The organism is Neisseria flavescens, assembly GCF_001618065.1.
GTDB lineage: Bacteria > Pseudomonadota > Gammaproteobacteria > Burkholderiales > Neisseriaceae > Neisseria > Neisseria flavescens_A.
In genome coordinates this window covers 1-115,343 of record NZ_LAEI01000045.1, presented here as the reverse complement: position 1 = coordinate 115,343, position 115,343 = coordinate 1, and the positions used below count along the sequence as shown (strand labels likewise).

Below are 115,343 nucleotides of genomic sequence, written 5' to 3'. Positions count from 1 at the left end.
CAAAAGGCTTTTTGCTGAAAAACATCAATGCCGACTTCCTGTTGGAAAGCATTCGCAAAGCCGTCGATGGTGACAATGTCTTTTCTCCGGAAATGACCAGCCGCTTGGTGCAATCACTGATTTCTCCATCTCCTTCCCGCTCAGACCATCTGCTGGCGCAGCTGACCCCGCGCGAAATGGAAATCTTAGGCTACCTTGCCGCCGGACACAGCAATAAAATCATTGCCCGCCATTTGAACTTGGCTGAGTCAACCGTCAAAGTGCATGTGCAGAACCTGTTACGCAAGCTGAATCTAAGCAGCCGCGTTCAAGCTGCGGTTTATGCGGTGCAACACAAAGTACCGCAACCGGAATTGTCTTAAAAAGGCCGTCTGAAACCTTCTTTTTAAAAGGTTTCGGGAAGAGCGTTTATTCGCTATAATCACGCCGATTTGTATGCAGGGTTGTCTGATTCTTTCAGACGGCCTTTTTATTTGATTTCTCACTGATTTAAAACAACATGTCCGAAAACATTCCAGAAAATACCCCCGAAAATACTGTTCCTGAAGAACACAAACGCAGCATCCGCAGTTTCGTCTTGCGCCAAGGCCATATGACCGCAGCCCAACAGCGCGCCATCGATACGATGTGGCCGCAATTTGGTGTGGACTTCCAAGAAGCTCCTTTGGATTTGAACCGCGCATTCGGACGGGACAATCCTAAAGTTTTGGAAATCGGTTTCGGTATGGGCGTCGCGACAGTGGAAATCGCCAAACATCTGCCCGATACCGACTTTTTAGCGATTGATGTTCACGGCCCGGGCGTGGGCAATATCTTGAAGCTGATTGAGGAAGAACACATTTCCAATATCCGCGTAATGCGTCATGATGCGGTGGAAGTGGTGGAAAAGATGCTGGAAGACGGTTCTTTAGACGGCATTCATATTTTCTTCCCTGACCCGTGGCACAAAAAGCGCCACAATAAACGCCGCTTGGTACAAGTGCCGTTTGTTGAAAAGCTGCTGCCCAAACTCAAAAGCGGCGGCTATGTCCATATGGCGACCGACTGGGAAGAATACGCCGTGCAAATGCTAGAGGTTTTGAGCAGTTTCGACGCTTTGCAAAACACGGCTGCCGATTACGCCCCTACACCTGATTATCGCCCTGAAACCAAATTTGAAGCTCGAGGCAAACGATTGGGTCATGGCGTTTGGGACTTGGTGTTCCGTAAGAAATAAAGCCAAACATAAAACACAAGGCCGTCTGAAAAATTTCAGACGGCCTTTTATCTTATTGATTAAGCCAAGAAAAGTTTATAAGCCGGATTATCGGTTTCTTCTTTATAAACATAACCCAAGCTCTCCAAAAAATCGGTAAAGGCTTCATTGTCGCTTTCAGGTACATCGATACCGACCAAAATACGGCCGTAGTCCGCACCATGATTGCGATAATGGAACAAAGTGATATTCCATTCGGCGCGCATATGGTTCAAGAAACGGGACAATGCGCCGGGGCGTTCCGGAAATTCAAAGCTGACCAAACGTTCACTGGATACTTTTTCCGTCCGTCCCCCGACCATATAACGGATATGGATTTTGGCGATTTCGTCATTGGTCAGGTCAACATTCGGCAAGCCTGCGTCAGCCAGTTGTTTGCTGATGACGGCCAAGTCTTGCGCACCGGCAGTTTGCAGACCGACAAAAATATGAGCATTGTTGTCGTTGCCGTAGCGATAGTTGAACTCGGTAATATTCCGACTACCCAAGACATTGATAAACTTGAGGAAGCTGCCTTTTTCTTCAGGAATGGTAACGGCAAAAATACCTTCGTTGCCCTCGCCCAGCTCACTGCGTTCTGAAACATGGCGCAGGCGGTGGAAGTTCATGTTGGCGCCACTGGTTACAGCAACCAAGTTTTGGCCTTGGATATTGTTTTTCGCAACATAAGCCTTCAGGCCGGCAAGGGCCAATGCACCCGCAGGCTCAGTAATACTGCGCGTATCGTCAAAAATATCTTTAATCGCGCCGCACAACATATCCGTATTGACCGTAATAATTTCGTCCAACAGCTCTTTACACAAGCGGAAGGTTTCCTCGCCCACCACTTTAACAGCCGTGCCGTCTGAAAACAGGCCAACATCTTTCAAATGTACGATTTCCCCTGCCTCAACCGATTGCTTCATACAGCAAGAATCATCGGTTTGCACGCCAATGACTTTAATTTCAGGGCAAACCTGTTTAATAAACGCCGCCACGCCTGCTGCCAAACCGCCGCCGCCAATCGGGACAAAAATCGCATTGATATTGCGGTGTTGACGGAGGATTTCCATGCCGATGGTTCCCTGACCCGCAATCACATCAGGATCATCAAACGGCGCGATATAGGTCAGTTTTTCCTTTTCTGCCAACTCCATCGCATAATCATAGGCATCGTTGTAAGACACACCTTTCAATACCACTTCACCGCCACGGCTCTTTACCGCATCAATTTTGATTTTCGGCGTAGTTTCCGGCATTACGATGACGGCGCGGCAACCCAAATATTGCGCCGATAAAGCCACACCCTGCGCATGGTTGCCCGCGCTGGCAGCGATCACGCCGCAATCCAAGGCTTCTTTCGGCAGCTTCGCCATTTTGTTGTACGCGCCGCGAATTTTGAACGAAAACACCGGCTGCAAATCTTCGCGCTTGAGCAAAGTCTGATTGTTCAGACGGCCTGACAAACTGCGTGCCAAATCCAAAGGCGTTTCTACGGCCACATCATAAACGGAAGCGGTCAAAATACGGGTTAGATAATCGGAAAGAGGAAGGGAATGGTTCATGGTATTTTAGTGTTCGGAAATAAATTGCAATTCGGTCAAATCGACCGGAGGAAAAAGTTAAAACCATACCCCTGAGGCCGTCTGAAGGCAAGAAAAATCTTAGCAAAGCCTAAATGAGACGGTATAATGTCCGCTTAATATCTATTTAATATGCCAAACTGTTTACCTAATAACAGTGTCCACTCATATTCAAATCCACAAATAATGATGAAAAAAACGCTACTTAGCTTAATTTTTGCTGCCCTCCTGAATACTCATGCCCTTGCTGCCGACCTGGTTGCATCCACACCTGCCGTACAAAGCGAGGCTCAAACGCAGCCGCTGCTGCACAGCATCAACAGCCCGACAACGCCGCCGGAAATTGCAGCGACTGCCTATATCGTTACCGACCTGCACAGCAAGCAAACCTTGGTATCCAACAATGCCGACACGCCTATCGAGCCTGCCGCGTTGACGCAAATGATGACCGCCTACCTTGCCTTTAAAGCACTGGAAAACGGTACGCTTGAGGCAGGACAAATGTTGACCGTTTCCAATGCTGCATGGAAAGTCGAAGGTTCGCGCATGTTCCTCGATCCCAAAGTTCCTGTCAGCGTCAGCTCCTTGATTAAGGGTACAACCATCCAATCGGCCAACGATGCCGCCATTACCCTTGCTGAAGCCCTTGGCAACGGCTCTATCGACGAATTCGTCAAACAAATGAATGAAGAAGCCAAACGCTTGGGCATGAAGCACACCCACTTCAACAACCCGACCGGTATTTCTTCTAACGGCCATGTTTCAACCGTTGGCGACCTTGCCATCTTGGCTGCCGCGCTCATCAATGACTATCCAAAATATTATCCTTTATTTGCAAACAAATCTTTCAAATACAATAATATCGAGCAGCCCAACCGCAATCTCCTGCTCTATCGCGACAGCAGTATCGACGGTTTGAAAACCGGCTATAGCGAAGGCGCAGGCTACCATCTCGCCGCTTCCAGCAAACGCAACAACCGCCGTATTGTTTCCATTCTTGCCGGTGCCGAATCCACCGAAGCGCGCGCCAGCGAAAGCAGCAAACTGCTCAACTGGTCATTGCAGGCATTTGATACGCCTAAACTTTACAACGGCGGAGAAGTGATTTCCCAAGTCAAAGTTTACAAAGGCAGCACCAAAGCCGTAGATATCGGTTTCTTGGACGATGTTTACATTACCATTCCTCACGATACCGGCAAAAACGTCAAACCAATCTTAGAAACGCTTCAGCCCGTCCTCGCCCCGATTGAAAAAGGCCAAGTATTGGGCAAGCTGAAAGTCATGAAAGACGGTAAAATTATTGCCGAAAAAGACGTCGTCGCCCTGACCGGCGTGGAAGAAGGCAGCTGGTTGCGCCGTATGTGGGACGCGATTGTGTTGTGGTTTAAAGGATTATTCAGTTAATCCTCTTTCTATCAAAACATAAATAAAGGCCGTCTGAAATCTATTTTCCAGATTTCAGACGGCCTTTATTCAGCCTAAAAGACAGCTAATTAGATAATTCCAGCGTTGGCGGTAGATGCTGTGTCATCGTGAACATTAGCCGTATCGACAGACGAGTAGCTCATGCGCTCAGTATGCGTATTGACGGCTGACAAATTATTGATATTGCCGTTGCCTGACAACCTGCCCATCAACTCTTGCAAGCTCAATGTACCTTTATCGAAACGGAAAGTATCAATCACGGCATCGTTAGTGTTACCGGAAACGAATTGGTCATTGATGGTTATGCTGTCCCCTTCTGATCCCTTGATGGTAATTTTCCAATCGATATTGCCTCGAACATCAGTAATGGCATCAATATGCAGGTCATTAACAGAAATATTTTGGCCAAATTGCAGTGCATTATGTTCGCCCACATTATCGACAATCGTATCCTTACCTTCTCCAAGGCTGAAAACATAAGTATCGGCACCCTTGCCGCCTACCAAGTAATCGGTTCCTTGTCCGCCGAACAAAACGTCGTTACCATCGCCGCCATTCAAACGGTCATTGCCACTTTCGCCCCATAGGGTATCATTACCATTTTCCCCATAGATAGAGTCATTACCCATACCGCCATTGAGACGATCGTCTCCATCATAACCGGAAATGATGTCATTACCTGAATCGCCGTTAATCATATCATGGCCCAAACCGCCTCTGATACGGTCATTACCATCGCCGCCACTGACAAGAGCATGGCTGCTGTCTGTAATTGTGATGATATTATCAGCACCTAAATGATTCGCAGCTTGAGTAAGACTGTGATCATCTACTTCCGCTACATTTTTTGCAGAAGTATTTTCTGCTACCGAAAGGCTATGATTATTTTCGATGGTTAATGTAGTCTCGTTTGCAGGCTCCGGAATATTGCCTTCTTTAGGATTACGGGTTTTGGTAATTTCTTGATCGGAAAGATTATTCACAATAGTGTTATTTTCAATTTTGATATTGTTGAGTTCTCCCAAAATATCTTTTTTGGGAGTAGCATAATCCCTGCCTTCTTCCAAATCGATAGAACCTTTAACACGACCATATGTGTCCGCATTAGTCCCATTGTTTACCAGTAAGTTATCGTGAACGGAAATACCCGTATCATTGAAATCAAAATTATGGCTGTTTTTGAATACAGTGTTTAAGCGTACGCCACCCCAATTGGCATTATCTTTAATAAGGTTATTGGCTACTTCATGACCTTTGCCGCCAAAGATACCAATACCTGCCGCACGCCAGCCTAATTCAACGGTATTGTTTAAAAAGTGGTTATTTTCAGCAACATGGGCATTGGTATTCTCATGATGACTTGACCATGTTGCTAAGCCATCATCACCATTGCCGCGGATATTGGAATTGATAACGGTGGAATTGCTGGTACCTTGGGCAAAGTTAACGCCGTCTGCAAAGTTATTACGAATAGTGGCATTGGAGATAGTCAAACCATCAGTGTAATTTAAAGGTTGTTTTTAGAATAATCCCCAATCCATACGCCAGCTTCAAAATGTTCAATTTTAATATCGTGAATAGAAGAGCTAGTACCTAAAGTTCCAGATATCCCTTTGTAATTGGCTTTCTCATCATATCTTGAGTTCAGATTTGAATCCATGGAGAGATTGCCCAAATCTATATTGTTACTACCGGGTTCAAAAGTAATACCACCGCCACCGCTCGCATAACCCTTATCATCGTATTTAGCAGCTTCTGTATTCAAAAAATGTAACTTAGTGTGCCATTGCCCTGCACCGGTAATCTTAATGCCATCAGGAACATAAAGAGAAATCGGTCGTGAAAAATCAAATTGACCTTCAGGAATGTAAACAGATTTTTTAGACGCTTTGGCAGATTCAATCGCAGCCATGAATGCTTGGTAATCATCCGAGCCGTCATTGGCAATTGCGCCGAAATCAGTAATGCTGACACTGTTTTCAGGCTGTCTAATGGTATCCGGTGCCTTTTCCAAATCAACCAAGTCAATGCCTACGGGTGTGCTGTCAAGATTAGTGATGGTAACTGTATCTCCTTTATTGATATGGGCATCTTTAAATAATTGGCTGACTTCGTCAAATTGGAAGCGGGCAAGCCTATCTGCCGCAGGCGTATCATGAACTTTAATATCGTCATTCGGATGATATGTATAGTTATCCAAATATTGCCAGTTAGATTTGGAAGACAAATCCAAAGTACCGATCACTGTATTATTGACTTTGACTTCTACTTTACCGCTTTCACCGTCAGGAACGGTATAACGGATGGTTACGGCATTGGCATCTGCTTGTGCAATAAATGACACAGATGCATTAGTCGGCAAATCAACATATGCCTGACCGCTTGCTTCACGGGCAGTTGCGCGTTCTGCTTCTGAAGAAGAGGCATTTTTAACAACGCCGTTTTTCAGTTCACTTTGTTCTGCCTCATAAGTCGTATAGCCAAGTTTTGCACCATATTGAGAGGCATCGGGCACTGCTGTTTTAATGTTTACCATTTAATATATTCCTTCAAAAATGTCGTAATATTGAATTATTCTTTTTCAAAAAGCTTTTATTAGTCATAATTTTGGCATAAAAGTTCAATATACTATTGTTTAATTTTGAAAAGAAAATGCCGTCTGAAAATATAGAAATTTTCAGACGGCATCTCAATGCCTTATTAGATCGTTAGTAAAGATTTAAGCCATACTTTTTCTCCAGATAGCTTTCAATTGCCTGTTTATATTCAGATGTATCATTCAATCAAATGATTTATATAGATATTTTCTTCTAGCAAGTACATACTATCTAGAACCTTAATTTACTGCGACTTATCTTTTTGCCATGCTTTGTATGAACGAATGGCTAAAATCAGGCAGGCAATCCAAATTATGCCTAAAAAGCCCCAAACACCGGTTGCGCCAAACTCATTAAATAACCAAGCCACCGCTCGGCCTTTACGAGAAGCATGTTCAGTGTCGACAACATTTACAGCGTCTCCAAGCGTAATGTACCAGCCCAGTATAGGCAACACGATTAGCGCAAGCAGGTTTTGTAGTAGTTTTTTAAGATGTGCATTCATATTGTTTCCTTACAAAACTCCTTTTTTCTCCAGATAGCTTTCGTAATCGCCCAAGTAGTGTTCATATCCGCCTTTACCATCCAATTCGATGATTTGGGTAGCCAGCGAAGATACAAACTGACGGTCGTGCGATACAAAAATCAGCGTGCCGTTGTATTTTTCCAGCGCCATGTTCAAGGATTCGATACTTTCCATGTCCATGTGGTTGGTCGGTTCGTCCATGACCAAGACATTGGGTTTCAACAGCAACAGTTTGCCGTAAAGCATACGGCCTTTCTCGCCACCGGAGAGAACCTTCACTTTTTTCACGACATCATTGCTGCCGAAGAGCAAGCGGCCCAAAGTGCCGCGGATGACTTGTTCGTCATCGCCTTCTTGACCCCATTGGCGCATCCATTCGCTCAGGTCCATATCGACGTCGAAGTCGTTTTCATGGTCTTGCGGGTAGTAGCCGACACTGGCTTTTTCCGCCCATTTGATGGTGCCTTCGTCCGGCAACAGGCCGTCTGAATATTCGGGGTTGTACGCGCCTGCCAAGAGTTTCAGCAAGGTAGATTTACCTGCGCCGTTCGGTCCGATGATGGCGAGGCGTTGGCCTGCTTCAAGGATGAAGTTCAGGTTTTTAAACAACTGGGTTTCAAAACGTTTGGCCAGTTTTTCAACTTCCACAGCCTGACGGTGCAACTTGGCTTTTTCGTCGGCTTCAAAACGGATATATGGGTTTTGACGGGTAGAAGGTTTGACTTCGACCATCTCCGATTTGATTTTGTCTGCCTGTTTCAGACGGCTGGTTGCCTGACGGGCTTTGGATTTGTTGGCAGAGAACCGGGCGACGAACTCTTGCAGCTCTTGCAGTTTTTCTTTGCCTTGGCGTTGTCTTTCAGAGCGCGCTCACGCGATTGGGCAGAAGCGAGCATATAGTCGTCGTAGTTGCCCGGATAGATGGTGATGGTGTTGTAGTCCAAATCCGCCATGTGGGTGCAGACTTCGTTCAAGAAGTGACGGTCGTGCGAGATGATAATCATGGTGGAGTCGTATTGATTCAACACGCCTTCCAGCCAGCGGATGGTATTAATGTCCAAGTTATTGGTCGGTTCGTCCAAGAGCAATACATCTGGTTTGGAGAACAGTGCTTGCGCCAGCAATACGCGCAATTTGAAGCCCGGGGCGACTTCTGCCATGGTCGCATTGTGCAAATCTTCGGAAATGCCCACGCCGCTCAATAATTCGGCAGCACGCGCTTCGGCAGTGTAGCCATCGTATTCGGCGAACTTGGCTTCCAGTTCGGCAGCTTTCATATAGTCGTCTTCGGTGGCTTCGGGATTGGCGTAAATCGCATCACGCTCGGTCATCGCCGCCCACATTTCTGTGTGCCCCATCATCACCACGTCCAGCACGCGCATGTCTTCGTAGGCAAACTGGTCTTGACGCAATTTACCCAAACGCACGCCGTTTTCAATCGCTACTTCGCCGGCAGTCTGTTCCAAATCGCCGCCGAGGATTTTCATGAAGGTGGATTTGCCTGAACCGTTGGCGCCGATCAAGCCGTAACGGTTGCCTTCGCCGAATTTGACGGATACGTTTTCAAACAGCGGCTTTGCGCCGAACTGCATGGTGATGCCGTTGGTAGAAATCATTATTCGTAAAACCTTTATAAATAGAATGTTATAATCGGACGCGATTGTAGCATATTTTTGCAAAGACCTCAGGATTGAGGCCATGGCAAATGTGCCCAATACCGATACAAGATGAAAACAGGCAACGCTTCACGCAAAAATGCGTTGTAGCAGCATTTCAGGCCGTCTGAAACAGAGAAACGATATGGAAACGCACAAAATCTATTACGCCGTGATTATTTTAGTATGCGCCGCTTCCATGCTGCTCAGCCCGTTTTTCTATATCCGCCGCACGCGCTCAGGCGCCGAATTGCGGCGCGCGCCTAGACAGTGGAAACCCATCCTCTTCGCCAACATCATCATGATTGCGGCTTTGTTTGTTTGGTGGAAATGGTTTTAAGGAAAAATAAAAATGAACAAAATCTGGATCAGCACATTACTGCTCGCTTTGACAACTGCGGTTTCCGCCGCACCTATTTTTGAATGTACCGATTCTGCCGGCCGCAAAGTCTATACCCAAGCCGGCGGCAAAAACTGCAAAGCCAGCAATATCGGCAAACCGTCCGTATATACTTCTGCGCCTGTTTCAACACCGGCAACGCTGACTTCCCCAAGCAAAGCCGAGCAGGCGGAAGAAGCTGTCGCCCCGGTCAATCCGGCTGACGTCGGCGCGGCCAAGCGTGCTTTAGATACTGCCAAGAAAAATTTGGAAGAAGGCAAAAAAGTACGTTATGGCAATGAACGCAACTATGCCCGCTATCTCGAACGGATCAACGGTTTGGAAAAAGCCGTCCGCTCGGCCCAGGAAAACTATGACGCGGCGCAACGCCAGCCTGCATCTCAAGATCCTGTTGCCTATTGATCCTTACCACACCAGCAAGGCCGTCTGAAATTTGGTTTTCAGACGGCCTTTTCAGCTTTTCAATATAACAAAATCGTCTTTATACCAAACAAAGCATTCTTTCCAGTTTTCAGACGGCCTTGTTAAAGTAAGCATGTATTAAATTCTGACGGTTGCCATTATGTTGTTACTCAAAACGCCTTCTGTATTGCCGGGTTTCAAACTCAGCCTGGGTTTGACAGTTTTATGCCTGTCGCTTTTGGTGGTTTTGCCGTTTGCGATGATGGCGGCCAAAGCAGCGGAAATCGGCTGGAGCGGATTTTGGAACACGATTACCGAACCCAATGTCTTGGCGGCCGTCTGGCTGAGTTTGCGGATGTCGTTTTATGCGATGTTGACCAATATCGTGTTCGGCACGCTGGTTGCCTGGGTATTGGTGCGCTATGAATTTCCAGGCAAAGGATTAGTAAACGCTTTGGTCGATTTGCCGTTTGCACTACCGACGGCGGTAACAGGCATTGCGTTGGCAACCCTATACGCCCCCAATGGCTGGATAGGCCGTTTTTTCGAGCCTTTGGGCATCAAAATCGCCTTTACGCCCATCGGCATTTGGATTGCGCTGATTGTCGTCAGCCTGCCCTTTATCGTCCGCGCCGTGCAGCCGGTATTGGAAGAATTGTCGGGCGAGTATGAAGAAGCGGCGGCGACTTTAGGCGCAAGCCGTTGGACTACGTTCCGCCGCGTCCTCTTGCCTGAAATCACGCCGGCCCTGTTGACCGGCGCAGGCATGATGTTTGCCCGCTCTACCGGCGAATACGGATCGGTCATTTTTATCGCGGGCAATATTCCAATGGTGTCTGAAATTCTGCCCTTGATTATTACCGGCAAACTGGAGCAATACGATGCTCAGGGCGCGTCAGCCGTTGCTCTGTTTATGCTGATGATTTCGTTTGTCATCCTGCTGATTTTAAACATTATGCAATGGACTTTGAGCCGCCGCGCCGGAGCGAGGGTTTAACAAACAACAGGCCGTCTGAAACATCAAGCAACATTTTTCAGACGGCCTAAACGGATACAAGAATAAATAGAGACTACCCTACCATGAAAACCCATTCCACTAATCCAAACTTGAGCGAACCGCGTTGGCTGCGCGTATTGCTGACTGCTACCGCCTTGGGCTTTCTGCTGCTGATGCTGGTCGTGCCTTTGGTTGCCGTATTCTATGAGGCCTTAAAAGGCGGTTGGGATTTATACCTGCAATCCTTGACCGATCCCGAGGCATGGTCTGCCATCAAATTGACGCTGATTACCGCGCTGATTATCGTTCCCGTCAATGCCGTATTGGGCGTGGCGATGGCGTGGCTGCTGACCCGTTTCGACTTCCGCGGCAAGCAGTTGCTGACTACCCTGCTCGATTTGCCGTTTTCCGTATCGCCCGTGGTTGCCGGTTTGATGTTCGTCTTATTGTTCGGCGCGCACACGGCATTGGGCGGCTGGCTCGAAGCACAAGGCATACAGATTATCTTCGCCATCCCGGGCATTATTTTGGCGACCTTATTCGTTACCTTCCCCTTTGTCGCACGCGAAATCATTCCTTTAATGCAGGCGCAGGGAGACAGCGAAGAACAGGCCGCGCTGATTCTCGGCGCAAACGGCTGGCAGATGTTTTGGCGCGTTACCCTGCCCAACATCAAATGGGCGCTGCTCTACGGCATCATCCTCACCAACGCCCGCGCGATGGGCGAATTCGGCGCAGTCAGCGTGGTATCGGGACACATCCGCGGCGAAACCAACACCATCCCGCTTTTGGTCGAAATCTTCTACAACGAATACAACTTTACCGGCGCATTCGCCCTCTCCGGCGTATTGGCACTTTTAGCCTTGGCCACCTTGCTGGTGCAAAACATCATCACAAAATTACAAGATAAAAAACTCGCCGCCGCCGAAAGGAACGCAGCATGAGCATCACTATTCAAAACTTAAACAAACACTTCGGAGCGTTCCACGCGCTGAAAAACATCAACCTCAACGTCCCCACCGGCAAACTCGTTTCCCTGCTCGGCCCTTCCGGCTGCGGCAAAACCACGCTCCTGCGCATTATCGCCGGACTGGAAAACGCCGACGGCGGCCAAATTCTCTTTGACGGGCAAGACGTAACCGCCAAGCATGTGCGCGAGCGCAAAGTCGGCTTCGTATTCCAACACTACGCCCTCTTCCGCCACATGAACGTGTTTGACAACGTCGCCTTCGGTTTGACCGTATTGCCCAAGTCCGAACGCCCATCCAAAGAACAAATCCGCACCAAAGTCGAAGAATTGCTCAAACTCGTGCAGCTCTCCCACCTCGCCAAATCCTATCCGCACCAGCTCTCCGGCGGCCAACGCCAACGCATCGCCCTCGCCCGCGCCCTCGCTGTCGAACCCAAACTCCTGCTCTTGGATGAACCCTTCGGCGCGCTGGATGCCAAAGTACGCAAAGAATTGCGCACCTGGCTGCGCGACATCCATCACAACCTAGGCGTAACCAGCATTCTGGTGACGCACGACCAAGAAGAAGCCCTTGAAGTTTCCGACGAAATTGTCGTCATGAACCACGGCAAAATCGAGCAAACCGGCAGTGCCGAAGCCATTTACCGCAAACCTGAAAACGCCTTCGTTACCGAATTTCTCGGCGAAACCGACGCCTTCGAAGGCAGAATCGAAAAAGGCATCTGGCATTACAACGGCTTCGCGTGGAAATTGGACGCGCACTACAAATGGCAGGAACAAACCGCTATCGGCTATATCCGCCCGCATGAATGGCAGCTTGCCGCCGAACATGAAACACCGATGATTCGTGCCAAAATCGAAAAAATCCACGCCGTCGGCGCATTGACGCATATTTTGGTAAAACACGACAAACAGGACGTACATATCACGCTGGCTGGCAGCGATGCCGCACATTACCAAATCACCGAAGGCAAAGAATTGAAGCTGATTCCGAAACAGGTTTATGTCTTTTCTCAAAACGAACTGATTGAATATTCGATTTGAGACTAAATCATAAGGCCGTCTGAAAATCTGCTTTCAGACGGCCTTTTATCTTATTAAACCTGCCAATCAATCGGCTCTAAACCATGCACCTGCAAATAAGCGTTTGCCTGCGAAAAATGTTTGCAGCCGAAAAAGCCACGATACGCCGACAAGGGAGAAGGATGCGGCGCGGTCAATACCAAATGACGGTTGCGGTCGATAAACGCGCCTTTCTTCTGTGCATGGCTGCCCCACAGCATAAAGACTAAATGCTCGCGTTCCTTATCCAATTGTCGGATGACTTCATCGGTAAACGCCTCCCAACCGAAGGTCGCATGGGAATGCGCTGAACCGGCACGGACAGTCAACACCGTGTTCAACAGCAACACGCCCTGTTCCGCCCAATGCTGCAAATAGCCGTGTTGCGGAATCTGAAAATCCTCAATATCCGTCGCCAACTCTTTATAAATATTGACCAGCGACGGCGGCACCGCAATTTCAGGTTGCACGGAAAACGCCAAACCATGCGCCTGACCTGCACCGTGATACGGGTCTTGCCCCAAAATCACTACCTTTACATTTCCGAATTCAGTCGTCCGAAAGGCATTGAATACATCGCGCTCGGGCGGATAAACGGTTATCCCCGTCTGCCTTTCATGGCGCACCTTCTCCAAAATCGTTTGGAAATACGCCTTTTCTTTTTCTGCACCAATTGCCTCATGCCAAGTTTGCATTATTCACCGCTCCGTATTTGAATGGACTTATTATAAAGGATATGCCGCATAATGATATGGTTTGTTGTCGCCGCCGGACTGAAGATTATCGACAGCAACAAGCCTAAAGCGTCATAATAGTGTTCTGACTCAGGCCGTCTGAAAACCCAATACGGCTTTTCAGACGGCCTTTTTATATCGTTCGATTTTTATATGAATACACAAACCATCAAAACCTATCTTGTCGGCGGCGCCGTCCGCGACCATCTGTTGGGCCTGCCCGTCAAAGACCGCGATTGGGTAGTCATCGGTGCAGATGCGCAAACCATGTTGGCTAAAGGCTATCAACCTGTCGGCAAGGATTTCCCTGTCTTTCTCCATCCGGACAGCCACGAAGAATACGCCCTCGCCCGTACCGAGCGCAAAACCGCCAAAGGCTATGCCGGATTCAGCTTTCATGCCGATAAAGACGTTACGCTGGAACAAGACCTAATGCGTCGCGACCTGACCATCAATGCCATGGCTCAGGATTCAGACGGCACGATCATCGATCCCTTTGGCGGACAACAAGATTTGGCGGCCGGCATCCTGCGCCACGTTTCGCCTGCCTTTGCCGAAGACCCCGTAAGGATTTTGCGTATCGCCCGTTTTGCTGCGCGTTATGGTTTTCAAATTGCCGATGAAACCATGTCGCTGATGCGGCAAATGGTAGAAAACGGCGAGGCGGATGCCTTGATTGCCGAACGCGTCTGGCAGGAATTGGCCAAAGGCTTGATGGAGAAAAATCCGCGCCGAATGATTGAAGTTTTGCGCGAATGCGGCGCACTCAAAGTTTTACTGCCCGAAGTCGATGCCCTCTTCGGCGTACCGCAACGTGCCGACTATCATCCCGAAATCGACAGCGGTATTCATACCCTGATGGTTGTACAACGAGCCGCCGAGATGAACCTGTCCCTCGCCGAACGCTATGCCGCCTTATTGCACGACTTGGGCAAGGCAAAAAACACCGGCCGATATCCTACCGAAACACTACGGACACGACGTCAACGGCGTCGAACCCGTCCGCGAAGTCAATCAACGCCTGCGCGCACCCAAACACTGCGCCGAGCTTGCCGAACTTGTCTGCCGTTGGCACATCATGCTCCATCAAGTCGGGCAGTTCAAAAGCAAAACCATTTTGAATGTTTTGAAAAAAACCGACGCATTCCGCCGCCCCGAACGTTTTCAGACGGCCTTAAACGTCTGCGTGGCCGACAAACAAGGCCGTCTGAACCTTGAAGACACCCCCTATCCGCAACGCGAACACTGGCTGGCCTTACTTAAGGCCGCCAACCAAGTAGATGCAGGCAAAATTGCCGCCGAGTGCCGCGCACAAGGAAAAGCCCATTTAATTGCCGAACAAATCGATCATGCATGCTTGGCGCAAATTAAGCCGCTGCAAAAAGCGTATCAGGCCGAAAAAATAGGAGGCTATTGATGGCATCTTCGCGTTATAAAATCGAGCGCATGCCCAACGGTATTGCCGTATCTGCGCGTGTTGTACATGACTCGCAGGAAATCGGTTTTACCGCGGTATTTCTTATGTTTTCCTTTGCTCTTACATGCATCGCGCCGTTTTACCTTGAAGAGCACTATTTCATTAATTTAGAAGCCATTCTCATCCCTTTACTTTTTACTTTCTACTTAGTGGGTTCACTTGTTTACGGCCTTCTTTGGCAACTTTTCGGACGTGAAAACATCAAGATCCGTAACCATACGCTGTCTCATGGTTATACCTTGTTCTCCATTGGGCGTTGGCGTAGTTTCCCATTGTCAGAAATCTCCGAATGGCATTCTCGTGACCATATTCCCAAAGCTCCTATTGCACAAGGAAGGAAACAGAGGTTGCCAAACGAAAACCTATACCAAAATGGTATGAAACGAAAAATTCACAATATTCCCAATATTTTACGTATCCAAAAATGTGTACAAGGTGCATGGTCTTTCGATTATCAGGGAAAAACCATACGTATCGGCGATTTTTTTGATAGCCGCGATTTTCAGGCAGTCAATATTGAATTGAACAGATTTATCCCCACATCCGCCAAAGCCCGTCAACTTAAAGACATCCTTTAAAACAGCCACCACGATATCCGCTATAATCCGCACCTTGACCATCTTATTTCAACAATAAAATCATGACTATCCAGACCGATTTACTTTACGAAAAAATCAGCAATGAAGATTATCAACGTCTCATTGCCAAACACAGCGAATCTTTCAGCGACGGCGAAATCTGCCTATTGAATGAGATTTTGGAAAAATTTGAATTTGATGTCGTACAGGAACAAGCATTGGCGCAAGCTGTGATGCAGCAGGTGCGCTTCGATCCAAACGACTACCATATCGACAGCGACGATGAAGACACAACCGGTATCTGTCCGCACTGCATCAATCCGCCCATGCCACCCCTGCGCGATTATTTGGTTTGGCGCGAAACACGCGGCTGAAAATTTTCCTAATCGATTTTGATAAGTTATTAACCATTCGTTATCGAAAAAGGCCGTCTGAACAGGTGTCATCGTTACATTTGTTCAGACGGCCTTTTGTAAATAAATGTTCATGACTAGGATAAATCAGTATAATCTGCGCCGTTTGAATTTTATTCGGAGCTTTTATGAATCAGCTTAAAACGGCGGTAGCCGGTGCGCAGATTTTGTTTGTCGCATTCGGTGCCATGGTGCTTGTGCCGCTTCTGACGGGCCTGAACCCGGCTTTGGCATTATTGGGCGCAGGCTTGGGCACTTTGTTGTTCCAATTGGTTACCAAACGTAAAGTGCCGATTTTCCTCGGCTCTTCTTTTGCCTTTATTGCACCGATTATCTACTCCATCGGCGAATGGGGTCTGCCTTCTACCATGTTCGGTCTGTTTGCAGCCGGTTTCATGTACTTTGTCTTTGCCGCGTTGATCAGATGGCGCGGTCTGGATGCGGTACACAAGCTGTTGCCGCCCGTGGTTATCGGTCCGGTGATTATGGTAATCGGTTTGTCCGTGGCCGCTGCAGCCAGTAGCATGGCCATGGGTCAGGCAGATGGAAAACAGGTCATCGACTATATCGACTCGCTGATTCTCTCCGGCTTTACCTTTGCAATAACCGTCATTGTTTCTGTCTTCGGCAGCAAAATGATGAAGCTGATTCCGATTTTGATCGGCGTGGCTTCCGGTTATGTATTGGCTCTAATCATGGGCTTGGTCGATACCAGTGCCATCATCAACGCTCCTTGGTTTGCGGTCCCTCATTTTGAAACGCCTCAAGTCAACTGGCAGGCAGCCTTGTTTATGTTGCCCGTTGCCATCGCCCCGGCCATCGAACACATCGGCGGCATTATGGCCATCGGTAATGTAACCGGCAAAAACTACACCAAAGACCCTGGCTTGGACAAAACCCTCGCCGGCGACGGCCTGGGCGTATGCGTGGCCGGTTTGATTGGCGGCCCTCCTGTGACCACTTACGGCGAAGTAACCGGCGCGGTGATGATTACCAAAAACAGCAACCCCGTCATCATGACTTGGGCGGCTATTTTTGCGATTTTCATGGCATTTTTCGGTAAGTTCAACGCGTTTTTGGCTTCGATTCCCATGCCGGTTATGGGCGGCATTATGTTGCTGCTGTTCGGTACAATCGCCTCTTTGGGCATCAAAACATTGATTGATGCGAAAGTCGATTTGATGCAGCCGAAAAATCTGGTTATCGTCAGCTCCGTATTGACGACCGGTATCGGCGGCATGATTATCAAAGTAGGTACTTTGAGCTTCGCCGGTGTAGGTTTATGTGCCGTATTGGCCATTATCCTGAACTGCGTTTTGCCCAATACAAAATCAGAAGAAGCATAAATAGCTGGTTCATAAACTCAAAGGTCGTCTGAAAATGAGATTTCAGACGGCCTTTTTATTACGCTTTATACAATGAAAAATGCCGGAGACTTAACCATCTCCGGCATTTTTGAATAAGGTGGCGAGCCGAACCCCCGGCACTGGCTCATCAGAGTGGGCTGCTGGCTTCCGCCCCTGACCCGGTGTTCCGAATTACCATGCGGGGAGACCCGCCATAGAAGAAACGCATTATAGCGGTTTTACAGAAAAACTCAAGCGATAAAATCTCTCAGGCCGTCTGAAAACCATTTACACGACAAGATTGTAAACAATATTACCTAGTTGCAAATCATTCCCATTGAAATGTTTATTGTCTTTTCCATTGAAAAATATCGAAAATTACACTACATTAACACCTTACGCCATCAAGAAGAAATTGCATTTTTCAGATGGCCTTTAATATAAAAACATTACATCCATCAACGGAACACGACCATGACCACGACTACTGCCCCTCAGCGTATTCGAGAAATTCCCTATAACTATACTTCTTATACCGACCGCGAAATCGTCATCCGACTGTTGGGCAACGAAGCGTGGCAAATCCTGCAAGACCTGCGCGGTCAACGCAAAACAGGACGTTCGGCACGAATGCTGTTTGAAGTATTGGGCGATATTTGGGTGGTCGTGCGCAATCCGTATCTGGTCGATGACTTGCTGGAGCACCCAAAACGCCGCGCCGCGTTGGTACGCGAAATGCGCCACCGCTTAAATGAAATCCGCAAACGCCGCGATGATAATCGGCAAGTGGATGTCTTGGTTGCCGCAGCAGAAAAAGCAGTCAAGCGTTTTGATAGCAGTTTTGATGAAACCATCCAAAAACGCCATCTAATTTTGGAGCGCTTAAGCAAAATCACCAAACCGCACAACATCATGTTTGACGGATTGGCTCGCGTAACGCACGTTACCGATGCGACCGACTGGCGCGTGGAGTATCCATTTGTCGTCGTCAATCCTGATACCGAGGCAGAGATCGCGCCTTTGGTGCGCGCCTTAATCGAGTTGGACTTAGTTATTATCCCGCGCGGCGGCGGTACGGGTTATACCGGTGGCGCTGTACCTTTGGACGCAAACAGCGCAGTCATCAATACCGAAAAACTCGACAAGCATCGCGGCGTCGAATACGTTGAGCTGGCAGGCTTGGATGGCAGACATCCAATTATCCATTGCGGCGCAGGCGTAGTAACCCGCCGGGTAGAAGAAACCGCACATCAGGCAGGTTTAGTGTTCGCCGTTGATCCGACTTCCGCCGATGCGTCTTGCGTGGGTGGTAATGTGGCAATGAACGCAGGCGGTAAAAAAGCCGTGCTGTGGGGTACTGCCTTGGACAACCTCGCCTACTGGAACATGGTCAATCCTCAAGGCGAATGGTTGCGTATCGAACGCGTGCGCCACAATTTCGGCAAAATCCACGATGAAGAAACCGCCTTGTTTGACGTACATACGTTCGATTCAGACGGCATCAATATCGTTAAAACCGAACGCTTGGAAATTCCCGGTCACAAATTCCGCAAAGTCGGTTTGGGCAAAGACGTTACCGACAAATTCTTGAGCGGCCTGCCCGGCGTGCAAAAAGAAGGCACGGACGGCATCATCACCAGCGTTGCTTTCGTGTTACATAAAATGCCGAAATACACGCGCACCGTGTGTATGGAATTTTTCGGCACGGTCGCCACCGCCACACCTTCCATCGTCGAAATCCGCGATTTCCTGCTTGCCCATGAAAGCGTACGACTGGCCGGTTTGGAACATTTAGACTGGCGTTACGTCCGCGCTGTCGGCTATGCCACCAAAGCGGCAGGTAAAGGCCGACCTAAAATGGTCTTGCTGGCAGACGTGGTTTCCGACGATGAAGCTGCCGTGCAGGCAGCCGCCGAACACATCTGCGAACTCGCCCGCGCCCGTGACGGAGAAGGCTTTATCGCCATATCTCCAGAAGCGCGCAAAACCTTCTGGCTTGACCGCAGCCGCACCGCCGCCATTGCCAAGCATACCAACGCCTTTAAAATCAACGAAGACGTGGTAATCCCACTTGAAAGGCTCGGCGAGTATTCAGACGGCATCGAGCGCATCAACATTGAGCTTTCCATCCAAAACAAACTCAAACTCTGTGCCGCCTTGGAGCAATATCTGTCCGGCAAACTCCCCATCGACAAAATGGGCACGGACTTGCCGACTGCCGAACTTTTGGGTGAACGCGGCAAACACGCCCTTGCCCACGTTTCCGCTGTCAAAGCGCGTTGGGAATGGTTGCTCGCCAATCTCGATACGCCGCTTGCCGACTACAAAGCCCGCTACGGCGCAGCCGTCCACGCCGCGCCCGAAGCCAAAGACAATGAAAGCTGCTTTATTGCCTTCCGCGATTTCCGCCTGCGCGTGTCCGTCAAAGACGACGTAATGAAACCGCTCGCCGAAATCTTCAGCGGCAAAACCGACACCAAAATCATCGAAGGCTTGGGCAAAATCCACGCCAAAACCGTACGCGGCAGAGTCTTCGTTGCGTTGCATATGCACGCCGGTGACGGCAACGTCCACACCAACATCCCTGTCAATTCAGACGATGCCGAAATGCTTCAGACGGCCTACCGTTCGGTCGAACGCATCATGAAAATCGCCCGTTCGCTCGGCGGCGTGATTTCCGGCGAACACGGCATCGGCATTACCAAGCTCGAATTTTTGACCGATGAAGATTTGCAACCGTTTTGGAACTACAAAAACCAAGTCGATCCCAAACACACCTTCAACCGTCATAAACTGATGAAAGGCTCGGACCTGCGCAACGCCTATACGCCGTCTTTCGAGCTTTTGGGGGCGGAATCTCTGATTATGGAAAAATCAGACCTCGGCACCATCGCCGATTCCGTCAAAGACTGTCTGCGCTGCGGCAAATGCAAACCTGTTTGCTCTACTCACGTTCCGCGTGCCAACCTGCTGTACAGCCCACGCAACAAAATCCTCGGCGTAGGCTTGCTGACCGAAGCCTTCTTATACGAAGAACAAACCCGTCGCGGCGTTTCCGTCAAACATTTTGAAGAACTGATGGACATCGGCGACCACTGTACCGTGTGCCACCGCTGCGTTAAGCCCTGCCCTGTCAACATCGACTTCGGCGACGTTACTGTAGCCGTCCGCAACTACCTTGCCGATTCCGGCCACAAACGCTTTGCGCCTGCGGCTTCAATGGGCATGGCATTTTTGAACGCCACAGGCCCCAAAACCATCAAAGCCCTTCGCGCCGCCATGATACAAACCGGCTTCCCTGCGCAAAACTTTGCCTACAAAATCGGCAAGCTTCTTCCGATCGGCACTAAAAAGCAAAAAGCCGAACCGAAAGCCACCGTCGGTACCGCCTCAATCAAAGAACAGGTTATCCACTTCATCAACCGTCCTTTACCAAAAAGCGTGCCTGCCAAAACTCCGCGCTCCATGCTGGGTATAGAAGACGACAAGAGTATTCCTATCATCCGCAACCCGGCTGCGCCGGAAGATGCCGAGGCCGTGTTCTACTTCCCAGGTTGCGGCTCTGAGCGCCTGTTCAGCCAAATCGGACTTGCCGTTCAAGCCATGCTTTGGCATGTCGGTGTACAAACCGTCCTGCCGCCGGGCTATATGTGTTGCGGCTATCCGCAAGACGCTGGCGGCAATAAGGCTAAAGCCGAAGAAATGAGCACCAACAACCGCGTGGCTTTCCACCGTATGGCGAACACCCTCAACTACCTCGACATTAAAACCGTCGTCGTCAGTTGCGGTACCTGCTATGACCAACTGGAAAAATACCGTTTTGAGGAAATCTTCCCAGGCTGCCGTATCATCGACATCCACGAATATCTGCTTGAAAAAGGGGTGCAGCTAAACGGGGTGCAAGGTCAGCAGTACCTCTACCACGACCCTTGCCATACCCCGATTAAAACCATGAACGCCACCCAAATGGCCAGCAGCCTGATGGGACAGAAAGTCGTCTTAAGCGACCGCTGCTGCGGCGAGTCCGGTATGTTTGCCGTCAAACGACCCGACATTGCCACTCAGGTCAAGTTCCGCAAACAAGAGGAAATTGAGAAAAACCTCAAAGAGCTGCCGCAGGGCGAACCCGTCAAAATGCTCACCTCCTGCCCAGCCTGCCTGCAAGGCTTGAGCCGCTACGCCGACGACAACAATATGCCTGCAGACTACATCGTCATCGAAATGGCAAAACACATCCTCGGTGAAAACTGGCTGGATGAGTTTGTGAAAAAAGCCAATAACGGCGGTATAGAAAAAGTATTACTCTAAGGACTTAGACAAAAACTTTTGGATGTAATAAAGGCCGTCTGAAAATCTTTCAGACGGCCTTTTTATTCAAAAGAATCAAAATACAATAATCAAATGCCTTTACAAATAGCGATGCTACACCAGCAGTATTTAATAAAAAATAAAACCTGAGGCTTTTATCTCCCAGGTTTTATTTTCAAGTCTTATGCTTTTTCTTGCTGACGTTTTCTTTCTGCCATCATTTCATGCAATGTTTGCTTGGCAGGTTTCATCGGAACATGGTTATTGGTCCAGCTTAACTGCTTGCTTGGCGTCAATGCACGGAATTTGGTAGCAGCCCAGCCGAATGCTCGATAAGCTTTACTGCCGCTGAAAATACCGTTAAACGTACGCCATGCCATTTGTTCACCGAAAGTATGCGATGCACCTTGACCACGGATAGGATGTGGAACGGTTTCTGTTGGCGAACGTTGTGCTTCAACACGCAGGCGTTGCATTTGTTCGGTAATAGGAATGCGTACCGGACAAACTTCAACGCAGGCGCCACACATGGTACACGCAGTCGGCAGATCGCGTGTCGCATCCAAACCTAACAAATGCGGAGAGATAATCTCGCCAATCGGGCCGGGATAAGTCGTACCGTAAGCCGCGCCACCGATACGGGTATAAACCGGACAGTGGTTCATACACGCACCGCAACGGATACATTGCAAGGTACGGCGCATTTGATCTTCTGCATAAGCTTGGCTACGGCCGTTATCAAGCAGTACCAAGTGCATTTCTTGAGGGCCGTCCAGCTCTTCGCTACGGCGAGGACCGGTAATCATATTGAAATAAGTGGTAATGTTCTGACCGATAGCTGAACGTGGCAACAGGCTGTACAAAGGCGGCACATCCGACAGTTTCGCAACCACTTTTTCAATACCGGTAATGGCGATGTGCACAGGCGGTACAGTGGTACTCAAGCGGCCGTTACCTTCGTTTTCCACCAGGCACAAAGTGCCTGTTTCTGCAACGGCAAAGTTCACACCGCTCAAACCGACGTCGGCAGTGCTGTAAATATCGCGCAGTGCTTTACGGGCAAAGCCGGTCAGTTGGTCCACGTCGTCTGTTAATGGAGTACCGAGATTTTGATGGAAAAGCTCGCTTACCTGCTCTTTGGTCTTGTGAATGGCAGGCATCACGATATGGGTTGGTTTCTCGCCGGCCATTTGTACGATAAACTCGCCCAAGTCGCTTTCAACCGCTTTGATGCCCCGGTCTTGCAGATAATGGTTCAGCTCAATCTCTTCGCTGACCATAGATTTGCCTTTCACCATCAGCTTACCGTTTTTATCGGTAATGATGTTGTGAATGATTTGGCAGGCTTCGGCCGGTGTTTCCGCCCAGTGGACTTTAACGCCCAACTTGGTCAGATTTGCTTCTAATTGTTCCAATAATGCAGGCAATTTAGACAACGAACGCTGACGGACGTGTTCACACAAATCCCGCAGGCTTTGCAGCTCTTCTTCATCTGTCAAAACGGCTTTGCGCTTGGTCATCAGCATATCCATCGCTGTGCGCAAGCTTTTACGCAGAGGCTTGTCTTGCAAAGAAATCGCGGCGTTTTGCTTGAACGTTTCCGGCTTCATATGGAATTTAATGGTTTGGGAACTCATGCTTTTTCCTCCAAATCGGCAGGGGAAATATGATCAGGCAGAACGGCCAAAACCACTAAATCGCGCGGGCCGTGTGCACCATAGGCCAAAGTCAATTGAATATCGGCAGTCTTAGACGGGCCGGAAATCAAAATAACGTTGGTAGGCATGCCTTTTTCTACCAGTTTTTCACCTTCAACAGCATTATGGAATTCGTTGTACATCTTGCTGGTGTCAAACAGGCAGAAATGCACAGGCGGAACCAAACTCAGGCTGCGCGGCTCAACAGGGCTGGACTCCAGCATAATCGTACCGGTACGGGCAATACCGCATTTAGAGCCGCTAAAACCAGCCTCAATATCGGTAAAGAATTCGTTTTTCCAGTCGTCGATTTTTCGCTCAAAACCACACGCTTCAATATTAGTATCGGCCAAAGCTGCACGAGCCAGCTGGCCGTGTTCTGTTTCCAATGGGAGCAGAATATTTTTCAAGCCTTTGCCTTCGGCTGCTTGGCGGAATACTTGCGGCCAGTTGGATTTGGTAACCCAATAGATTTCAGTTTTAACGGCACGCATGGCAGCCGCCCAATGTTTCAAGCGCTCGACATCGTTAGCCCAAGAAACACCCATTTCACGGTAATAATCGAAAACCGGCGGCTCTTCCATCGGCAAGGCATCGGCTTTTTTCAATTTCGCTAAAATATTTTCGCGCGCGCTCATGCTTTACCTCCGGTACGTTCCAACAGGAAAGATGCAATATGTTTCGGACGTGGCATATTGGGTTCGTCTTTGGCAATTTTACCGCCGATATTCATCATGCAGCCGCAGTCCGCGCTGATGATTTCAGTTGCGCCTGTTTCTTTCAGGGCTGCAACTTTGTCGGTTACCATCGCGCCGGAAATATCGGCCTGTTTCACAGAGAATGTACCGCCAAAACCGCAGCATTCACTTTCATGGTCGTGAACGATACGTTCAACATTTTCCATGCCGTCAATCAGCTGCCAGCCTGACAAATGGACATTCATCTCGCGACGCGCCGCGCAGGAAGTATGAACGGCTACTTTAACCGGCTCGCCTTTATCTTCAGGTTTGTAACCAATCGCCAGCAGGAAGTGGGTAAATTCAATGATACGATTGGCGCAATCAATAGCTTTTTGTTCGTACTCGGTACCTTTAAACAAAGTCGGCCAGTGGTGTTTCATCATGCCGCCGCAAGAACCGGAAGGCACGACAATCGGCCAATTTTCAGGGAATAAATCCAGTTGCGCTTTGGCAACATCAAAGGCTTCTTTAGGATGACCTGACGAATAGGCCGGTTGGCCGCAGCAGCTTTGCTCCATTGGATAATGGACACGGATACCCTGTTGTTCGATTAAAGTAATGGCATCCATACCGGCTTCCGGCATGAAGATATCGAGAACGCAAGTACCGAAGAAATAAACATCGGTCGGCTTGCTGTCGTATACAGTGATTTGTGGTGGTTTGATTGCGCTCATTTTTTTTGGAACGGGACAACCCGTTTTCTTGTATAAAAATTAAGATGGGTACTTTAAGTAATTGCTTGTAACGGGTCAAGTCTAATTTTAAAAAATAATATTAAAAAAGCATGACAAATCAGACAGAGGGCTTTCCCTTATTAACTTGATAATCTACATAATAACCACTATCAATAAGAAAACTGATGGATTCATTTTTTAATGAATGAAGCTCATATATTCTCTCTCTATTTAAAACAGAATAACTGCCCTCTTTCTAGAATTTTGATTTACATCAGAAGTCATGAACTTAATCTCTATGACTCATTTTTAAACAAAATAAGCGACCCATTATGCTGTACATATGTTTCAGACGGCCATATCTGAATAAAAAGATGTCTAAGATAATAAAAATAAAAGTTTTTCTCACAAGACTCAGGCCGTCTGAAAGATAAGTTCGTCAAAAGGCCACTTTCCGTATACTCAACCCTACTTTTAATCAAAATCAAACACTTGAAAAACCTTTTCCGGAGCCGCGAAAACCCTATGCACACTCAAGCACTTCCAGTATCATTGAGGCAGTTTCTTGACGCAAAATTACAGTCTTGGCCGCCCACAATCGGCATGGATTTGCAAAAGAAGTGAAACCAAGCTTCAAAACAATTTCACCTTAACTTCGGAGTAGGCATTATGTTGACCCAGACTCAACAGGTTGATTTGACCTTGCATCACCTTAAAGAACGCACCCTATCGATATACACTCCCGAACAGCGTGCAAGCATCGAGGCATCTGAAGACTGGAAACAGTTTGACAGACGGCTTGAAGAACACTTTCCAAAACTGATGCACGAGCTGGACAACGTCTACAACAACAACGAAGCCGTCCTCCCCATGCTGGAGCAACTGATTGCCCAAGCATGGCAAAGCTATTCCCAACGCAACTCATCTTTAAAAGATATCGATATCGCGCGCGAAAACGATCCTGACTGGATTTTGTCCAACAAACAGGTTGGCGGCGCGTGCTATGTCGATTTGTTTGCAGGCGATCTGCAAGGCTTGAAAGCCAAAATCCCTTATTTCCAAGAGTTGGGCCTGACCTATCTGCACCTGATGCCCCTGTTTAAATGCCCTGAAGGCAAAAGCGACGGTGGCTATGCAGTCAGCAGCTACCGCGATGTCAATCCGGCACTGGGTACAATAGATGACTTGCGCGATGTTATTGCCGCGCTGCACGAAGCAGGCATTTCCGCCGTTGTCGATTTCATCTTCAATCACACTTCTAACGAACACGAATGGGCAAAAGGTTGCGCCGCCGGTGATCCGCTCTACGACAACTTCTACTACATCTTCCCTGACCGCTGGATGCCCGACCAATACGACCGCACCCTGCGTGAAATCTTCCCCGACCAACATCCGGGCGGCTTCTCCCAACTGGAAGACGGACGCTGGGTATGGACAACGTTCAACTCCTTCCAATGGGACTTGAATTACAGCAACCCATGGGTATTCCGTGCCATGGCAGGCGAAATGATGTTCCTTGCCAACTTGGGCGTTGATATTCTGCGCATGGACGCCGTTGCCTTTATTTGGAAACAAATGGGCACAAGCTGCGAAAACCTGCCTCAGGCACACGCTCTGATTCGCGCGTTTAACTCTGTAATGCGTATCGCAGCGCCAGCCGTGTTCTTCAAATCCGAAGCCATCGTCCATCCTGACCAAGTTGTCCAATACATCAGCCAAGACGAATGTCAAATCGGCTACAACCCTCTGCAAATGGCATTGTTGTGGAACACCCTCGCCACACGCGAAGTCAACCTGCTCCATCAAGCACTGACCTACCGCCACAACCTGCCCGACCACACAGCATGGGTCAACTACGTACGCAGCCATGACGACATAGGCTGGACGTTTGCCGATGAGGACGCATGGCAGTTCGGCATCCACGGCTACGACCACCGACAATTCCTCAACCGCTTCTTCGTCAACCATTTCGACGGCAGCTTCGCGCGCGGCGTCCCCTTCCAATACAACCCAAACACTGGCGACTGCCGTGTCAGCGGTACAGCCGCAGCATTGGTCGGTTTGGCTCAAAATGACCCATATGCCGTTGACCGCATTAAACTTTTGTACAGCATCGCCCTGAGTACCGGTGGTCTGCCGCTGATTTACTTGGGTGACGAAGTGGGTACGCTCAATGATGACGACTGGTCGCAAGACAGCAATAAGAGCGACGACAGCCGCTGGGCACACCGTCCTCGTTATAATGAAGAGTTGTACAACCAACGCCATGACAGCTCGACCACTGCCGGTCAAATCTTCCAAGGTTTGCGCCATATGATTGCCATCCGCCAAAGCAATCCGCGCTTTGACGGCGGCAAGTTGGTTACCTTCAATACCAACAACAAACACATCATCGGCTATATGCGCAACAACGCACTATTGGCATTCGGCAACTTCAGCGAACATCCACAAACCATCAGTGCGCATACGCTGCAGGCCATGCCGTTTAAAGCGCACGATTTGATCAGCGGTCAAACCGTTTCCCTGAATCAGGATTTGGTACTGCAACCCTATCAAGTCATGTGGCTTGAAATTGCATAAGCCGAAATTTTGATACACCACTCAAGGCCGTCTGAACAAATCAGCGTTCAGACGGCCTTTTAAGAAACTAAGATGTATTTTGTATTTTGGGCAGTTTCGCTTAGAATGCATGCTTTAATACCAGATGACACACTAAAAATCAGGAGTAAAAATCCATGTTGAAAAAATTCGTACTCGGCACCATCGCTGCAGTAGTTTTGGCTGCTTGCGGCGGCGAAGGCAGCAACTCAGCTTCTTCTGCACCGGCCCAATCCGGCGCGGCTTCCGGCTCACTGATTGAGCGCATCAATAACAAAGGTACCATCACTGTCGGTACGGAAGGTACTTACGCACCCTTCACCTACCACGATAAAGACGGCAAATTGACCGGCTACGATGTCGAAGTTACCCGCGCCGTTGCCGACAAACTGGGCGTAAAAGTCGAATTTAAAGAAACACAATGGGACTCTATGATGGCAGGTTTGAAAGCCGGCCGTTTCGACGTGGTTGCCAACCAAGTCGGCCTGACCAGCCCTGAGCGTCAAGCAACTTTTGACAAATCCGAACCTTACAGCTGGAGCGGTGCTGTATTGGTTGCGCGCAAAGACAGCAACATCAAATCCATCGACGACATTAAAGGCGTGAAAACCGCACAATCCCTGACCAGCAACTATGGTGAAAAAGCCAAAGCTGCAGGCGCAGAACTCGTACCGGTGGATGGTTTGGCGCAATCCCTGACCTTGATTGAACAAAAACGTGCCGATGCAACCCTGAACGACGAATTGGCAGTATTGGACTACCTGAAGAAAAACCCAAATGCCGGCGTAAAAATCGTTTGGTCTGCACCGGCTGACGAAAAAGTCGGCTCCGGCTTGATTGTCAATAAAGGCAACGATGAAGCATTGGCTAAATTCAGCACAGCCATGAACGAACTGAAAGCCGACGGCACGCTGAAAAAACTGGGCGAACAATTCTTCGGAAAAGACATCAGTGTTAAATAATTTCCTTGCCTCTCTGCCGTTTATGACGGAAACACGCGCTGATATGCTCATCAGCGCGTTTTGGCCCATGGTCAAAGCCGGCTTCGCAGTGTCTTTGCCTTTGGCGATCGCTTCTTTCGTTATCGGCATGATTATTGCCGTAGCCGTTGCTTTGGTGCGGATCATGCCCTCCGGCGGTATTTTCCAAAAATGCTTGCTGAAGCTGGTGGAATTTTATATTTCGGTCATTCGCGGCACGCCGCTTTTGGTGCAGTTGGTCATCGTATTCTACGGTTTGCCTTCCGTCGGCATCTATATCGACCCGATTCCTGCCGCCATCATCGGCTTTTCGCTCAATGTCGGCGCATACGCTTCCGAAACCATACGCGCGGCAATCTTGTCCGTACCTAAAGGCCAATGGGAAGCCGGTTTCTCCATCGGTATGACCTATATGCAGACGTTCCGCCGTATTATCGCGCCACAGGCATTCCGCGTTGCCGTACCGCCTCTAAGCAACGAGTTTATCGGCTTGTTCAAAAACACCTCGCTTGCCGCCGTAGTAACGGTAACAGAGCTTTTCCGTGTTGCCCAAGAGACAGCAAACCGTACTTATGACTTTTTGCCCGTTTATATCGAAGCCGCATTGGTTTATTGGTGCTTCTGCAAAGTGCTGTTTTTGATTCAGGCGCGCTTGGAAAAACGCTTTGACCGCTATGTCGCCAAATAAGGAGTTGTCATGATTAAAATCCGCAATATCCATAAGACCTTTGGCGAAAATACCATTTTGCGCGGCATCGATTTGGATGTCGGCAAAGGACAAGTGGTCGTTATCCTAGGCCCGTCCGGCTCGGGCAAAACCACGTTTTTACGCTGTTTAAACGCTTTGGAAATGCCAGAACAAGGTCAGATCGAGTTTGACAACGCGCAGCCGTTAAGCATCGATTTTTCCAAAAAACCAAGCAAACACGATATTTTGGCACTGCGCCGCAAGTCCGGCATGGTGTTCCAACAATACAACCTCTTCCCGCACAAAACTGCGTTGGAAAACGTCATGGAAGGGCCGGTTGCCGTACAAGGCAAACCTGCCGCTCAAGCGCGTGAAGAGGCTGTCAAATTGCTTAAAAAAGTCGGTTTGGGCGATAAGATCGACCTCTACCCCTACCAGCTTTCCGGCGGTCAACAGCAGCGCGTCGGCATTGCCCGCGCATTGGCGATTCAGCCTGAACTGATGCTGTTTGACGAACCAACTTCCGCGCTTGACCCTGAATTGGTACAAGATGTTTTGGATACCATGAAGGAGTTGGCACAAGAAGGCTGGACCATGGTTGTCGTTACGCATGAAATCAAATTTGCCTTGGAAGTGGCAACCACCGTCGTCGTGATGGACGGCGGCGTTATTGTCGAACAAGGCAGCCCGCAAGATTTGTTCAATCATCCCAAACATGAGCGCACACAAAAATTCCTGCGCCAAATCCGTGCGGACAATACCGAGCTTCAAATTTAATTGAAACAACAGATAATTTGAAAGCATTTCCGACTGTCATTTCATAAAGGCCGTCTGAATAAGTGAAATAGAAATCGTTGATTTCGTTTTCATACTTGTTCAGACGGCCTTTTATATATCTTTTCAGGTAAAATAACGCCTTTCGTTTTACTCATCCCCTTGCCTGCCATCATGATAGAAATTAAAAAACTCACCTTACAACGCGGTTTGAAAGTCCTACTCGATAAAGCCGATGCCGTAATCAACCCCGGCCAACGCGTTGGTTTAATCGGTAAAAACGGTACAGGCAAATCCAGCCTGTTTGCGCTGATAAAAGGTGAAATCACTCAAGATGGCGGCGAAATCCTTATTCCCAAAACATGGCGTCTGGCTTCTGTCTCTCAAGAAACGCCTGATTTAGATATCTCCGCATTAGACTACGTTTTGCAAGGCGATGCCGAATTGCAGGCTTTTCAGACGGCCTTAGCCCAAGCAGAAGCGCAAAACGACGGCATGAAGCAGGCCGAATATCACGCCAAACTTGAAGAAATCGATGCCTATACTGCTCCGGCACGTGCCGCCAAACTGCTTAACGGCTTAGGTTTTGCACAAGAAGAACATACGCGTCCCGTCAAATCCTTCTCCGGCGGCTGGCGTATGCGCCTCAACCTTGCCCAAGCGCTGATTTGTCGTGCCGATTTGCTACTTTTGGACGAACCGACCAACCACTTGGATTTAGAAACCGTACTGTGGCTGGAAAACCATCTCGCTTCCCTACCCTGTACGCAAATCATCATCTCCCATGACCGCGACTTCTTGAATGCCACCACAACGCAAACCATCGAGCTATCTCAACAAAAACTGACCCAATACGGCGGCAATTACGATTTCTATCAAGCCGAACGCGCCCAACGTCTGGCACAACAACAAGCCGCTTACATCAAACAGCAGGCACAAATCAAACATCTGCAATCCTTTATCGACCGTTTCAAAGCCAAAGCCACAAAGGCCGTACAAGCTCAAAGCCGCATGAAGGCTCTAGCCAAGCTCGAACGCATTGCTCCCGCGCATTTGGATAGCGAATTTTCCTTTGAGTTTGCCAATCCGACACACCTGCCTAATCCATTATTGAAACTCGACCATGCCGACTTGGGTTATGGCGACAATACCGTTTTGCACGATATCACCTTGTCTCTGGAAAGCGGCGCACGTTACGGCCTATTGGGTGTTAACGGCAGCGGTAAATCCACATTTATCAAAGCATTGGCAGGGAAAATCGATTTACTTTCCGGCAGCATCGTCCGCTCCGAAAAGCTCAATATCGGCTATTTTGCCCAGCACCAACTGGACACATTACGCGCCGACCAAAGTCCGGTTTGGCATATCCAGCAGCTTTCTCCCGAAGTCCGCGAACAGGAAATCCGCAACTTTTTAGGCGGTTTCAACTTTGTTGGCGATATGGCGGTTCAAAAGACCGAGCCGTTCTCCGGCGGCGAAAAAGCGCGGCTCGCCCTTGCCATGATTATCTGGCAAAAACCTAATCTGCTGCTGCTTGACGAACCGACCAACCACCTAGACTTGGATATGCGCCACGCCCTGACACTTGCCCTGCAAAGTTTCCAAGGCGCATTGATTGTTGTTTCGCACGACCGCAGCCTGCTTGAAGCGACTACCGACAGCTTCCTATTGATTGACAAAGGCCGTCTGAACAACTTCGACGGCGATTTGAACGACTACCGTCAATGGCGGTTGGCACAAGAAAACGCAGCTGCTGCCCCCGCCGCTTCTGCACAAAGCCAAAGCCGTAAGGACACCAAGCGCATAGAAGCACAAATCCGTCAGGAAAAAGCCAAACGCAGCAAACCGATTCAGCAGAAAATCGACAAAGCCGAAAAAGAAATCGCACGATTAACTGATATTCAGACGGCCTGTGAAGCATTTTTGGCACAAGAATCTGCTTATTCAGAAGAAAATAAACCCAAATTGCAAGAGACACTCGCACAATTAACAGAAACTAAAGTAAAATTAACGCAACTGGAAGAAAACTGGCTGCAATGGCAGGAAGAGCTTGAGCAAATCCAAGTTGATGTCGAAGCCGAGTTTTCCCAATAAAAATAGAGCCATCAGGCCGTCTGAAATAAAACACAATACGGAAAAACATGACTTCAACCATCAAACAAGCCGGATACTTCTTCGTATCCTCTTTCGTCTTGGGCATTTCTCTTCACGCAGCCGCCGCAGTTTATTCCTGCGGCAACGGCAGCTATACTTCCGAACCCAAATCCTCCTGCGCACAGGCCGAATTGCCTAAAATCAGCGGCCATCAAGGCAGCGGTTACCACCTCAACATCCGCAGCCTCAATGCCTCTGATGAACGCGCAAGTGCAAAGCCTAAGAAAAAGGCACGCGCGGAAAAATCCGATAAACAAGAGAAAAAAGCCGACAAACCGAGCAAAAACAAAAACCGTGCAAAAGCTAAGAAACAGCAGCCCATGCCGTCTGAACAAGAATAAAATGCTCAACTGCAACGCATCAGCCCTACCTAAATCATGAAAAAATATCTGCTTACCCTATCCCTGCTGCCGCTCGCCGTTTTCAACAGCCAAGCCCACGCCGCAAAAATCTATACCTGTGAAGTCAACGGCTCGATTGTCTATACCTCGCGCCCAAGCGGCAACTGCCAAGCCGTCAACGATTTGCCGATTGTCGGCAAATACAGCAGCAGCCGATACGACGCCCCGGTCAGCGATGCGCCTACACTCAACGCGCCAACATCACAAACGGCTCCGGCAAAAAGCAAAAATACAGCGACAAAATCTAACCACAAAGCAACACCCAAACCTGCCCCTGTCCGCACCGCTTCTGAAACAGCTCCTCCTCCGGTTCCAAAATCCTCCGGCGTCAACAGCCGCCGCTCTATTTTGGAAACCGAGTTGTCCAATGAACGCGCGGCTTTGGCCGATGCCAAAAAGCAACTAAGCCAAGCGCGGACAGCCAAAGGCGGCAGCGTCAATCAACAGGCCATCAGTACGTTGCAAGGCGCGGTTTTGGATAGAGAGAAAAACATTCAAGCCCTCCAGCGCGAACTGGGCAGAATGTAAGTCCAAATCAATCAAAACATCAGGCCGTCTGAATAGGTGGAAACGAAATCCAAAATTTTCGTTACGCCAAGCAGACGGCCTGAATCCTATAATGATTACGCCCGTTTCAATTTCTTGTGCCTAGTAAATACGGTATAATTTGCCCTTTACGCACATTACCTCCAGTCTTTTCAGACGGCCTTTATCTCATGACTGCAAAATCTTCTAAAACCCAAACAAAAAAACGCGTCTCAACCAAACCGGCAGCCAAACCGACCACACGCAAATCCACCAAAGCACAAACTCAAGCCGACAATAAAGTCTCCCAACGCCTCAAGGCCGCCAAAGAGCTGCAAAGAAACGAAGAAAAAAAAGCGCGCCCCGAGCATGTCGTCAACTTGATTAATGATGCTTTATGGCTGTTTGGCTTGGTTATCACCATTTATCTGGCTATTTCCCTGGCCAGCTTCAGCATGGACGACCCTGCATGGTCGCGCAGCGTTCCCAAAAGCAACGATGTCGCCAATCTCGGCGGCCTCTTTGGCTCCTATCTTTCCGATGTCGGATATTATCTGTTTGGCTTATCGTTTTGGTGGTGGATAGCCGCCTCTTGCGTTTTCCTCTACAAAAATTTCCGCCCCATGAAAAAGCAGGAAAACCATAAACCTTACAATCACGGCGTAGCCGCTTTGGCATTATTCCTCCTGCTGGTGTGCAGCCCGATTATCGAACATTTCCTGTTTGACAATGCATTGAGCGAATCCCTTCCCGTCGGTGCAGGCGGCTTGGTCGGCTTGCTGGCGGGTTCAGGCTTGGCTTGGCTGTTGGGTAAATCGGGCAGCCTGTTGATTATGCTGGTGATGTTGCTTTTGTCCATTTCCCTGCTGGCTCAGGTGTCATGGTTGGAAGTCATGGCCAAATCCGGCAGCCATATGGGCGGCCTGTTTAGCAGCCTGATGAAAAAACTGTATCAATTCCAAAATAAAAAAGAAGATGTCCGTTCCGAAGCTTTGGAAACCCAAAATACGCGCCGCATGGTTAAAGAAGCCAAAACCATTACCGCTACTCCGGTTGCTCCGTTGGCAGGCAGCAGCAGTAACCGTAAAACCGTTGCCGTGTCCGTTGCGCCGCCTCCTAAAATCCAAACTTCCCTGTTTGACGATACTGAACCTAAAAACAACGGCGAATACCACAAACCCAATATGAACCTGTTGCGTATGCCGTCTGAAGAACCGGTTGCCGTCAATCCGGATGAATTGCAACAAACCGCAGAATTAATCGAAGCCAAGCTGGCTGAATTCGGCATCGGCGTACAGGTTGTTTCCGCCACTTCCGGTCCCGTGATTACCCGCTACGAAATCGAACCGGCACAAGGTGTCAAAGGCAGTCAAATTGTCGCCCTGTCTAAAGATTTGGCACGCTCAATGTCTCTGCAAGCGGTACGCATCGTAGAAACTATTGCCGGTAAAAACACCATGGGCATTGAATTACCCAATGAGAAACGCCAAGACGTGATGTTGAGCGAAATCCTCTCTTCGCCTGTGTTTACCGAAGCCAAATCCAAGCTGACCGTCGCGTTGGGTAAAGATATTGCAGGCACGCCCGTGGTCGGCGACTTGGCGAAAATGCCGCATCTTTTGGTCGCAGGCATGACCGGATCGGGTAAGTCTGTCGGCGTGAACGGCATGATTATGTCCATGCTCTTCAAAGCCACGCCAGACGAAGTCCGCTTCATTATGATTGACCCGAAAATGCTTGAATTGAGCATTTACGACGGCATTCCGCACCTGCTCTGCCCGGTTGTAACCGATATGCGAGAGGCCGGACAAGCATTGAACTGGTGTGTTGCCGAAATGGAAAAACGCTATCGTCTGCTTTCCCATGCCGGCGTGCGCAATCTGGACGGTTTCAACCAAAAAGTCGAACAAGCCAAAGCAGCAGGCAAGCCATTACTCAATCCGTTCAGCTTAAATCCTGACGATCCTGAGCCTCTGGAAAAACTGCCGTTGATTGTGGTCGTTATCGACGAGTTGGCTGACTTGATGATGACAGAACGCAAATCCGTTGAGCAGCAAATCGCACGCCTTGCCCAAAAAGCGCGTGCAGCAGGTATTCACATGATTGTCGCCACCCAGCGTCCGAGTGTCGATGTGGTTACCGGCCTGATTAAAGCCAACATTCCGACACGCATGGCCTTTACCGTACAAAGCAAAATCGACAGCCGCACCATTCTTGACCAAATGGGTGCAGACGAATTGCTCAAATACGGCGACTCATTATTCCTGCAACCGGGCAGCGCAGAACCGACACGCCTGCAAGGTGCGTTTGTTTCCGATGATGAAGTGCATCAGGTCGTCAATTTCGTCAAAGAACAGGCTCCGACCAATTATGTGGAAGGCCTGCTCAGTGGCGAAGCCGCCATCGAAACCACCAATATTGTTAATCCGAATGCAAACAGCGATGAGTTATTCGATCAAGCCGTTGCCTTCGTATTGGAAAGCCGGAAAACTTCCATTTCCGCACTGCAACGCCAATTACGCATCGGCTACAACCGCGCCGCCAATTTAGTAGATGCGCTTGAAAATGCCGGTGTTCTCTCTCCGGCAGACATCAACGGTAGCCGACGGATTCTGGCACAAAAAGACCAGCTGTAAAAAACAACAATATCGAAACTCAAAGGCCGTCTGAAAAGAATTTCCCACTTTTCAGACGGCCTTTTTATGTTATTCGTGAAACATTGTGTTATACTAAGCAGCTAAATTTTGACCTTATGCACGCTTCCGAAGTTCTTCGGAATTCTGAGCAGAAGGATAACCGTTTAAACACAACAAATTTAAGGGCTTACGATGAGCGTAACTGTTGAAACTTTAGAAAATCTGGAACGCAAAGTAGTATTGTCTCTGCCTTGGTCCAAAATCAACGCAGAAACTGAGAAAAAACTGAAACAAACCCAACGCCGCGCAAAAATTGACGGCTTCCGTCCGGGTAAAGCACCGTTCAAAATGATTGCCCAAATGTACGGCGCAAGCGCACAAAACGACGTTATCAACGAATTGGTACAACGCGAATTCTACGAAGTTGCCGTTGCTCAAGAATTGAAAGTTGCCGGTTACCCACGCTTTGAAGGCGTTGAAGAACAAGACGATCAAGAGTCTTTCAAAGTTGCCGCTATTTTTGAAGTTTTCCCTGAAGTAACTATTGGCGACCTGTCTGCCCAAGAAGTAGAAAAAGTTACTGCGACTGTTGGCGATGCCGAAGTCGACCAAACTGTAGAAATCCTGCGTAAACAACGCACCCGCTTCAACCATGTTGACCGCGAAGCTCAAAACGGCGACCGCGTCATCATCGACTTTGAAGGTAAAATCGACGGCGAGCCTTTCGCCGGCGGCGCGTCTAAAAACTACGCTTTCGTATTGGGCGCAGGTCAAATGCTGCCTGAATTCGAAGCTGGTGTTGTCGGCATGAAAGCCGGTGAAAGCAAAGATGTTACCGTAAACTTCCCTGAAGACTACCACGGTAAAGATGTTGCCGGTAAATCTGCCGTATTCACCATCACTCTGAACAACGTTTCTGAAGCTACTTTGCCTGAAGTTGATGCTGACTTTGCTAAAGCTCTGGGCATTGAAGACGGCGACGTTGCCAAAATGCGTGAAGAAGTGAAGAAAAACGTCGGCCGCGAAGTTGAACGTCGCATCGGTGAACAAACCAAAGAATCTGTCATGAACGCCCTGCTCAAAGCAACTGACTTGCAAGTTCCTGTTGCTTTGATCAACGAAGAAGCCGCCCGCTTGGCAAACGAAATGAAACAAAACTTCGTTAACCAAGGCATGGCTGACGCTGCCAACTTGGATCTGCCTTTGGATATGTTCAAAGAACAAGCAGAACGCCGCGTTGCTTTGGGTCTGATTTTGGCTAAATTGGTTGAAGAAAACAAACTTGAGCCAACTGAAGACCAAATCAAAGCCGTTGTTGCCAACTTCGCAGAAAGCTACGAAGATCCTCAAGAAGTTATCGACTGGTACTACGCAGAGCCTTCCCGCCTGCAAGGTCCGACTTCTTTGGCAGTAGAAAGCAACGTTGTTGATTTCGTTCTGAGCAAAGCTAAAGTAACTGAAAAAGCGCTGTCTTTTGACGAAGTAATGGGCGCACAAGCTTAACTGCTCTAAGGCCGTCTGAAACAGACAATCAAAAGCACCGAAGCGCTTTAAATGGCTTTGGTGCTTTTCCATCATTAACAGGAGACAAAAATGTCCTTTGATTTCAATAATTACCTTGTCCCTACCGTTATCGAACAAAGCGGTCGCGGCGAGCGCGCATTTGACATCTACTCACGCCTTTTGAAAGAGCGCATCGTTTTCTTGATCGGCCCGGTGACAGACGAATCTGCCAATCTGGTTGTTGCGCAATTACTGTTCTTGGAAAGCGAAAACCCAGATAAAGATATCTTCTTCTATATCAACTCTCCGGGCGGTTCGGTTACTGCCGGTATGTCGATTTACGACACCATGAACTTCATCAAGCCTCATGTCTCTACTTTATGCTTGGGCCAAGCGGCAAGTATGGGCGCATTCCTGTTGTCCGCAGGCGAAAAAGGCAAACGCTTTGCCCTGCCAAACAGCCGCATCATGATTCACCAACCGCTTATCAACGGCGGCTTGGCCGGTCAGGCTTCCGATATTGAAATTCATGCTAAAGAGCTGCTGAAAATCAAAGAGAAACTGAACCGCTTACTTGCTAAACATTGTGACCGCGATTTGGCTGACTTGGAACGAGATACCGACCGCGATAATTATATGTCTGCCGATGAAGCTAAAGAATATGGTTTGATTGACCAAGTTTTGGAAAACCGTGCCTCTCTGCAAGCCTAATCTTTATAGTTTTTAAATTAAAAGGCCGTCTGAAAAGTATATATTCAGACGGCCTTTCTTCAATCTTACTTCGTGTTTTCTTTGTTATTCACTTGAACCGGATACAGCAAAATCAAAGGATTGGCTTTCACTTGACTCCAGAAACTCTTCAGCAGATTACGCATACTGCCCAAACGCGTACCGCGAGAGCGGAGCGCAACGGTCAAAGCTAAAGAAAAGCTGACCACCAAATTCACCATGCCGATTGCCAATACACTTGCCAAGCCAAGCATAAAAGTGAATATATCTGCATGACCGCTAATCGCGGCATAACCCAAATTTGCTGAAGAGAACGCCACATGGCGAATATCCAGCGGCAAACCGAAAAGATGGCCCAAATAGCCGGTCATCCCCAAAAGCATACCGAAAATAAAATTGCCCATAAGCGAGCCGTAATGCTTATGAATATAAGCGGCCAAACGGCGGCGCGGCTGCGGACGCATGATTTTTCGTAAAAACGGATTAAAAGGCAGGCGCTGACGCAAGTTCAGATAATCGGAACGGTTGTCGAAAAAGCCTGCAATAATCCCCGAGCAAAACAACCATACTCCGGCAATAGCAGCGTACCATAAGGTCGGCTGAGTAAAAATCTCAATAGATTTAAGTTGATAGGCTGTAACCGCCTCGTCCAATAAAGGCTGGCCATGCGTGTAGGCATAAGCCCAAGCAATCCCCGCTGCCAACAATACGGCAATCGATACATTGCCAAACACGGCAACACTTTGCGAACGGCACACGTCAATCAGCAGTTTTGCCAATTTGTTGTCCACCGCTTTGCTGCCTTCATTTGAGTCCACCTGTTCGGCAAAACTCGCCGCCGTCATGGCAGGCTGCTTGGTCGCAACGGTGCAGTGCAGCATATGAATCAACATAAAGCCTAAGCCGTAGTTAAGTCCGGCAAGGAATGAAGTAGTAAACTCGCCGAATCCCAAAGACGCAATATGGATTTTATTCAATGCCATCAGAGCAATAATTACGCCGCCGCCTGCTGCGGAATAAAACATTTTGAAATATTCACTACGGTTGCGCGTGATGTAATGATCACCATGATGGCTTTTGTTTTCCGTAATACTGCGTGCCAGCATTCGGATACTGCTTTTACGCAAGTGGCTGGTGCTGTATTGCTCTACCGCCGCGTAAATCATCGCATTCATCAGATTGATGGTTAAGCGGGTACGGCTGCCGGTTTCGATTTGAATATTGGTCAACAGTTTCAGACGGCCTATGGTTTGTTGCAGGCGCTCCAGCAAGTGTGCCACTTTCACTGACGAACCAGACCCTGCTCCTGTACCACGACGACGCAGATACTCAATTTGCTTGTCGCACTGGTCAAACATGACATCCAAGTGCGCCGTGTCGTAAGTTTCTTCACTGTGGCGATAGTGTTCTACCAATTTTGCAATTTCACGTTGCAAAGCGACAAATGCCGAATCTGCCTCCAATAAACGAGGGGCAATTCGTATTAAATCCGGCTCAATCGCTTCGGATGCAATCCAAATAGACAGCATTTCCACTGCGCGCAAACGAGCATCTGCCAACTGTCGGCTGGCCGTCTGAAGCAAAGCAGGATCCGCCTTACCCTGCAACAATTCATACATGCTCAACCATTGGCGCAAACTCAGGGTTTGCAACCATTTATCATCGTTTTTCGAATGAAAAAGATATAAAAATACTTCGCGCAGATTGGAAAAATCTTTATAAGACGGGCTGAAACGTTCATAAATCCGTATACCCATCTCCCGAGTAAAACTATGGCGCGAGAAAATACCCAGCTTGATCAGAGCAGGATAGATGTGAACTTTGGACAACCAGGCATAGAAGCGCAGGCTGAAATGACGGCATAGAGCATCGTCTTGTTTTAAAGTAGATAAAATCAAATCGAAACGTTCGGAAGCCTGTTTTTTGCCTCCTCGGCGCAAAAATTTGATTAATGCATTGAGAATAAGAACAAAGTCGGTATCATTTAAGCGTTCCGACAAAATAATGTGAAGATTTTGATTAGTCAGTTTTTGCATTGTAGTATTATTACACAAAATGAGATATTTAGCAAGAACCTCGGCAAACAGCTCGGATTATATCGCATTCTTTATCAATCCATGATACAAGATTTTCAATTAATATCCTCTAAAATTCAATGGATAATCAAATTACATAATAAATATATGATGTGAATCAATAAGTAAGAAAGGCCGTCTGAATTCTTTCAGATGGCCTTTTACAACAGCATACTACATTGTTTTAACCTTATGCAAACAAGAGCTTACCACCCTCTTCTTTAACATGGATCGTGCTATCAGGTGCATATTTACCTTCAAGTAATGCTTTTGCCAGCGGGTTTTCGATTTCTGACTGAATGGCACGTTTGAGCGGACGGGCACCATACACAGGATCAAAACCGGCTTCGGCAATCAGATCCAAGGCAGCATCATCGACTTTCAGATGCAGATGTTGTGCTTCCAAACGTTTTTCCAAACCTTTAAGCTGGATTTTCGCAATGCTGCGGATATTGGCCTGATCCAAACCATGGAACACGACTACTTCGTCAATACGGTTGATCATTTCAGGACGGAAATGTTCTTTCACATCCTCCATCACAACTTCTTTCACCGCTTCGTAGTCCTGAGTACCCATTTGTTGGATATGTTGGCTACCGATGTTGGAAGTCATCACAATAACGGTATTTTTGAAGTCCACTGTTCGACCTTGTCCATCGGTCAAGCGGCCGTCATCCAATACTTGCAGCAAGATATTGAACACATCCGGATGGGCTTTTTCCACTTCATCCAAAAGAATCACGCTGTATGGTTTGCGGCGGACTTGCTCAGTCAGGTAGCCGCCTTCTTCGTAGCCGACATAGCCGGGAGGCGCACCGATTAAGCGGGCAACAGCATGTTTTTCCATGTATTCGGACATATCGATACGAATCAGGTGATCTTCGCTGTCAAACAGGAAGCCTGCCAAGGCTTTGCACAACTCAGTTTTACCCACGCCGGTCGGACCTAAGAACAAGAAGCTGCCATAAGGTTTATTCGGATCGGCCAAACCGGAACGGCTGCGGCGGATGGCGTCGGATACAGCACGCACAGCTTCATCTTGGCCGACCACGCGGCGGTGTAATACTTCTTCCATCTTCAGCAGCTTGTCGCGTTCACCTTCCATCATTTTTGACACAGGGATGCCGGTCATGCGGGAAACGATTTCGGCCACCTCATCCGCGCCGACTTCAGTACGGAAAAGTTTGTTTTGTTTTTTGCCGTCAGGATTGCTTTCTGCCGCTTGCAACTGTGCGCCCAATTTCGGCAACTCACCGTATTCGAGTTCGGATGCACGGGCAAAATCGCCTTGGCGTTTGGCCTGCTCGATTTTGACTTTGATGTCGTCCATCTGTTTTTTGATGTCGGCGGTGCTGGAAGAGGCGGCTTTTTCTGCTTTCCAAATTTCGTCCAAATCGGCGTATTCTTTTTGCAAGCCGTCGATTTCTTCGTCTATCAATTCCAGACGTTTCTTGCTGGCATCATCGCTTTCTTTGGCAACGTGCATTTTTTCCATTTTGAGCTGGATAATGCGACGGTCAAGTTTATCCATTTGCTCAGGTTTGCTGTCCAGCTCCATTTTGATGCGGCTGGCCGCTTCGTCGATCAAATCAATCGCTTTATCAGGCAGGAAGCGGTCGGTAATATAACGGTCGCTCAACTCCGCTGCGGCAACGATAGCAGGGTCAGTAATATCGATACCGTGGTGAATTTCATAACGCTCTTGCAAACCACGCAAAATAGCGATGGTATCTTCTACACTTGGCTCGCCAACCAATACTTTTTGGAAGCGGCGTTCGAGTGCCGCATCTTTTTCGATGTACTGACGGTATTCATCCAAAGTAGTCGCACCGATACAGTGCAATTCGCCGCGCGCCAAAGCCGGTTTCAACATATTGCCCGCATCCATTGCGCCGTCGGTTTTGCCTGCACCAACCAAAGTATGGATTTCGTCAATGAAAATCAAAGTGTTGCCGTCGTCTTTAGCTAAGTCGTTCAACACGCCTTTCAAGCGTTCTTCAAATTCGCCACGATATTTCGCGCCGGCAATCAAAGCCGCCAAGTCCAGAACCAAAAGGCGTTTGTTACGCAGGGATTCAGGTACTTCACCGTTGACGATACGTTGTGCCAAACCTTCAACAATCGCGGTTTTACCCACACCCGGCTCACCAATCAGCACAGGGTTGTTTTTGGTACGGCGTTGTAATACCTGAATCGCACGACGAATTTCATCATCACGACCGATAACGGGGTCGAGCTTACCGTCACGGGCGCGTTGAGTCAGATCAAGTGTGTATTTTTTCAAAGCATCGCGTTGGTCTTCAGCATTCGCATCGTTCACGTTTTGTCCTCCTCGTACCGCATCGATCGCGGCATTGATATTTTGTTCGGTCGCACCGGCTTCTTTCAAAATTTTGCCGGTCGCATCATTCTGCTGAACCAAAGCCAGCAGGAAAAGTTCGCTGGCGATATAGGCATCGCCACGTTTGGTTGCAGCCTTATCCATCAGGTTTAATACAGCTTGCAGCTCACGGCTAGGCATAATATCGCCACCTTGACCGGACACTTTCGGCAGGCTGTTTAAATGCTGCTGCAAACGCTGTTTCACTTGAGGCACATTCACACCTGCATGAGCCAGTAACGCAGCAGCACCGCTGTTTTGATCGTCAAGCAACGCTTTTAAGATAAAGCCGGCCTCAAGGTAGCTGCTGTCCGCAGCCAAAGCCAAACTTTGACCTTCTTGCAGAGCTTGCTGAAATTTGGCAGTCAATTTATCAAATCTCATTTTAAGTTCCTCTTCAAATATATTCTGTTAGAGCCTATATAAGCGCAAATGTGGATAACTCAATAGCAATTTACTCCATTAATCAACAAATTTTTATATATTGTTGTTTTATAAAGTTTTATTTTTATAATTTTATGTGCATAACTTTATTATCCAGTTACCCTCTACTCAAAAGGCCGTCTGAAAAATCAAGAATAATCAGGTATAATCGGCACCATATTTATTTTCAGACGGCCTTTATGCCGAAGGATACTTTCATGAGCAAAAAACGAGTTTTAACAGGCGTTACCACAACAGGTATTCCACACTTGGGCAACTATGTCGGTGCCATCCGCCCGGCTATCCGCGCAGCGCAAGATTCCAATACCGAATCATTCCTCTTTTTGGCCGACTATCACGGCATCATCAAATGTCATGAGCCGGAAATGATTCATCAATCTACTCAAGCTGTTGCCGCCACATGGCTCGCCTGTGGACTCAATCCGGAACAGACCACTTTCTACCGTCAAAGCGATATTCCCGAAGTGATGGAGTTGAACTGGATTCTGACCTGTATCACTGCAAAAGGTCTGATGAACCGCGCCCACGCTTATAAAGCTGCAGTACAGGCAAATACCGAAAACGGTCAGGAAGATCCGGATCACGGCGTGGAAATGGGCCTGTACAGCTACCCTATCCTCATGACTGCCGACATTCTTATGTTCAATGCCCATGAAGTACCAGTCGGTCGCGACCAAATACAACACGTTGAAATGGCTCGCGATATTGCCGGTCGCTTTAACCACCGCTTCCAAGAGCTCTTCACCCTGCCTGAAGTAAAAATCGACGAAAATGTCGAACTCTTGGTCGGCTTGGACGGACGCAAAATGTCCAAATCCTACGGCAATACCATTCCGCTTTGGGAAAACGACAAGAAAACCCAAAAATCGGTTAACAAAATCATCACCAATATGAAAGAACCCGGCGAGCCGAAACAGACTGATGAAAGTCCTCTGTTTGAAATCTACAAAGCCTTCTCCACGCCGTCTGAAACTGCCGAGTTCACGCAAATGCTGGCCGAAGGCCTTGCTTGGGGTGAAGCCAAGAAACTCTTGGGCGCAAAAATCAATGCCGAGCTCGCAGAACCGCGCGAGCGCTACAATGAATTGACAGCCAAACCCTCTCAAATTGAAGACATTTTGCAGGCCGGCGCACAAAAAGCGCGTAAAGAAGCACGCGAATTGTTGGATAAAGTACGCGATGCAGTAGGTATTCGTCCGTTGAAATAATAGTAAGGCCGTCTGAATATTTCAGACGGCCACAATATCGTTTATCATTTGAAATATAATCGTTTTTCTAGGGTTTCTCATATGAAAAAAACCTTCCCCCTTATCTTGCTCAGCCTTTCATTGGCTGCCTGCGGCGGTAAATCTGAAGATACTGTAGCCAATGATGCTGCTTCAGGCAAAGCGCCCAAGCCTACCTTCAAAGTTAAATATATCGATGAACAAGCTATAGCCGGTTTGGATTTAGGTACAGCTCAAGACGGCGAAACGAAAGAAGGTAAGAAACAACGCACCTATCCGATTAACGGCATAGAGGGCGGTGTTATCAATCTGATTGGTAAGCACCCTACCGACTTAGAAGTCATCAGCGGCCAATGCATGGAAAAAAATGAAAAAGGCGTTTCAGCCGGCTGGTCAGCCAACGGAGTTTGCCACACTGCCTTTGCAAAAATGGTGGACAATATTGCCCAAGACGGCGGCAAACTGACCGACTATCTGATTTCACACGCTGCTTTGCAGCCTTATACCGAAGGCAAAAGCGGCTATGCCGCTGTACAAAACGGTCGCTATATTTTAGAAATTGACAGCGAAGGCATGTTCTATTTCCGTCGCCGTCATTACTAAAACCCTGCCCATCCTATTTTCCCCTGACACAAGGACTGAATCATGGCTCAAGTTACTTTCCAAGGCTCTCCTATTTCTACAAACGGCAATTTGCCTGCCATCGGTCAAGTTGCACCTGATTTCACATTGGTAGCAGCAGACCTATCTGAGAAATCATTGGCTGACTTTGCAGGCAAACGCAAAGTGCTGAATATTTTCCCCAGTATTGACACCGGCGTATGCGCCCAGTCCGTCCGCACTTTTAACAAACGTGCGTCATCTTTGGACAATACCGTCGTCTTGTGCATTTCTGCCGATTTACCGTTTGCACAAGCCCGTTTCTGCGGCGCAGAAGGTTTGGAAAATGTAGTGACACTTTCTACATTCCGCAGCAGCTTTTCTAACGATTACGGTGTTACACTGACAGAAAGCCCATTACGCGGCCTGACTGCCCGCGCAGTGGTGGTTTTGAATGAGCAAAACCAAGTTCTCCACGCTGAATTGGTTTCTGAAATTGCGAACGAGCCTGACTACGAAGCAGCCTTGGCTGTTTTGTAATTAACCAAATAAAATCAGGCCGTCTGAAAATTTTCAGACGGCCTTTAGATTATCTTCAAAATAAAAACGGTAGCCCAAAAGCTACCGTTTTCTGTTTCAAGCCTTATACAGATTTATCTGTTTTGCTTGCTTCTACTGACTCAGTATTCTGAACCTCATTTTGCTCAACAGGTTCAGCAGCTTCAGCAACAGGCGCTTCAGACTCTTCTACTTTGTCATCACGGACATTATGGCTGTAATCTTTAGGCGGACTAGGTTGTTTACCGGCCATAATTTCCAAAACTTGGTCCCGATCGATGGTTTCCCAATCCATCAGTGCTTTGCACATGGTTTCCATCTTATCGCGATTTTCATCCAAGATTTTGTAAGCCACTTGGTACTGCTCATCCAAAATACGGCGGATTTCCGCATCAATATCTTGTTGGGTTTTCTCAGAAATATTTTGAGAACGGGTTACGCTGCGACCCAAGAATACTTCACCTTCGTTCTCAGCATAAACCATCACCCCCATTTTGTCGCTCATACCATAACGCGTTACCATCTCGCGTGCCATTTGAGTTGCACGTTCGAAGTCGTTAGATGCACCGGTAGAAATACGGCCACAAAAATATCTTCAGCAATACGACCACCAAATAAGATTGAGAGCTGGCTCTGCATTTGGTCTTTGTACATACTGATGCGGTCACGCTCAGGCAACTGCCAAGTCAAACCCAATGCACGACCACGAGGCATAATTGTTACTTTGTGAACCGGATCAGTAAACGGCAGGCTTTCCGCTACGATTGCATGACCGGCCTCATGATAGGCTGTCGCACGTTTTTCATCTTCGTGCATTACCATACTGCGACGCTCCGGACCCATGTAGATTTTGTCTTTAGCATCTTCAAAGTCGCTTTGATCGACTTTAACTTTATTACGACGGCCGGCAAACAAAGCAGCTTCATTGACTAAGTTTGCCAAATCTGCACCTGAAAAACCAGGTGTACCACGAGCCAAAGAAGTCAAATCTACAGATGCATCCAAAGGCACTTTTTTAGCGTGAACTTTCAAGATTTGCTCACGGCCACGAATATCAGGCAATGGAACAACGACTTGACGGTCAAAACGGCCCGGACGCTGTAACGCTGGGTCAAGTACATCAGGACGGTTGGTTGCTGCGATCACAATAACGGTTTGGTTGCTTTCAAAACCATCCATTTCAACCAACAATTGGTTCAACGTTTGCTCACGCTCATCATTGCCACCGCCCAAACCGGCACCACGCTGACGGCCGACAGCATCAATTTCATCGATAAAGATGATACATGGCGCGTTTTTCTTGGCCTGCTCGAACATATCGCGGACACGGCTCGCGCCGACACCGACAAACATTTCTACGAAGTCAGAACCTGAAATACTGAAGAATGGTACACCTGCCTCACCGGCAATCGCTTTGGCCAGCAATGTTTTACCCGTACCGGGGCTGCCTGCTAACAAAATACCGCGCGGCACACGACCGCCTAAGCTTTGATAACGATTGGGTGCTTTCAAATAATCTACGATTTCTTGCACTTCTTCTTTTGCCTCATCACAACCGGCAACATCGGCAAAAGTCACTTTATTGGAATCTTTATCCAACAAACGCGCACGGCTTTTACCAAAAGAGAAGGCACCGCCTTTACCGCCACCACCACTTTGCATGCGCATGAAGTAGAACCATGCACCAATCAACAACAAAACCGGCAGCAGGCTGTAAAACAGACTGGCCAGCATGCTTGGTTTTTCTTCCGGAGTCACTTTGACGCGTACTTTGTTATCCAACAGTGTTTTAACCAAGTTGTCATCCAAAGGCGCATTGGTATAGAAGGCAGTTTTATCGGTGCGCTCACCTTTAATCAGATAGCCGCTGACAACAGATCCTTCAATATTGACATTGGATACTTCGCCACTATTAACTTGCTGAATAAATTGAGAATATTCGATTTGCTGTTTATCTTCCTGCTTATCGCTGAGTGCATTGAATGCTGCTAAAAGCATAGCACCACCCACTACCCAAACTAATATGTTTTTAATGGTATTCCCCACTGAACAGGCTCCATGGTTACAAAATAAATAAAATCAAGGGAAAGAATTTTAAAGCACCCACCCTACATTGTCAGCGTTTATTTTTACCTAATAGGTAAATCTCACTGGAACGATTGCGGGAAGCATCCGGCTTTCGAGTTTGTACACTGGCAAAAATTTCACGCATAGCCGCCGTATACTCTTGATAACCCGCGCCTTGAAACACCTTCACTAAAAAACTGCCTCCGGTTTTCAAATGTTGGGAAGCAAAATCCAAAGCCAGTTCACACAAATAAAAACTGCGTGCCTGGTCGGTTACGGCATTGCCTGACATATTGGGTGCCATATCACAGATTACAAGGTCTAACGGACGATTATCCAATAAGGCTTCAAACTGTTCCAAAACAGCATCTTCCCTAAAGTCGCCCTGAATAAACGACACGCCTTCAATAGCATCCATCGGCAAAATATCCAAAGCAAACACTGCCCCTGTTTTACCGACCAGCTTGGCCGCTACCTGTGACCAACTTCCCGGCGCGCTGCCCAAATCCGCCAAAACCGTACCCGGCTTGATTAATTTATCTTTTTGATTGATTTCCAATAATTTATAAGCCGCTCTGGCACGATATCCGTCTTTTTGTGCCATATGGACATAATGATCGTTGACGTGCTCATGCAGCCATGCTTTTGAAGATTTTGAGCGTACAGCCATCTTGATTTGAAATGCTTAAGTTAAAATCAGCATTGTACGTTATTTCCCCCGTAAATGTTCTAAATCGCGTACAATATAGCCATTATTCTTTTTAATTGGATACTTATCAAAATGAGCGACAACAAATTAAGCACCAAAGAAATTTTGGCCTTGAAAGCCCAAGCACACCACCTCCACCCTGTCGTTATGGTTGGCCAACAAGGCTTGACCGACTCGGTCATCAAAGAAACCGATGCCGCATTGACAGCGCACGAATTGATTAAAGTCCGTGTTTTTGGGGATAATCGTGCTGAACGTATTGAAATTTGTGATACCCTGTGTGAAACACTGGGTGCTCAACTGGTGCAACATATTGGCAAATTACTTGTTTTGTGGCGTAAAAAACCGGATGATAAATAATTTAAACTGAATAAACAGCAGAAGTATTTTCTCAACCCACTTTATCATATCCTTCTGTTGTATTTATGCAGCATAAAAAAATTATTCCATTATTCTAAGTATAAAAGTACAAATACGGTTGCCTGTTTTTGTAAATAACCTCAAAATTACAAAATCATAACGGCCGCACCCTGTCGGCCGATTATTTTATTCCTAATCCTTCACAAAATATAAAAGCAAACCGATGAATGCTCAACAATATGAAGAATCTTTTCTGCTAGCAGAAAAATTAATCACTCAAGACCCACCTGACTTTGCACGAGCCATCCCATTGCTCTGCGAAGCAGCAGAAGCCGGGCATGTTGAGGCTGCATTTCAGCTGGCAGGATGCCTAATCGAACATCACGAAAATGCGCAAGATTTAGCAATTGCTGTCTCATATCTCAAACAGGCTGCTCAAGCCGGTCACCCATATGCTCGTTACAACCTTCTGCAAATAGAAGAAAGCAGAGGGATTGCAATAGAAGATTTAGTTGACGCCTATCAAGAGCTTGCCGAAGAAGGATTGGCTCCTGCCCAACTGCGCCTGATACGTTTATATGCAGATAACGGCAATGACCAAGAAGCCGTCAAATGGGCATTGAAAGCTACCGAACAACAAAATCCTCAGGCACAATATTTCTTAGCCCAGCATTACCAATATTCCAGCTCTCCCGATTTGGAATATTCCCATAAACTTTATCAGCAATCCGCTGCACAGGGATTTATTGCGGCACACTGGCAACTCGGCCTTCAATACAAATTGGGGCAAGGTGTTGCACAAAACCCTGAAAAAGCAATCGAACATTTACGTATCGCCGCCGATTACGACATTGTTCCGGCGCAAACTTCTCTTGCAGAACTCTTAGCCGCATCAAATCCTGCTGAAGCATTGGAATGGTTTGAAAAAGCTGCCGAACAAGGTGACAGCAATGCGCATGTAGCACTTGCCGAAATATATCTATTGGGTAAAAACACCGAGCGGGACCCTCAAAAGGCCTATCAGCACGCTAAATTTGCAGCGGATCAAAATGATCCGGAAGGTTTGCGTCTTTTAGGTGATATCCATCGTTATGGATTGGGACGAGCAGTTGATGCAGACACCGCGCGTCAATATTATCAACGCTCGGCTGATTTAGGTAATCTTGTCGCCTACCAAAAACTTCTGTCTGACAGCGCATTGAATAACCAGCAAAACTATGAACTGACGAAAGAAATCGCCCTCCAACGTCAAGAGGCTGAACGTCTATACAAGCTGGCATTTGCAGCGCACTATGGCTTAAAACGCCAACAAAATTACGCTGAAGCACTGGATCTATACCACCAATCCGCAGAACGTGGGCACAGCAAATCCCAAACCAATCTTGGTATGATGTATTACAGTGGACAAGGTGTACCTGTCGACTATGCCCAAGCTGCAAAATGGTTTGAAGCAGCGGCCAAACAACGAGACACAATGGCTCAATATAATCTTGCCTGTCTGTATTATCATGGTATGGGCGTAGAAAAAGACATCAACAATGCTTGTTTCTGGCTACAAGAAGCCATCCAACATGGACATGAACAACAAGATATTCTTAAAGAGCTTTTGGCTCAATGGAAGCAATTCGCTCAAAAGGTCTCTGCCGCTTAAAGGCCGTCTGAAATTCTAACTTCCTACATAAATGACATGTCAGAGCTAAACTAAACAGCCTGTACATGTCATTTTTTTTATTTACCCTTCCTCAATAATCGTCATCTTCAAATCCCATTCCCTCTTAATCTCTTTAAAGTCTTCAGACGACCTATTCTCTTTGTAAAGAATCAGATAATCTAAATTTTCCCTTTCAAACCCTAAATCCAATATAAACTTTCAATTCACAACAAAATTTGAAAAATATTTTTCGTATTCGAATCCATTTACTCAAACATTTGATACTTTTTTACTGTATCTACTCAATATCCCGATTTAAAAACAAGCTCCATAACTCTTTTAAAAAATCTTATTTCAACCTTTACATCCTATCAATATCTACAGCATGATTTGCCAGTTTGCCCAATTACTGATAGCATTTGCAGGTTAGCCGGTTCGTAAAAAGTTCAATTTTTTCTGATTTTCCATCAATGGCTATAACGTATTGAAAATATTTCAGTAATTAAAACTTTTTTCGAATCTAACTCTAGGAATTTTCGTTTTTAACTCACATATGTTCGCAAACGAAAATATCGGAGTAATACTCCGTCATTGAAAAACACTCAACACAAGGATAGATATTATGTCCACCCAATTACACGATGTTGACCCAATTGAAACCAAAGAATGGTTAGACGCGTTAAGCTCTGTTTTAGAATATGAAGGCAGCGAGCGCGCCCAGTATCTGCTGGAAAGTTTGGTCAAATACAGCCGTGATAAAGGCATCCGTATGCCTCACGGTACCACTACTCCATACTTGAACACCGTTTCCGTTGAAGACGAAAAAGGCATCCCCGGCGACCAAAACATCGAACACCGCATCCGTGCATTCGTTCGTTGGAACGCTGCCGCTATCGTTTTGCGCGCGGGTAAAAAAGATTTGGAATTGGGTGGACACATTGCATCTTTCCAATCAGCCGCCACTATGTATGAAGTCGGCTTCAACCACTTCTGGAAAGCTAAAGGTGAAGGCGAAGAAGGCGATTTGGTATTCTTCCAAGGCCACGTTGCCCCTGGTATCTACGCACGCGCTTTCGTTGAAGGCCGTCTGACTGAAGACCAATTGAACAACTTCCGTCAAGAAGTTGCCGGTCATGGTCTGCCTTCTTATCCTCACCCTCACCTGTTGCCTGACTTCTGGCAATTCCCAACCGTATCTATGGGTCTGGGCCCATTGATGGCGATTTACCAAGCACGCTTCCTGAAATACTTGGAATCTCGCGGTCTGGCTAAAACCAAAGGCCGTAAAGTATGGGTATTCTGTGGCGACGGCGAAATGGACGAACCTGAAAGCCAAGGTGCTATTGCTCTGGCTTCACGCGAAGGCTTGGACAACTTGGTATTCGTCATCAACTGTAACCTGCAACGTTTGGACGGCCCAGTACGCGGTAACGGCAAAATCATTCAAGAGCTGGAAGGCAACTTTGCCGGCGCAGGCTGGAATGTTGTGAAAGTCATCTGGGGTCGTCGTTGGGACCGCCTCTTGGCAAAAGACAAAGATGGCATCCTGCGTAAACGTATGGAAGAGTGCTTGGACGGTGACTACCAAACTTACAAATCCAAAGACGGTGCATACGTTCGCGAACACTTCTTCAATACGCCTGAACTGAAAGCATTGGTTGCCGATATGACCGATGAACAAATTTGGGCATTGAACCGTGGTGGCCATGACCCTCAAAAAGTGTACAACGCTTACGACCGCGCAGTGAACCACGCCGACGGCAAACCTACTGTAATCTTGGCGAAAACCATTAAAGGTTACGGTATGGGTGCATCCGGCGAAGGTCAAAACGTTGCCCACCAAGCCAAAAAAATGGACAAAGCGTCTCTGAAACAATTCCGTGACCGCTTTGACATTCCTGTTACCGATGAGCAAATCGACAGCGGCGACCTGCCTTACCTGACTTTTGCTCCCGACAGCGAAGAATACAAATACCTGCATGCACGTCGCGAATCTTTGGGTGGCTACCTGCCTCAACGCAAACCTACCCAAGAAGTTCTGGAAGTGCCTGAGTTGTCAGCATTTGATGCCCAACTGAAATCCAGCGGTGACCGTGAATTCTCAACCACCATGGCTTTCGTCCGCATCCTGTCTACTCTGTTGAAAGACAAAAAAATCGGCAAACGCGTGGTGCCTATCGTTCCAGATGAAAGCCGTACGTTCGGTATGGAAGGTATGTTCCGTCAATACGGTATTTGGAACCCTAAAGGCCAACAATACACTCCTCAAGATAAAGACCAACTGATGTTCTATAAAGAATCTGTTGACGGTCAAATCTTGCAAGAAGGTATTAACGAACCAGGTGCTATGGCTGACTGGATTGCTGCTGCGACCAGCTACGCAAACAACGACTTTGCCATGATTCCTTTCTACATCTACTACTCTATGTTCGGTTTCCAACGAGTTGGCGACTTGGCATGGGCAGCAGGCGATATGCATGCACGTGGCTTCCTGCTGGGTGGTACAGCCGGCCGTACAACACTGAATGGCGAAGGTTTGCAACACGAAGACGGCCACAGCCACATTCAAGCAGACTTGATTCCAAACTGTGTAACTTACGATCCGACATTCCAATATGAAGTAGCCGTTATCGTACACGATGGCTTGCGCCGTATGTATGTTAACCACGAAGACGTGTTCTACTACATCACCCTGATGAATGAAAACTATACCCATCCGGACATGCCTGAAGGCGTAGAACAAGACATCCTGAAAGGTATGTACTTGCTGAAAGCCGGCGGCAAAGGCGATAAAAAAGTCCAATTGATGGGTTCCGGTACCATCCTGCAAGAAGTAATTGCCGGTGCCGAATTATTGAAAGCCGACTTCGGCGTAGAAGCAGACATCTGGTCTTGCCCATCATTCAACCAGCTGCACCGCGATGCCATCGAAGTGGAACGCTTCAATCGTCTGAACCCATTGGAAACTGCAAAAGTACCGTTTGTTACTTCTCAACTGCAAGGTCATGACGGTCCGGTTATTGCCGCTACCGACTACATCCGCAGCTATGCCGACCGTATCCGCGCCTACATCCCTAACGACTACCACGTCTTGGGTACCGATGGCTTCGGTCGTTCCGACAGCCGTGCCAACCTACGCAGCTTCTTCGAAGTTGACCGCTACAACGTTGCCGTTGCTGCATTGAGCGCATTGGCCGAGCAAGGCAAAGTCAGCAAAGAAACCGTTCAACAAGCTATTGAAAAATATGGCATCAAGGCCGATTCAGCCCCTAGCTGGAAACGCTAATTGATGTTTCAGACGGCCTGTTTGCTTCATTCAGACATCAGGCCGTCTGAAAACCGAATGCTTGAATGGTTTAACAAACTGTACCGATGCCGTGTGAAACAGTTTTCAGACGGCATCAAACTGAAAATATTAAAGGAACTCAAATGAGTATCGTAGAAATCAAAGTCCCTGATATCGGCGGTCATGAAAACGTCGACATCATCGCTGTAGAAGTTAAAGCAGGCGACACCATTGCCGTTGACGACACCCTGATTACTTTAGAAACCGACAAAGCCACTATGGACGTACCTGCCGATGCAGCCGGTGTCGTGAAAGAAGTTAAAGTTAAAGTTGGCGATAAAATCTCTGAAGGCGGCGTTATTCTGACCGTTGAAACCGATGCCGCCGCTGCCGATGCAGCCCCGACTCCTGCAGCTGAAGCTCCTGCAGCTCCCGCTGCCGCTCCTGCCGCAGCCCCTGCAGGCGGTGCAACTGTAAAAGTCGTTGTACCGGATATTGGCGGTCATACAGATGTAGACATTATTGCCGTTGAAATTAAAGTTGGCGACACTGTTGCCGTTGACGACACTCTGATTACTCTGGAAACCGACAAAGCCACTATGGACGTACCATGTACAGAAGCCGGTGTGGTTAAAGCCGTATTTGTAAAAGTTGGCGACAAAGTATCTGAAGGTTCTGCCATTATCGAAGTAGAAACCGCCGGTTCCGCCGCAGCTGCTCCTGTCGCTCAAGCTGCCGCACCTGCACCAGCCGCTGCTCCAGCTCCTGCTGCCGCTCCCGCACCAGCCGCTGCGCCTGCACCTTCTGCACCTGAAGCTGCCAAAATTGACGAAGCTGCTTTTGCCAAAGCCCATGCAGGTCCTTCCGCACGTAAACTGGCGCGTGAATTGGGTGTAGATTTGGGTCAAGTCAAAGGTACCGGTCTGAAAGGCCGTATCATGGGCGAAGACGTTAAAGCCTTCGTTAAATCCGTTATGCAAAGCGGTGCTGGCAAACCTGCAGCTGCCTCTTTGGGCGGCGGTCTGGACTTGTTGCCATGGCCTAAAGTTGACTTCTCTAAATTCGGCAGCGTCGAAGTTAAAGAGTTGTCTCGCATTAAGAAAATTTCCGGTCAAAACCTTTCTCGCAACTGGGTTGTGATTCCTCACGTTACCGTACACGAGGAAGCGGATATGACCGAATTGGAAGAATTCCGCAAACAGCTGAACAAAGAATGGGAACGCGAAGGCGTGAAACTGTCCCCATTGGCCTTCATCATTAAAGCCTCTGTTGCTGCGCTGAAAGCCTTCCCTGAATTTAATGCCTCTCTGGATGGCGACAACTTGGTGCTGAAAAACTACTTCAACATCGGTTTCGCAGCCGACACACCAAACGGCTTGGTTGTTCCAGTAATAAAAGACGTGGATCAAAAAGGCTTGAAACAAATCAGCCAAGAGCTGACCGAATTGTCTAAAAAAGCCCGCGAAGGCAAGCTCAAACCACAAGAAATGCAAGGCGCATGCTTTACTATTTCCAGCTTGGGCGGTATCGGCGGCACAGGCTTCACGCCGATCGTGAATGCTCCTGAAGTTGCCATCTTGGGCGTGTGCAAATCCCAAATCAAACCGGTTTGGGACGGCAAAGAGTTCGCTCCTCGTCTGATGTGCCCATTGAGCCTGTCCTTCGACCACCGCGTCATCGACGGTGCCGCCGGTATGCGCTTTACCGTATTCCTGGCTAACCTGTTGAAAGACTTCCGCCGCATTACTCTGTAATCCGAGCATTTTCAGACGGCCTTTTTACTCAGGCCGTCTGAAAAAATAAGTTCGAACATCATTCAGAAAGATTAGACATGAGCTTAGTTGAATTAAAAGTGCCCGACATTGGCGGTCACGAAAACGTAGATATTATTGCGGTTGAAGTAAATGTAGGCGACACCATTGCTGTGGACGATACCCTGATTACTTTGGAAACCGATAAAGCCACTATGGACGTACCAGCCGAAGTTGCAGGTGTCGTTAAAGAAGTTAAAGTTAAAGTCGGCGATAAAATCTCTGAAGGCGGCTTGATTGCAATCGTTGAAGCCAAAGGTGCGGCTGCCGCTCCTAAAGCTGAAGTACCAGCTGCTCCTGCACAAGAAGCCCCTAAAGCTGCTGCTCCAGCTCCTCAAGCAGCACAATTTGGCGGTTCTGCCGATGCTGAATACGATGTGGTCGTATTGGGTGGCGGCCCTGGCGGTTATTCTGCTGCATTTGCCGCTGCTGACGAAGGCTTGAAAGTTGCCATCGTCGAGCGTTACAAAACTTTGGGCGGCGTTTGCTTGAACGTCGGCTGTATCCCTTCCAAAGCTTTATTGCACAACGCTGCCGTTATCGATGAAGTACGTCACTTGGCTGCCAACGGTATCAAATACCCAGATCCTGAACTCGATATCGACATGCTGCGCGGCTACAAAGACGGCGTGGTTTCCCGCCTGACCACCGGTTTGGCAGGTATGGCCAAAGGCCGTAAAGTAGACGTTATCCAAGGCGACGGCCAATTCTTAGATCCGCACCACTTGGAAGTGTCGCTGACTACCGGCGACGTGTACGAGCAAGCGACACCTACCGGCGAGAAAAAAATCGTTGCCTTCAAAAACTGTATCATTGCAGCAGGTAGCCGCGTAACCAAACTGCCTTTCATTCCTGAAGATCCACGTATCATCGATTCCAGCGGTGCACTGGCTCTGAAAGAAGTACCGGGCAAACTGTTGATCATCGGTGGCGGTATTATCGGTCTCGAAATGGGTACGGTTTACAGCACCCTGGGTTCTCGCCTGGATGTTGTTGAAATGATGGACGGCCTGATGCAAGGCGCAGACCGCGACTTAGTTAAAGTATGGCAAAAACAAAACGAATACCGTTTTGACAACATCATGATCAACACCAAAACTGTTGCTGTTGAGCCTAAAGAAGACGGTGTTTACGTTACATTCGAAGGTGCAAATGCGCCTAAAGAGCCACAACGTTACGATGCCGTACTGGTAGCTGCCGGTCGTGCGCCTAACGGCAAACTGATCAGCGCTGAGAAAGCCGGTGTTGCCGTAACTGACCGCGGCTTTATCGAAGTGGACAAACAAATGCGCACCAACGTGCCGCACATCTACGCTATCGGCGATATCGTCGGTCAACCGATGTTGGCACACAAAGCCGTTCACGAAGGCCACGTTGCCGCTGAAAACTGTGCCGGCCACAAAGCCTACTTCGACGCACGCGTTATTCCGGGCGTTGCCTACACTTCTCCTGAGGTGGCATGGGTTGGCGAAACCGAGTTGTCTGCCAAAGCCTCTGGCCGCAAAATTACCAAAGCCAACTTCCCATGGGCTGCTTCCGGTCGTGCGATTGCCAACGGTTGCGACAATGGTTTCACCAAGCTGATTTTTGATGCTGAAACCGGCCGCATCATCGGTGGCGGTATCGTTGGTCCTAACGGCGGCGATATGATCGGCGAAGTCTGCTTGGCGATTGAAATGGGCTGTGATGCAGCCGATATCGGTAAAACCATCCACCCACACCCAACCCTGGGCGAATCCATCGGTATGGCTGCGGAAGTGGCATTGGGCGTATGTACCGACCTGCCTGCTCAGAAAAAGAAATAAGTTCACTCAAATAAAATTTGAACGAACTTGATGGAACAAAGGCCGTCTGAATGTTTCAGACGGCCTTTTTGCAAACAAGGAGACTTAATATGAAAAAAATCGAAGCCATTATCAAACCTTTCAAACTCGACGATGTGCGCGAAGTCTTGACCGAAATCGGCATTACCGGCATGACCGTCAGCGAAGTCAAAGGCTTCGGCCGCCAAAAAGGCCATACAGAAATTTATCGCGGCGCAGAATACGCAGTTGATTTCCTGCCCAAAGTAAAAATCGAATTGGTATTGGCTGACGATAAAGTCGATCAAGCTGTTGATGCCATCTTGGAAACCGCGCATTCCGGCAAAATCGGTGACGGTAAAATCTTTATTTATCCGGTTGAAGAAGCTATCCGTATCCGTACCGGCGAACGCTCGGAAGCAGCACTTTAATAGAAATCGCAAAATACAGAATACAAATGCCGTCTGAAAAAAGTCATGATTTGTTTTAATCAAGACTTATTTTTCAGACGGCATTAATTGAATACCCCCCATTTTCTTAAGTCTATCCAAGTAAACCTATTATCGAAAACATCACGCTATCAAGCATGGAGGATTTCGAGGCAATGCTTCACCTGACCTTCGTGAACAACTTTACCGTATCAAATAACTCTTTCCAAAGTAGTGCTAACCCCAATCCCATACTTACAAAACCTCAATGCCCTCCTTGTAAAATCAAATTCCTCGTATTTTTTTCCTATTCTTATTGTTGCCTAACTTTTCAGACGACCCCTTTCTTTATCCAAACTCCGTTATAATGACGGCTTTAAAATTAATTTATCCAAAGACAGTCTTATCATGAAACACATCCACATTATCGGTATCGGCGGCACATTTATGGGCGGCGTAGCGGCTATTGCCAAAGAAGCAGGTTTTAAAGTCAGCGGTTGCGACGCAAAGATGTATCCGCCGATGAGCACCCAGCTCGAAGCCTTGGGCATTGACGTACACGAAGGTTTTGATGCCGCTCAATTGGACGAATTTAAAGCCGATATTTACGTTATCGGTAATGTTGCCAAACGTGGCATGGATGTGATTGAAGCCATTTTGAATAAAGGCTTGCCTTATATTTCTGGCCCGCAATGGCTTGCTGAAAACGTATTGCACCAGCACTGGGTACTCGGCGTAGCCGGAACACACGGCAAAACGACTACCGCCTCCATGCTCGCATGGGTCTTGGAATATGCCGGACTCGCGCCGGGCTTCCTGATTGGCGGCGTACCGGAAAACTTCAGCGTTTCCGCCCGTCTGCCGAAAACGCCTCGCCAAGACCCTAACTCAAAATCCCCATTCTTCGTTATCGAAGCCGACGAATACGACACTGCCTTTTTTGACAAACGCTCCAAATTCGTACACTACCGTCCGCGTACCGCCATTTTGAACAATCTGGAATTCGACCACGCCGATATTTTTGCCGATTTGGGCGCCATTCAAACCCAATTCCATCATTTGGTACGCACCGTGCCGTCTGAAGGCCTCATCGTCTGCAACGGCCAGCAGCAAAGCCTACAAGATACTCTAGACAAAGGCTGCTGGACGCCCGTAGAAAAATTTGGTACCGAACAAGGCTGGCAGGTTGGTACCGTCCATGCCGACGGCTCGTTCGACGTACGCCATCACGGCGAAACAGTCGGACACGTCGCGTGGGAACTGATGGGCGAACACAACCGTATGAACGCCCTCGCCGTTATCTCCGCTGCACGTCATGCCGGCGTCGATATTCAGACGGCCTGCGAAGCTTTAAGTGCATTTAAAAACGTCAAACGCCGTATGGAAATCAAAGGCACGGTAAACGGCATCACTGTTTACGATGACTTTGCCCACCACCCGACCGCCATCGAAACCACTATCGAAGGTCTGCGCCAGCGCGTCGGTAACGCACGCATCCTCGCCGTCCTCGAGCCTCGTTCCAACACCATGAAGCTCGGCACTATGAAAGCCGCCCTGCCCGAAAGCTTAAACGATGCAGACCAAGTATTCTGCTACGCCGGCGGCGTGGACTGGAACGTCGCCGAAGCCCTTGCACCTTTAGGCGGCAAGCTACACGTCGGCAAAGACTTCGATACCTTTGTTGCCGAAATCGTGAAAAATGCCGAAGCAGGCGACCATATTTTGGTCATGAGCAACGGCGGTTTCGGCGGAATACACGGAAAGCTGTTGGAAGCGTTGAAATAAGCCTTCTCCAATAACCAAGGCCGTCTGAAACAATTTCAGACGGCCTTTTATCATGTGCCAATTTAAAATCTATATTTAAGAAAAACGTTTTAGTAATACCCAAATAACACTCATCCATTATTAGCCCATACATACTTGCTCAAGACCATTTTTTCATTATGCATTGCCAATCCTCCCCAAAATCTGATAATAATGCAGACAACATCTAAGCCGTACATATATCATGAAACACAAAACTGCCTTTAAGCCCATAGTTCTCAGTATTGCGCTTTCCATCCTTCTGATTACAACAGCTGTATTTTTTGCCCGTCATCACAACTCTATCTCAAGTATTAATACCAATTTCCTACAACAGAAGATTACCGAACCCGAAGAACCATCACCGCAAATCGTACAATCTGCGCGAAACCAAATTGGCAAAACCCTTCGTTACGACCCTGCTTACACCAAGCTCAAATATCCAATGGGCGATGTACCGATGGAAAAAGGCGTTTGCACAGACGTGGTCATCCGTGCCTTGCGCGACCAAAATATAGATTTGCAAGATCTTGTTCATCAAGACATGAGCCGCAACTTTTCCGTCTATCCGAAACGCTGGGGTTTGAAACAACCTGATACTAATATCGACCATCGCCGCGTGCCTAACCTAATGACTTATTTCACGCGTCAAGGCTGGGCAGTTCAAGATACAAACTATCAAGCTGGCGATATTGTAACTTGGGAACTGAAAGGCAACCGTCCCCATATCGGCATCGTCTCCGATCGAAAAATCGGCGATAGGCCTCTGATTATCCATAATATCGGTTCGGGAACCCGTGAAGACGATATCCTCTACCGCTACACCATTACCGGACATTTCAGGCTTCCCGTTCAATAAATCATGAGACTACTGAAAAATTCACTTCAATATCATATCCAATCTGTAGTTTTGCGCTTTTTTTGCAATCCACCTTTCGAGGCCGTCTGAAACCATAGGTGGGATAACCATCCGACAAAATATTAGAGACAGTGCGACATATTCCATATCACTGATACATATGATAATATGATGGATTTTTACGATTTTAATTATATTGGAATCATGGATGGAGAGAATCGGTAAGTGGATAAGCTATCGAAACTAAAGATTAAATATACAATTTTTATATCAATATTTTTTGTCGTTTTTTACAAGGAAGCTGAGTTTTATACCTATACAGTCGATAATGTGCCTTCATATTTTATGGACTGGGAAAGGAATATTCCTTTCTTGCCCATATTTATGTTGCCTTATATGACATCACCGTTTTTCTTCTTGGTCACTATATTTTTGGAAAAGAACGAAAGCAGTCTGAAATTACTGATAAAAAGAGCAACCTTTTTAATCGGAGTTTCTACTGCTCTATTTGTAATATTTCCCATGAAATTTTATTTTCCCAAGCCTGAAGTCGATAACCAAATTTTAAAATCCTTCTTTTATATTTTGGGAAAATTGGACAGTAGTTTTAATCAATGCCCGTCATTACATGTGAGTTTCGCTTTTCTTTCAGCTGAGGTTTATTGTAGAGAATTCAAATCCAAATTCTTAAAATCATTTTTTGGTATATGGGGATTTTTACTCGCCATTTCGGTCTTATTTGTCTATCAACACCATTTGATTGATTTCGTAGGGGGAGCATTGATATTCTTAATCACTTGTATCCTATTCCCAAGAAAAAAGACAGTTTAAACATTTTGTCACAGAATCTTAGAAAGCCCTACAACAACAATTGAACCATAGTTCAAACATACAAAAAGACCGTCTGAAACCATTTCAGACGGCCTTTTACTTTTACCTAACCCTCTTTATTTAACCGCAACCGCCGCATTTGCCGCAGCCGCTGCTGCAGTCGCGTTTTTTCGGTTTGAACACGAATTTTCGCAAGAGGAAGAATATGCAGGCGAGCATAATCAAGCCGACGATAATATATTGAGTCATGACGATAGTATCCTTGAAGAAATTTGGTAAACCACGAATGCGGCAAAATAAGCCATCAGGAACAAATAGCCTGTAATCATAAGCATATTTTTCGTGGATTTGGTTTCGCGTTTAATTACGGCCAAAGTTGCGGCACACATCGGAGCATACACATACCAAGCCAAGAAGGCAAAGGCAGTCGGCAAGCCCCAGTTGTTGTGTATGATAGGAATCAGTGCGTTTTGTACTGCATCTTCAGACGATGCGCTGACGGCGTAAACAGTACCCAAAGCGGCAACGACCACTTCGCGCGCGGCAATACCCGGAATCATGGCGATACACATTTCCCAAGTAAAGCCTAAAGGTGCAAAAAACGGCTGAATAGCATGACCAAGCGTACCTGCCAAGCTGTAATCGATGGCGGCACCGGTTGCGCCTTCAGGCGGTTGCGGCCAGCTTACCAAGCCCCACAGAACCACGGCCAACGCAAAAATGATGGTACCCGCGCGTTTCAGGAAGGCTTTTACCCTATCCCACAAGCTGGTCATGATGTGTTTGAAGTTAGGCGTACGGAAAGTCGGCAATTCCATCAAAAGTGGGAATTGTTGCACATTGCCTTTCATCCGCGCCAAGCGTTTCATGATATACGCTGCCAATGCGGCCGACAGAATGCCTACGATATAAAGAATAAACAATGTCAGGCCTTGCAGGTTGAAAATCCCACCCACTGTACGGTCAGGAATGACGGCGGCGATAATCAGCGCATACACTGGCAAACGTGCGGAACAAGTCAGCAACGGCGCAACCGCGATGGTAACAAGGCGTTCGCGCGGGTCGTTAATGGTACGCGCCGACATCACGGCAGGAACGGCACAGGCAAAGCTGGACAAAAGGGGAATAAACGAACGGCCGGACAAACCGCTTTTTGCCATGATGTTATCCAGCAGGAAGGCTGCACGCGGCAGATAGCCTGAGTCTTCCAATAGCAGGATAAAGGCAAACAAAATCGTAATCTGAGGCAGGAACACCAACACGCTGCCCAAACCGGCAATGACGCCGTTGACCAGCAAATCGTTGAGGATGCCCGGTTCCATGTTCGCGCCTATCCATTCTCCCAGTGCGGTAAAACCGCCTTCAATGGCATCCATAATCGGTGCCGCCCAAGTGTATACCGCTTGGAACACCATAAACAGGATCACCAGCAGCATAATCATGCCCCAGACGGGGTGCAGCACGATGTCGTCGAGTTTTTTGTGCCATGCGGGCAGCGTCATCTGGGTGCGTACCACTTGTGCCAAAATCGATTCGACTTCTTGATAAAGTTTGTCGCTATCCAGCGCATCGAGCGTGCGTTCGGCAGAGGTGGGGTTTGCGGGGAAAGAGCGTTTGCGCGGCAGCTTCGCCACGGCTTCGCGTACAGCCTGTACGCCCGACGCGCTCACTGCAACTGTTTCCAAAACAGGTGCATCCAACAACTCGCTCAGTTTGGCCGCGTCGATATTCAAGCCCCTTTTGCGGGCCACGTCGCTCAAATTCAGCGACACCACCATAGGCAGTCCCAGCGTTTTCAGTTCCAAAATCATGCGCAGGGTCATACGCAGGTTGGTCGCGTCGGCAACGGCAATAATGGCATCGGGCGGAATGCCCATCTTGCCTACCATTACATCTTTCGCCACCGCTTCGTCGGGGCTGGTCGTGCGTAGGCTGTATGTGCCCGGCAGGTCAATAATGCGGACGGCCTCGTCGTCGAGGAAGGCGCCCTCGCGCTTATCGACAGTTACGCCCGGATAATTGGCAACCTTGGCATGTGCGCCGGTCAAACCGTTAAACAAAACGGTTTTGCCGCAGTTTGGCGCGCCAATCAAGGCAAAATAGCTTAGTTCCATCATTTTTCCTTATTCTTTCAGACGGCCTTAAACGGCCTCAACGATACGACACATAATCTTCCCGGCCTCTTCCAAACGCAGGGAAAATTGAGATTGGTTACCCAAACGTACCGCAAACGGGCCTCTCCCAAAACCGCCCACGGCAATCACTTGCAACGGCATTCCGCTGGAAAAACCCAAATCCGAAAGACGACGGGTTACCAAGGTATCCAAATCACCAAAAACAGGGTTGGGAGCAATGGAATCAATATGTACGACTGCGCCTTTTTTAAGGCGCGACAAAGGAATGGTAGACATAAGCCTCTCTTTTCATTTGTTTTAAAAGTAGATTATTAAAAAAACGTGAGAAGAATGACGAATGTGTGGCACATTTAAAAGGTTGGTTATGAGTGGCTATTTGCCCCTTCTTTCAATAAGTGCGGTTTGTTTTAAGTATTGTTATTTTCTTTGCTAATGATAAATCTTATTAATGTAAAAATCAAATGTAACAAGATAAACTAAAAAAGCTGAAATCCTTTTATCATTAGGATTTCAGCCTTTTTATACACTCAACAAACTAAAGGCCGTCTAAAAGGTTTCAGACGGCCTTCAAAATAAAAAACCGAATCAAATCGGTTTTTTATTCCCATTCAGGGAAAGACTCTAAATTACAGAGCGTCTTTCAATGCTTTACCGGCACGGAATTTAGGAGTTTTAGCAGCAGCAATAGTCAAAGGCTCGCCAGTTTTAGGGTTGCGGCCTTGACGTTCGGCGCGTTCGCCGACGTAGAAAGTACCGAAACCGACCAGAGTAACAGTGTCGCCGTTTTTCAACGCGTTGGTTACGGCATTAGTAGTAGCATCCAAAGCTTTTTGCGCAGCAGATTTGGAAATGCCGGCTTCTTGAGCAATTGCTTCGATCAATTCAGACTTATTCACAATTAGTCCCTTCCTATCGTAAAAAATGATGAAATGCCCGAATACTCGGGGCTTGAGCACTTTTAAAGCACATACGCACTTTATAGCAATTCTGAAATTATCATGTCAAGTAAAAGATGTGGAATTGCCCTATTTTTGTGGCATTCAGGGCAAAACCACATTTTTTGCAACATCAGACGGCCAACTTAATGCTTGGTTGCTTTTGTTCTTGACTTCGCCTTAGAAGTTTGCGGGGTATCGGCAACCGCCAATTCAGCCGCCCACTGCTCAGGCTGAGCTTCCAAACCCAAAGCCAACACTTCATCAATCCATTTAACCGGATGAATGGTCAGACCGGTTTTGACATTTTCAGGGATTTCTTCCAAATCTTTGACGTTGTCTTTTGGAATCAATACATGCTTGATACCGCCGCGCAAAGCAGCCAGCAGTTTTTCTTTCAAACCTCCGATCGGCAACACTTCGCCACGCAAAGTGATTTCGCCGGTCATCGCCACGTCTGCACGCACCGGAATTTTGGTGAAGGCAGAAACCATCGCCAAAGTCATGGCGATACCTGCGCTCGGACCATCTTTTGGCGTCGCCCCTTCAGGCACATGGACGTGAATATCTTTCTTCTCGTAAAAATCAGGAGCTAGACCCACTGCTTCAGCACGGGAACGGACAACCGACCATGCGGCCGATACAGATTCTTTCATGACATCGCCCAGTTGGCCGGTACATTGAATCGTACCTTTTCCCGGCAAGGCTACTGCTTCAACGGTCAACAACTCACCACCGACTTCGGTCCAAGCCAAACCGGTTACCTGACCGATGCGGTTTTCGCTTTCGGCCACACCATAGTCGAAACGGCGCACGCCCAGATAGTCATGCAGATTTTTCTCAGTAACTTTAATCGCTTTAGGCTTGGCCTTACTTACTGTTTTGGATTTGGATGCTTTTTTCTTGTCCTCATTCAAGGTAACCTGCATTACTACTTTGCGGCAGATTTTGGCAATTTCGCGATCCAACGAACGTACGCCGGCCTCGCGGGTGTAGTAACGGATAATATCGCGCACCGCACTTTCATCAACCACCAACTCGCCCTCTTTCACACCATTGCGCTTCATTTGTTTCGGCACAAGGTATTGCATGGCGATATTGATTTTTTCGTCTTCCGTATAACCGGACAGACGGATAATTTCCATACGGTCAAGGAGCGGAGTCGGGATATTCAAGCTGTTTGAAGTGGCAATAAACATCACATCGCTCAAATCATAATCGACTTCGGCATAATGGTCGGCGAACTTGTTGTTTTGCTCAGGATCCAGCACCTCAAGCAAAGCACTGGCCGGATCACCACGAAAATCGCTGCCCATCTTGTCGATTTCATCAAGCAGAAACAATGGGTTTTTCACACCCGCTTTCGCCATGTTTTGCAGGATTTTGCCCGGCATAGAGCCGATATAGGTACGGCGGTGGCCGCGGATTTCGCTTTCGTCACGCACGCCGCCCAAGGCCATACGCACATACTGGCGGCCTGTCGCTTTGGCAATCGATTCACCCAAGGAAGTTTTACCCACCCCCGGAGGGCCAACCAGACACAAAATCGGGCCTTTGAGCTTGTCCATACGTTTTTGAACGGCCAAATATTCCAAAATGCGCTCTTTTACTTTTTCCAAACCATAATGGTCGGCATTCAAAATCAAATCAGCCTTGGCAATATCTTTGCTGACACGGGATTTTTTCTTCCACGGCAGCTCAAGCAAAGTATCGATGTAGTTGCGCACGACGGTAGATTCCGCAGACATCGGCGGCATCATTTTCAGTTTTTTCAATTCAGACAGACATTTTTCTTCAGCCTCTTTGCTCATGCCTGCTTCTTTGATTTTTGCTTCCAATGCGTCCAGCTCGCCGCGCTCGTCTTCTTCGCCCAATTCTTTCTGAATCGCTTTTACTTGCTCATTCAAGTAATACTCGCGTTGGGATTTTTCCATTTGACGTTTTACACGGCCACGAATACGCTTCTCAACCTGCATGATGTCGAGTTCGGCTTCCAACTGCGCCAGCAAAAATTCCAAACGCTCAACAATACCGGCAGTCTCCAGTACATATTGACGCTGCTCCAATTTCAACTGCAAATGCGCGGCAACGGTATCGGCAAGGCGGCTGTTGTCATCGATACTGCTGATGGTGCTGATGACTTCGGCAGGGATTTTTTTGTTCAACTTCGCATATTGCTCAAATTGAGTCAGCAGAGTACGGCGCAAGGCCTCAATTTCAGGATTGTCCTTGTCGCTATTCTCATCAATCGCCTCAACATGAGACAAAAACAATCCGCCTGTTTCATCAACCGTCAACGCGCGCGCACGACGGATACCTTCTACCAATACTTTAACGGTACCGTCAGGCAGCTTCAAAACCTGCAAAACTTGGGCGACTGTACCGGTCTGGTGCAAATCTTCAGCTTTAGGGTCTTCTGTATTAGGGTCAAGCTGGGCCAACAGGAAAACCGGATCATCATTGGCCATTGCCGCCTCAAGGGCCGCAATCGATTTAGGACGACCGACGAACAGCGGCAATACCATATGCGGATACACCACGACATCGCGTAAAGGCAAGGTAGCCAGCGCACTGTATTCCTCGAAATATTTGTCTTTTGTCGGCATAGTTAGAAATCTCAATCATTGTTAAATCAGAATGTAGCTCAAAATTGGGCTGAAGCGCTGCATTTCAAGACTTGAAAACAGCTTATCCGCACCTATTTTCGAAAACATCATTTTTAATAGCCCGATATGGACGTTTACGATAAAATATATCGGATTTTGGGCCGTCTGAAAACTTTTCAGACGGCCCTGGCTAACCAAACAAGGTAGTAAACCATGACAGACTCAACCGAAAAAAATCATTAATTGAATTCCCTTGCACCTTTCCTGTAAAAGTCATGGGCGCGGTTCATCCGGAATTTGAATCCGCCATCTTGGAAACTGTGCGCAAACACGCTCCCGATACCGAGCCGCACCACATTACTACGCGCCCAAGCAGCAAAGGCAACTATACCGGTGCAACCGTCAAAGTAAATGTCGACAACCAAGAGCAGCTCGACAATATCTACCGCGACCTGACTTCACACGAATTGGTAAAAGTGGTGCTGTAATGAAAATCGTGCACAAAGGCTTGGTTGATTACCTGCCGACTTTCGAAGCCATGAAGGCATTTAATGCCTCGCGTGACGAAAACACCGAAGACGAATTATGGGTGGTCGAACATCCGCCCGTATTTACCCAAGGCTTGGCCGGAAAACCCGAACACCTCCTCATTCGCGACGATATTCCCGTTGTCCAAATTGACAGAGGAGGTCAAATTACCTATCACGGCCCCGGCCAACTGGTCGTCTATACGATGATCAATTTCAAACGCCGTAAAACCAGTGTCCGCCATATCGTTTCCACACTTGAAAACAGCATCATCGCCACCTTGGCAGAATACGGCATCGAAGCAGCAGCCGATCCCAAACGCCCCGGCGTTTACGTCGGCGAGCGTAAAATTGCTTCCCTAGGCCTGCGTATTAAAGACGGCTCCGTTTACCACGGCTTGGCGCTTAATGTGGACATGGATTTAAGTCCGTTCACCCATATCAACCCCTGCGGTTATGCCGGTATGGAAATGACCCAAATTGCCGACTATGTCTCTCCGGCACCTAGTTTGGCAGAGGTTTCAGACAAACTGACCAAGCATTTACAAAAAGAACTGGCATAAGGCCGTCTGAAAATATTGACCCCAACACCATCTTTTAACTGCCCCTCTGAACCCACAAGCCCTTAGGCCTAAAGGCCGCAATAAGCTTTTCAGACGGCCTTTATAACGACAGAAAGAACACATCACCATGAGTGAAGAAGTAAAAAACGACCCCAAACGCGGCATCAAACTGAAAGGCGCAGACAAAACTGCACGTATTCCGATTAAAGTTGTTCCATTGGAACAAAAATTGAAAAAGCCCGAATGGATTCGCGCCAAATTACCGGGCAAGAAATTCTTTGAAATCAAAAATATTCTTCGCGAACAAAAAATGCATACCGTGTGCGAAGAAGCATCTTGTCCAAATATCAGCGAATGCTTTACCAAGGGTACAGCCACATTCATGATTATGGGCGATATTTGTACCCGCCGCTGCCCGTTCTGCGACGTTGGCCATGGCCGCCCCAACATGTTGGATCCTGACGAGCCTAAACACTTGGCCGAATCCGTCAAATCCATGAACCTGCGCTATGTCGTGATTACTTCCGTCGACCGTGACGACCTACGTGATGGTGGCGCACAACATTTCGCCGACTGCATTAAAGCCATTCGCGAAACCAGTCCGAATACCAAAATCGAAATCCTTGTTCCCGATTTCCGCGGCCGTCTGGATATCGCACTGGAAATCTTGGCAGAAACACCGCCCGACGTGATGAACCACAACTTGGAAACTCATCCAAGCCTGTATAAAAAAGCCCGTCCGGGTGCCAACTACCAACATTCCCTCAAGCTTCTGCGCCGCTACAAAGAAATGATGCCTCATATCCCGACCAAGTCCGGCATCATGGTCGGCTTGGGCGAAACAGACGAGGACGTGCGCGAAATCATGCGCGATATGCGTGCCAACAATATCGAGATGATTACCATCGGCCAATATCTGCAACCTTCAGACGGCCACCTGCCCGTCTTGCGCTATGTAACGCCCGACCAATTCAAAGTTTTTGAAAAAGAAGCATACGAATTAGGCTTTACCAATGCCGCCATCGGCGCAATGGTTCGCTCCAGCTACCACGCTGACGAACAAGCAGCCGAAGCTTTGCGTGAAACCCACGGCGGTTGCAGCCACCACTAATGTGAATTCTGATGTGAATTCTGACGCTATTTGAGACTGAACTACGCTATTTGCGACTTTATAACGCTAAGTTCGACTGGGCAAATATGGATCAACAACCAGTTATTGAAATTGCCGAATTCCCACATGATAATAAATTGTGGCGAATTGATGGGTTAGGGAAGATTTTCTCCCAATTGAAAAATAACAATAACCTGTTTATTGAAGTCTATTTACGCCCAGTTAACTTTCACGATAATTCTGTATATAACTTTGCTAGATTTGATAGTTCTGGTAGAGAAATTCCAGAATATAATCAATTGAAAAAGATTCCTGTTAATATAGGCTTGCTTCCTATTTTAAGAGTAGGATCTCTTTGGATAAAAGGAAAACTTCAAAACAATAATGCAGTTACTGATATAGCCACTCTTAAAAATATTGAAATAAATGCAAATACAGTAGAAATAATTAATAGCAATTACAAAATAAAATATTTAGATTCAAGCGGAAGAGAACAAGAGTGCAAACTATTGTTGCAGAAAAATTTTGCGACAGATGCAAAAGTACTTTTCTCTTGTTTTAAAATTCAAAATGAAAAATACAAAAATGGAATAATTATTCCAGTAATAGAAATTATCCGTTTTTATTATGCCTGTTCAACTAGACTAGCTCATTTAACATTTTCTAATCCAGAAGAAATTACAAAAATTTCATATGCGATAGATAATGAAACAGATAAGGTAGTTATTAAATTACCACAGCAATATACAGATCAAGAGGCCTTTATTTTAGCAAGAATATTGACTTCAGATATTGCTTTATCCGGATTCTTTCAGATTAAAAACTCCCTAATAAAAATAGGTTTTAACGAACAACCAACTACATTATTATCTACCAATTTCCCATTTATCAATTCAACCAATTTAGTGGTTCGCGGTATTAAAATTGTTGATAGATTCTTAGTTACGGAGATTTGTTCTTGTTCGGCTCCTTTTCCCGATATTTCTGTTGATAGGAATAATGACAACCGAAAGGGAGATAAGAAAACAGATATACCTGATGATGAAAAGAAAGAGTATCGAAGAGAGGGACGAACTTCCAGTCTCAAAGGAAACTCCACTATCCAAAATCAATATGAATCAGACACTTGCGTATCAACATTACAATTTGACTTAAACATAAATTGCTTTTCAGATTTGATCGGTAAAAAGATTGAAAAACCCAAAAAACCGTTTAATGAATACAAAGCACAGAAACTTGGTATAAATGAACAAATGAATGTAACCGGCTTAGGCGCGGATTTAGGTACATGGGGCCAAACTACAATTGCACCTGCGTCCATTAGCACATTCAATACCCAATCCGAAAAACACAATAGAGATGCCTTAGCTGCAACTTTTGAAAATTCCGTACGGGCTATCGAACATTTGAATGAAGAATATTCAAATATTCAAGCAGCTATCTATATGTCCAGCTCTCCGGCTTGTGAGTTTGTTCCATTAACTGATTCAGCCCATAAAGCCCAATGGTCGTATCTTGTTTCCAAAACCAAAACGAGGCGTAAGGTATTATTAGGAAAAATTGATTATAAAGATAGAACATTTTGGTTGATTGAAATTCAAGCTCGGAAAAGTGAGCATTTCGTTACAGCAATTATTTATTTTGAGACAAATGACGAGATGAAGTATCTGGGTCAATTGTTATACGTCTTGGCAAAAAAACGAGGAATTTGGGATAAAATTCCCAAAAGAACTAGTTTGCAAATTACTACTCTAAAACATACGCATAAAGATATTGCAAGTTTTGCACGGAAAATTAGCGAAAAAGTTCTTGAATTTACGAATAATTTAGATTTTAAAAAATAAGTTTTCAGCCCCTAAAGCTGGTACATGTTTTAATGGGGTATTCAGTTTAGATTGTATTAAAAACTTTGAACTTGGAAAAAATATGGAACAATTTATTCAATGGATTAAATCAGATATAGGAGTAATAATTGCTTGGATAGTTGGTGTAGTTTTTCCCATTATAGGTCTAATTGCAACGATTTTTAAGTGCAAAAAGTCAAAACATGATAAAAAAACAATATTATAAATCAATCTATTCAAGGCGATAATAATCAGCAAGCGGGTAAAAACATTATCAACCGAAAGGGTAAACCATGATTGGCGGAAAACATCAGCAAGATATAAGCGGAAATAATAATATACAAGCTGGTGGGGATGTTATTAATAACATTACTTACTATCAAAACACCGATGTAGATATTTTATCAGCGATTGAAAAGGTGCTGAGCGGAATATATAAAAACGCTCAAAATGGAGAAGAATTTATTCCAATAGATACAAAATCTTATACCATCGAAAATAAAATTAACTTTAATGAAATTTCTTATTTTGATCCATTAGAAGACTTCCGGGAGGGGTATTACTATGTTAAAAATCAAATCAAAATACTTTCTGAAGTAGATCCTGCATGTGAAACAAGCATTACCCAGCATATTAAACATTATTATCGTAAGATACGCCGCCAAAATACTAATTGTTCTGCAGATAAAATTATTGAAAAAGTCTGTTCCGAAATTGAAACTGCATTAATTGGAAAGAACACAATACTTGCTCTAGAAGAACAAAAAGCTGTTGAATTTGTGGTATTCTATATATTTGCAGAATGCAAAATTTTTGACAAACCACCATCCGACTATGCTTCTCAATAGGACAGAACCCCAAAAAAGCCTTTACTCTGTAGGGGCTTATTTAATAGGTAAACTTCGTGAATCCACGGAGCCATTTTATGCTGTAGAAATGTTTGAAAAATACGGTAACCAGCTAAATGTCAGCTTTCCTCAATTCATGCTAACACTTGACTGGTTGTTTCTGGCAGGCTTAATTGATTCGAATGGTGATGGAAGATTAAAAAAATGTTTCTAAAAAAATTTACGCTAACTAGTGAAACGGGTAAGACCATTAGGGAAGTAACCTTCAAAAAAGGCATTAATATCATCTTAGGAAGTTCGGATGAAAACCAACAAAACTCTTCCAATAGTTTAGGTAAAACTACCCTAATTCGCTGTCTTGATTTTTGCTTGGCAGGTAAAGACGCAAAAGCTATTTACACCGATTCTGAATTTAAAACAGAAAACCGCATAGTTGTTGATTTTCTCAAAAAAGAAAAACCTACATTCAAACTTACACTTTCACACTCTTTTGATGCATCCGATGAAATCATTATCGAACGTTGTCTTGATCTAACCGCTCGAAGCAAAATTACTAACTATATTGATGGCAAAAAATACAAGCACGAAGAGTTTGACCTAAAGCTGAAAGAGCTTTTGTTTAATTTTACCGACCCCAAACCTACTCTACGCCAATTACTTGGAAAATTTATCCGCCAGCGGGACAACCAAATTGATAAGATATTATATTTCAATGGAAGTTTTTGCAAAAATGTTGAATATGAAAAAATTCATCTGTTTTTATTCGGCTTTAATCAAACAAATCTGTTAAGTAAAAAATCCGAAGTAGAGAAGCAACAGCGAAGTATAGAAAATGCACTTTACGTATTGGAAAGGCGTAATAGCATTAGCTCATTGAAGCAACGAATCAATTTGATTGAAGGTGAACTTTATGATTTAGAAGCTCAGCGCAATGCTTTTAACATTTCCGATAAATATGACGAAGAAGCGGCGCAATTAGAGAATATTCAAATTCAATTAAACAAAAACGAACAATTACTGGCAGAACAACGTTTAAAACGGAACGGTGCAAACGAAAGAATTACGCGGTTAGAGCGTGACGCAGTATCTGCAAACGGTAGTACTTTGCAGTATCTCTATGAGGAAGCAAATTTTTATAATGAAGAATTAGCAAAGACTTTTGATGAAGTAGTTAATTTTCATAATACTATGCTGAAAAACGAAATCGCTTTTCTTAAAAAAAGCATACAAAAAAGCGATACTCGTATTTCTGAGTTGGAAAACCAGCGTTCTTATTTGACTGCCGAATATAATCGGCTACTTTATAAATTAGGACAAACTGGCTCATTACGTGAATACACTAAACTCAACGACAGGATTGCCACCAAATACAAAGAAAAGGGAGAAGCAGACGCATTATTAGAAGAGCTAAACCATTACATTGGAGAATCAAAAGAACTAAAGGAAAAATTAGATAATCTCGTAGAAGAAATGCATAGAAATACTGAACTACTAGATGAGAATTTGAAAATATTTAATTTCTACTTTTCCAAATATACCGAACAGTTAACTGGCCAAAAATACTTGTTGTCATTCAACCTAACTAAAGATACTAACATATTTAAATTTCAAATAGATGAGTTTAACCACAACCCAGGCTCAGGAGAAAAACAAGCAGTAGTAATGGCCTTTGATTTAGCTTATATGGCCTTTTGCAATGATAAAAACCTTAGAAGACCGTTATTTGCAACTCAAGATAAAATCGAAGTTGTTGATATTCAGAAGATTTCTGTATTATTCAACTTGGCAAATCAACAAAATGGCCAATTAATTATTCCTATTATTAACGATAAAATTAAAGATTATCCTGATTTGGAAAAAGATACAGTTTTATTTTAACTTCTGAAGATAAATTCTTTCGTATTGATAATGCCAAATGATGCCCATAACCCACCTCTTTAGTAGGTTTTATTCTATCTTTCAGACGGCACGCTTAAAATTAGAGGCTAATCTACTTCGACCTCATCAAAAACTCATAACTTCCGATATAATTCCTTATAAATATTCCTATTCATTTGAGAAACAATTTGACGAAAATCATCAGGACAATCTCGGAAATCTTTCAGTAAATGGTTATATTGAATTACTTTATCATGCCATGCTTGGATCAAATTATTCGGATAATTTTGCAACAACCACATACAAGCATAAATCGTGCTGTGTCGCTCAACTAAACTGCAGCTTTCCCAAACTTGGCGCTTGCTTCGATCTAGATTAAGTGGCAATAACTGCACTTGTTGGCATAAATATGCATAAAGATTTGGTGCACGTCGCTGTGATGTAACAACAGCAACAAAATGATGTAATATTTTCAATTTATCTCGTTCCCTATGGCTAAAAAGATAATTAAAATTAGCAATTTGGTTTAACCAATTTTGCCATTGCAGCCTGATTTCATCATTAAGGAAAACAACATTTTCACAAGGGCTATTACTCAAGTCATATTGACAATTCCAACAATATTTCAACTCTGTAAAGTGCTGTAAATTAGGCTTACCTAAATCTTGTCGGTGAAAAGCAACATATATACCACATTTAGGACAGCAATCGTGCATCATGATTTGATGTACTGGACAAAATGTATATAGGGCTATGCGCCACGATTTTCGAAAATATGTTTCATGGTCAGTAGCTAGACATAGCGGGCAAAAAACAATAGCATTATTATCACGTTTACGGTGATTGGCTTTAAGGCTGTTTATCCACGTTAATTGTCCTGAAAATTTGTTTTTGTCAAATAATCGACCTTGTAGGCTGTCTAATGTGGTTGTTTTGATCCGAATAGTTGAACAGCCTGTTTTTTCAGCTAATGTATTGACCAACCAGTCAGGAGTGTGGCGATCTATATCCCTATTCCATATTTCATAATTAGGAAATAGCAAATGACAGAAGGTTTGTACTTTCAACCCGTTTGCATGGGCTAAACGAACCAACCATGATGTAAACAATTCATCAGGATAAGGTTTCGGATGAGCGGGTAAAATCATCTGAGTTTATCCAATTGACGTTTACGTTGGCTTGGGCTAATCCAGTTGATTGAATTTAAAATTGTTTTGTTAATACATTCAGTTTGTTGTTGAATGGCGGCTACAGCAGCTTGTGTCAGCAAACGAGAAAGCTCTCCAATATATCCTTCACTCATGGCATATAACTTTGTAGCCAACGAAATTTCATGCAAATCCGACGGCTGACTAAGCGGCAGCATCCGTTCAAAGCTCATTAATAAACGCATAAAATCCTTATTTAATTCCCAACGCGGAAGCACCGCAGGTTCAAAACGGTTGGCCAACTGTGCATCAGTTTGAATGGCTCGATATGCGTCTTTAATACCTACACCTACAATCGGAATTTGTAATTCATTTCCTAAGTATTTAATTACATTAAAAACGTTTTCTGCTTATTCAAACTCCCGGAAAGGATATGGTGGATTTCATCAATAATCAACATTTTAGTATTAACGTATTTGAGCAAATGAAGCACTTGGGCAAGTTTTTTATCTGTCCTGTCATGAGTTTTATAGGGGGCAAACAGTAAGTCTAAAATAGCATTGTAAAAACGGCTTTCATCAGGTATAGGCGGTGCTTGAATAATCACTACTGGTGCGATAATACCATTTCCATGTGGATTATCATGGGCTGGATGTTGCCGCAAAAAATGTTTAATCAACATGGTCTTACCGTTATTAGTATCACCAACCAACAACATATTAGGCATACGGTTTTGTTTCGGGAAACTTAGCAAATCTTCCAGTTTTACCAAAACCTGTTGAGCCTGCGGATAACCTATCCAACGAGGGGAACGTATGTATTCGATGCGCTCAATATCGCTATACTTTAGTTGTTCTTTTGCTTTGGGAGAAAGGTGAGGATAATTCATGATAAATCGTCCAAATCATCAAAAGGCTGAATATCATCAAACATATTTTCCTCATTTTCAGACGATATAATATTCCTCGAATCAATTTGAGGCATAGGTAAAGATGCTCGAGTACGTTGATCTAATTGGCGACGTTGTTGAGCGCGACGGATAGCTTTAGTCTTACCTTGAGCTTGCTGTTCCAATTCTCGCATTCGTCCGTATGCTGTAAAAATCATGTTCTCATCAATATTCTGTTTCTGCTCATTTTTTAATTGTCTCTGAATCTCTCGTAACTCCCAAATGCTGATAACTGGATTCGAACTGTTCCGATAAGGTATTGGAAAATACATCGATAAATCTGGGTCATAAAACCAAATCACGCTTAAATCACGTGGATCTATGCGAAAAATGAACTGGCGAGCCTGTCTAGGATTAGTCGGATTAGTTGCTGCAATCCACGGTCGTAAAACGTCATGCCAATAAGTGATTTTATGGATAACTACCCCATATTGCTGCACCGTTCGCATTTCAAACGGCATAAAGGTCAAGCGCAATAGTGTCTCATCAACCACTTTATCAGGTAATCCTGTTCCTAAAGAAACATCATCTCCTAATACACCTGATTTCCATTTGGCTAACGGTGAGATTCCCAATCCAGAATGAGTACGCTGATGATAAACATCACAAATAAATAGTGTTAACCACGTTTCAAATTCAGTTAGCGTTAATGCCGCCTTACTTTCGGAAGCATAATCTTTTCTTTGTTGTGTATTTGCAAAAGTAGTACCAGTTAAACCGTGGACTTCATCCAAAATCGTACCCAGTAAACGCTCAATGTGTCCTCCGAAATGAGGACGTGCCACAGGCCTCCACTCAATTTCAATACCGTATTGTTTACACGCCTTTTCCAGCACTTTGCCACGGAATTCTTTTGCATTATCCAAATGAATTTTGCGTGGCAAACCCCACACAGGCCACCGCCCTTTCACTCCATGTTTTGCCAACCAGCTTTCCTTAGACAAAATACTATGTGCTAAACACAAACCTGTAGATAATGCACTTGGTGGATCGAATGACACATAAAATCCCGTAACCATTCGACTGAACACATCAATCGCCAGCGTAATCCACGGCCTACCAATAGGCTTACGATATATATCGTCAACTAAAATAATGTCTAACTTTGTATGATCTATTTGTACCACTGAAAGCGGATAATCGGCATTTGGAAAGCTACCTTGTAAAGGAGAAAATTTCATTTCTGCTGCTTTATGGCTTAGCCGTTTAGCAATTTTAATTTGAGGCGCAATATTTTTGATTCGAGAACGAATGGTATTAGCATGAGGAGCTGGTAAATTTTGTTTATGGCAACGCCGTGTAATTTCTCTAATGATTTTCTGTATTGATTTACGTTGTGTGCTTAAATAATCCACTTCCAATACTTGCCTGATAAGCTGTTCTACATCATCAGAAAGCTGTGTTTTACCACTATCACTACGCTGCTTACGTGTTAAAGCAGTCAGAACGCCGCTTTCCTTATAACTTTTTAACCAGCGATAAACCGTACTGATATGTACACCGCATTCGGCAGCTCTCGCTTGAACATCAGATTTACTACGTTTTGGATTTCGGATAAGTGGCTCAATTACATCGAAATGTTGTTGAGCTAATTGCCATTTTTGCTCAGGAATACTATCTAAGTGGGTTAATTCAGCACTCTGGACTGTTGATAGATCCGCTAATTTTGCTTGGTAATCTGCACCGGTTACACTATCGCGTAACTGATATGTTTCTAAATCCAGGACTGCTGTAATTACACAGATTTTGTTTTGAAACAAAACCATTGCACCGACATTCACATTTAAAGTTGCTTTCATTTTTTAAACCATATAGCGGATTGCATAGTGAGTGGTTGATTTAAATCTGCGCCAATTTTTCGTTCTGCAATTAAGTACCACAATACAGGCAATAATTTTGCTTGATTGTATTCATCCTGAAAAGTCTGTTGAATAAGCTGTTTAGGTGTGGATTTTTTCAATTCGCGTAACGATTCATCCAATAAAGTCATATATGCTTCGCTGTATTCGCCAGATAAGCCATTTTGTTGATATGGCAATAAAAAGCGTACATTGCATAAATAATCAGTATGAATCTCTAACTCTGTAATCAGTTTAAAATGCCAACCGTGTAATTTGCAAAAATGTAAGGCAGCCTGAAATTTAGGTTTGAGTTCACACCAGTTTTTACGTAAATCGCTACGATATTTTACTTCGTAAATAATTACATCATTTTGATAATGAACCAAAACATCAGGGGTATAGATATGCTTCTTTCCTGCTGGGTCAAACCACTCAATCGTGATAGGCTGTACTTCGAAATGCTGCACATTAGAATCAAATTCCAGCAGAGTTAAAAAATCACGCTCCAAAGATGACTCATAAGCTGCAATGCCTATAGCTTTGTTATATGGAGCGATGCCTGTAATATTTCGATAGTTTTTAGGAATTTTACGGATTGGCATAGTTTTATATGTGTAGTAGAAAAAGGATTAAAAGGAAGACAATCTTAATGAGTTAATGCCCTTTATCAATAACCCAAACTCAATTAGCTTTCTTATAATTTAGTCTCAAATAACAATATTATTTTCAAATCTTAATGCAAAATTTTTGTTTTCAGTCGCAAATAACGTTATTAGAAGTATAAGATTTTGCATATTCTAGTCGCAAACAACGTTGGAATTCACAACTAAGGTTTAAATCATATAAGGCCGTCTGAAAAATCAGTAGACTATTTTTCAGACGGCCTTTATTTGGTCAAAATTACTATACAAGATTTTTTTAGATTTTCAAAAAAATAAACCTTAGTCGGACTCTAAAGAAAACTAAGAATTTAACACACTGATATTTATAATGAATTGAGAAAAAATGGGGTTTATCCTTTTCCTCCTAATGGGTCTATGCTTAGTTGCAGCTGTCATTGCTTTTATCAGGCTTGCTGGATTCTACTCTAAGAAGCAGCTTGGAAAACAAGTCATTTTCTATGGTGTATTACTATCTATATTCCTACATACCTTTATTTTTTTGAAATACGTCCGCATAAAAGAATATTGGGCATTTGATCCACTATTTACACAAATGAATTATCTATTTTTTAAACCATTTGTGCTTTCACTAGTTATCGTGCCTCTTGAGTTTGAGAAACTGTCCAAATTAAGCAAAATCGTCCTATCCGGCGTGATATGCGGTGCTGCTTTTTACTACTTGGCGTTCCCACCTTTCATGACATTACTGTATTTCAGTATTGCTGTGGCTTGGGCTTTTTCAAAAACTCAATATGCTCAATTTTTAAATAAGATTATTCTGATAAGCATTGTATCTTCATTAATACTGTCGTTCGTTACCATGCCGTTGCTTGAAAACGTATTGGAAGCCTTAAGTATCAGACGATATTATTAAAAACAAACCATAAATTTCAAAATTGCATAAACTGAAATTCAGTAACTTAGATCTTAATTAATCTATTAATAACTATAAATCTGTCCGTATCCAGGCCGTCTGAAATATAATGATTGAACCCACCTGAGTGATACAAAAAAGCGGCAAAACAGGATAAACACTGTTTGCCGCTTTTTAATTTATTTCTTTATTTTACTTCTTCAACAATTTTGCCGCTTCAATCGCATAGTAAGTCAAAACACCATCGGCACCGGCGCGTTTGAATGCCAATAGGCTTTCCAAAATGGTTTTCTCACCATCCAACCAGCCATTTTGAATAGCAGCTTGAAGCATGGCATATTCGCCGGAAACTTGGTAAGCATAAGTCGGTACGCCGAATTCGTCTTTAACTCGGCGGACGACATCCAGATATGGCAAACCCGGTTTTACCATTACCATGTCTGCGCCTTCTTGAATATCCAATGCTACTTCGTGCAAGGCTTCGTTAGTGTTTGCAGGGTCCATTTGGTAGGTTTTCTTGTCTGCCTTACCCAAATTGCCGGAGCTGCCGACGGCATCGCGGAACGGGCCATAGAACGCTGAAGCATATTTTGCCGAATACGCCATGATGCGCGTATGGATGTGTCCGGCATCTTCCAAAGCTTCTCGGATAGCAAGAATACGTCCGTCCATCATATCTGATGGGGCAATGACTTGTGCGCCTGCATCGGCATGACACAAAGCCTGTTTTACCAAAACTTCAATGGTTTCATCGTTCAGGACATAGCCATTTTCATCGGTTAAACCGTCTTGGCCGTGAATGGTGTAGGGATCCAAGGCAACGTCGGTCATGATACCCAACTCTGGGAATTTCTCGCGCAAGGTTCGTACTACTGTCGGCACCAAGCCTTCAGGATTATAAGCTTCCTCCGCAAACTCGGTTTTGTTTTGCGTTACCACGGGAAACAAAGCCAGCATAGGAATGCCGAGCTTCAGTGCTTCTTCAGCCGTAAACAACAATTTGTCCAAACTTTGGCGTTTGACACCCGGCATGGATGGGACTGCCTCTTCCTGATTCTGGCCTTCCAATACAAAAACCGGATAGATTAAATCATCTGCCGTCAAAGTATGCTCGCTCATCAGACGACGTGAAAAATCGTCTTTACGCATACGGCGCATACGGGTGTTTGAGACATAACGCGGAGGGAAATTCATAACAATTGCCTTTCAATAATGAAGTCTTAAAATCAGTCTTCGACTTGACGTATGGCTTTGACCGAACGTTTGATTTCGCTGAGCGTACCGGTTTTATAACTATTACGTTCCTGTTCGGTCATACCGTTTTGATCCAATTTGGCGATATTTTTCAATGCCTCGGCATACTGGCCGTCTGAAAGTTTTTCCTGTTTGATGCGCCAACGGTTGTTCACTTCGGAAGCCGTCCATAAGCCTACTTTGTTGTAGTAGAACAAAATGCTTGCCGCCAGCGTCTTCATATCGCTATCAGGTTTGGCACTGCCAATACTGCGGCCGATACGGTTGTTACGTTGATCGACTGCCTGGTCGGCAAGATAACGGCTGAAGTAGTCGTCTTTACCTTCTCGCAACTCCATATCCGTCAGGCGCGCATTACCTGCTTTTTCGGCAATAATGCTGTCGAATTTAGAAGCAATCGCTGCCTGCCATAATGCTTGGCGTACGGCATTGACCTGTGTTCCCCTACTGTCGCCGTTTGCTTTGTCGTCCAAACCTGTACGCTCGGCAAAGCGTGTGGCATTACTGGTCATATTGATTAAGCCTTCGTCTTCCATGCCGATAACTTGGGCGGCTACGGGATGGTTAAGCGCGAATTGAGCCATTTTACTGCGGCGGCTTTGATCTTCCTGATACGATTGACAGCCGGACAATACCAGCATGCCGAAAACGGCGCATTGAATGTGTTTTTGAATATGTTTCATGATGTAACTATCGATATTATTGTGTGAGTTCAACTTCTTTGTTTAACATAGAAACGCCCGTAAGCGCAAAATAATTCCTATACGGCCAAATCGGCGCATGAATGGCTATTTTATAATAAAAATAAGGCCGTCTGAAAATTTTCAGACGGCATAAGTATTTTTAACCTACCAAGCTTCGAATTTGCGGCCAATAAAACAGACAGGCTATCGAGCAAATAGCAATACTGATACCGGCTGCATTAATGCTACTGATTTTTTTTTTAAACATTGCCGCACCAATCAGCGTACCCAAAACAATCACGCCGATGTTCATACCGGCAAACACCAAGGTCGGATTATCCTTCATGATTTGGTGTGCTGAGATATAGGTAACAATATTTAAAAAGTTCAGGCAACCCAAAATCATACCACCCACTATGCCCTCTTTGGTCCATTTGCTTCCTTTGGCAAACAGGTAGCCAAACATCAAGATACCGGCCAAACAAAACGCCACCAGCAAATTGCCGGCAAACGCGGTACCGCTTTTCGCCACTTGTTTGAACAAAATATCGATGACACCGTAGCCGCACCAAACGCCCAAAAGCAGCATCACTTGCGTACTGAGGCCTCCGGATTTCTTACCGCCATCGTTTTTCCAAAGCAAGAAAAACAATGCTGTAAATGCCAATACCAAACCAATCAGACGGCCTTCGGTCAGTTGTTCATGAAAAAGCGTGAATGAAGCGATAATGGGCAAAAACAGCGATAAGCGTTGCGCCGCATCCGATTTGACGATACCTGCCGCATATACGGATTTGCCCATAATGACAAACACGCTTGGCAGCAAAATGCCCAAGGCCGCAAAAAGCCACCAAGTCGGTAAAAATACCTGCGGATTGCTCAAATCAGGTTTTAACACCAGCATGGTCAAAGTGACGGCAACGATGTAGTTCACCGCCACCGCCTGCTCGATATTGATTTTTTGCTTGTGCGCCACTTTCAGCAGTACGGAAACCAACACGCTACAAACGATACTTGCCAATAAATATGCCATGCTTTAAAACCATCCTTGAGTGGAGACGGGCTTATCTTCATTCAGTTTAATCAGTCCGATGACTACACGGTAAATAAACCAAATGGCAGTTACCAACAAAATCAGCCAACCAATTAAGATCAGTGTAGTAAAAGTTCCCAAAACCGTACCCACTAAAGACACCCAAAATGTCTTAATTAAATAATCGATATGACTGGCGTAAATACTGCCTTGAGCCTCATCGCGTTTAACATACGCCATAATCACACCGACAACGGGGGTAAACAAAATCAATAAGCCCACAGCGTATGTAACATAAGCAATAAAAACATAGTTTTTTACGTCAGAGCTGGGCGTGTTGACCACATTTGTCGCCGTATCATTGAAGCTGTTTTCTTTGACTTCCTGACGTTCGTACTGCATAGCCGCATCATAAGCCAGACGTTTTTCCGGATGAGACAATACTTCAAACGCCTGTCCGATGGCTTTAAACCGCTCCGCATCTTTCTGAATATCCGGATTGGCCACCAATTTGCCGTAAGCCTCGCGGATAACGTTGATATCAGCATCCTGAGATACACCCAAAACTTCGTATAAATTTAATTGTTCCATCTGTATTCCTATCCTTTATGAATCGACTGCAACATGAACATCTTTCGGATTGAGCGTCCGCAGGTTTTCAGGCTTCATGCCTACGATAAACCCTCGTTTACCGCCATTGATAAAAATCTCGTCCAAAGCCCAAATACTTTCTTCCACATAAACCGGCAACGCGGTTTTCATACCGAACGGCGATGTCCCGCCGACCAAATAGCCTGTCCATTTCGCCGCCTGATCCGCCGTTGCCGGCTCGATGTGTTTCAAGCCCAGTTCACGCGCCAGATTACGGGTGGAAATATGTTTGTCGCCGTGCATTAACACAACCAAGCCTTTTTTGTGTTCATCCTGCAAAACGATCGTTTTGATGACTTGATGCTCGGGCTTGCCCGTACATTCGGCAAAACGCGCCGTACCGCCGTGTTCTTCATACGCGTAAACATAAGGGACAAAATCGATTTTCTTACTGCGTAAAAAGCGTACTGCCTGCGTAACCGGATATTCTGCTTTACTCATGGGTTGTTTTCCGCCATCCTTTTCAGACGACCCCTCTTAAATGTGGAACGTAAACAGTCGCAATGTTACCATACCTTCTTTTTGAAATCAGGAGACAACATGGACATCCGCTATCTTGGCACAAGCAAACGCTATTCGGAAGCCGTCGTAGCCAACGGCTTGGTTTTCCTCTCCGGCATGGTTCCGGAAAATCCTGAAGCCGATGCCAAAGCGCAGACTGAAAATGTTTTGGCGCAAATCGATTCATGGCTCGTACAATGCCAATCCGACAAAGCCCACATTTTAGAAGCCACCATCTATCTGCCCGATATGAACGACTACGCCGCCATGAACGAAGCCTGGGACGCATGGACAGCCCCTGAACGCGCTCCGGCCCGCGCCTGCGTGGAGGCGAAACTGGCTTCGCCCGACTGGAAGGTTGAAATCAAAATTACCGCCCTTCAAATCAAATAAAGCACAAATATCAGGCCGTCTGAAAACGCAGCTTCAACCAAGCAAGCGCAGTTTTTCAGACGGCCTTTATTCTTTTGCGGTACAATACCGCCCTTAAATTTTTCTATTATTTCAAAGCACAAACAGCCATGTCCAAAAAAACCAAGCAAGAATTAGAAAACAACAAACTCAGCAAACGCCTGCGCCACGCCGTCGGCGATGCCATTAACGATTTCAATATGATCGAGCCGGGCGACAAAATCATGGTCTGCCTCTCCGGCGGCAAAGACAGCTACGCCCTTTTAGATATTCTGCGCCAGCTTCAAGCCAGTGCGCCGATTGATTTCGAACTGGTCGCCGTCAATCTCGACCAAAAGCAGCCGGGCTTCCCTGAAGAAGTATTGCCGACCTATCTCGAAAGTATCGGCGTTCCCTATAAAATTGTTGAAGAAGACACTTATTCCACCGTTAAACGCGTGTTGGACGAAGGCAAAACGACTTGCTCGCTGTGCAGCCGTTTGCGCCGCGGTATTCTCTATCGCACTGCAAAAGAATTGGGCTGCACCAAAATTGCCTTAGGACACCACCGCGACGACATCCTTGCCACCATGTTCCTGAATATGTTCTACGGCGGCAAACTCAAAGCCATGCCGCCCAAACTGGTAAGCGACAACGGCGAACACATCGTTATCCGTCCTCTGGCGTATGTCAAAGAGAAGGACTTGATCAAATACGCCGAGCTGAAGCAATTCCCAATTATTCCATGCAACCTCTGCGGCTCTCAGCCCAACCTGCAACGCCAAGTCATCGGCGATATGTTGCGCGATTGGGACAAACGTTTCCCCGGCCGTATCGAGTCTATGTTCTCCGCCCTGCAAAACATCGTTCCATCGCATTTGGCCGATACCGAACTCTTCGACTTTGTCGGCTTGGAACGCGGTCAAAGCCTGAAACACGGCGGCGACTTAGCGTTTGATAGCGAAAAAATGCCGGAACGTTTCTCCGACGGCAGCGAAGAAGACGAAAGCGAAATCAAAATCGAACCGCAAAAAGCCGAACGCAAAGTCATCAATATTCTGGCAAACAAACCTAAAACCTGCGGTATGTAACCGCGTTTAGACGTTCAGACGGCCTTTCAGTAGCTATTTACTGAAAGGCCGTCTGAATATTCATATTTAAAATTCTTCTATTCTTTTTTATCTATTCTTTCCCTGACAAACCGTGCAGCAGCAATCCCAATACGTCTTGCGGCAACTTTTGCGGCGCGGTGGTATAAAGCACGGTCAGTTGCGGATGGCGCATCAATATATCCGCCTGACGGATGAACAGGTCGATGAGCTCCACCGGCAAATCGGGCTGGATCAGGCGGCGTTGCTGCAGAGTATGGAAGAATCCGCGCATAAAAGCGTATTTTTCTTCGTTCAATTCGTGGAAAAACCGCTCCAGCTCCAAATCGGTGTTCTCTTCAATGTCGCGCAGGAAAGCGGCGGAATAAAGTTCTTCAAACGATTGTTTTTGCAGGGCAAACACAGCCTCGGCGGCTTCGCGCAGGCTGCATTGCCGTTCAAGCAGATTTTCAAATTCGGCACGGACGCAGTTTTTCTGCTCGGTAACAATTTCCTGCAAGAGTGCGTTTTTACCGCTGTAATATTTGTAAAAAGTGACGCGGCTGACGCTGGCCTCGGCGCAGATGCTGCCTACGGATACGGCGGAAAAGCCATGTTCGTGGAACAGGCGGCGGGCGGTGTCAACGATGGTTTGTTGTTTGCTGGCGGTCATAACGGTAAGAAGATTTTGATTTTGTTCATAAAGGTTTTTCATTAAAGTTATCCGCAAGTCGGATACTCATCATATTTCCCCACGGCGGCAATGGCAATATAACGGCTTTCAGACGGCCTCTTTCCTTATCCCTCCGCTCCGCCCTACGATTGAGGGCTATTGGATGCTTAGCAGGCTAAATTCATGAAGATTACAGAATTTCCCTCCTCCAACCTTCTCCCCCAAATACGGAGAGGGATTTTTTTGGACAATTCACGATAAGAGGGGAACCAAAGTGAATGATAAACACTTGCATTCCTGTTTCTATTTCTTATACTTTACATTAATAGTTTGTTTTATGTAAATGTGTAAAATACAAATATTTGCATACTGACGGAGCAATTGGATTACCTGATGTTCAATCCACCCCGACGTATGCCGTCTGAAAGGATAAGGAAATGCAGAAACATACTCTCCGCCGCCTCCCTCTATTGATTGCCGCCGCTTTCGCCTCCGAATGGATTTATGCCGCCGATGCGGCGCAAGATGCGGAACAGGTACAGTTGGAAGAAGTCGTCGTCACCGGCGAACGTACCAACCGCAGCGGCTTTGAAACCGCCACGTCCAACCGCGTTTTCTCCACGCCGAACATCGACCGCAGCGGCCACAACCTTTCCGCAACCGACCTGCTCAAACAGACTGTGAACACGGTGGACTTGGGCAGCGGCAACGATTTGCCGACCGTGCGCGGCGTGGATGGCTCAGGCCCCGCCGTCGGTGCGGTAGCGTTTTTCGCGGGCACGCGGCCGCGCTTGAACCTGTCCATAGACGGCCGCTCCGCCACTTACAACGAATTCGCCTTCGGCACGCAGTCGCTGTGGGACATGCAGCAAGTGGAAGTCTTGCGCGGGCCGCAAAGCCATGTACGCGGGCAGAACGCGGTGGCGGGCGCAGTGGTGATGCGCTCCAAAGACCCGACCGACGAATGGGAAGGCGCGCTGCGCTTGGGTTTGGGCAACCAGAAAACGCGCAACATCGCCGGCGTAGTGTCCGGTCCGATTGTAAAAAACAACCTTGCCTTCCGCTTGAGCACGGAGCGGCAGCAGCGCGAAAGCTATGAGCCGTTCGTGTCCTACGAGCCGACCGGCAACCCGCGCCGCGTGGAAAACACCAACGTGCGCTTCAAACTCCTGCTCACACCCGAAAACCATCCCGATTTTTACAGCCGCCTGACGCTGAACCACATCCGTTCGCGCGCGCCGCAAAACGAAATCATGGGCAACACCGCCAGCCGCCGTTTTTTAAAAGAAAAGCCCGTGTTCGTAACCGGCTCGACATCGGGCATCTGGGACGTATCGTGGCAGCTTAACGACTATCTGAAACTGGAAAACAAACTGGTTTACGGCCGCTATCACAACGAGCGGCTGCACCTGCCGATGACCGTCAGCCCGCAAGGCGTGCCCGCCGAACTCAAAGGCCGCGAACTGCAATGGGAGCCGGTATTGCATTTTTCAAACAAAGGCCGTCTGAAAGGCCTTGCCGGACTGCACTACTTCCGCAGCAAACAAGACGAATGGGTGGACATCCGCAGCGTCGGCGGTCGCAACACCTTTGACGACCGCAACAACGTGCGTGCCCTGTTTGCCGAAACCACATACAGCCCCAGCGAAAAATGGGACATCACAGCCGCCGCCCGCATTGAAAAAGAAACGCACAAACGAAGCGGCGGCAGCGGCGCACTGCACCTCGATTTAGACAAAGGCCAGACCGTCTTCCTACCCAAATTCGACATCGCCTTCAAACCCACCGACCAATGGGTCAGCGGCATCAAAGCCGCGCGCGGCTACAACCCCGGCGGCACGGGCATCACCTTCGGCCGCCCCGTCGTAACCTACACTTATGAACCCGAATATGTGAACAACTACGAGTGGTACACCCGCTGGCGCAGCACCGACCGCCGCCTGCAACTCTCCGGCAACCTGTTTCTGAACCACTACCGCGACATGCAGCTCCCCTTCTATCTCGGCACCAATTCCGTCGTCATCCGCAACGCCAAAAAAGTCCATACCTACGGCGCGGAACTCGCCGCCGACTGGCAGGCGACCGACAGCCTGAAACTCACCACCGGACTGGGACTGCTCAACACCAAAATCAAAAGCTATCCCGACAGCGGCATCGAAGGCAACAAACTCGGCCGCGCGCCCAAATACACCGCCAACATCGGCGTGAAATACCTGAACGACAAAGGTTGGGAAGCCGGCGGTGACGTGCGCTTCTACGGCGGCTACTACTCCGCCGCCGACAATGCCGAATCAGGCAAAATCGGCGCATACAACCAAGTCAACCTCTACACCGCCTACAACTTCAAACAAGGCCGCGTCTCGCTCTACGCCGACAACGTGTTCAACCGCCGCCGACCCATATTCATTTCCAGCGCCGACCACCAAGACGCACTCTACCAACGCCCCAGAAGCGTAGGTTTGAGCGCGGAATGGAAGTTTTAGACGAAGCTGAAATGATGGAGGCCGTCTGAAAAAACATAGGTCGGACATTTATGCCCGACCTACCATTTATTCCTCAAAACACCCAAAGGAATCCCATGCACTACTTCACCCCCGCCAAAACCCTGCCCGAAGGCACCATCTACCTGACAGACCTGACCCACGTCGCCGACTTCACCGACTGGCTGGCCGAATTCAAAATCCTGTTAAACCAAAACCGCCGCTTTGCTACCGTCTGCACCCCTATGCGACGGCAGGTAAGCGACGAACAGCGTATTGCCGACCGCAAAACCTACATCGAATGGATAAAGGCACACCGGCCGCAACTGTCCGAACGCTGCGCCGCCATGCTCCTCATCGAACCCGACGAAGCGCAACTGGCGTTCTTCCGCGAACAATCTTCCAAACTCGGCCCTGCATTGGGCGTGAACTACATCGTCGAAGCCGACGAACAAACCGCCTTGCTTCGCGCAGAAGAAGCATTGAAGGCCGTCTGAAAAGATACTAAACCTATTTAAATACAAATCAAGTATTGCCACCCAATATGTTCAGACGGCCTTGTCCCTTTATTTGCCTCATCCTCAAAAGAATCATGTGATGTCCGACAATCAGATTTCCCCAAACTCACACGACTGGCTACTGCTTATCGGCGGCAGCACCTACAAATTCACGCTGACCGGTTTTTACCTGGTCGCGCTGGTGGCCATTTTGAAAAACCACGGTTACAGCCTGAACCAACTGAGCTGGATTCATTTGATCGGCGGTATCGAAGCGGCGAAGGTATTGTTTGCCGCGCTGATGGAGCGGCGGCCGGCGGGGCGGTTCGGACGGTTTCGCGGCTGGCTTCTGGCGGCGACGCTGGGGCTTTCGGCGATGTTCGGGTTGGTGGCCTGTACCGACATCACGCAGAACTTCCCGCTACTTCTGGCCTGCTGCGTTTTGCTCTCGGCAATGTCGGCAGTGTACGGCTGCGCGATGCTGGGTTTGTCGTGCATCATCCTGCCGCACCGCGAACGCGGCTTCGGCGGCGTGATTCAGACGATGGCGGCGCGCGGCGGCAAGATGATCGGCGGCGCACTGGTGTTGTGGCTGTATCAGGAATATGGACAGACGGCGGCGGCGAGCTTTATGCTGGCGTTCAGCCTGCTGATGCTGCTGCAACTCTTGTACTACCGCGAGCCGGAAAGCCCGACGGCGCAAGGCAGTTGGACGGCGTTGGCAGCACGGCTGGTCTCCTTTTGGCGGCAGCCTGAAACGGGCTGGCGGTGGCTGGTTTTGCTGTTTGCCATTGCCGCACCATATGCATTTATGGCGGCAACTTTTGTACCCAAGCTGGCGGATTTGGGCTTCACCCCGAAGCAGACGGGCGGAGTTTTGGCGGTAGGTATTCCTGTTGCCTGCCTGATTGTGACGCCGCTGTCGGGCTGGTTTTCGCGCAATTATCCGCGCCGCAAACTCGTGTTCCTTCTCTACGCGCTGCAACTGCCGCTTTTGGCGTCCATGACCGCCATCAACGCGCTCGCCCGCATCCATCCTTGGCTGCCACCCGCGCAAATCATCGCCCTGAGCCTGAGCTACACGCTGCTGCTGCCGGTGATACTGGCGTTGGTGATGGACAAATCTGACTGCGCCACCGCCGCACTCGACAGCAGTCTGCAATTTTCCGTCGTCCTGCTCGGCAGTTACGCGGCCGGTTTCGCCGCCCTACGGCTGGCAAAGGCTATTGGTTATACAGATGCGTATTGGGTTGCAGTGTACTTGGCCGTATTGGTAGGCCTGCTTTTATATTTGAATAGAAATTTATTCAATCATTCAGAGCGTGATTCACAATAATTCGCTCAGATATTTATCCATCGATTTTAATTGAGCGCGCCTCCGGATAATTTTTCATTTTATTGCACAATCTCTCATGAAAATATAACAAAACGTGCCCATAATACTGCCGTTATTACACTCTTACATTCAAAAGGAACCTCATGACTGCTGTTCTCATCGTTCTCGGCTTGATTGCCATTGTTGTCGGCATTTTAGGCACTATTTATCCCGCCCTACCCGGATTGGGTTTGATGTTTGGTGGCGCATGGTTGTTGGGTTATGCCGGCGATTATCAAGTGTTTGGCTCGGGTACGCTGACCTTTTTGGCCATCGTTGCCGTATTCGGTACTGCGATGGACTATGTGGCGGGGGCATTGGGTGCAAAATATACCGGCGCAAGTAAAACTGCGGTTTGGGGCGCGTTTATCGGCGGCATCGTCGGTGCATTCTTCTCTATTCCCGGTCTGTTGCTCGGCCCGTTGGCAGGCGCGGCCATCGGCGAATTTATCGCACGCAAAGACACTTGGCAGGCAGGCAAGGTCGGTATCGGTACGTTTATCGGCTTCATCATCGGCACCGTGGCCAAAATCGGCTGCGCCTTGACCATTGCACTGACCATTCTGTTTGTTTGGTTGGCCTCGTTGTTCTAAGACAAAACATTAAAGGCCGTCTGAATTTCAAGTATTCAGACGGCCTTTTCATTTCACTATTTATTTTTCTTATTTGCCGCAGCAAGCTTTGTATTTTTTACCACTGCCACACGGGCAAGGATCGTTGCGACCCACTTTTTCGCCTTCGCGGCGGACGGTTTGCGGTTTATTGATGATGGCCTGCCAATACCAGTAAATATCCAGCAGGACGTGCGGCAAATCAGATTCCAGCTGGGTCAGCTCTTTTTCATTCAGATGCAAGATGACTTCGCCGTTTTCCTCATCGTCATAGATGCCACCCAAAGCCATAATCGGATAGAACAAATCTTCAAACTCTTCCTGATCGACTGCTTCAAACCAATCGGTAGGCACAATATCCAGTGCGTAAAGATAGGCGTTACACCATGTGTAGAAATCCGGATTGCCGGCTTCATCTTCATAAAACCACAAATCCGGCAGGATTTTCTCATTGAGCTTCATGCGCATATCGGCAGCCATTGCCATCACCAAACGCTCGATTTCGGTACGCTCTTTGGCATCAAACAAAGATTCTTCACCCAAAATTTCAGGCAGCCAGTTGGTCGGATTCAAAGCATCCGGACCGCTCAATAAAGCCATCATAAAACCTTGAACTTCATCACAACGCATGGTGTTGTGGGCTTCGGATTTGGCATCCAGCAATTCCATCAATCGGCTGCGTGCCGCTTCATCAAAAGTCAGTATTTGCATTTTCGTTCCTTAAAATAAAATCGTATTATGGTTTTCAGACGGCCTGGGCATGGATACGTTGCCGCATTTGTTCAAACAGACAAACCGTTGCCGCCATCGCGACATTCAAGGATTCAGTTTGCCCCAACATGGGGATTTTGACACAGGCTTCAGCCTTCTCTTTTATTCGTTCACTCACGCCGCTGCCTTCGTTGCCAAACACCCAAGCGCAGGGTTGACTGAGGTTCATCTCATACAACCCGATATTGCGACCGCCCAAAGCTGTTGCCCAAATTGGATGCTGATACGTTTCCATCCAAGCGGATAATTCCACCCGGCTGAAAATAGACAGCAGAAAATGCGCGCCCATTCCCGCCCGCAACACTTTGGGCGACCAGATATCTACGGAATCATTGCTGCACACAATTTGCCTGACTCCGGCTGCCGCCGCGCTGCGCAAAATCGTGCCTGCATTGCCGGGGTCTTGTACCCGCTCCAATACCACGCAATCGCCGTCTGAAGGCAAGCCAGTTTGCTTCGGAATATCAATCCAAGTCATCACATCATCGGCATCGGTCAGACTGGTGATTTTAGACAGTGCTTCGTTACCGACCCAAGTAATCAATCCCTCGTCCAACTGCGCCGTAATTTCTTGAATTTCAGTATGTTGCTGTTTCTTTTCAGGCAGATAAACCTGTTTGGGCGTGCCGCCGCTTTGCAAATAAGTTTGCAGCAGATGTACGCCTTCCAATACGGTTTCACCGCTTTCGCGCCTTGCTTTGGCCTGCGTCAAAAGACGGAATAAATGTTTGAGCTGTTCGTTTTGAGCAGAGGTAATCAGTTTCATGGAGCGCATTATAACTGTTTTGACTTCTTTGAAGCTATGCTTTCAGACGGCCTGACGGTTTTACTGCAAAAATAAAAACCCTTGCCATAAAGCAAGGGTTTTGCATGATTTCATTTTTTACTGCACAACAGTCTGCTGCTCATTTTTCTGCTCGGTACGGACAGTCGGACGATTTTCAATTTTGCCGTCTTTCGCCGCATTCGGCACAACAGTCTCGCCAGGCTCAGAAGCCGCTTTATCAACAGGCGTACCGCTTACCGGAATGATATTTTGGGCAGGCTGAGTATTAGACTTCTCTGCAACCGGCATAGCGTCACGAGAAGTTTGCGGTGTAAATTGCCATACTGCAACAGCAATCGCACACACGCTGGCAGCGGCCGCGAAGAATTTGAAGAAGCCGCTATTGGCCGCTTCACGCTGAGCATATTTTTCCTGTTTGCCTTCAGCTTCGGCTTGAGGCACTGTAAATGCTTTGCTTTGCATGGTTTCACCGGCAACACTCGCCGCCGCACCCTGACGGATACAGTCGCCGATAATGTGGTACTCATGCCAAGCGCGCAAGGCCTCCTCGTCTGCCAATACGGCATCCAGCATCTCATCAGTCAATGCTTCACCGTCCATCAATGCAGACACATACTCCAATGCTTTATTTGTTTTTTCGTTCATTTTTATTACCACCTTTGATCTTCAGAAGTATCTAACAGCGGCCTCAAATCTTTTGCAATCAGTTCACGCGCTCTGAAAATACGCGAACGTACAGTACCTATCGGACAATCCACTACCCGAGCTATTTCTTCGTAAGACAAGCCATCTATTTCCCTAAGCGTAATGGCTTGACGCATATCGTCTGGCAGTTGCGCAATGCTTGCTTCGACGGTCTGCAAGATTTCACGATTCATCATTTCAGCTTCCGGCGTATGGTAATCCGCAATCTGATCGGTTAAATCGAGAACATCTCCCTCCTCATTGGCTGCTTCCGAGCTGACAAAAAACTGACGACCCGAAGTGGTCAGGAAATTCTTTGCCGTATTGATACCGATACGGTACAGCCATGTATAAAATGCACTTTCTCCACGAAAATTTGCCAATGCACGATAAGCCCTAATCATTGCCTCTTGGGTTACATCGTGCACTTCATGCTCATCCTGAATAAAACGGGAAATCAGTCTGTTTAGCCGACGCTGATACTTGGACATCAGCATCTCGAATGCCTTATGGTCACCTTTCTGCGCGCGCTCCACCAAAACTTGATCTATTTGGCGATCGTTCATACCCAACCTTTAATCGTTTTACTGCTTTAAACCAAAAAATAGTAAAGCGTGCTGTGCACAGTAAAGACAGCAACGCTTTGAAATAGTTCCACGAGATTACACTCAATTGCCAAAGTTTATTCGTATAGATACTCTAACATTGGCTATATTTCTTGATATACATGGACTTAATAAAAGTAGTTTAATTACTAATAGTTACTAAACTTAGAGTCAACCACTTTGTCTTTTGCTATATATTTGGCTAACTTTTCATAAATAGGTAAATAACCTTGTTCCATTCGAACATCACTTCCCACCCGAAGATTAACAACAGCAAGGCACTTGTTGCCCATACTTAGGATAATCGGCCAATATTTACGGACGAGTGGCACAATATGACACTCTTGCAATAGTTTTTCGACTGATTTTTCCCGCTGTCCCGACTGAATCACATCACCTTTGGCCACACTTCTAAGTACTGCCGGCTTCTCCAACTCCTCTTCCGACAAACCTCCCTTAAACGGTAATAAAACAAAATCATTTTCCAACAAAATATCTTTCAGACGGCCTCGAACTTCCCTGCCATTACACCAAGGAAGGTTTTGAAACTCACTTTCCTGACAAACAAACAGCTTGTCCCGATATGCGACCAGTTCCCCTTCTGGCAAATTCAACTGCGCCTGATCAGCGGTTTCCAATACTCGGGCAAAAGCGGCAATACTGTGATAAGAAGGCAATGATTCCGTTTGCTTTCGCAAAAAATACCAAAGCAACCGACGACGCAAAAGCGGCGTACATTGCCGCCACAGACTGATACTGAATATCCCGTTTAGACTGATGCGCTGGTATTCAGACTCAATCAATTCATCTAAAAGATGCAAATCTTCCTGCAATAATCGAACATTGGCACAAATTTGCTGCTCAAAATTCGGAATATGCTGCTGCCATTGCGGTAAAGCCTGATTTCTCATCCAATTACGTAAATAGCCGGAGTCTTCATTACTCTCGTCTTCGACAAAAGACAATCCCCATTGTTGCGCATACTCAGCCAGTTCCTGACGGGAAAATGCCAAAAGCGGCCGCCAGATTTGGATCTCTTCATTTAAATCACGCCATACCGGCATAGCCGCCATACCGCGCAATCCGCCTCCGCGTACAGCCGACAACATAAATGTTTCGATTTGATCATTGCGGTGATGGGCCAAAACAATAATTTTCCTCAGGCCGTCTGAAAATGCCTGATATCGTGCAGCCCTAGCCGCCGCTTCCAAACCTTTTCCTTGTTTTTCCACATTGACACGACACACCCGCAAGACAACATTCAGACGCTGACAATAATCCTGACAAAATTTTGCCCAACTGTCGGCATTGGTACTTAAACCATGATGAACATGGACGGCACGCAAATCAAAATAGCGAAATTCGCGCATCCGATGCAAAAGATGCAGCAGAACGACAGAATCCAATCCGCCACTCAAGCCAACTTCAAAAACAGTGTGGCTCAACAAATCAGGAAAAGCTGCTTGAAAACTTTTAAATAGGGAATCAGGGGATACTTGCGACATTTCAGACGGCCTGAAATTGTGAATGACTCAAAAATAGAACACAAAAAAAGCAAGCAGCGACATCTGCTTGCTTTTTCAGCAGTCAAACTTATTTATCGGTAAATTTACCGTAAGCCATGATGCGGTCAAAACGGCGAGAAAGCAAGTCAGGCATGGTCATACTTTGCGCTTCGCTTAATTGCTGCTCCAAAACGGTTTTAACATTTTTCATCGTAGTTTCAAAATCACGGTGTGCGCCGCCCAAAGGCTCATCAATCACTTTGTCGATGACATCCAATTCTTGCAGGCGTTTGGCGGTAATACCCAATGCTTGCGCGGCATCTGCTGCTTTTTCAGCAGTTTTCCAAAGAATAGAGGCGCAGCCTTCGGGAGAAATCACCGAATAAGTCGAGTATTGCAGCATATTGACGTAGTCACCGACAGCCACTGCCAACGCACCACCTGAACCACCTTCGCCAATGATGGTGCACAATACCGGCACATGCAGACGGGTCAGTTCGTATAAATTACGGCCGATGGCTTCAGACTGGCCGCGTTCTTCCGCACCAATACCTGGATACGCGCCCGGGGTATCGACAAAGGTCATGACCGGAATATTGAATTTTTCGGCAGTCTGCATCAAGCGCAGTGCTTTACGGTAACCCTCAGGACGCGGCATACCAAAATTGCGGCGGATTTTTTCTTTGGTATCGCGGCCTTTTTGATGGCCGATAACCATCACGCTTTGGCCGTTGAAACGAGCCAAACCGCCGACAATGGCATGATCGTCAGAATAATGGCGGTCGCCGTGCAACTCTTCAAAATCGGTAAAAATACCGTTGATGTAGTCTAAAGTATAAGGACGTTGCGGATGACGGGACACTTGTGAAATTTGAGCCGGAGTCAGCTTGCTGAAAATCGACTTGGTCAACTCGCTGCTTTTCTTTTGCAGTCTGGCAATCTCGTCGGAAATATCAACGGCAGATTCGTCTTGTACGAATCGCAACTCGTCGATTTTATTGGTTAATTCGGCGATGGGTTGTTCGAAGTCCAAAAAAACGGGTTTCATAAAACAAAGCTCTCGGTAACGGTTGCTGACATGATACGCTAATCAGACGTATTTGACAGCATTTCTCAAAGGGAAACTGCCATCTTTTGCAATAAAAAATCTTTCAGACGGCCTTTAACAAAGAAATAGTATATCTGCACTAAACGAATGAAGTGCCGTATCTTATGATAAACTTCAATTCAGTTCAATCATTTCAAACAGGCTATGAAAAACGATCATGACAATTCGTCCATGCGCTTGGACAAATGGCTGTGGGCCGCGCGCTTTTTCAAGACCCGCGCGCTGGCACAAAAACATATTGAGCTGGGCAGGGTTTTGGTAAACGGCTCAAAGGTGAAAAACAGCAAAAATATCTCTGCCGGCGACACCATCGACATGACTTTGAACTCCCTACCCTACAAATTCAAAGTTGCCGCGCTCAATCATCAACGCCGCCCGGCACCGGAAGCGCGTTTACTCTACGAAGAAGACATGAAAACGGCTGCCGAACGCGAAGCTCAAAAACAGCTCGACCAGGCCAGCCGCATCAGTGCCGCTTATCCGGACGGACGCCCAACCAAACGCGACCGCCGTCAGCTTGACCGTATGAAGCGCGATAGCTGGTAAGCGTTGAATCCATTGTTTCAGACGGCCCCATATCCATGCCGTCTGAAAACCAAAAACAGGCAGGACATCCTGCCTGTTTTTTATTTGTGATGATTAAAATTTATATTCTAACTGGCCACGAATAACGTTTACATCCTGCTTATCCGTGCCGACAGTAGGCGTAACCTGTTTGCCGGCCAAATAGAAGCCTTTGAGTTTCCAGTTTTTCCAAGGAATATAGGTCGCACCGATTTGCACGCCTTGGACGTTTTTGCTGTAATCCTCAGCAGAAGAGACACCGGACAACGAACCGACACGGCGGTAGTTCAAGAATACGTCGTAAGAATTACGGACGTTCCAGTCGGCTGATTTATAGCGTACTTCAGTGAACACGCCATCATTTTTGATTTTTTGTCCGGCATCATTATAGGCTTTGATATTGGACTTGCTGACTGCGGCCATCCAATGCCAATCATCATTAAACTTGATGTCCGTACCGATTTCTCCGAAGACCGCATTTTTCTTCGCACCGCGTACATCGATGTCTTTCATGTAGCTGACGGTTGCGCCTACGTTGATATTCTCATTCACAGGCAACATGCTTTGAACCGCGGCAAAATGTCTGCGGCGGCCGCCAATGCCCCATGCGTTGTCGTTCAGATTGCCAGTGCGGCGGCCTGCATAAATTTTGGTAGGCAGGGTTTTATTGTCGAAGAAGATTTCGCCGCCAGTTACTTCGGCATCCCATACGCGGCCGTATGAAGAGAACGCACCAAATTTACCAACACGCGCTTTAATGTGGTTGTACAAAGTGCCTTCAGCATACAGTTTATTCACCGGCACATCATGATCGCCATTGAATTTACCGGTTTCCAAATCGATATTCGGCTCGATTTGCGCAACCAATTTCCAGTCTTTGTACAGTTTTGCGCGTAACCAAAACTCTGCATTAAAGTTGGCATTGGTATCTTCGGGCGTCGGATTAATGCCGCTGTTGTTGGCATTGATGTCTTTAGTATCCGCACGCACGCGCAAGCCACCATTCACAGTCAACAAATCATTAAAAATGCTTATTTTATCGTCATCTTTGCGAATGATACTGCCGGAATTGACGTAATCGTTGGTGGTAGCCAAAGCCGCCGCATCACGTCCGCCATCAGCATTCTCTGCCAAGGAATAAGACGATGAAGCCAATAAAATACAGGTTGCAATCAGTTTGGTTTGAAATTTCATGCCGACTCTCCAAAAGAAGGTATTGAAAGTGAAGTATTCGATAAAGCGTACAAAATTATGAATTTCGTATAAATTATTCATTTTATTTACTAATTATTTTTATCGTATGTAAATTAGTGTAATCAGTCAAGCAGATTTAAACGCTTTATTCCCTTTCAAACGGCCTCTTGATTCAGGTCAAACAGAAGCCTGCTCATCAGGCTGTTCAAACTGCCATTTCAAGGCATCGGCCAATGCTGTCCTGCGTTTTTGATGGCATCCCACAGCCTGACACAATTCCTCCGCATTTCCCCAAAACACAAAACGTTCACGCGCACGGGTAATGGCCGTGTAAAGCAAAGCCTTATCCAAACCTCGGGCTTCCTCTTCACTTTCCGTCGTTGCAGGCACTGACGGGGGCAACAGCCATACTTCCCGATATTCCGAACCTTGGCTCTTATGCACCGTCATGGCAAAAGCCGATTCAAAATCAGGCAAACGGCTGATGGCAATTTTTTTGAATCCATCTTTCTCAGGAAAATAGGCAGACAAGCCATTCAACGATTCTTCATCTTTCATAATCAGCCCGATGTCGCCGTTAAACACTTCCAGCATGTAATCATTGTGCGTAATCATGATGATTTGTCCGGCAAACCAAGGCGTTTCGCCCGAAGCCTTGCCTTGTCGTTGCAGGTATTCTTGATAAGCCTGATTCAAATCATCCGCATCCTGCCGCCAAGCCGCCAATACCACCACATCTGCCGCATGACCATAGGCGAGTGCGACATTATTCTCTGCCACAGCCTGCCAATAATCCTGTTGCTTTTGATACAGCAAGGCGACCTGCTCTTTCAGACGGCCTGATTTCATTTCCAATTCTTTGGGGAACTTGTCAAACTGTTCGACCGCAGTTTGCTTTTCCCCGGACACCACCGCCCTTGCCAAACAGCCGATACCGCTGTCTGCACCAAAACGGTGACTGAACGTCAATTTGGCATTGTTTTGCGATAAAGCCTGTGGCCGCTCTTTAATCTCAAAGCCATGATTGGGCAGGTACACTTCCAACTTTCCAGCAGTTTCTTTATCCAAAGCCGTTGGACGCGACAATGCCGCCAATACGGCTCCTAACCCAACCGACGGCAACTGGTTTTCATCGCCAAGCAACACCAAACGACAACCGGTCGGCACGGCGCGCAATAAATCCAACACCAGCGGCAAATCCAACATCGAAGCCTCATCCACTACCAAAACATCCAATGCAAGCGGATATTCATGATTGAACGCAGGGCGCATTTGCGGCGGCCGCAATTTCAACAATCGATGGACAGTCTGTCCTTCCAATTTTTCCAAATGCGCTTTAATGCTCGGAGACAAATCAAAACCATCCAAAGCACGCTGCAAAGCCCGTGCCATATGCGCAGCCGCTTTGCCCGTCGGCGCGGCCAACGCAATACGGGGCAGCTTCGTACTGTTATTGCAAATCAGGCCCAAAAGCTTTGCGACGGTCGTCGTCTTACCCGTGCCCGGACCGCCGGTAATCAGCATAAAGTTTTGCAGCAAGGCTAAAGCCGCAGCATCCCGTTGCTCTTTGCTGTCTTTAGGATCAAACCAATCGCTCAGGTTTTTTGAAGCCGCCATGAAATTCACTTCTTCCGCCTCGGCACTTGCCAGCCGTTTGATTTCGACAGCCAAATCATGCTCCAACTGCCACATCCGCCCTAAAAACAATTTCCGGCCTTGCAGGATAAGCGGTTTATCCGCATTGCCGACCAAATTCGGCAAGTTGCTTAAGGCATCGACATCCGCTTTATCCAAGTAAATAAACGAATGCCCGTTTTGCAAGGCTGCAAACAGTCGAACCACATAAGGCTCAATAACGGATGCGCCCTGTACTTCGTGGCGGCGGAAAAAAGCTATGGCCGCATCTGCGGCAGAGGAAAGGATGGAGTCGGTCGGATTCATGGCTCAAGCTTGATTGATACGGAAAAAGAAAGGCCGTCTGAAAAACAGTGTTTCCATAAATGAAAACCTATTTTTCAGACGGACTCTATTATACCGTTCAAAGCATAAAATATTTGCCTGAAATAATAACCTTATTGCAGCACTTGCAGGCTGCCGTCTTTCATGGTCATTACCCGGTCGAAACGCTCAGCCAGCTCGTCATCATGGGTCACCACAATCAGGCTGGTGTTTAATTCGCGTTTCAAATCCAGCATCATGTCCAGCACATTTTGCGCATTTTTACGGTCAAGGTTCCCCGTCGGCTCATCTGCCAACAGGCATTTCGGCTCATTAACCAAAGCACGGGCAATCGCTGCACGCTGACGCTCACCGCCGGAAAGTTCGCTCGGACGGTGCAGCATACGTTTGTCCAAGCCAACCTTTTCCAGCATCTTGACAGCCTTCTCCTCAGCCATCGCCTTGGGCATTTTGCCGATTAAAAGCGGCATCATGACATTTTCCAAAGCAGAAAACTCAGGCAATAGATGGTGGAATTGATACACAAAACCCAAATAACGGTTGCGCAATTCGCCCAACTGTTTTTGGCTTAAACCGCCCAAATCCTGATTCATCAATATTACCTTGCCTTCAGACGGCATATCCAAACCACCAAGAAGGTGCAGCAATGTAGATTTACCGCTGCCTGACGAACCGATGATACTCACGCTTTCTGCTTCGGCAACTCCAAAATCCAAATGATTCAACACTTGTACATTCAATGCGCCATCATTATAGCTTTTGCCAACGCCGGTACATTTCAAAATTGTCTTATTCATAACGCAAAGCCTCCGCAGGTTGGGTTTTTGCTGCACGCCAGCTCGGATACAGTGTGGCAATAAATGCCAAACCAAGCGAAATGCAGGCAATAACGGCGACATCCTTCAAGTTCACATCACTAGGCAGGTAATCGATGAAATAAACCTGTGAGTTAATCAAATGCACGCCAAACAGGTCTTCAAAAAACGCGACAATCTTACCGACATTCCAACCCAGCAAGACACCGCATACCACGCCCACAAGCGTACCGAAGAACCCCGCAAATGCGCCCTGCACCAAGAAAATCTTCATGACGCCGCCTGGGGACAAACCTAAAGTGCGCAAAATCGCAATATCGGCTTGTTTTCCGTTACCGCCATTACCAAAGACGAGACGAGGTTAAACGCAGCAACCGCGATAATCAGTGTCAAAATGATGAACATCATGCGTTTTTCCAACTCAACGGCTTCAAAATAGCTGCGGTTGTTAAATGTCCAGTCCCGCACCCATACTTCATCTTTTTTAGCATCAGGAATCAACTTAGCAATGAAAGACGGCGCATTCTGAGGATCAACCAATCGCAAACGCAGCCCACCGACATTTTCTCCCAGTCGATACAAGACTTGCGCATCCTTGATATGCGTCATGGCCAAGGTATTATCGACTTCATAAACACCGGTTTTTACCACACCGACCACATTAAACTGCTTCAAGCGCGGCACTACGCCGGCAGGAGTGACATTACCCTCTGGCGTAATCACTGTAACCTTGCCGCCCATCTCCGTGCCCAATGCCTCAGCAAGCCCTTGACCCAAAATAATATCAAATTCGCCCGGCTTCAAATCGTCAAAACTGCCGGCCGGCATATCCTTGCCGTAATCAACGACATTTTTTTCTTCAGACGGCAAAATACCGCGTATTTGTACACCGCGCACTTCCCCGGCATTAGCAAGCAAAGCCTGATCGGAAACATAAGGCGCACTGGCCAATACTTCCTTTTTGCCTTTTACAAATTCGCGCAAATTCTGCCAACCCGGCGCACTGCCGACATCGTAATAGCCGATTTCCGCATGAGGCGCGACGTTCAATAATTGACCGCGTATCTCTTTCTGAAATCCGTTCATCACTGATAGCACCACAATCAGTGCCGTTACGCCCAAGGCGATACCGGCGATTGAAATCATGGTAATAAATGACATAAAGCCGTTGCGTTTTTTCGCACGCAGATAGCGCAGGCCTATCCAAGTTTCTAAAGAAGCCATTCAAAAATGCCTCATTCGTTTGTCAAAAAAGGCTTATTGTACCGTAAAACCGACAGGTCGTCCGATTGCCCGACTGATGTAGCATTCAGGGATAAAGTGTATGTAAAACCATGTATCTTCCCGTAAATTCCGCCGAAAAACTTGCACAATCTGCCAATCACCCTTATTCTGAAGCTGTGACACACTTTGTCACCATCAAAAAGGAAATACACTAATGAACAGCAAAAAATTCTTGGCCCTCGTATCCGTAGCTGTAGGTTTGTCATTCAGCTTCAATGCATATGCCGCCAAAGAAATCAAAATCAGTTCAAACAATACCGCTTACTCCGACGCCGATGTTCAAAAACTGGCAGCCACTGCTGTCGGCATGGGCGTAAAAGAACCTGTCAGCCTCAACAGCGGAAACGGTGTTATTACCGTATCCGGCAGCAGTGCAACCAAATGCGCATTCAAAGTCGGCAACGGCGATACGCCTCAAATTCAAGGCGTAAGCTGCAAATAATCTGATTTCATCAATGAAAAGGCCGTCTGAAAAACATTCAGACGGCCTTTTTATATTGGCATTTAAGATTGGATATTTCTTCTATCGTAAACAGCCTGCGCCAAAGTACCGGCATCCACATATTCCATTTCGCCGCCCAAAGGGATTCCCCTTGCCAATCGGCTGACTTTATAAGGAAGATTTTTAAACAATTCCGCCAATACATACGCTGTCGCATCGCCTTCGGCTGTGAAGTTGGTGGCAATGATAATTTCCTCAATATTACTCGCCTGCAAACGGGCAACCAGTTTATCTAACGCTACTGCCGAAATATCCATGCCCTGCGCCGGACTGACTTGCCCCATTAGAACAAAATACAGTCCATCATGGCAATTGGCCGCCTCCATACTGGAGACATCCGCCGGCATATGCACAATCATCAAACGGCTTTTATCGCGTTTTTCGTCTGCGCAAATTTCACACAAATCGCCTTCGCAAAATGTGTTGCACATCCGACAATGCTGCACCTGCTTCAAAGCAAATTGTAAAGCGTCCACCAATTCCTGAGCCCCTTCGCGTTTGTACTGTAAAAGCTGGTAGGCCATACGTTGTGCAGATTTCGGGCCGACATTGGGCAATATTTTTAATGCATTAATCAAGCGGACAAAGGCATCAGGATTTTTACTCATGATTTCAGACGGCCTTTAAAAAGATAGCTAAAAATAAGAGAACAGCCGGAATTCTTCCGGCTGCCCTACTCTAATATTCTGCTTATTCGGCAGCATTATTAACTTGTTGTGCACCTTGCGTACGATCGATTTTCTTATCCAAATACTGGAGCAAGGCATCGAAAACATTGGCGGAAAGCTGCTGAACCAAAGCCTGTTTGGCAGCCGGAATCTGTGAATCGGCATTTTCAGGAGCAGAAACGCTCTGAACTTCCATAATCACTGGTGCAGGCATACCTTCCAACAATGCGTACGCAGGTTTACCGCCGACAGGGTGCGCTTTCAACAAAGCTGCATAAGCCTCCGGAGACATGGTTTTACGTGCATCTTGCGCACTCAATTGAGAAACAGGCGACCATTGAACATCGGCAGCTTTACCGGCTTTCAATGCGGCCAAAGTTTCCTGGGCTTTTTTCTCTGCCAGTTTGGCGGCTTCAGAGCGCTGATATGCTGCACGGACATTGTCTTTGACTTCCGCAAATGGTGCGATTTTCTCTTCGCGCACTTCTTTCGCACGAATGACCCAAACGGTATCGTTGTTGATGGCGATCACTTCAGAATTGTGTTTTTTCTTCAGTACATCATCACTAAACGCGGCATTAATCAATGCTTCAGGCAAGCCGGCTTCCTTCGCACCCGCTTTGGTCACCCATCCATCCAGGCTTTCTACTTTCAAACCTGAATTGGCGGCTGCTTTTGCCAGAGAAGACGGATCATTGAAGGTATCTTCACCCAGTTTTTCTTTAGCGGCATTAAAGGCAGAAGCCGCTTTTTTCAGTTTCAAGGCTGCTTCGATACGCGCTTTGGCTTGTTCTAAAGTCGGTTCAGCTTCGACATTCAAAACTTTAATGACGTGATAACCCAAAGATGATTTAACGGTATCGCTAACTTCGCCTTTGCCCAATGCAAATGCCGCTTTATCAAACTCTGGCCCGAAGCCGCTGCCGCCGCTTTTGCTCAGGTAACCCAAGTTGCCGCCTTTGTTGCTGCTGGACAGGTCTTTAGAATACTTAGCCGCCAGTTCGGCAAACGAATCTGGATGTGCTTTAAGCTCCGCAGCCATTTTGTCCACTTCGGCTTTAATTTCCGCATTGCTTGCTTCATCTCCATTAGGCATAACCGGAATGAAAATATGCGCAATTTCGGCTCTTGGCGACAAATCTACGCTTTTGCTGTCGTAAGCTTTTTGTACTTCTTCCGCACTGACGGTTTGTTTGTCAGCCAAATCTTTGATGTTCAAAGCTACATATTCCAGCTTAACGGCTTGAGGAATCAAGTAATCTTTCTTATGCGCTTCATAATATTTTTGCAAAGCCGCATCATCTACTTTGACTTGTGCAGCAAATGCTTCAGGGCTGAACGTAAATGAACGGATGGTACGCGTTGCTTGAGTCAGGTTAATCAACTGACGCGCTTGCGCATCACTGACCAGAGCACCGTTTTGCACCAAATTCAACAGATTTTGCAATTGGAACTGTTCACGGATATCTTCAACGAACTGATCCTCGGTCATCCTGCGTTGATCCAAATATTTCTTGAGCAAATCCTGACTGAATTTACCGGAAGCATCATGGAAATTCGGATCATCCACAATAACTTGCTTGATTTGTTCCTGAGACACAGCGATGCCCATCAGCTTGGCGCCCTGCTTCAGGTAAGCTCGTTGCAATAAAGATTGGAATATAGCATCACGCGAAGGCGCATTATTGCCTGCGGCCTGCTCATTCTGTATCGCAATCTGTAAAGCATGCTCGCTGACTTTCTCATCCCCGACTTTAACAATGTAATCAGAACCCGGCGAAGACAAATTATTGGCACCGAATCCGATAAAGGTCAGACCGATGATACCTAAAACAATCTGGGCGGGTGTTTTATATTTTTCAACAATATGGAACATATTTATCCGAAAGAAAAGTTTGGCGTGGCAGACGCAAAATGCTGCCGCAAAAATCTTAAAATCCTGAAAACAGGCTCAAAGCGCGTATTGTAACGTATTTTTTCGAGGCTTGCTTTTTCAGACGGCCTAAAAACCTAAAAATGCCTTATCCGAAAATTTCCTGATACGCTTCTACTGAAAATCCGATATGAACCTGTCCTTCTTTGACCAATACAGGCCGCTTGATGATGCTGGGATTTTCCACCATCAAAGCAATCGCCCCTTCTTTTGTAGCGGCAGATTCTTGTGCACCTTTATCCAACTTGCGCCAAGTCGTACCTCTTTTATTGAGCAAAATTTCCAAAGCTGCCTGCTCCAACCAGCCATTAATCAATTCAGCAGTCGGGGCGTGTTTCTTAAAATCTACAAACTCAAACTCGATACCGTTTTCCGCCAACCAACTGCGCGCTTTTTTAACCGTATCGCAATTGGGAATACCGTATAGTTTTATCATTTTATTTATCCTTAGTTTTATTCATAAAATCACGAATTCAGGCCGTCTGAAACTTTTCAGACGGCCTGAATTGAATGCCACTTATTTCTTAGCTGCTTTCTTCACTTTAATCTTCACGCTTTTGCCTTGAGCATTATTTTTACGCCCAGCTTTGACGGAAGCTGTTTTCGCCTGCGCTTTTTTCTTGCTTGCGGCTTTAGGTTTGCTTGGCTTGGCCGGCTTGGAGGCAGGTTTACTTTTCACCTTGCTCTTCTTTGCCTTCACGGGAGCGGCCAACGCTTCATCAATTTCTTTAGCCAAAAGTTTACGCTTACGCTTTTCGACAGGTTTGTCAGTAGCTGTCGGCTTGCTCACAGGTTTCGCTTTTCTACTGCCGCGTTTCTTACCGACTGAACCGCCGCTGATTAAGGTCAAATCAATCTTGCTGGTATCTAAATCGGCACGCGCGACTTTTACAGTGACCGTATCGCCCATGTTGAAACGGACACCGCTGCGTTCGCCCTCAATCGCCATAATTTCAGGACGGAAGTTGAAATAATCCTCTCCCAAATCACTGATATGAACCAAGCCGTCGATATGAATATCGTCCAAGGTTACAAAAATGCCGAAACTGGTCATGCCCGAAATCTTACCACTGAAGACTTCGCCGACTTTGTCGCGCATATAATAAGTTTTCAGCCAGTTTTCCACATCGCGGCTGGCATCATCGGCTCGGCGCTCACAGAAAGAGGTATGCACGCCCAAAGCCTGCCAGGTTTTATTGGGTTGGTAAGTTTGTCCGTTCAATACAGCCTTAATGGCACGATGGACCGTCAAATCCGGATAACGGCGGATAGGCGAAGTAAAGTGTGCATATGCGCTATAAGCCAGACCAAAGTGACCGTCGCAATGCGGCTCATAAACCGCCTGCTGCATAGAACGCAGCATCATCACTTGTAACAATTCCGCGTCCGGACGGTTTTTAAATTGTTCGGCAAGCGCAGCATAGTCTTTCGGCGTCGGATTATCACCGCCACCCAAACTCAGCCCCAGCAAACCAAGCTGCTCACGTAAAGTGGCCAATTTTTCGGGAGTCGGACCCAAGTGATTGCGGAATAAAGCCGTATGTTTGTTTTTCAGCAAAAATTCTGCCGCGCAAACATTCGCCGCTAACATACATTCTTCAATCAATTTGTGCGCATCATTACGGATAACGGGAACGATCTTGTCGATTTTACCGTTGTCGTCAAAAATCATCTGGGTTTCAACGCTCTCAAACTCAACCGCGCCACGCTCGAAACGTTTTTTCTGCAAGATTTTAAATAACTTATACAGAGTATCGATTTCCGGTTTAAACAGATGATCCTGGCCGTCTGAAATCCAATCCCAAACTTGATTGTAAGTCAGTCGCGCATGTGAACGCATTACTGCCGGATAGAAACGGTATTCCTTGATATTGCCGGCATAAGTAATCACCATATCGCACACCATACACAGGCGTTCAACATCAGGATTGAGCGAGCAGATGCCGTTGGACAACTTCTCCGGCAGCATCGGAATCACGCGGCGTGGGAAATACACGCTGGTACTGCGTTCCTGAGCATCTACATCAATTCCGTCATCAGGACGGACATAATGGCTGACATCGGCAATCGCCACCACCAAACGGTAATTGCGGCCGACTTTTTCAGCAAAAACCGCATCGTCAAAGTCCCGCGCAGTTTCACCGTCAATGGTTACCAAAGGCAAATCGCGTAAGTCCACACGCCCTTTCAAGTCGGTTTTACGCACATGATCAGGAATTTTCTTCGCGGCTTTGACACACGCTTCGCTGAATTGATGAGGCAAATGGTGCTTGCGTACAGCGATTTCGATTTCCATACCGCTGTCGGCATAATCGCCCAACACTTCAATCAGCTTAGCCACTGCAGGACGATGCGCTTCAGGATACGTCTCAATTTCAGCCACAATCACTTGGCCGGATTGCGGTTTAAAGTGCGCCACGCTTTCAGGTTCCAGCACAATACTTTGGCTCAAACGCTTGTCTTCTGCCTCTAAAATAGCCACACCGCGATCCATATAAAAACGGCCGACCACTTTAGACTGCGCACGCTCCACTACATCTAAAACCGTACCTTCACGACGGCCTCTGCGGTCAATACCGGCAGGACGCACGGTAACAATATCCCCATGCATCACGCCGCGCATCTGACGTTCATACAAAATAAAATCACCCTCGCCTGTCGGCGTTAGCGGCACGGCAAAACCAAAGCCGTCTTTATGAGCCTCGACACGGCATTTAACCAATGCCAATTTTCTGCAGCACATACCGCGCCACGTCGGTTGATCAACACCTGACCATCGCGCGCCATCGCTTTTAGACGGCGTTCGAAGAATTCATATTCATCTTCTGCAATCGACAATTCATGTGCCAAAGCTTCGATTTTTGTCGGCACACCTTTTTGTTCCAATAATTCAATGACCCATTCACGGCTGGGCAACGGATGAGCGTAACGTTGTTTCTCCCGCTCCAAATATGGGTCTTTTTCTCGTAAATTTAAAGATTTAGTATTTTTGTTCATTTTGATAGTTGACATTCTTTTTTTAAAATATATAATAGCTGCTTCTTCGCAGTTCAGGTAGTCAACTCTACCTTAAATTCGAAGAACTAAAAGCAAAGGCCCTAGGTGGCGGTAAATTGGTTAGACGTCGCTAGTCTTCAGGTGCTAGTGTTACCTCACGGGCGTGGAAGTTCGAGTCTTCTCCTGGGCACCAAGTAATTTGGTGCTTACTTTGCTTAAGAAAATTTAAATTAGCCCAGGTGGCGGAATTGGTAGACGCGCTAGCTTCAGGTGCTAGTATCCTCACGGGTGTGGAAGTTCGAGTCTTCTCCTGGGCACCACTGATAAATCAATCAGTCAGGTTTTACATTATTCTGATAACAAGTCAGGATAATAGTCCACAGAGAGGTGGATGAGTGGTTTAAGTCGCACGCCTGGAAAGCGTGTATACGTGAATAGCGTATCGAGGGTTCGAATCCCTTCCTCTCTGCCAGATACTAAAGACACCAGCTAACGGTGTCTTTTTTCATATCTGCCCTTCTTAAAAATATTACACCACACTTTTATTTCTATTACCCTCTAATCATAAACCTGCCACTCATTCTTATCTTATACTAAACTTTAATAATTAAAGGCCGTCTGAAAGTTTTCAGACGGCCTCTCTTAAAGCCTACCAAATCCCGAACCATTGTTTATCAGACTGCTTTTTATCACCGTTCTGCTGCTCATGATTTTGACGGCGAAATTGCCAAGGTGCTTGCGGATTATCTTTTTTCCATAAGCCTTTACGCTTTTCCTTGGCTTGTTTTTGCGCGGCCGAATAGTCGGTGTAGGCGGTTTTACTTTGTTGTTTTTTGGCATAACTTTCATAATGCCATGCGGCGCCATCCCGTATTTGCATTAAATTCAAGTCAATCGTGCCGACTGATACTTGGGCAACTTCGCGCTGGTAACGGTCGGCTTCAAATACGCGCACTTTGGCTTTTTTATTCAATGCGGCATCAATCAAATTGTCTCGTGATTGCGTACCATAAGCCTGATTGATTTCCGGTGCATCAATATAAGCCATACGGATTTTGTGTTTTCGGCCGTCGCTATCGATAATGTGCACGGTATCACCATCATGGATTTTGATGATTTTTCCGTTGTATGTGTAAGTTTGTCGCGATGACTTTTGTTTTTGTTTCTGTTCTTGCTTAGGTTCAGCTTCGGTTTTGGTGTCAGATGTGGCTTTGACGACATTTTCTCCCAGCCATTCATTGACCTTTTCCAAACCGATATTGTCGCCTTGTGCCAATGTTGCAGCAACGCTTACCCCGGTACGAATCAACTCAGTATCGCGTGAGCTGTAACCAAGTGCGCCCAAAACGGATAAAACAACGGGCAACCATTTTATAATTTTACTGATTTGCATATTTTGCCAAATTGAAGGCCGTCTGAAAGACCTAATGCACTTTCAGACGGCCTTTTAAGATTGATTAATCTTCATTAATCCTGACAAGGCAGGATGACTTTTGCGCCTTCTGCCGTACCCAAAACCAACACATCGGCGGCATCGCGGGCAAAAATACCGTTTTCGAGTACACCGGTGATTTTGTTGATTTCGTCTTCCATTTTCAGGGCTTGATCGATATTGAGGCCGTGAACATCAACGATTTGGTTGCCATAGAAAGTAGTATAGCCGACACGCAACTCAGGCTGTCCGCCCATGGCAAGCAGTTTGCGCGACACCAGCGAACGGGCATTTTCAACCACTTCCACCGGCAATGGGAATTTACCCAAACGGGAAACATATTTGCTTTCATCGGCGATACAGACAAATTTATCCGATGCGCTGGCCACGATTTTTTCGTTCAAATGCGCACCGCCGCCGCCTTTAATCATTTGCAGTGCGTGGTTGACTTCGTCTGCGCCGTCAACATAAACCGCCAAACCCATCACATCATTCAGTGAAACTTCTGGAATTTCGTATTTTGCCAAAAGCTCGCTGGATTTTTTGGAAGTAGATACGGTACCCTTGATTTTCTTACCGCTTTTACCCAAAGCTTCGATAAAAAAGTTAATGGTAGAGCCGGTGCCGATACCGATGTATTCGTTTTCAGGAACAAATTCCACCGCTTTTTCGGCGGCAATGCGTTTGAGTTCGTCTTGAGTTGCCATGTCGTCAATCTTTCGGTTTGAATGATGAAACGATTTTAAGCCCTTAGGCTTTAATCAGCAATACTGCCACCTGCGCCTCGATGGCTTCCATACGCCCCAGATAGCCAAGTTTTTCGTTGGTTTTGCCTTTGATGTTGACGCAGTTTTCAGGCAAGCCTAAATCTGCGGCAATATTGGCGCGCATTGCCGGAATATGTGGCGCGAGTTTGGGTTTTTGTGCAATCACGGTCGTATCGACATTAACCACCTTCCAACCCAATGCCTGCACGCTTTGATAAGCCTCGCGCAACAGCACACGGCTGTCAGCATCTTTGAACTCGGCCGCGGTATCAGGAAAATGACTGCCGATATCGCCCAAACCGGCCGCGCCCAACAGGGCATCGGTAATCGCATGCAACAGCGCATCGGCATCGGAATGACCCAGCAAGCCTTTTTCAAATGGAATGTTGACGCCGCCGAGTATCAAATCTCGTCCTTCAACCAGCTGATGGACATCGTAGCCCTGTCCGACACGGATATTCATGTTTGTTTCCTTAAATAATGGGTTTTGATTGTTCAGACGGCCTTGAGCAACAATCTGACAATGTATTCGTCTTGCGGCAGCGTCAATTTTAAATTGCGCGTATCGCCCTGCACTAAGCGCGGCCGGATACCCAGTTTCTCAACTGCTGATGCTTCATCCGTAATTTCACTTAAATCATCAACCGATAAAGCACGGTGTAACAAGGCCGTCTGAAAAAGCTGCGGCGTTTGCGCCTGCCATAATCCTGCGCGTGCAACGGTTTCATCAATATGATGACTGCCATCTGAGCGCTTGAGCGTATCAGCCACCGGTATGGCCAAAATACCGCCTTCATCATTCTCACCCGCCTCATCAAGCAAACGCGTTAACGCTTCAGCAGGCAGGCAACAGCGCGCGGCATCATGAACCAAAATGTTATCTTGCGCCTCGGCCAAACCTTGCTCCAATAAAACGGACACACCATTGCGTACCGTTTCGGCACGACTTGCGCCGCCTACTCGAAAGACGCGTACTTTCTCAGACAGGGCCGTCTGAAAAACCGAATCTTCCGGCGAAAGAATAACAGCAATTAAATCTATGCGGGGGTGTTGCTCAAAGATTTCTATGGTATGTTGCAATACGGTTTTACCATTGATTTCAACATATTGTTTAGGTTTACCTGCGCCAAATCGCGCACCGATACCGGCAGCAGGAATCAAAGCGATATTGCGGCGTATCATGCTGACGCTCCGGCATTGGCCTCATCAGGCGTCTCGGCCTTGCGCCATACACACGCTTCGCCCAAATCGTCCAAATATTTTTCATGTGCGGCCAGCTCGTCCGCATTGGCTTTGATGACTTTCAACTGCGACGTACGTTTGGTTTCCGCAATAACGGTTTGTTTGACTTCGCCCTCTTCTTCCGTCTCGCCGCCCATCAGATCGAATTGCTGACGCGTCATGGCAAGATAGACTTCACCCAAAAGCTCGCAGTCGATTAGCGCGCCGTGCAAGACCCGTTTGCTGCGGTCAACGGAAAAGCGGTTACACAACGCATCCAAGCTCGCCTTTTGCCCCGGAAACATTTCACGCGCCATGGCCAGCGTGTCGGTGACTTTGCAACCCAGTTTCTCGATAGAAGGCAAACCCATGCGGCGGAATTCCATATTCAGGAAGCCGACGTCAAACTTGGCATTATGGATAATCAGCTCTGCGCCACCTATAAAGTCGGCAATCTGTTCACCCACTTGGGCAAACGGCGGCGCATTCTTCGCTTCCAATACTTCAATCGTCAAACCATGCACCTTCGCCGCTTCCTCCGGCATATCGCGTTCCGGGTGGACATATAAATGAAGGTTGGAGTCGGTCATTTGGCGGTTGATCATTTCCAAGCCGGCAAATTCGACCAGACGGTCGCCGTTTTCAGGATAAAGACCCGTGGTCTCTGTATCGAGGATAATCTGACGTTGGCTCATGGTTGGTGGTTTCTGCAATTATCAAAACGCCTTGAATCATACTGAAGGCCGTCTGAAATGTATAGTCAGCAAAACTTTAGCTGCTTTTTAAATGCCTTTTTACGACTGGATTTTTTCAGACGGCCTTTATTCTTTTTATTTAATAGCCATCTATTACGACATTTTTGAGTAGAAAACCCAATTTCTAAAAAATTTTTTAAATTTAATTTCTTTAATAATCAATATTTTACTTATAAATTAAATAATAGGAACAATTATCATTTGCAAATTTAAAAAATCTCCGTATAATACAACCCATCGAAACAAAACAACCGCACAACAGAATGAAAGGAGAAGAAAATGCCCGAAAGTATTTTTAAGCAAGTCTCCCTTGATATTCTGAGACTGCACCAACAAGCCATCCGCTCTTTGATCGCCACCAAGTGTTGCGACGAATGCGAAGTACATGACGCAGTATTCATTACTTTAGATGGCCGATATTATGTTTGGCTCCCTTGTATGGGCAAATCGCCCCAATCAGAAACCGGCATCCTGCTGATTGAAGATGAAGACGGCAATACACGCTTGAGCTGGGTTGCCGGTACACGCGAAGTCAAGCAAAAAGACAGTCTGTACAACCGCGTTGTTTCCGCCCTGCAAAGAAAAATGCAGCGCACGAAAAACAAGTTTATCCAGTCGGCAAACGCTCGATTGCTTGAACTTACGCCTCAGCAAGGCCGTCTGACGACAAACAGCAAAGATTTCTCGCTTTCACCACATGACCTGATGAAAGCACTTTATCCGGCAACACATCAAATAGGAGAATTTGCCCTGTAACAGTTTTTGGTAGTGGTTTGTGTTCCTTTTGCGCCCCTTAACATTTTAAAGGGGCGATTTTTTTGCCCCTACTTTTCAGACGGCCTAAACATCGGTTTTCCAGTACAATAAAGGCCGTCTGAACATTTCCTACTTTTCAACCAACCATGCAACTGCTCAAATACATCCAATCGCAAGGCCTCGGCAGCCGCAAGCAATGCCAATGGCTGATAGACAATGACTGCATTGCCATTAACGGCGAAATTCATAATCGTGCCAAAGACGATATCGATCCGTCTCAAGTGCATACTTTGTCTGTTGCCGGCGAAGAAATTTCCGCCGTCCCCATGCCCTATTTCTACATTCTGCTTCATAAGCCTGCAGATTACGAGACTTCGCACAAACCCCAGCAATATCCGAGCATCTTCAGCCTTTTTCCCGACCACATGCGCAATATCGATATGCAGGCAGTCGGCCGCTTGGATGCAGACACAACCGGCATTATTCTTATTACCAACGACGGGCAATTTAACCACCGAGTTACCTCACCTAGACATAAAGTTCCGAAGCTCTACCGCGTCACTTTGAAACATCCTGCCGACGATACCCTTTGCACCACACTAAAAAACGGCGTCCTCCTGCATGACGATAATGAAACTGTCGCCGCAGCCGAAGCAGTATTGGCCGACCCAACCACACTGATGATGACCATTACCGAGGGTAAATACCATCAGGTCAAACGCATGGTTGCAGCAGCAGGCAACCGTGTCGAGCAGCTCCACCGTGAGAAATTCGGCGACTGGAATGTCGATGATTTAGCCGCCGGAGAATGGAAATTTATCCAGATTTAAAAAATTCCAAATTTTTTTGATAAATTTTTAAACAATATGGATTTTTATTTATTTAAAATCAAATATTTAAACATTATTATTTTTATTTAACAGAACTTAACACTGTAAAGACTGAACTATTGTATAATTTGCCTGTCTGAGTAACACTTGCTTCGAAAGAAGTGAGTAAGTGAGTAAGACGTTTTCCCCGTAATGTGTTTGGCCATCTATACTTTCCCCTTAGTATAGATGGTTTTTTTATCTAAAATTTGGCAATCAAACGAATGCACTTTCAGACGGCCTTTCTCATCTAAAGAAGCCATCATTACTAAACCTCATCTCCCACTCATTAACTTGCCATTATCCCTTTTCTCTTTCTCGTCTCTTCCGCATCAATCTGTGCCGTTCCAATTTCAGACAAATCGTTTTATAGAAAGAAAAACTATCGGCAACTATCCAAGCTAAGGTTACAGGATGTTATTAGACAACCTTAGATAAATACCATCTTTGTTGCCGGCATATTTGAAAGCACACCTTAGTGCTATCCAATCTCCTCACAACAACCCTTTCCCATATCCCACTTTTCAGACGGCCTTTATCGTTACGGCTCTTTCAATCATTCATATCGCTTCAGCCAAATTCTCTGTTTGCAGGTTTCAATACCAAGAAAACCAGATAAAACCACTAAAAATTCTTCATTCCATGGTTTTTTTAACTAAAACTCTTTTCAGACTTTAGTCAAGATTCGTTAAATCTTTGCGGTAAAATGTTGTCTTTATTTTTATGCATCTGAGTATTTATGTCTTCCAATCAACCCCGTCAAACCTGGTCCAACCGCTTGACTTACATCCTTACCGTTGCCGGCGCAACTGTCGGCTTTGGCGCAACTTGGCGTTTCCCGTATTTGGTCGGTGAAAACGGCGGCGGCGCGTATGTGTTTCTGTTCTGTATCGCCATGCTGATCATCGGTATTCCGATGATTTTGGTGGAAAACGTCATCGGCCGCCGTAAAGGCGTGAACGCGCTGGATGCGTTTGGCGGCACAATGAATGGCAAACCCGTTGCCAAAGTTTGGAAATTGGTAGGCTGGATGGGCTTGCTCGGCGCATTCGGCATCATGGCCTATTACATGGTGCTCGGCGGCTGGGTGATCAGCTACATCGTCAATATCATCGGCGGCAATTTGGACATTTCCAGTCCGGTTTCCGGCGAAGTTACCAAAAGTTTCTTTACCGAACACATCGAAAACAGCCCTTGGGAAATTGCCTTTTACACCTTCCTATTTGTGGTCGTAAACCAATGGATCTTGGTCAAAGGTGTGATCGGCGGTATTGAAAAAGCGGCAAAATACCTGATGCCTTTGCTGTTTTTATTCCTGATTGCGATGGTTGTGCGCAACGTTACCCTGCCGGGTGCAATGGAAGGCATTACCTTCTATCTGAAACCTGACTTCAGCAAAATTACAGCCGAACTGTTCGTCTTTGTTTTGGGACAAGTATTCTTCGCCTTAAGCTTGGGTTTCGGCGTGATGATTACGTTATCCAGCTATCTGGATAAAAACGAAATCTGGTTCAGACGGCCGTAATTACCGCGATTACCAACACTTTGATTGCCGTCTTGGCCGGCTTTATGATTTTCCCATCCCTCTTCAGCTTCGGCGTCGCTCCTAACTCCGGCCCGACGCTAGTGTTCCAAAGCCTGCCGATCGTGTTTTCCAATATGTGGGCAGGCCCTGTGTTTGCAGTGATTTTCTTCTCACTGCTTCTGATTGCCGCGCTGACCACTTCTCTGACCATTTATGAAGTGTTGATTACGACCATTCAGGAAAAAACCAAAATCCGCCGCGCAGCCGCGATTACCATCGTACTGGCAGGTATTTTTATCTTCGGTAATATTCCTTCCATCTTAAGCTACGGCCCATGGAAAGATATTTCCGTGTTTGGTAAAAACATTTTTGATGCCTTTGACTATATCAGCGGCAATATCCTGTTTATGCTGACCGCGCTTGGCTCTGCCTTGTTTGTCGGCTTCGTGATGAAAGATGAAGCGAAGGAGGAATTGCTCTACAAAGGCAACCATACCACCGTCAATATCTGGTTTGCTTATGTGAAATACCTCGTACCGTTGGTGATTCTGCTGATTTTCATCAGCAACCTGTTCTGATAAGCAAGCATATAAAAAGGCCGAGACCTTTGCAAAATTCCCCAAAATCCCCTAAATTCCCACAAAGACATTTAGGGGATTTTCCATGAGCACCTTCTTCCAGCAAACCGCACAAGCCATGATCGCCAAACACATCGACCGTTTCCCACTATTGAAGTTGGATCAGGTGATTGATTGGCAGCCGATCGAACAATACCTGAATCGTCAAAAA

93 protein-coding genes, 2 tRNA genes, 1 other RNA gene and 10 pseudogenes (1 of these 106 running past the window's edge) are annotated in these 115,343 nt (G+C 46.7%); 58 read left to right on the top strand and 48 right to left on the bottom strand.

Annotation, left to right across the window (positions count from 1 at the left end; all coding sequences use genetic code 11):
- Both TW89_RS07395 and trmB read left to right on the top strand, forming a co-directional pair.
- Nucleotides 1–362, top strand: the 3' portion of a protein-coding gene (locus tag TW89_RS07395; protein ID WP_003746785.1) for a response regulator. It extends 295 nt beyond the left edge of the window; the window shows 362 of its 657 coding nt (coding positions 296–657); the start codon falls outside the window, past its left edge; it ends in the stop codon at nucleotides 360–362.
- 137 nt (nucleotides 363–499) lie between these two features.
- Nucleotides 500–1,216, top strand: coding sequence for a tRNA (guanosine(46)-N7)-methyltransferase TrmB (trmB, locus tag TW89_RS07390; protein WP_128581018.1), 717 nt, complete (start codon nucleotides 500–502; stop codon nucleotides 1,214–1,216).
- Nucleotides 1,217–1,275: 59 nt separating this feature from the next.
- On the opposite strand, the gene ilvA is transcribed toward trmB, so the two are convergent.
- Nucleotides 1,276–2,799: a threonine ammonia-lyase, biosynthetic gene (ilvA, locus tag TW89_RS07385; RefSeq protein ID WP_128581017.1), complete on the bottom strand. Its 1,524-nt coding sequence runs from the start codon at nucleotides 2,797–2,799 to the stop codon at nucleotides 1,276–1,278.
- A gap of 204 nt (nucleotides 2,800–3,003) precedes the next feature.
- Here ilvA and TW89_RS07380 point away from each other — a divergent pair, with 204 nt between their 5' ends.
- Nucleotides 3,004–4,221 carry a D-alanyl-D-alanine carboxypeptidase family protein gene (locus TW89_RS07380; protein WP_128581016.1) on the top strand — a complete coding sequence of 406 codons (1,218 nt, stop codon included), beginning with the start codon at nucleotides 3,004–3,006 and terminating at the stop codon, nucleotides 4,219–4,221.
- Between the two features lie 89 nt (nucleotides 4,222–4,310).
- Here TW89_RS07380 and TW89_RS12065 read toward each other — a convergent pair whose 3' ends face one another.
- The 4 genes and pseudogenes from TW89_RS12065 to TW89_RS07365 form a co-directional block, all read right to left on the bottom strand.
- Nucleotides 4,311–5,735 carry a calcium-binding protein gene (locus TW89_RS12065; protein WP_283114689.1) on the bottom strand — a complete coding sequence of 475 codons (1,425 nt, stop codon included), beginning with the start codon at nucleotides 5,733–5,735 and terminating at the stop codon, nucleotides 4,311–4,313.
- A gap of 14 nt (nucleotides 5,736–5,749) precedes the next feature.
- Nucleotides 5,750–6,778 (bottom strand): glycosyl hydrolase family 28-related protein, encoded by a 1,029-nt coding sequence (locus tag TW89_RS12060; protein WP_283114688.1) that lies wholly within the window; start codon nucleotides 6,776–6,778, stop codon nucleotides 5,750–5,752.
- A gap of 305 nt (nucleotides 6,779–7,083) precedes the next feature.
- A complete protein-coding gene (locus TW89_RS07370) occupies nucleotides 7,084–7,344 on the bottom strand; it encodes a hypothetical protein (protein WP_128581015.1) in 261 nt (86 codons plus the stop codon).
- A 9-nt stretch (nucleotides 7,345–7,353) separates the two neighbouring features.
- A pseudogene (locus tag TW89_RS07365) lies at nucleotides 7,354–8,981 on the bottom strand (ABC-F family ATPase).
- A 184-nt stretch (nucleotides 8,982–9,165) separates the two neighbouring features.
- Here TW89_RS07365 and TW89_RS07360 point away from each other — a divergent pair.
- The 5 genes from TW89_RS07360 (at nucleotide 9,166) to TW89_RS07340 (ending at nucleotide 12,833) form a co-directional block, all read left to right on the top strand.
- The gene (locus tag TW89_RS07360) at nucleotides 9,166–9,360 is read left to right on the top strand and encodes a hypothetical protein (protein ID WP_036491242.1); all 195 of its coding nucleotides are present in this window, start codon (nucleotides 9,166–9,168) and stop codon (nucleotides 9,358–9,360) included.
- A gap of 12 nt (nucleotides 9,361–9,372) precedes the next feature.
- Entirely contained in the window at nucleotides 9,373–9,822 is a 450-nt protein-coding gene (locus tag TW89_RS07355; RefSeq protein WP_128581014.1) for a DUF4124 domain-containing protein, read from the top strand.
- Nucleotides 9,823–9,982: 160 nt separating this feature from the next.
- Nucleotides 9,983–10,819, top strand: a complete 837-nt coding sequence (gene cysT, locus TW89_RS07350; RefSeq protein WP_063069002.1) for a sulfate ABC transporter permease subunit CysT — start codon at nucleotides 9,983–9,985, stop codon at nucleotides 10,817–10,819.
- A gap of 83 nt (nucleotides 10,820–10,902) precedes the next feature.
- Nucleotides 10,903–11,763, top strand: a complete 861-nt coding sequence (gene cysW, locus TW89_RS07345; protein ID WP_128581013.1) for a sulfate ABC transporter permease subunit CysW — start codon at nucleotides 10,903–10,905, stop codon at nucleotides 11,761–11,763.
- On the top strand, nucleotides 11,760–12,833 hold the full coding sequence (locus TW89_RS07340; RefSeq protein WP_128581012.1) for a sulfate/molybdate ABC transporter ATP-binding protein: 1,074 nt from the start codon (nucleotides 11,760–11,762) through the stop codon (nucleotides 12,831–12,833). Before cysW ends, TW89_RS07340 begins: the two co-directional genes overlap by 4 nt.
- Nucleotides 12,834–12,886: 53 nt before the next feature.
- On the opposite strand, the gene ung is transcribed toward TW89_RS07340, so the two are convergent.
- Nucleotides 12,887–13,546 (bottom strand): uracil-DNA glycosylase, encoded by a 660-nt coding sequence (gene ung, locus TW89_RS07335; RefSeq protein ID WP_128581011.1) that lies wholly within the window; start codon nucleotides 13,544–13,546, stop codon nucleotides 12,887–12,889.
- Nucleotides 13,547–13,753: 207 nt separating this feature from the next.
- On the opposite strand from ung, the pseudogene TW89_RS07330 reads away from it, so the two are divergent.
- The 4 genes and pseudogenes from TW89_RS07330 (at nucleotide 13,754) to TW89_RS07315 (ending at nucleotide 17,399) form a co-directional block, all read left to right on the top strand.
- Nucleotides 13,754–15,002 (top strand): annotated as a pseudogene (locus TW89_RS07330) (multifunctional CCA addition/repair protein).
- On the top strand, nucleotides 15,002–15,640 hold the full coding sequence (locus TW89_RS07325) for a hypothetical protein (protein ID WP_128581010.1): 639 nt from the start codon (nucleotides 15,002–15,004) through the stop codon (nucleotides 15,638–15,640). The pseudogene TW89_RS07330 and the gene TW89_RS07325 overlap by 1 nt, the downstream one beginning before the upstream one ends.
- Nucleotides 15,641–15,702: 62 nt before the next feature.
- Nucleotides 15,703–16,014, top strand: coding sequence for a hypothetical protein (locus tag TW89_RS07320; protein ID WP_128581009.1), 312 nt, complete (start codon nucleotides 15,703–15,705; stop codon nucleotides 16,012–16,014).
- Nucleotides 16,015–16,181: 167 nt separating this feature from the next.
- Nucleotides 16,182–17,399 carry a uracil-xanthine permease family protein gene (locus tag TW89_RS07315; protein ID WP_128581008.1) on the top strand — a complete coding sequence of 406 codons (1,218 nt, stop codon included), beginning with the start codon at nucleotides 16,182–16,184 and terminating at the stop codon, nucleotides 17,397–17,399.
- Between the two features lie 117 nt (nucleotides 17,400–17,516).
- On the opposite strand, the gene ffs is transcribed toward TW89_RS07315, so the two are convergent.
- Nucleotides 17,517–17,613: signal recognition particle sRNA small type (ffs, locus tag TW89_RS07310), an RNA gene on the bottom strand.
- A gap of 260 nt (nucleotides 17,614–17,873) precedes the next feature.
- Here ffs and TW89_RS07305 point away from each other — a divergent pair.
- A complete protein-coding gene (locus TW89_RS07305; protein WP_128581007.1) occupies nucleotides 17,874–21,707 on the top strand; it encodes a DUF3683 domain-containing protein in 3,834 nt (1,277 codons plus the stop codon).
- A 182-nt stretch (nucleotides 21,708–21,889) separates the two neighbouring features.
- Here TW89_RS07305 and TW89_RS07300 read toward each other — a convergent pair whose 3' ends face one another.
- From TW89_RS07300 to TW89_RS07290, 3 genes are read right to left on the bottom strand one after another with little or no spacing between them, the layout of a single operon-like run.
- Nucleotides 21,890–23,344, bottom strand: a complete 1,455-nt coding sequence (locus tag TW89_RS07300) for a LutB/LldF family L-lactate oxidation iron-sulfur protein (protein ID WP_128581006.1) — start codon at nucleotides 23,342–23,344, stop codon at nucleotides 21,890–21,892.
- On the bottom strand, nucleotides 23,341–24,042 hold the full coding sequence (locus TW89_RS07295) for a LutC/YkgG family protein (RefSeq protein WP_128581005.1): 702 nt from the start codon (nucleotides 24,040–24,042) through the stop codon (nucleotides 23,341–23,343). Before TW89_RS07295 ends, TW89_RS07300 begins: the two co-directional genes overlap by 4 nt.
- Nucleotides 24,039–24,818, bottom strand: a complete 780-nt coding sequence (locus TW89_RS07290; RefSeq protein ID WP_049336155.1) for a (Fe-S)-binding protein — start codon at nucleotides 24,816–24,818, stop codon at nucleotides 24,039–24,041. The genes TW89_RS07295 and TW89_RS07290 overlap by 4 nt, the downstream gene beginning before the upstream one ends.
- A 669-nt stretch (nucleotides 24,819–25,487) precedes the next feature.
- Here TW89_RS07290 and TW89_RS07285 point away from each other — a divergent pair.
- From TW89_RS07285 to clpP, 11 genes and pseudogenes are all read left to right on the top strand, one after another.
- On the top strand, nucleotides 25,488–27,398 hold the full coding sequence (locus TW89_RS07285) for an alpha-amylase family protein (protein ID WP_049349784.1): 1,911 nt from the start codon (nucleotides 25,488–25,490) through the stop codon (nucleotides 27,396–27,398).
- A gap of 155 nt (nucleotides 27,399–27,553) precedes the next feature.
- Nucleotides 27,554–28,378, top strand: coding sequence for an amino acid ABC transporter substrate-binding protein (locus TW89_RS07280; protein WP_049323223.1), 825 nt, complete (start codon nucleotides 27,554–27,556; stop codon nucleotides 28,376–28,378).
- The gene (locus TW89_RS07275) at nucleotides 28,368–29,084 is read left to right on the top strand and encodes an amino acid ABC transporter permease (protein ID WP_049323221.1); all 717 of its coding nucleotides are present in this window, start codon (nucleotides 28,368–28,370) and stop codon (nucleotides 29,082–29,084) included. Before TW89_RS07280 ends, TW89_RS07275 begins: the two co-directional genes overlap by 11 nt.
- Before the next feature lie 9 nt (nucleotides 29,085–29,093).
- Nucleotides 29,094–29,861, top strand: a complete 768-nt coding sequence (locus TW89_RS07270) for an amino acid ABC transporter ATP-binding protein (protein WP_128581004.1) — start codon at nucleotides 29,094–29,096, stop codon at nucleotides 29,859–29,861.
- A 171-nt stretch (nucleotides 29,862–30,032) separates the two neighbouring features.
- On the top strand, nucleotides 30,033–31,952 hold the full coding sequence (locus TW89_RS07265) for an ATP-binding cassette domain-containing protein (protein WP_128581003.1): 1,920 nt from the start codon (nucleotides 30,033–30,035) through the stop codon (nucleotides 31,950–31,952).
- A 47-nt stretch (nucleotides 31,953–31,999) separates the two neighbouring features.
- Entirely contained in the window at nucleotides 32,000–32,353 is a 354-nt protein-coding gene (locus TW89_RS07260; protein WP_128581002.1) for a nucleolar protein, read from the top strand.
- A gap of 36 nt (nucleotides 32,354–32,389) precedes the next feature.
- Nucleotides 32,390–32,941 carry a hypothetical protein gene (locus TW89_RS07255; protein ID WP_128581001.1) on the top strand — a complete coding sequence of 184 codons (552 nt, stop codon included), beginning with the start codon at nucleotides 32,390–32,392 and terminating at the stop codon, nucleotides 32,939–32,941.
- Nucleotides 32,942–33,129: 188 nt separating this feature from the next.
- Nucleotides 33,130–33,832 (top strand): annotated as a pseudogene (locus tag TW89_RS12285) (DNA translocase FtsK 4TM domain-containing protein); the annotation flags it as partial.
- Between the two features lie 101 nt (nucleotides 33,833–33,933).
- Nucleotides 33,934–35,574 (top strand): annotated as a pseudogene (locus TW89_RS07250) (DNA translocase FtsK); the annotation flags it as partial.
- A gap of 192 nt (nucleotides 35,575–35,766) precedes the next feature.
- A complete protein-coding gene (gene tig / locus TW89_RS07245; protein WP_128580999.1) occupies nucleotides 35,767–37,077 on the top strand; it encodes a trigger factor in 1,311 nt (436 codons plus the stop codon).
- 90 nt (nucleotides 37,078–37,167) lie between these two features.
- On the top strand, nucleotides 37,168–37,788 hold the full coding sequence (clpP, locus tag TW89_RS07240) for an ATP-dependent Clp endopeptidase proteolytic subunit ClpP (RefSeq protein ID WP_070460720.1): 621 nt from the start codon (nucleotides 37,168–37,170) through the stop codon (nucleotides 37,786–37,788).
- A gap of 65 nt (nucleotides 37,789–37,853) precedes the next feature.
- Here the strand turns inward: clpP and TW89_RS07235 are convergent, their stop codons facing one another.
- Nucleotides 37,854–39,842, bottom strand: coding sequence for a site-specific recombinase (locus tag TW89_RS07235; protein WP_128580998.1), 1,989 nt, complete (start codon nucleotides 39,840–39,842; stop codon nucleotides 37,854–37,856).
- Nucleotides 39,843–40,071: 229 nt separating this feature from the next.
- Nucleotides 40,072–42,645 carry an ATP-dependent chaperone ClpB gene (gene clpB / locus TW89_RS07230; protein WP_128580997.1) on the bottom strand — a complete coding sequence of 858 codons (2,574 nt, stop codon included), beginning with the start codon at nucleotides 42,643–42,645 and terminating at the stop codon, nucleotides 40,072–40,074.
- A gap of 257 nt (nucleotides 42,646–42,902) precedes the next feature.
- Here clpB and trpS point away from each other — a divergent pair, with 257 nt between their 5' ends.
- The 3 genes from trpS to tpx all read left to right on the top strand — a co-directional run bounded on the left by trpS (nucleotide 42,903) and on the right by tpx (nucleotide 45,071).
- Entirely contained in the window at nucleotides 42,903–43,913 is a 1,011-nt protein-coding gene (trpS, locus tag TW89_RS07225; protein ID WP_070826248.1) for a tryptophan--tRNA ligase, read from the top strand.
- Nucleotides 43,914–43,994: 81 nt separating this feature from the next.
- Nucleotides 43,995–44,534 carry a hypothetical protein gene (locus TW89_RS07220; RefSeq protein ID WP_070826247.1) on the top strand — a complete coding sequence of 180 codons (540 nt, stop codon included), beginning with the start codon at nucleotides 43,995–43,997 and terminating at the stop codon, nucleotides 44,532–44,534.
- A gap of 42 nt (nucleotides 44,535–44,576) precedes the next feature.
- Nucleotides 44,577–45,071, top strand: a complete 495-nt coding sequence (tpx, locus tag TW89_RS07215) for a thiol peroxidase (protein WP_003679194.1) — start codon at nucleotides 44,577–44,579, stop codon at nucleotides 45,069–45,071.
- 103 nt (nucleotides 45,072–45,174) lie between these two features.
- Here tpx and ftsH read toward each other — a convergent pair.
- Both ftsH and TW89_RS07205 read right to left on the bottom strand, forming a co-directional pair.
- Nucleotides 45,175–47,135 (bottom strand): annotated as a pseudogene (gene ftsH, locus TW89_RS07210) (ATP-dependent zinc metalloprotease FtsH).
- Between the two features lie 70 nt (nucleotides 47,136–47,205).
- Nucleotides 47,206–47,826, bottom strand: a complete 621-nt coding sequence (locus TW89_RS07205; RefSeq protein WP_004520613.1) for an RlmE family RNA methyltransferase — start codon at nucleotides 47,824–47,826, stop codon at nucleotides 47,206–47,208.
- A 111-nt stretch (nucleotides 47,827–47,937) separates the two neighbouring features.
- On the opposite strand from TW89_RS07205, the gene yhbY reads away from it, so the two are divergent.
- The 9 genes from yhbY to TW89_RS07160 all read left to right on the top strand — a co-directional run bounded on the left by yhbY (nucleotide 47,938) and on the right by TW89_RS07160 (nucleotide 60,696).
- The gene (gene yhbY / locus TW89_RS07200) at nucleotides 47,938–48,225 is read left to right on the top strand and encodes a ribosome assembly RNA-binding protein YhbY (protein WP_128580996.1); all 288 of its coding nucleotides are present in this window, start codon (nucleotides 47,938–47,940) and stop codon (nucleotides 48,223–48,225) included.
- Nucleotides 48,226–48,448: 223 nt separating this feature from the next.
- Complete coding sequence (locus TW89_RS07195) at nucleotides 48,449–49,876, top strand: tetratricopeptide repeat protein (protein ID WP_128580995.1); 1,428 nt, start codon at nucleotides 48,449–48,451, stop codon at nucleotides 49,874–49,876.
- A 622-nt stretch (nucleotides 49,877–50,498) separates the two neighbouring features.
- Entirely contained in the window at nucleotides 50,499–53,162 is a 2,664-nt protein-coding gene (gene aceE / locus TW89_RS07190; RefSeq protein ID WP_128580994.1) for a pyruvate dehydrogenase (acetyl-transferring), homodimeric type, read from the top strand.
- A gap of 143 nt (nucleotides 53,163–53,305) precedes the next feature.
- Nucleotides 53,306–54,916, top strand: a complete 1,611-nt coding sequence (gene aceF / locus TW89_RS07185; protein WP_128580993.1) for a dihydrolipoyllysine-residue acetyltransferase — start codon at nucleotides 53,306–53,308, stop codon at nucleotides 54,914–54,916.
- Between the two features lie 77 nt (nucleotides 54,917–54,993).
- Nucleotides 54,994–56,778 (top strand): dihydrolipoyl dehydrogenase, encoded by a 1,785-nt coding sequence (gene lpdA, locus TW89_RS07180; RefSeq protein WP_128580992.1) that lies wholly within the window; start codon nucleotides 54,994–54,996, stop codon nucleotides 56,776–56,778.
- Between the two features lie 89 nt (nucleotides 56,779–56,867).
- Entirely contained in the window at nucleotides 56,868–57,206 is a 339-nt protein-coding gene (locus TW89_RS07175; protein WP_063069030.1) for a P-II family nitrogen regulator, read from the top strand.
- Between the two features lie 405 nt (nucleotides 57,207–57,611).
- On the top strand, nucleotides 57,612–58,988 hold the full coding sequence (gene mpl / locus TW89_RS07170) for a UDP-N-acetylmuramate:L-alanyl-gamma-D-glutamyl-meso-diaminopimelate ligase (RefSeq protein ID WP_128580991.1): 1,377 nt from the start codon (nucleotides 57,612–57,614) through the stop codon (nucleotides 58,986–58,988).
- Between the two features lie 223 nt (nucleotides 58,989–59,211).
- On the top strand, nucleotides 59,212–59,865 hold the full coding sequence (locus tag TW89_RS07165; protein WP_128580990.1) for a DUF1287 domain-containing protein: 654 nt from the start codon (nucleotides 59,212–59,214) through the stop codon (nucleotides 59,863–59,865).
- Nucleotides 59,866–60,090: 225 nt separating this feature from the next.
- Entirely contained in the window at nucleotides 60,091–60,696 is a 606-nt protein-coding gene (locus tag TW89_RS07160) for a phosphatase PAP2 family protein (RefSeq protein ID WP_128580989.1), read from the top strand.
- A gap of 120 nt (nucleotides 60,697–60,816) precedes the next feature.
- On the opposite strand, the gene TW89_RS07155 is transcribed toward TW89_RS07160, so the two are convergent.
- The 5 genes from TW89_RS07155 to lon all read right to left on the bottom strand — a co-directional run bounded on the left by TW89_RS07155 (nucleotide 60,817) and on the right by lon (nucleotide 66,372).
- Nucleotides 60,817–60,945: a FeoB-associated Cys-rich membrane protein gene (locus TW89_RS07155; protein ID WP_084824579.1), complete on the bottom strand. Its 129-nt coding sequence runs from the start codon at nucleotides 60,943–60,945 to the stop codon at nucleotides 60,817–60,819.
- Nucleotides 60,942–62,810, bottom strand: coding sequence for a ferrous iron transporter B (feoB, locus tag TW89_RS07150; protein ID WP_128581047.1), 1,869 nt, complete (start codon nucleotides 62,808–62,810; stop codon nucleotides 60,942–60,944). The genes TW89_RS07155 and feoB overlap by 4 nt, the downstream gene beginning before the upstream one ends.
- A gap of 27 nt (nucleotides 62,811–62,837) precedes the next feature.
- Nucleotides 62,838–63,107 carry a FeoA family protein gene (locus TW89_RS07145; protein WP_003683509.1) on the bottom strand — a complete coding sequence of 90 codons (270 nt, stop codon included), beginning with the start codon at nucleotides 63,105–63,107 and terminating at the stop codon, nucleotides 62,838–62,840.
- 350 nt (nucleotides 63,108–63,457) lie between these two features.
- Nucleotides 63,458–63,727 (bottom strand): HU family DNA-binding protein, encoded by a 270-nt coding sequence (locus tag TW89_RS07140; RefSeq protein ID WP_003683413.1) that lies wholly within the window; start codon nucleotides 63,725–63,727, stop codon nucleotides 63,458–63,460.
- A 185-nt stretch (nucleotides 63,728–63,912) separates the two neighbouring features.
- A complete protein-coding gene (lon, locus tag TW89_RS07135; protein ID WP_128580988.1) occupies nucleotides 63,913–66,372 on the bottom strand; it encodes an endopeptidase La in 2,460 nt (819 codons plus the stop codon).
- Nucleotides 66,373–66,647: 275 nt separating this feature from the next.
- Between lon and TW89_RS07130 the strand changes: the two genes are divergently transcribed.
- The 7 genes from TW89_RS07130 to TW89_RS07105 all read left to right on the top strand — a co-directional run bounded on the left by TW89_RS07130 (nucleotide 66,648) and on the right by TW89_RS07105 (nucleotide 73,143).
- Nucleotides 66,648–66,860: a YbeD family protein gene (locus TW89_RS07130; protein WP_128580987.1), complete on the top strand. Its 213-nt coding sequence runs from the start codon at nucleotides 66,648–66,650 to the stop codon at nucleotides 66,858–66,860.
- Nucleotides 66,860–67,462 carry a lipoyl(octanoyl) transferase LipB gene (gene lipB, locus TW89_RS07125; RefSeq protein ID WP_070585382.1) on the top strand — a complete coding sequence of 201 codons (603 nt, stop codon included), beginning with the start codon at nucleotides 66,860–66,862 and terminating at the stop codon, nucleotides 67,460–67,462. Before TW89_RS07130 ends, lipB begins: the two co-directional genes overlap by 1 nt.
- 127 nt (nucleotides 67,463–67,589) lie before the next feature.
- Entirely contained in the window at nucleotides 67,590–68,573 is a 984-nt protein-coding gene (gene lipA / locus TW89_RS07120) for a lipoyl synthase (RefSeq protein WP_128580986.1), read from the top strand.
- Nucleotides 68,574–68,659: 86 nt separating this feature from the next.
- Entirely contained in the window at nucleotides 68,660–70,417 is a 1,758-nt protein-coding gene (locus tag TW89_RS07115; protein WP_128580985.1) for a hypothetical protein, read from the top strand.
- A 293-nt stretch (nucleotides 70,418–70,710) separates the two neighbouring features.
- Nucleotides 70,711–71,265: an ABC-three component system protein gene (locus TW89_RS07110; protein WP_128580984.1), complete on the top strand. Its 555-nt coding sequence runs from the start codon at nucleotides 70,711–70,713 to the stop codon at nucleotides 71,263–71,265.
- The gene (locus tag TW89_RS12280) at nucleotides 71,252–71,479 is read left to right on the top strand and encodes an ABC-three component system middle component 6 (RefSeq protein WP_036529231.1); all 228 of its coding nucleotides are present in this window, start codon (nucleotides 71,252–71,254) and stop codon (nucleotides 71,477–71,479) included. The genes TW89_RS07110 and TW89_RS12280 overlap by 14 nt, the downstream gene beginning before the upstream one ends.
- The gene (locus tag TW89_RS07105) at nucleotides 71,470–73,143 is read left to right on the top strand and encodes a DUF2326 domain-containing protein (protein ID WP_128580983.1); all 1,674 of its coding nucleotides are present in this window, start codon (nucleotides 71,470–71,472) and stop codon (nucleotides 73,141–73,143) included. The genes TW89_RS12280 and TW89_RS07105 overlap by 10 nt, the downstream gene beginning before the upstream one ends.
- A 134-nt stretch (nucleotides 73,144–73,277) precedes the next feature.
- On the opposite strand, the gene TW89_RS07100 is transcribed toward TW89_RS07105, so the two are convergent.
- The 4 genes and pseudogenes from TW89_RS07100 to TW89_RS07085 form a co-directional block, all read right to left on the bottom strand.
- Nucleotides 73,278–74,291, bottom strand: coding sequence for a TniQ family protein (locus TW89_RS07100; protein ID WP_128580982.1), 1,014 nt, complete (start codon nucleotides 74,289–74,291; stop codon nucleotides 73,278–73,280).
- Nucleotides 74,288–75,180: pseudogene (locus tag TW89_RS12235) on the bottom strand (TniB family NTP-binding protein). Before TW89_RS12235 ends, TW89_RS07100 begins: the two are co-directional and overlap by 4 nt.
- Nucleotides 75,177–77,039: a Mu transposase C-terminal domain-containing protein gene (locus TW89_RS07090; protein WP_128580981.1), complete on the bottom strand. Its 1,863-nt coding sequence runs from the start codon at nucleotides 77,037–77,039 to the stop codon at nucleotides 75,177–75,179. Before TW89_RS07090 ends, TW89_RS12235 begins: the two are co-directional and overlap by 4 nt.
- Entirely contained in the window at nucleotides 77,036–77,683 is a 648-nt protein-coding gene (locus tag TW89_RS07085) for a heteromeric transposase endonuclease subunit TnsA (protein ID WP_070765480.1), read from the bottom strand. The genes TW89_RS07090 and TW89_RS07085 overlap by 4 nt, the downstream gene beginning before the upstream one ends.
- Before the next feature lie 403 nt (nucleotides 77,684–78,086).
- Between TW89_RS07085 and TW89_RS07080 the strand changes: the two genes are divergently transcribed.
- Nucleotides 78,087–78,617 (top strand): hypothetical protein, encoded by a 531-nt coding sequence (locus tag TW89_RS07080; RefSeq protein WP_128580980.1) that lies wholly within the window; start codon nucleotides 78,087–78,089, stop codon nucleotides 78,615–78,617.
- Nucleotides 78,618–78,809: 192 nt separating this feature from the next.
- Here the strand turns inward: TW89_RS07080 and hemB are convergent, their stop codons facing one another.
- The 5 genes from hemB to ybaK form a co-directional block, all read right to left on the bottom strand.
- Nucleotides 78,810–79,811, bottom strand: a complete 1,002-nt coding sequence (gene hemB / locus TW89_RS07075) for a porphobilinogen synthase (RefSeq protein WP_128580979.1) — start codon at nucleotides 79,809–79,811, stop codon at nucleotides 78,810–78,812.
- A gap of 32 nt (nucleotides 79,812–79,843) precedes the next feature.
- The gene (locus tag TW89_RS07070) at nucleotides 79,844–80,554 is read right to left on the bottom strand and encodes a DUF6973 domain-containing protein (protein WP_128580978.1); all 711 of its coding nucleotides are present in this window, start codon (nucleotides 80,552–80,554) and stop codon (nucleotides 79,844–79,846) included.
- A 160-nt stretch (nucleotides 80,555–80,714) separates the two neighbouring features.
- Complete coding sequence (locus TW89_RS07065; protein WP_128580977.1) at nucleotides 80,715–81,587, bottom strand: DMT family transporter; 873 nt, start codon at nucleotides 81,585–81,587, stop codon at nucleotides 80,715–80,717.
- A 3-nt stretch (nucleotides 81,588–81,590) separates the two neighbouring features.
- Nucleotides 81,591–82,178, bottom strand: coding sequence for a DnaJ domain-containing protein (locus TW89_RS07060; protein ID WP_128580976.1), 588 nt, complete (start codon nucleotides 82,176–82,178; stop codon nucleotides 81,591–81,593).
- 15 nt (nucleotides 82,179–82,193) lie between these two features.
- Nucleotides 82,194–82,679: a Cys-tRNA(Pro) deacylase gene (gene ybaK / locus TW89_RS07055; RefSeq protein WP_128580975.1), complete on the bottom strand. Its 486-nt coding sequence runs from the start codon at nucleotides 82,677–82,679 to the stop codon at nucleotides 82,194–82,196.
- A gap of 99 nt (nucleotides 82,680–82,778) precedes the next feature.
- Here ybaK and TW89_RS07050 point away from each other — a divergent pair, with 99 nt between their 5' ends.
- The gene (locus tag TW89_RS07050; RefSeq protein ID WP_128580974.1) at nucleotides 82,779–83,132 is read left to right on the top strand and encodes a RidA family protein; all 354 of its coding nucleotides are present in this window, start codon (nucleotides 82,779–82,781) and stop codon (nucleotides 83,130–83,132) included.
- A gap of 128 nt (nucleotides 83,133–83,260) precedes the next feature.
- A complete protein-coding gene (ttcA, locus tag TW89_RS07045; protein ID WP_128580973.1) occupies nucleotides 83,261–84,220 on the top strand; it encodes a tRNA 2-thiocytidine(32) synthetase TtcA in 960 nt (319 codons plus the stop codon).
- Between the two features lie 91 nt (nucleotides 84,221–84,311).
- Here the strand turns inward: ttcA and TW89_RS07040 are convergent, their stop codons facing one another.
- Nucleotides 84,312–84,932, bottom strand: a complete 621-nt coding sequence (locus TW89_RS07040) for a TetR/AcrR family transcriptional regulator (RefSeq protein ID WP_128580972.1) — start codon at nucleotides 84,930–84,932, stop codon at nucleotides 84,312–84,314.
- Between the two features lie 395 nt (nucleotides 84,933–85,327).
- Between TW89_RS07040 and TW89_RS07035 the strand changes: the two genes are divergently transcribed.
- The 4 genes from TW89_RS07035 to TW89_RS07020 all read left to right on the top strand — a co-directional run bounded on the left by TW89_RS07035 (nucleotide 85,328) and on the right by TW89_RS07020 (nucleotide 89,835).
- A complete protein-coding gene (locus TW89_RS07035; protein ID WP_128580971.1) occupies nucleotides 85,328–87,373 on the top strand; it encodes a TonB-dependent receptor in 2,046 nt (681 codons plus the stop codon).
- A gap of 95 nt (nucleotides 87,374–87,468) precedes the next feature.
- Complete coding sequence (locus TW89_RS07030; RefSeq protein WP_128580970.1) at nucleotides 87,469–87,867, top strand: extensin; 399 nt, start codon at nucleotides 87,469–87,471, stop codon at nucleotides 87,865–87,867.
- Between the two features lie 100 nt (nucleotides 87,868–87,967).
- Nucleotides 87,968–89,203, top strand: coding sequence for an MFS transporter (locus TW89_RS07025; protein WP_128580969.1), 1,236 nt, complete (start codon nucleotides 87,968–87,970; stop codon nucleotides 89,201–89,203).
- 143 nt (nucleotides 89,204–89,346) lie between these two features.
- Nucleotides 89,347–89,835 (top strand): DUF456 domain-containing protein, encoded by a 489-nt coding sequence (locus TW89_RS07020; protein ID WP_003746916.1) that lies wholly within the window; start codon nucleotides 89,347–89,349, stop codon nucleotides 89,833–89,835.
- 69 nt (nucleotides 89,836–89,904) lie between these two features.
- On the opposite strand, the gene TW89_RS07015 is transcribed toward TW89_RS07020, so the two are convergent.
- From TW89_RS07015 to TW89_RS06990, 6 genes are all read right to left on the bottom strand, one after another.
- Complete coding sequence (locus tag TW89_RS07015) at nucleotides 89,905–90,564, bottom strand: YecA family protein (protein ID WP_049348483.1); 660 nt, start codon at nucleotides 90,562–90,564, stop codon at nucleotides 89,905–89,907.
- Between the two features lie 34 nt (nucleotides 90,565–90,598).
- A complete protein-coding gene (locus TW89_RS07010; RefSeq protein WP_128581046.1) occupies nucleotides 90,599–91,390 on the bottom strand; it encodes a TrmH family RNA methyltransferase in 792 nt (263 codons plus the stop codon).
- Nucleotides 91,391–91,507: 117 nt separating this feature from the next.
- Nucleotides 91,508–92,056 (bottom strand): sigma-E factor negative regulatory protein, encoded by a 549-nt coding sequence (locus TW89_RS07005; RefSeq protein WP_128580968.1) that lies wholly within the window; start codon nucleotides 92,054–92,056, stop codon nucleotides 91,508–91,510.
- Between the two features lie 5 nt (nucleotides 92,057–92,061).
- Entirely contained in the window at nucleotides 92,062–92,661 is a 600-nt protein-coding gene (rpoE, locus tag TW89_RS07000; protein ID WP_128580967.1) for an RNA polymerase sigma factor RpoE, read from the bottom strand.
- 188 nt (nucleotides 92,662–92,849) lie between these two features.
- Complete coding sequence (gene tilS / locus TW89_RS06995) at nucleotides 92,850–94,205, bottom strand: tRNA lysidine(34) synthetase TilS (RefSeq protein ID WP_128580966.1); 1,356 nt, start codon at nucleotides 94,203–94,205, stop codon at nucleotides 92,850–92,852.
- A gap of 88 nt (nucleotides 94,206–94,293) precedes the next feature.
- Nucleotides 94,294–95,253 (bottom strand): acetyl-CoA carboxylase carboxyltransferase subunit alpha, encoded by a 960-nt coding sequence (locus TW89_RS06990; protein ID WP_049333774.1) that lies wholly within the window; start codon nucleotides 95,251–95,253, stop codon nucleotides 94,294–94,296.
- Nucleotides 95,254–95,457: 204 nt separating this feature from the next.
- On the opposite strand from TW89_RS06990, the gene TW89_RS06985 reads away from it, so the two are divergent.
- Complete coding sequence (locus TW89_RS06985; protein WP_003679090.1) at nucleotides 95,458–95,859, top strand: RNA-binding S4 domain-containing protein; 402 nt, start codon at nucleotides 95,458–95,460, stop codon at nucleotides 95,857–95,859.
- Between the two features lie 93 nt (nucleotides 95,860–95,952).
- Here TW89_RS06985 and TW89_RS06980 read toward each other — a convergent pair whose 3' ends face one another.
- From TW89_RS06980 to TW89_RS06965, 4 genes and pseudogenes are all read right to left on the bottom strand, one after another.
- Entirely contained in the window at nucleotides 95,953–97,152 is a 1,200-nt protein-coding gene (locus TW89_RS06980) for a hypothetical protein (protein ID WP_128580965.1), read from the bottom strand.
- A 96-nt stretch (nucleotides 97,153–97,248) separates the two neighbouring features.
- Nucleotides 97,249–99,012: an exodeoxyribonuclease V subunit alpha gene (gene recD, locus TW89_RS06975; protein ID WP_128580964.1), complete on the bottom strand. Its 1,764-nt coding sequence runs from the start codon at nucleotides 99,010–99,012 to the stop codon at nucleotides 97,249–97,251.
- A 131-nt stretch (nucleotides 99,013–99,143) separates the two neighbouring features.
- On the bottom strand, nucleotides 99,144–99,827 hold the full coding sequence (lolD, locus tag TW89_RS06970; protein ID WP_128580963.1) for a lipoprotein-releasing ABC transporter ATP-binding protein LolD: 684 nt from the start codon (nucleotides 99,825–99,827) through the stop codon (nucleotides 99,144–99,146).
- Nucleotides 99,820–101,069 (bottom strand): annotated as a pseudogene (locus tag TW89_RS06965) (lipoprotein-releasing ABC transporter permease subunit). The gene lolD and the pseudogene TW89_RS06965 overlap by 8 nt, the downstream one beginning before the upstream one ends.
- 214 nt (nucleotides 101,070–101,283) lie before the next feature.
- Here TW89_RS06965 and TW89_RS06960 point away from each other — a divergent pair.
- Nucleotides 101,284–101,571, top strand: a complete 288-nt coding sequence (locus TW89_RS06960) for a hypothetical protein (protein ID WP_128580962.1) — start codon at nucleotides 101,284–101,286, stop codon at nucleotides 101,569–101,571.
- Nucleotides 101,572–101,633: 62 nt separating this feature from the next.
- Here the strand turns inward: TW89_RS06960 and recR are convergent, their stop codons facing one another.
- The 4 genes and pseudogenes from recR to rnr form a co-directional block, all read right to left on the bottom strand.
- The gene (gene recR / locus TW89_RS06955) at nucleotides 101,634–102,239 is read right to left on the bottom strand and encodes a recombination mediator RecR (RefSeq protein ID WP_128580961.1); all 606 of its coding nucleotides are present in this window, start codon (nucleotides 102,237–102,239) and stop codon (nucleotides 101,634–101,636) included.
- An 82-nt stretch (nucleotides 102,240–102,321) separates the two neighbouring features.
- Nucleotides 102,322–104,175: a SurA N-terminal domain-containing protein gene (locus tag TW89_RS06950; RefSeq protein ID WP_128580960.1), complete on the bottom strand. Its 1,854-nt coding sequence runs from the start codon at nucleotides 104,173–104,175 to the stop codon at nucleotides 102,322–102,324.
- Between the two features lie 145 nt (nucleotides 104,176–104,320).
- The gene (locus tag TW89_RS06945; protein ID WP_128580959.1) at nucleotides 104,321–104,668 is read right to left on the bottom strand and encodes an ArsC family reductase; all 348 of its coding nucleotides are present in this window, start codon (nucleotides 104,666–104,668) and stop codon (nucleotides 104,321–104,323) included.
- Between the two features lie 81 nt (nucleotides 104,669–104,749).
- Nucleotides 104,750–107,229 (bottom strand): annotated as a pseudogene (rnr, locus tag TW89_RS06940) (ribonuclease R).
- A 233-nt stretch (nucleotides 107,230–107,462) separates the two neighbouring features.
- On the opposite strand from rnr, the gene TW89_RS06935 reads away from it, so the two are divergent.
- Nucleotides 107,463–107,549 (top strand) — tRNA-Leu (locus TW89_RS06935).
- A gap of 61 nt (nucleotides 107,550–107,610) precedes the next feature.
- Nucleotides 107,611–107,701 (top strand) — tRNA-Ser (locus tag TW89_RS06930).
- 177 nt (nucleotides 107,702–107,878) lie between these two features.
- On the opposite strand, the gene TW89_RS06925 is transcribed toward TW89_RS06930, so the two are convergent.
- From TW89_RS06925 to dnaQ, 5 genes are all read right to left on the bottom strand, one after another.
- Nucleotides 107,879–108,622: a thermonuclease family protein gene (locus TW89_RS06925; protein ID WP_128580958.1), complete on the bottom strand. Its 744-nt coding sequence runs from the start codon at nucleotides 108,620–108,622 to the stop codon at nucleotides 107,879–107,881.
- Nucleotides 108,623–108,696: 74 nt separating this feature from the next.
- Nucleotides 108,697–109,368, bottom strand: coding sequence for a ribose-5-phosphate isomerase RpiA (gene rpiA, locus TW89_RS06920; protein WP_128580957.1), 672 nt, complete (start codon nucleotides 109,366–109,368; stop codon nucleotides 108,697–108,699).
- Between the two features lie 43 nt (nucleotides 109,369–109,411).
- Nucleotides 109,412–109,891, bottom strand: a complete 480-nt coding sequence (gene ispF / locus TW89_RS06915; protein ID WP_128580956.1) for a 2-C-methyl-D-erythritol 2,4-cyclodiphosphate synthase — start codon at nucleotides 109,889–109,891, stop codon at nucleotides 109,412–109,414.
- Between the two features lie 32 nt (nucleotides 109,892–109,923).
- Nucleotides 109,924–110,610: a 2-C-methyl-D-erythritol 4-phosphate cytidylyltransferase gene (ispD, locus tag TW89_RS06910; RefSeq protein ID WP_128580955.1), complete on the bottom strand. Its 687-nt coding sequence runs from the start codon at nucleotides 110,608–110,610 to the stop codon at nucleotides 109,924–109,926.
- Nucleotides 110,607–111,344: a DNA polymerase III subunit epsilon gene (dnaQ, locus tag TW89_RS06905; RefSeq protein ID WP_128581045.1), complete on the bottom strand. Its 738-nt coding sequence runs from the start codon at nucleotides 111,342–111,344 to the stop codon at nucleotides 110,607–110,609. The genes ispD and dnaQ overlap by 4 nt, the downstream gene beginning before the upstream one ends.
- 339 nt (nucleotides 111,345–111,683) lie before the next feature.
- Between dnaQ and TW89_RS06900 the strand changes: the two genes are divergently transcribed.
- The 4 genes and pseudogenes from TW89_RS06900 to TW89_RS06885 all read left to right on the top strand — a co-directional run.
- Nucleotides 111,684–112,160: a hypothetical protein gene (locus TW89_RS06900; protein WP_003683363.1), complete on the top strand. Its 477-nt coding sequence runs from the start codon at nucleotides 111,684–111,686 to the stop codon at nucleotides 112,158–112,160.
- Nucleotides 112,161–112,306: 146 nt separating this feature from the next.
- The gene (locus tag TW89_RS06895; RefSeq protein WP_128580954.1) at nucleotides 112,307–112,990 is read left to right on the top strand and encodes a 16S rRNA pseudouridine(516) synthase; all 684 of its coding nucleotides are present in this window, start codon (nucleotides 112,307–112,309) and stop codon (nucleotides 112,988–112,990) included.
- Nucleotides 112,991–113,768: 778 nt separating this feature from the next.
- Nucleotides 113,769–115,132, top strand: a pseudogene (locus TW89_RS06890) (sodium-dependent transporter).
- An 85-nt stretch (nucleotides 115,133–115,217) separates the two neighbouring features.
- Nucleotides 115,218–115,343: pseudogene (locus TW89_RS06885) on the top strand (IS5/IS1182 family transposase); the annotation flags it as partial.

Coding starts and splice junctions, on each gene's coding strand:
- TW89_RS07105 (WP_128580983.1), top strand. CDS start 71,470: ATGTTTCTAAAAAAATTTACGCTAACTAGTGAAACGGGTAAGACCATT.
- ttcA (WP_128580973.1), top strand. CDS start 83,261: ATGTCCAAAAAAACCAAGCAAGAATTAGAAAACAACAAACTCAGCAAA.
- TW89_RS07305 (WP_128581007.1), top strand. CDS start 17,874: ATGACCACGACTACTGCCCCTCAGCGTATTCGAGAAATTCCCTATAAC.
- tig (WP_128580999.1), top strand. CDS start 35,767: ATGAGCGTAACTGTTGAAACTTTAGAAAATCTGGAACGCAAAGTAGTA.
- recD (WP_128580964.1), bottom strand. CDS start 99,012: ATGAATCCGACCGACTCCATCCTTTCCTCTGCCGCAGATGCGGCCATA.
- recR (WP_128580961.1), bottom strand. CDS start 102,239: ATGAGTAAAAATCCTGATGCCTTTGTCCGCTTGATTAATGCATTAAAA.
- TW89_RS07110 (WP_128580984.1), top strand. CDS start 70,711: ATGATTGGCGGAAAACATCAGCAAGATATAAGCGGAAATAATAATATA.
- aceE (WP_128580994.1), top strand. CDS start 50,499: ATGTCCACCCAATTACACGATGTTGACCCAATTGAAACCAAAGAATGG.
- TW89_RS12280 (WP_036529231.1), top strand. CDS start 71,252: ATGCTTCTCAATAGGACAGAACCCCAAAAAAGCCTTTACTCTGTAGGG.
- TW89_RS07115 (WP_128580985.1), top strand. CDS start 68,660: ATGGATCAACAACCAGTTATTGAAATTGCCGAATTCCCACATGATAAT.
- TW89_RS07265 (WP_128581003.1), top strand. CDS start 30,033: ATGATAGAAATTAAAAAACTCACCTTACAACGCGGTTTGAAAGTCCTA.
- TW89_RS07085 (WP_070765480.1), bottom strand. CDS start 77,683: ATGCCAATCCGTAAAATTCCTAAAAACTATCGAAATATTACAGGCATC.
- cysW (WP_128581013.1), top strand. CDS start 10,903: ATGAAAACCCATTCCACTAATCCAAACTTGAGCGAACCGCGTTGGCTG.
- TW89_RS07050 (WP_128580974.1), top strand. CDS start 82,779: ATGGACATCCGCTATCTTGGCACAAGCAAACGCTATTCGGAAGCCGTC.
- TW89_RS07065 (WP_128580977.1), bottom strand. CDS start 81,587: ATGGCATATTTATTGGCAAGTATCGTTTGTAGCGTGTTGGTTTCCGTA.
- tilS (WP_128580966.1), bottom strand. CDS start 94,205: ATGTCGCAAGTATCCCCTGATTCCCTATTTAAAAGTTTTCAAGCAGCT.
- TW89_RS07175 (WP_063069030.1), top strand. CDS start 56,868: ATGAAAAAAATCGAAGCCATTATCAAACCTTTCAAACTCGACGATGTG.
- ispD (WP_128580955.1), bottom strand. CDS start 110,610: ATGATACGCCGCAATATCGCTTTGATTCCTGCTGCCGGTATCGGTGCG.
- clpB (WP_128580997.1), bottom strand. CDS start 42,645: ATGAGATTTGATAAATTGACTGCCAAATTTCAGCAAGCTCTGCAAGAA.
- ybaK (WP_128580975.1), bottom strand. CDS start 82,679: ATGAGTAAAGCAGAATATCCGGTTACGCAGGCAGTACGCTTTTTACGC.
- rpoE (WP_128580967.1), bottom strand. CDS start 92,661: ATGAACGATCGCCAAATAGATCAAGTTTTGGTGGAGCGCGCGCAGAAA.
- rpiA (WP_128580957.1), bottom strand. CDS start 109,368: ATGGCAACTCAAGACGAACTCAAACGCATTGCCGCCGAAAAAGCGGTG.
- TW89_RS07235 (WP_128580998.1), bottom strand. CDS start 39,842: ATGCAAAAACTGACTAATCAAAATCTTCACATTATTTTGTCGGAACGC.
- TW89_RS07270 (WP_128581004.1), top strand. CDS start 29,094: ATGATTAAAATCCGCAATATCCATAAGACCTTTGGCGAAAATACCATT.
- TW89_RS07295 (WP_128581005.1), bottom strand. CDS start 24,042: ATGAGCGCGCGCGAAAATATTTTAGCGAAATTGAAAAAAGCCGATGCC.
- TW89_RS07380 (WP_128581016.1), top strand. CDS start 3,004: ATGATGAAAAAAACGCTACTTAGCTTAATTTTTGCTGCCCTCCTGAAT.
- TW89_RS06900 (WP_003683363.1), top strand. CDS start 111,684: ATGCCCGAAAGTATTTTTAAGCAAGTCTCCCTTGATATTCTGAGACTG.
- TW89_RS06980 (WP_128580965.1), bottom strand. CDS start 97,152: ATGAATAATTTATACGAAATTCATAATTTTGTACGCTTTATCGAATAC.
- hemB (WP_128580979.1), bottom strand. CDS start 79,811: ATGAATTTCCCTCCGCGTTATGTCTCAAACACCCGTATGCGCCGTATG.
- TW89_RS07285 (WP_049349784.1), top strand. CDS start 25,488: ATGTTGACCCAGACTCAACAGGTTGATTTGACCTTGCATCACCTTAAA.
- TW89_RS07325 (WP_128581010.1), top strand. CDS start 15,002: ATGGCATCTTCGCGTTATAAAATCGAGCGCATGCCCAACGGTATTGCC.
- TW89_RS07195 (WP_128580995.1), top strand. CDS start 48,449: ATGAATGCTCAACAATATGAAGAATCTTTTCTGCTAGCAGAAAAATTA.
- TW89_RS06925 (WP_128580958.1), bottom strand. CDS start 108,622: ATGCAAATCAGTAAAATTATAAAATGGTTGCCCGTTGTTTTATCCGTT.
- TW89_RS07040 (WP_128580972.1), bottom strand. CDS start 84,932: ATGAAAAACCTTTATGAACAAAATCAAAATCTTCTTACCGTTATGACC.
- TW89_RS07165 (WP_128580990.1), top strand. CDS start 59,212: ATGAAACACAAAACTGCCTTTAAGCCCATAGTTCTCAGTATTGCGCTT.
- TW89_RS07290 (WP_049336155.1), bottom strand. CDS start 24,818: ATGAGCGCAATCAAACCACCACAAATCACTGTATACGACAGCAAGCCG.
- TW89_RS07010 (WP_128581046.1), bottom strand. CDS start 91,390: ATGAAACTGATTACCTCTGCTCAAAACGAACAGCTCAAACATTTATTC.
- TW89_RS07100 (WP_128580982.1), bottom strand. CDS start 74,291: ATGATTTTACCCGCTCATCCGAAACCTTATCCTGATGAATTGTTTACA.
- TW89_RS07030 (WP_128580970.1), top strand. CDS start 87,469: ATGCACTACTTCACCCCCGCCAAAACCCTGCCCGAAGGCACCATCTAC.
- TW89_RS07370 (WP_128581015.1), bottom strand. CDS start 7,344: ATGAATGCACATCTTAAAAAACTACTACAAAACCTGCTTGCGCTAATC.
- TW89_RS07155 (WP_084824579.1), bottom strand. CDS start 60,945: ATGACTCAATATATTATCGTCGGCTTGATTATGCTCGCCTGCATATTC.
- ilvA (WP_128581017.1), bottom strand. CDS start 2,799: ATGAACCATTCCCTTCCTCTTTCCGATTATCTAACCCGTATTTTGACC.
- TW89_RS07255 (WP_128581001.1), top strand. CDS start 32,390: ATGAAAAAATATCTGCTTACCCTATCCCTGCTGCCGCTCGCCGTTTTC.
- TW89_RS07035 (WP_128580971.1), top strand. CDS start 85,328: ATGCAGAAACATACTCTCCGCCGCCTCCCTCTATTGATTGCCGCCGCT.
- TW89_RS07005 (WP_128580968.1), bottom strand. CDS start 92,056: ATGAACGAAAAAACAAATAAAGCATTGGAGTATGTGTCTGCATTGATG.
- TW89_RS07220 (WP_070826247.1), top strand. CDS start 43,995: ATGAAAAAAACCTTCCCCCTTATCTTGCTCAGCCTTTCATTGGCTGCC.
- lipA (WP_128580986.1), top strand. CDS start 67,590: ATGAGTGAAGAAGTAAAAAACGACCCCAAACGCGGCATCAAACTGAAA.
- TW89_RS07060 (WP_128580976.1), bottom strand. CDS start 82,178: ATGGAACAATTAAATTTATACGAAGTTTTGGGTGTATCTCAGGATGCT.
- trpS (WP_070826248.1), top strand. CDS start 42,903: ATGAGCAAAAAACGAGTTTTAACAGGCGTTACCACAACAGGTATTCCA.
- TW89_RS07280 (WP_049323223.1), top strand. CDS start 27,554: ATGTTGAAAAAATTCGTACTCGGCACCATCGCTGCAGTAGTTTTGGCT.
- TW89_RS06985 (WP_003679090.1), top strand. CDS start 95,458: ATGAAAAACGATCATGACAATTCGTCCATGCGCTTGGACAAATGGCTG.
- ung (WP_128581011.1), bottom strand. CDS start 13,546: ATGCAAACTTGGCATGAGGCAATTGGTGCAGAAAAAGAAAAGGCGTAT.
- TW89_RS06990 (WP_049333774.1), bottom strand. CDS start 95,253: ATGAAACCCGTTTTTTTGGACTTCGAACAACCCATCGCCGAATTAACC.
- aceF (WP_128580993.1), top strand. CDS start 53,306: ATGAGTATCGTAGAAATCAAAGTCCCTGATATCGGCGGTCATGAAAAC.
- TW89_RS07360 (WP_036491242.1), top strand. CDS start 9,166: ATGGAAACGCACAAAATCTATTACGCCGTGATTATTTTAGTATGCGCC.
- TW89_RS07315 (WP_128581008.1), top strand. CDS start 16,182: ATGAATCAGCTTAAAACGGCGGTAGCCGGTGCGCAGATTTTGTTTGTC.
- TW89_RS07025 (WP_128580969.1), top strand. CDS start 87,968: ATGTCCGACAATCAGATTTCCCCAAACTCACACGACTGGCTACTGCTT.
- cysT (WP_063069002.1), top strand. CDS start 9,983: ATGTTGTTACTCAAAACGCCTTCTGTATTGCCGGGTTTCAAACTCAGC.
- TW89_RS07080 (WP_128580980.1), top strand. CDS start 78,087: ATGGGGTTTATCCTTTTCCTCCTAATGGGTCTATGCTTAGTTGCAGCT.
- TW89_RS06945 (WP_128580959.1), bottom strand. CDS start 104,668: ATGATAAAACTATACGGTATTCCCAATTGCGATACGGTTAAAAAAGCG.
- TW89_RS07145 (WP_003683509.1), bottom strand. CDS start 63,107: ATGTCTACCATTCCTTTGTCGCGCCTTAAAAAAGGCGCAGTCGTACAT.
- lolD (WP_128580963.1), bottom strand. CDS start 99,827: ATGAATAAGACAATTTTGAAATGTACCGGCGTTGGCAAAAGCTATAAT.
- TW89_RS06960 (WP_128580962.1), top strand. CDS start 101,284: ATGAACAGCAAAAAATTCTTGGCCCTCGTATCCGTAGCTGTAGGTTTG.
- dnaQ (WP_128581045.1), bottom strand. CDS start 111,344: ATGAGCCAACGTCAGATTATCCTCGATACAGAGACCACGGGTCTTTAT.
- TW89_RS07205 (WP_004520613.1), bottom strand. CDS start 47,826: ATGGCTGTACGCTCAAAATCTTCAAAAGCATGGCTGCATGAGCACGTC.
- TW89_RS07015 (WP_049348483.1), bottom strand. CDS start 90,564: ATGCAAATACTGACTTTTGATGAAGCGGCACGCAGCCGATTGATGGAA.
- TW89_RS07320 (WP_128581009.1), top strand. CDS start 15,703: ATGACTATCCAGACCGATTTACTTTACGAAAAAATCAGCAATGAAGAT.
- clpP (WP_070460720.1), top strand. CDS start 37,168: ATGTCCTTTGATTTCAATAATTACCTTGTCCCTACCGTTATCGAACAA.
- trmB (WP_128581018.1), top strand. CDS start 500: ATGTCCGAAAACATTCCAGAAAATACCCCCGAAAATACTGTTCCTGAA.
- TW89_RS07300 (WP_128581006.1), bottom strand. CDS start 23,344: ATGAGTTCCCAAACCATTAAATTCCATATGAAGCCGGAAACGTTCAAG.
- TW89_RS06950 (WP_128580960.1), bottom strand. CDS start 104,175: ATGTTCCATATTGTTGAAAAATATAAAACACCCGCCCAGATTGTTTTA.
- feoB (WP_128581047.1), bottom strand. CDS start 62,810: ATGGAACTAAGCTATTTTGCCTTGATTGGCGCGCCAAACTGCGGCAAA.
- tpx (WP_003679194.1), top strand. CDS start 44,577: ATGGCTCAAGTTACTTTCCAAGGCTCTCCTATTTCTACAAACGGCAAT.
- TW89_RS07260 (WP_128581002.1), top strand. CDS start 32,000: ATGACTTCAACCATCAAACAAGCCGGATACTTCTTCGTATCCTCTTTC.
- yhbY (WP_128580996.1), top strand. CDS start 47,938: ATGAGCGACAACAAATTAAGCACCAAAGAAATTTTGGCCTTGAAAGCC.
- lpdA (WP_128580992.1), top strand. CDS start 54,994: ATGAGCTTAGTTGAATTAAAAGTGCCCGACATTGGCGGTCACGAAAAC.
- TW89_RS12060 (WP_283114688.1), bottom strand. CDS start 6,778: ATGGTAAACATTAAAACAGCAGTGCCCGATGCCTCTCAATATGGTGCA.
- TW89_RS07130 (WP_128580987.1), top strand. CDS start 66,648: ATGGGCGCGGTTCATCCGGAATTTGAATCCGCCATCTTGGAAACTGTG.
- TW89_RS06895 (WP_128580954.1), top strand. CDS start 112,307: ATGCAACTGCTCAAATACATCCAATCGCAAGGCCTCGGCAGCCGCAAG.
- mpl (WP_128580991.1), top strand. CDS start 57,612: ATGAAACACATCCACATTATCGGTATCGGCGGCACATTTATGGGCGGC.
- TW89_RS07340 (WP_128581012.1), top strand. CDS start 11,760: ATGAGCATCACTATTCAAAACTTAAACAAACACTTCGGAGCGTTCCAC.
- TW89_RS07355 (WP_128581014.1), top strand. CDS start 9,373: ATGAACAAAATCTGGATCAGCACATTACTGCTCGCTTTGACAACTGCG.
- lipB (WP_070585382.1), top strand. CDS start 66,860: ATGAAAATCGTGCACAAAGGCTTGGTTGATTACCTGCCGACTTTCGAA.
- TW89_RS07090 (WP_128580981.1), bottom strand. CDS start 77,039: ATGAAAGCAACTTTAAATGTGAATGTCGGTGCAATGGTTTTGTTTCAA.
- TW89_RS07020 (WP_003746916.1), top strand. CDS start 89,347: ATGACTGCTGTTCTCATCGTTCTCGGCTTGATTGCCATTGTTGTCGGC.
- TW89_RS07070 (WP_128580978.1), bottom strand. CDS start 80,554: ATGAAACATATTCAAAAACACATTCAATGCGCCGTTTTCGGCATGCTG.
- lon (WP_128580988.1), bottom strand. CDS start 66,372: ATGCCGACAAAAGACAAATATTTCGAGGAATACAGTGCGCTGGCTACC.
- ispF (WP_128580956.1), bottom strand. CDS start 109,891: ATGAATATCCGTGTCGGACAGGGCTACGATGTCCATCAGCTGGTTGAA.